At 70.0% G+C, this 89,219-nt stretch carries 70 protein-coding genes (1 of these 70 only partly in view); 30 read left to right on the forward strand and 40 right to left on the reverse strand.

Annotated elements, in window-relative coordinates; translation table 11 throughout:
- The 4 genes from ACFW16_RS11410 to ACFW16_RS11425 form a co-directional block, all read left to right on the forward strand.
- Positions 1–1,470, forward strand: the 3' portion of a protein-coding gene (locus ACFW16_RS11410) for an ABC transporter ATP-binding protein (RefSeq protein ID WP_380304901.1). It extends 324 nt beyond the left edge of the window; 1,470 of the gene's 1,794 nt are visible here — the last part of the coding sequence; the start codon falls outside the window, past its left edge; its stop codon occupies positions 1,468–1,470.
- A 186-nt stretch (positions 1,471–1,656) separates the two neighbouring features.
- Complete coding sequence (locus tag ACFW16_RS11415; protein ID WP_380304903.1) at positions 1,657–2,670, forward strand: D-cysteine desulfhydrase; 1,014 nt, start codon at positions 1,657–1,659, stop codon at positions 2,668–2,670.
- A complete protein-coding gene (locus ACFW16_RS11420) occupies positions 2,667–3,248 on the forward strand; it encodes a DNA-3-methyladenine glycosylase I (protein ID WP_380304905.1) in 582 nt (193 codons plus the stop codon). The genes ACFW16_RS11415 and ACFW16_RS11420 overlap by 4 nt, the downstream gene beginning before the upstream one ends.
- Positions 3,249–3,588: 340 nt before the next feature.
- Complete coding sequence (locus ACFW16_RS11425) at positions 3,589–4,476, forward strand: fatty acid desaturase (RefSeq protein ID WP_380304907.1); 888 nt, start codon at positions 3,589–3,591, stop codon at positions 4,474–4,476.
- Between the two features lie 7 nt (positions 4,477–4,483).
- Here ACFW16_RS11425 and ACFW16_RS11430 read toward each other — a convergent pair whose 3' ends face one another.
- On the reverse strand, positions 4,484–5,380 hold the full coding sequence (locus tag ACFW16_RS11430; protein ID WP_380304908.1) for a LysR family transcriptional regulator: 897 nt from the start codon (positions 5,378–5,380) through the stop codon (positions 4,484–4,486).
- A 102-nt stretch (positions 5,381–5,482) separates the two neighbouring features.
- Between ACFW16_RS11430 and ACFW16_RS11435 the strand changes: the two genes are divergently transcribed.
- Positions 5,483–6,487, forward strand: a complete 1,005-nt coding sequence (locus ACFW16_RS11435) for an aldo/keto reductase (RefSeq protein WP_380304910.1) — start codon at positions 5,483–5,485, stop codon at positions 6,485–6,487.
- Between the two features lie 87 nt (positions 6,488–6,574).
- Entirely contained in the window at positions 6,575–6,997 is a 423-nt protein-coding gene (locus tag ACFW16_RS11440) for a group III truncated hemoglobin (protein ID WP_380304912.1), read from the forward strand.
- A gap of 164 nt (positions 6,998–7,161) precedes the next feature.
- On the opposite strand, the gene ACFW16_RS11445 is transcribed toward ACFW16_RS11440, so the two are convergent.
- The 6 genes from ACFW16_RS11445 to ACFW16_RS11470 form a co-directional block, all read right to left on the reverse strand.
- Positions 7,162–7,407 (reverse strand): hypothetical protein, encoded by a 246-nt coding sequence (locus ACFW16_RS11445; RefSeq protein WP_026869027.1) that lies wholly within the window; start codon positions 7,405–7,407, stop codon positions 7,162–7,164.
- A gap of 91 nt (positions 7,408–7,498) precedes the next feature.
- Complete coding sequence (locus tag ACFW16_RS11450; protein WP_380304914.1) at positions 7,499–8,068, reverse strand: hypothetical protein; 570 nt, start codon at positions 8,066–8,068, stop codon at positions 7,499–7,501.
- A complete protein-coding gene (locus tag ACFW16_RS11455) occupies positions 8,059–8,694 on the reverse strand; it encodes a lysophospholipid acyltransferase family protein (RefSeq protein WP_380304915.1) in 636 nt (211 codons plus the stop codon). Before ACFW16_RS11455 ends, ACFW16_RS11450 begins: the two co-directional genes overlap by 10 nt.
- 1 nt (position 8,695) lies before the next feature.
- Positions 8,696–9,640: a phosphatidate cytidylyltransferase gene (locus ACFW16_RS11460; RefSeq protein WP_380304917.1), complete on the reverse strand. Its 945-nt coding sequence runs from the start codon at positions 9,638–9,640 to the stop codon at positions 8,696–8,698.
- Positions 9,637–10,245 (reverse strand): CDP-alcohol phosphatidyltransferase family protein, encoded by a 609-nt coding sequence (locus ACFW16_RS11465; RefSeq protein WP_380304919.1) that lies wholly within the window; start codon positions 10,243–10,245, stop codon positions 9,637–9,639. Before ACFW16_RS11465 ends, ACFW16_RS11460 begins: the two co-directional genes overlap by 4 nt.
- Before the next feature lie 76 nt (positions 10,246–10,321).
- On the reverse strand, positions 10,322–10,669 hold the full coding sequence (locus ACFW16_RS11470) for a YnfA family protein (protein WP_380304920.1): 348 nt from the start codon (positions 10,667–10,669) through the stop codon (positions 10,322–10,324).
- Positions 10,670–10,766: 97 nt separating this feature from the next.
- Between ACFW16_RS11470 and ACFW16_RS11475 the strand changes: the two genes are divergently transcribed.
- Entirely contained in the window at positions 10,767–11,453 is a 687-nt protein-coding gene (locus ACFW16_RS11475) for a fumarylacetoacetate hydrolase family protein (RefSeq protein ID WP_380304922.1), read from the forward strand.
- Positions 11,453–12,034, forward strand: coding sequence for a pyridoxamine 5'-phosphate oxidase family protein (locus tag ACFW16_RS11480; RefSeq protein ID WP_380304924.1), 582 nt, complete (start codon positions 11,453–11,455; stop codon positions 12,032–12,034). The genes ACFW16_RS11475 and ACFW16_RS11480 overlap by 1 nt, the downstream gene beginning before the upstream one ends.
- Positions 12,035–12,043: 9 nt before the next feature.
- On the opposite strand, the gene ACFW16_RS11485 is transcribed toward ACFW16_RS11480, so the two are convergent.
- The 3 genes from ACFW16_RS11485 to ACFW16_RS11495 all read right to left on the reverse strand — a co-directional run bounded on the left by ACFW16_RS11485 (position 12,044) and on the right by ACFW16_RS11495 (position 13,224).
- Entirely contained in the window at positions 12,044–12,463 is a 420-nt protein-coding gene (locus ACFW16_RS11485) for a type II toxin-antitoxin system VapC family toxin (protein ID WP_380304926.1), read from the reverse strand.
- Entirely contained in the window at positions 12,460–12,705 is a 246-nt protein-coding gene (locus ACFW16_RS11490; protein ID WP_380304928.1) for a type II toxin-antitoxin system Phd/YefM family antitoxin, read from the reverse strand. Before ACFW16_RS11490 ends, ACFW16_RS11485 begins: the two co-directional genes overlap by 4 nt.
- 102 nt (positions 12,706–12,807) lie before the next feature.
- Complete coding sequence (locus ACFW16_RS11495) at positions 12,808–13,224, reverse strand: DUF4112 domain-containing protein (protein ID WP_380304930.1); 417 nt, start codon at positions 13,222–13,224, stop codon at positions 12,808–12,810.
- A 392-nt stretch (positions 13,225–13,616) separates the two neighbouring features.
- Between ACFW16_RS11495 and ACFW16_RS11500 the strand changes: the two genes are divergently transcribed.
- From ACFW16_RS11500 to ACFW16_RS11510, 3 genes are all read left to right on the forward strand, one after another.
- Entirely contained in the window at positions 13,617–14,987 is a 1,371-nt protein-coding gene (locus ACFW16_RS11500; RefSeq protein ID WP_380304932.1) for a hypothetical protein, read from the forward strand.
- Positions 14,988–15,104: 117 nt separating this feature from the next.
- Positions 15,105–15,947 (forward strand): helix-turn-helix domain-containing protein, encoded by an 843-nt coding sequence (locus ACFW16_RS11505; RefSeq protein ID WP_380304934.1) that lies wholly within the window; start codon positions 15,105–15,107, stop codon positions 15,945–15,947.
- A gap of 128 nt (positions 15,948–16,075) precedes the next feature.
- A complete protein-coding gene (locus tag ACFW16_RS11510; protein ID WP_380304936.1) occupies positions 16,076–16,546 on the forward strand; it encodes a hypothetical protein in 471 nt (156 codons plus the stop codon).
- 21 nt (positions 16,547–16,567) lie between these two features.
- Here the strand turns inward: ACFW16_RS11510 and ACFW16_RS11515 are convergent, their stop codons facing one another.
- Entirely contained in the window at positions 16,568–18,178 is a 1,611-nt protein-coding gene (locus ACFW16_RS11515; RefSeq protein ID WP_380304938.1) for a PBSX family phage terminase large subunit, read from the reverse strand.
- A gap of 333 nt (positions 18,179–18,511) precedes the next feature.
- On the opposite strand from ACFW16_RS11515, the gene ACFW16_RS11520 reads away from it, so the two are divergent.
- Complete coding sequence (locus ACFW16_RS11520; RefSeq protein ID WP_380304939.1) at positions 18,512–19,777, forward strand: hypothetical protein; 1,266 nt, start codon at positions 18,512–18,514, stop codon at positions 19,775–19,777.
- 274 nt (positions 19,778–20,051) lie between these two features.
- Here ACFW16_RS11520 and ACFW16_RS11525 read toward each other — a convergent pair whose 3' ends face one another.
- The 13 genes from ACFW16_RS11525 to ACFW16_RS11585 all read right to left on the reverse strand — a co-directional run bounded on the left by ACFW16_RS11525 (position 20,052) and on the right by ACFW16_RS11585 (position 36,448).
- The gene (locus tag ACFW16_RS11525; protein WP_380304941.1) at positions 20,052–21,074 is read right to left on the reverse strand and encodes a Tim44 domain-containing protein; all 1,023 of its coding nucleotides are present in this window, start codon (positions 21,072–21,074) and stop codon (positions 20,052–20,054) included.
- Between the two features lie 103 nt (positions 21,075–21,177).
- Entirely contained in the window at positions 21,178–21,627 is a 450-nt protein-coding gene (locus tag ACFW16_RS11530; RefSeq protein ID WP_380304943.1) for an ester cyclase, read from the reverse strand.
- 732 nt (positions 21,628–22,359) lie between these two features.
- Positions 22,360–23,343, reverse strand: coding sequence for a dipeptide ABC transporter ATP-binding protein (locus ACFW16_RS11535; RefSeq protein ID WP_380304944.1), 984 nt, complete (start codon positions 23,341–23,343; stop codon positions 22,360–22,362).
- The gene (locus ACFW16_RS11540; RefSeq protein WP_380304946.1) at positions 23,340–24,311 is read right to left on the reverse strand and encodes an ABC transporter ATP-binding protein; all 972 of its coding nucleotides are present in this window, start codon (positions 24,309–24,311) and stop codon (positions 23,340–23,342) included. The genes ACFW16_RS11535 and ACFW16_RS11540 overlap by 4 nt, the downstream gene beginning before the upstream one ends.
- Before the next feature lies 1 nt (position 24,312).
- Positions 24,313–25,212, reverse strand: a complete 900-nt coding sequence (locus ACFW16_RS11545) for an ABC transporter permease subunit (RefSeq protein ID WP_380305030.1) — start codon at positions 25,210–25,212, stop codon at positions 24,313–24,315.
- A gap of 73 nt (positions 25,213–25,285) precedes the next feature.
- A complete protein-coding gene (locus ACFW16_RS11550) occupies positions 25,286–26,296 on the reverse strand; it encodes an ABC transporter permease subunit (RefSeq protein WP_380304948.1) in 1,011 nt (336 codons plus the stop codon).
- Positions 26,297–26,386: 90 nt separating this feature from the next.
- Complete coding sequence (locus tag ACFW16_RS11555; protein ID WP_380304950.1) at positions 26,387–27,985, reverse strand: ABC transporter substrate-binding protein; 1,599 nt, start codon at positions 27,983–27,985, stop codon at positions 26,387–26,389.
- Between the two features lie 244 nt (positions 27,986–28,229).
- The gene (locus ACFW16_RS11560; protein WP_380304952.1) at positions 28,230–29,828 is read right to left on the reverse strand and encodes an ABC transporter substrate-binding protein; all 1,599 of its coding nucleotides are present in this window, start codon (positions 29,826–29,828) and stop codon (positions 28,230–28,232) included.
- Positions 29,829–30,002: 174 nt separating this feature from the next.
- A complete protein-coding gene (locus ACFW16_RS11565) occupies positions 30,003–31,598 on the reverse strand; it encodes an ABC transporter substrate-binding protein (RefSeq protein WP_380304954.1) in 1,596 nt (531 codons plus the stop codon).
- 36 nt (positions 31,599–31,634) lie between these two features.
- On the reverse strand, positions 31,635–32,732 hold the full coding sequence (gene mtnA / locus ACFW16_RS11570; RefSeq protein ID WP_380304956.1) for an S-methyl-5-thioribose-1-phosphate isomerase: 1,098 nt from the start codon (positions 32,730–32,732) through the stop codon (positions 31,635–31,637).
- 3 nt (positions 32,733–32,735) lie between these two features.
- Complete coding sequence (gene mtnK / locus ACFW16_RS11575; protein WP_380304958.1) at positions 32,736–34,034, reverse strand: S-methyl-5-thioribose kinase; 1,299 nt, start codon at positions 34,032–34,034, stop codon at positions 32,736–32,738.
- Between the two features lie 85 nt (positions 34,035–34,119).
- Positions 34,120–35,490, reverse strand: coding sequence for an MFS transporter (locus tag ACFW16_RS11580; protein WP_380304959.1), 1,371 nt, complete (start codon positions 35,488–35,490; stop codon positions 34,120–34,122).
- 82 nt (positions 35,491–35,572) lie between these two features.
- Positions 35,573–36,448 carry a phytanoyl-CoA dioxygenase family protein gene (locus tag ACFW16_RS11585; RefSeq protein WP_380304961.1) on the reverse strand — a complete coding sequence of 292 codons (876 nt, stop codon included), beginning with the start codon at positions 36,446–36,448 and terminating at the stop codon, positions 35,573–35,575.
- Positions 36,449–36,569: 121 nt separating this feature from the next.
- Here ACFW16_RS11585 and ACFW16_RS11590 point away from each other — a divergent pair, with 121 nt between their 5' ends.
- Positions 36,570–37,583 carry a LacI family DNA-binding transcriptional regulator gene (locus tag ACFW16_RS11590; RefSeq protein ID WP_380304963.1) on the forward strand — a complete coding sequence of 338 codons (1,014 nt, stop codon included), beginning with the start codon at positions 36,570–36,572 and terminating at the stop codon, positions 37,581–37,583.
- A gap of 152 nt (positions 37,584–37,735) precedes the next feature.
- Here the strand turns inward: ACFW16_RS11590 and ACFW16_RS11595 are convergent, their stop codons facing one another.
- A complete protein-coding gene (locus tag ACFW16_RS11595; protein ID WP_380304965.1) occupies positions 37,736–38,755 on the reverse strand; it encodes a Gfo/Idh/MocA family oxidoreductase in 1,020 nt (339 codons plus the stop codon).
- Positions 38,756–39,343: 588 nt separating this feature from the next.
- Between ACFW16_RS11595 and ACFW16_RS11600 the strand changes: the two genes are divergently transcribed.
- Entirely contained in the window at positions 39,344–39,844 is a 501-nt protein-coding gene (locus ACFW16_RS11600) for a sigma-70 family RNA polymerase sigma factor (protein ID WP_380304967.1), read from the forward strand.
- A 48-nt stretch (positions 39,845–39,892) separates the two neighbouring features.
- Here ACFW16_RS11600 and ACFW16_RS11605 read toward each other — a convergent pair whose 3' ends face one another.
- Positions 39,893–40,504 carry a hypothetical protein gene (locus ACFW16_RS11605; RefSeq protein ID WP_380304969.1) on the reverse strand — a complete coding sequence of 204 codons (612 nt, stop codon included), beginning with the start codon at positions 40,502–40,504 and terminating at the stop codon, positions 39,893–39,895.
- A 124-nt stretch (positions 40,505–40,628) separates the two neighbouring features.
- Positions 40,629–41,183, reverse strand: a complete 555-nt coding sequence (locus ACFW16_RS11610; protein ID WP_380304972.1) for a MucR family transcriptional regulator — start codon at positions 41,181–41,183, stop codon at positions 40,629–40,631.
- Between the two features lie 814 nt (positions 41,184–41,997).
- Between ACFW16_RS11610 and ACFW16_RS11615 the strand changes: the two genes are divergently transcribed.
- Complete coding sequence (locus ACFW16_RS11615; RefSeq protein ID WP_380304974.1) at positions 41,998–42,606, forward strand: MucR family transcriptional regulator; 609 nt, start codon at positions 41,998–42,000, stop codon at positions 42,604–42,606.
- Positions 42,607–42,709: 103 nt separating this feature from the next.
- Here the strand turns inward: ACFW16_RS11615 and ACFW16_RS11620 are convergent, their stop codons facing one another.
- Entirely contained in the window at positions 42,710–43,861 is a 1,152-nt protein-coding gene (locus ACFW16_RS11620) for a hypothetical protein (RefSeq protein ID WP_380304976.1), read from the reverse strand.
- Positions 43,862–44,223: 362 nt separating this feature from the next.
- On the opposite strand from ACFW16_RS11620, the gene ACFW16_RS11625 reads away from it, so the two are divergent.
- Genes ACFW16_RS11625 through ACFW16_RS11640 form a run of 4 tightly spaced genes read left to right on the forward strand, consistent with a single transcriptional unit; the run spans position 44,224 to position 49,926 of the window.
- A complete protein-coding gene (locus ACFW16_RS11625; RefSeq protein WP_380304978.1) occupies positions 44,224–45,357 on the forward strand; it encodes a polysaccharide pyruvyl transferase family protein in 1,134 nt (377 codons plus the stop codon).
- A 58-nt stretch (positions 45,358–45,415) separates the two neighbouring features.
- Positions 45,416–47,737 (forward strand): polysaccharide pyruvyl transferase family protein, encoded by a 2,322-nt coding sequence (locus tag ACFW16_RS11630; RefSeq protein ID WP_380304979.1) that lies wholly within the window; start codon positions 45,416–45,418, stop codon positions 47,735–47,737.
- A 9-nt stretch (positions 47,738–47,746) separates the two neighbouring features.
- Complete coding sequence (locus ACFW16_RS11635) at positions 47,747–49,138, forward strand: capsule biosynthesis protein (protein WP_380304981.1); 1,392 nt, start codon at positions 47,747–47,749, stop codon at positions 49,136–49,138.
- Positions 49,135–49,926: an SDR family NAD(P)-dependent oxidoreductase gene (locus ACFW16_RS11640; RefSeq protein WP_380304983.1), complete on the forward strand. Its 792-nt coding sequence runs from the start codon at positions 49,135–49,137 to the stop codon at positions 49,924–49,926. Before ACFW16_RS11635 ends, ACFW16_RS11640 begins: the two co-directional genes overlap by 4 nt.
- Here the strand turns inward: ACFW16_RS11640 and ACFW16_RS11645 are convergent.
- The 3 genes from ACFW16_RS11645 to ACFW16_RS11655 all read right to left on the reverse strand — a co-directional run bounded on the left by ACFW16_RS11645 (position 49,923) and on the right by ACFW16_RS11655 (position 60,284).
- A complete protein-coding gene (locus ACFW16_RS11645) occupies positions 49,923–51,281 on the reverse strand; it encodes an aminotransferase class I/II-fold pyridoxal phosphate-dependent enzyme (RefSeq protein WP_380304985.1) in 1,359 nt (452 codons plus the stop codon). The genes ACFW16_RS11640 and ACFW16_RS11645 overlap by 4 nt on opposite strands.
- A 6-nt stretch (positions 51,282–51,287) precedes the next feature.
- On the reverse strand, positions 51,288–58,679 hold the full coding sequence (locus tag ACFW16_RS11650; protein ID WP_380304987.1) for an SDR family NAD(P)-dependent oxidoreductase: 7,392 nt from the start codon (positions 58,677–58,679) through the stop codon (positions 51,288–51,290).
- 165 nt (positions 58,680–58,844) lie between these two features.
- Positions 58,845–60,284: a mannose-1-phosphate guanylyltransferase/mannose-6-phosphate isomerase gene (locus ACFW16_RS11655; protein ID WP_380304989.1), complete on the reverse strand. Its 1,440-nt coding sequence runs from the start codon at positions 60,282–60,284 to the stop codon at positions 58,845–58,847.
- Between the two features lie 342 nt (positions 60,285–60,626).
- Here ACFW16_RS11655 and ACFW16_RS11660 point away from each other — a divergent pair, with 342 nt between their 5' ends.
- Together ACFW16_RS11660 and ACFW16_RS11665 are read left to right on the forward strand one after the other, a co-directional pair.
- Positions 60,627–63,215 (forward strand): glycosyltransferase, encoded by a 2,589-nt coding sequence (locus tag ACFW16_RS11660; RefSeq protein ID WP_380304991.1) that lies wholly within the window; start codon positions 60,627–60,629, stop codon positions 63,213–63,215.
- Positions 63,216–63,383: 168 nt separating this feature from the next.
- Positions 63,384–63,566: a hypothetical protein gene (locus ACFW16_RS11665; protein WP_380304993.1), complete on the forward strand. Its 183-nt coding sequence runs from the start codon at positions 63,384–63,386 to the stop codon at positions 63,564–63,566.
- Between the two features lie 161 nt (positions 63,567–63,727).
- Here ACFW16_RS11665 and ACFW16_RS11670 read toward each other — a convergent pair whose 3' ends face one another.
- The 7 genes from ACFW16_RS11670 to ACFW16_RS11700 all read right to left on the reverse strand — a co-directional run bounded on the left by ACFW16_RS11670 (position 63,728) and on the right by ACFW16_RS11700 (position 71,843).
- Positions 63,728–64,948, reverse strand: coding sequence for an AGE family epimerase/isomerase (locus tag ACFW16_RS11670; RefSeq protein ID WP_380304995.1), 1,221 nt, complete (start codon positions 64,946–64,948; stop codon positions 63,728–63,730).
- Positions 64,949–65,132: 184 nt separating this feature from the next.
- Positions 65,133–66,650 (reverse strand): phosphomannomutase/phosphoglucomutase, encoded by a 1,518-nt coding sequence (locus ACFW16_RS11675; RefSeq protein ID WP_380304996.1) that lies wholly within the window; start codon positions 66,648–66,650, stop codon positions 65,133–65,135.
- Between the two features lie 157 nt (positions 66,651–66,807).
- Positions 66,808–67,083 carry an HU family DNA-binding protein gene (locus ACFW16_RS11680; protein ID WP_380304998.1) on the reverse strand — a complete coding sequence of 92 codons (276 nt, stop codon included), beginning with the start codon at positions 67,081–67,083 and terminating at the stop codon, positions 66,808–66,810.
- A 117-nt stretch (positions 67,084–67,200) separates the two neighbouring features.
- Positions 67,201–67,929: an ABC transporter ATP-binding protein gene (locus tag ACFW16_RS11685; RefSeq protein WP_380305000.1), complete on the reverse strand. Its 729-nt coding sequence runs from the start codon at positions 67,927–67,929 to the stop codon at positions 67,201–67,203.
- A complete protein-coding gene (locus ACFW16_RS11690) occupies positions 67,926–68,732 on the reverse strand; it encodes an ABC transporter permease (RefSeq protein WP_380305002.1) in 807 nt (268 codons plus the stop codon). Before ACFW16_RS11690 ends, ACFW16_RS11685 begins: the two co-directional genes overlap by 4 nt.
- A 48-nt stretch (positions 68,733–68,780) precedes the next feature.
- Positions 68,781–70,313, reverse strand: coding sequence for a hypothetical protein (locus ACFW16_RS11695; protein ID WP_380305004.1), 1,533 nt, complete (start codon positions 70,311–70,313; stop codon positions 68,781–68,783).
- Positions 70,314–70,433: 120 nt separating this feature from the next.
- The gene (locus tag ACFW16_RS11700) at positions 70,434–71,843 is read right to left on the reverse strand and encodes a glycosyltransferase family 4 protein (RefSeq protein ID WP_380305006.1); all 1,410 of its coding nucleotides are present in this window, start codon (positions 71,841–71,843) and stop codon (positions 70,434–70,436) included.
- A gap of 307 nt (positions 71,844–72,150) precedes the next feature.
- On the opposite strand from ACFW16_RS11700, the gene ACFW16_RS11705 reads away from it, so the two are divergent.
- The 3 genes from ACFW16_RS11705 (at position 72,151) to ACFW16_RS11715 (ending at position 75,723) form a co-directional block, all read left to right on the forward strand.
- Positions 72,151–73,335 (forward strand): polysaccharide biosynthesis/export family protein, encoded by a 1,185-nt coding sequence (locus ACFW16_RS11705; protein WP_380305008.1) that lies wholly within the window; start codon positions 72,151–72,153, stop codon positions 73,333–73,335.
- A 25-nt stretch (positions 73,336–73,360) separates the two neighbouring features.
- Entirely contained in the window at positions 73,361–74,830 is a 1,470-nt protein-coding gene (locus ACFW16_RS11710) for a sulfatase-like hydrolase/transferase (RefSeq protein WP_380305010.1), read from the forward strand.
- A gap of 83 nt (positions 74,831–74,913) precedes the next feature.
- Entirely contained in the window at positions 74,914–75,723 is an 810-nt protein-coding gene (locus ACFW16_RS11715) for an alpha/beta fold hydrolase (protein ID WP_380305012.1), read from the forward strand.
- Between the two features lie 9 nt (positions 75,724–75,732).
- Here ACFW16_RS11715 and ACFW16_RS11720 read toward each other — a convergent pair whose 3' ends face one another.
- Positions 75,733–77,064: a glycosyltransferase family 4 protein gene (locus ACFW16_RS11720; RefSeq protein ID WP_380305015.1), complete on the reverse strand. Its 1,332-nt coding sequence runs from the start codon at positions 77,062–77,064 to the stop codon at positions 75,733–75,735.
- Positions 77,065–77,513: 449 nt separating this feature from the next.
- On the opposite strand from ACFW16_RS11720, the gene ACFW16_RS11725 reads away from it, so the two are divergent.
- A complete protein-coding gene (locus tag ACFW16_RS11725; RefSeq protein ID WP_380305017.1) occupies positions 77,514–80,552 on the forward strand; it encodes an alpha-mannosidase in 3,039 nt (1,012 codons plus the stop codon).
- A 169-nt stretch (positions 80,553–80,721) separates the two neighbouring features.
- Here ACFW16_RS11725 and ACFW16_RS11730 read toward each other — a convergent pair whose 3' ends face one another.
- Positions 80,722–80,907, reverse strand: coding sequence for a hypothetical protein (locus ACFW16_RS11730; RefSeq protein WP_380305019.1), 186 nt, complete (start codon positions 80,905–80,907; stop codon positions 80,722–80,724).
- A 764-nt stretch (positions 80,908–81,671) separates the two neighbouring features.
- Here ACFW16_RS11730 and ACFW16_RS11735 point away from each other — a divergent pair.
- From ACFW16_RS11735 to ACFW16_RS11755, 5 genes are all read left to right on the forward strand, one after another.
- Positions 81,672–81,833, forward strand: a complete 162-nt coding sequence (locus ACFW16_RS11735) for a hypothetical protein (RefSeq protein WP_380305020.1) — start codon at positions 81,672–81,674, stop codon at positions 81,831–81,833.
- A 57-nt stretch (positions 81,834–81,890) separates the two neighbouring features.
- Positions 81,891–82,298 carry a hypothetical protein gene (locus ACFW16_RS11740; protein ID WP_380305022.1) on the forward strand — a complete coding sequence of 136 codons (408 nt, stop codon included), beginning with the start codon at positions 81,891–81,893 and terminating at the stop codon, positions 82,296–82,298.
- 66 nt (positions 82,299–82,364) lie between these two features.
- Positions 82,365–88,211 (forward strand): RHS repeat-associated core domain-containing protein, encoded by a 5,847-nt coding sequence (locus ACFW16_RS11745; protein WP_380305024.1) that lies wholly within the window; start codon positions 82,365–82,367, stop codon positions 88,209–88,211.
- 40 nt (positions 88,212–88,251) lie between these two features.
- The gene (locus ACFW16_RS11750) at positions 88,252–88,926 is read left to right on the forward strand and encodes a hypothetical protein (protein WP_380305026.1); all 675 of its coding nucleotides are present in this window, start codon (positions 88,252–88,254) and stop codon (positions 88,924–88,926) included.
- 216 nt (positions 88,927–89,142) lie between these two features.
- Positions 89,143–89,219: hypothetical protein (locus tag ACFW16_RS11755; protein ID WP_380305032.1), on the forward strand; the 77-nt coding region annotated here is incomplete at its 3' end.

An 89,219-nucleotide genomic window follows, 5' to 3' on the forward strand; every position in this document is an offset into this window, starting at 1 on the left:
TTCCGGCACCTGACCGGCCACGCGCCGAGCTATTTCGCCGACCGGCTGCCCGGCATGGTCGCCGGCCGGGTCTCGGCCACCGCCAACGCCATCTTCATCACCGAGAACACCTTCTCCTGGAACGTGCTGCCGCCGGCCCTGGCGCTGGTCGGCGCGATCTGCGTCCTGGCCTCGGTCGACCCGGTGATGGCCGGCACCCTGGTCGCGGCCGCGGCGGCGCTGTCGGCGTTCATCTACCACCTGGCCAAGCGCGGCGGGCCGATCCACCGCAGCTACGCCACCGAGGCGGCGAAGGTCGACGGCGAGCTGGTCGACGTGATCGGCAACATGGGCCTGGTGCGGCTGTTCGGCGCCACCTTCCGCGAGCAGGAGCGGCTGGCCGACCGCATCGGGGTCGAGCTGTCCGCCCGCCAGCGCAGCCTGCGCTACATGGAGCGGCTGCGGCTGATTCATGCCGCGATCACCGGCATCCTGACCGCCGGCCTGCTCGGCTGGGCCCTGCTGCTGTGGCAGGCGGGCCGGGCCACGCCCGGCGACATCGTGCTGGTCAGCTCGCTCGGCTTCGCCATCCTGCACGGCACCCGCGACCTCGCGGTGGCGCTGGTCGACCTGACCCAGCACATCGCCCGGCTGTCGGAGGCGATCTCGAGCCTGCTGGTGCCGCACGACCTGCCCGACGCGCCGCATGCCGAGCCGCTGGCCGCGCCCAAGCATGGCGGCGGGGTGCCGATCGCCTTCGAGGGCGTTCGCTTCGCCTATCCCAAGCGGGCGCCGATCCTGGACGGCTTCGACCTGCGCATCGAGCCTGGCGAGCGGATCGGGCTGGTCGGCCTGTCCGGCGCCGGCAAGTCGACCGTGCTGACCCTGGTGCAGCGCTTCTACGACGTCGGCCTGGGCCGGATCGAGGTGGCCGGGCGTGACATCCGCGACCTGACGCAGGAGAGCCTGCGCCAGATCATCGGCGTGGTGCCGCAGGACATCTCGCTGTTCCACCGCAGCGTGCGCGAGAACATCCGCTACGGCCGGCCGGACGCGACCGACGCCGAGGTGCTGGCCGCGGCCGAGGCTGCCCATTGCCGCGAATTCATCGAGGCGCTGCCGGAAGGCTTCGACACCGTGGTCGGCGACCGCGGGGTCAAGCTCTCGGGCGGCCAGCGCCAGCGCATCGCCATCGCCCGCGCCTTCCTCAAGGACGCGCCGGTGCTGCTGCTGGACGAGGCGACCTCGGCGCTGGACAGCGAGTCGGAGCGCGCGGTGCAGGAGGCCCTGGACGACCTGATGCAGGGCCGCACGGTGATCGCCATCGCCCACCGCCTGTCGACGCTGCAGCGCTTCGACCGGATCGTGGTGATGGAGGCGGGGCGCGTGGTCGACACCGGCACGCCGGCCGCCCTGGCCGCCCGCCCCGGCGTCTACCGCACCCTGCTGCAGCGCCAGCTGGGGCACGCCGAAGAGGCGCATGCGGCGTAGGGGCTGCCCTCGCAGGTTGGGTTCGCGTAGCGAACCCAACATCGCGCCTCCTGAACCGGTGTTGGGTTCGCGGTCGCGAGCCCAACCTACGAAGCTGAGGCGCGGTCCGACCGTTCGCACCGTGGCCCCGCCATGCTATTCACCCCGGAAGCGGCCGTCGCGGGCCGCGCTTGGGGATCAACGCCGATGCCACCGCTCGACCAGCTGCCGCGCCTCCGCCTGCAGCACGCGCCGACGCCCTTGGAGCCGCTGCCGCGGCTGACCGAGGCGTTGGGGGGCCCGCAGCTCTGGATCAAGCGCGACGACTGCACCGGCCTGGGGCTGGGCGGCAACAAGGTGCGCAAGCTGGAATTCCTGCTCGGCGACGCGCTGGCCCTGGGCGCCGACACCATCATCACCGCCGGCGGCCCGCAGTCGAACCACGCCCGCCAGACCGCGGCGGCGGCCGCACGGCTGGGCCTCGACTGCATCCTGGTGCTGACCGACGCGGTGGCCGGGCGCGACCCGTCCTATCACAGCAGCGGGAACCTGCTGCTCGACGAGCTGTTTGGGGCGCGCATCGAGCTGCACCCCGGCACCGCCGACCCCGATGCCGAGATGGCGCGCGCGGCCGAGCAGTGCCGGGCGGAGGGCGGCGCACCCTATGTCGTCCCGGTCGGCGGGTCCAACGCACTGGGGCTGATGGGCTATGTCGACGCGGCGCAGGAGCTGCTGCGGCAGGGCCGCGACCAGGGCGTCGCCTTCACCCATGTGGCGCTGGCCAGCGGCAGCGGCGGCACCCAGGCCGGCCTCGCGCTCGGCCTCGCCCTCGGCGGCGGCACGGCCCCCGCGATCGGCTACTGCATCAGCCGGAGCTCGGCGGAGCAGCGGCCGAAGGTCGCCGGGCTGGTGAAGGCCGGGGCCGGGCTGCTGGGCGTGGTTCCGCCGCTGGCGCCGGAGGATCTGGTGCTGGAGGACGGCGTGGTCGGCGAAGGCTACGGCCTGCCGACGGAAGGCATGGTCGAGGCGCTGCAGCTGGCCGCCAGCCGCGATGCGATCGTGCTCGACCCGGTCTATACCGGCAAGGCGATGGCCGGGCTGATCGCCGGCATCCGCGCCGGCCGCTTCCGGCCCGACGATGTGGTGGTGTTCCTGCACACAGGCGGCGCGCCCGCGCTCTTCGCCTATCCCGAGACCTTTCCGATCCATTGGGGCGAATGAGCGATCCGGATCTGCCGCGCTGCGGCTGGGCCGCCGGCGGCCCGGCGATGCTGGCCTATCACGACCACGACTGGGGCACGCCGGAGCGCGACGACCGCGCCCTGTTCGAGAATCTCAGCCTGCAGGGCACCCAGGCCGGCCTCTCCTGGCGCCTGGTGCTGGAGCGGCGCGGCAACTACCGCCGCGCCTTCCACGGCTTCGACATCGCCCGGGTGGCGGCGATGGCGGACGGGGAGATCGAGGCGCTCCTGGCCGATGCCGGGCTGATCCGCAACCGGGCCAAGCTGACCGCCGTGCGCACCAACGCCCGGGCGGCGCTGGCGGTGATCGAGGCCGAGGGCGGCTTCGGCCGCTACCTCTGGTCCTTCGTCGGCGGCGAACCGCTGGTCAACCGCTGGGCCGCCCATGCCGAGATGCCGGCCACCAGCGAGCTCTCCGACCGGATGAGCCGCGACATGAAGCGCCGCGGCTTCGTCTTCGTCGGCTCCACCGTCTGCTATTCGCTGATGCAGTCCGCCGGGCTGGTCAACGACCACATGGTCGGCTGCTTCCGCCATCCGGAGTTCGGAAAGGCTTAGCTGAGAAGCCGAACTCCAATTCTATTGTCATTGCCGGGCTTGACCCGGCAATCCAGAAGGTGTCGACGCTCCCTGGATGCCCGGGTCAAGCCCGGGCATGACAGTTCAAATTGGAAGCTTTGATCTAAGAGCCCTTTTGGAAATGCGCTGGCGTGAGTCGGCTGGTGGTGGTTTCGAGAACCGGCGCGCAGCGGACGTTTGGGTCCGTGAGCACCGGAAGCGCAGAAACCGCCATCAGACGGCCGCGCCAGTAGCATTTCCAAAAGGGCTCTAAAAACCTTTTGTCGTGTCGGTCGCCACTCCACTTGATCCCCACCGCCGCCCGGCGCGAGGATGGGGCATGGCGGAGACCAGGGCATTGCCGCCGGAGGCGCTGAAGGCGCTGTCCCGGCGGTCGGACGCAGCGGGCCTTCAGGCGCTGGCCCGGCATCTCGGGCTGATCGCGGCCGGCGTCGTCCTGGTGCTGGCGGCGCGCGGCAGCCTGTGGGTCTGGCCGGCCATGGCGCTGCTCGGCGCCGCCGAGATCGCCCTGTTCAGCCCGCTGCACGAGACCACCCACCGCACGCCGTTCCGCTCGCTCTGGCTGAACCGGCTGGCCGGCTGGGTGATCGGCTTCCTGCTGGTGCTGCCGCCGGAGGGCTTCCGCCTGTTCCACATGGCGCATCACCGCCACACCCAGGACCCCAAGCGCGACCCGGAGCTGATCGGCGCCAGGCCGCTGACCCGCGGCCGCTACTGGCTGATCCTGACCGGCCTGCCCTATTGGGCCAGCCAGATCCTCGGCTTGCTGCGCACCGCGGCCGGCCGCGACCGCTCGCCCTGGATTCCGGCGGCCGACCGCCCGCGGGTGGCGGCCGAGGCCCGTATCTACCTGCTGCTCTACGCCGCGGTGCCGGCCATCAGCCTCGCCGCCGGCAGCGCCCTGGCCCTGCTGCTCTGGGTCGGGCCGGTGGTGCTGGCGCAGCCGCTGCTGCGCTGGGTGCTGCTGGCCGAGCATTCCGGCTGCGTCCGCAGCGACGACCGCTGGGCCAACACCCGCACCACCCTGGCCGGGCTGGTGCTGCGCACCCTGTTCTGGAACGCCAGCTACCACACCGAGCACCACCTGGCGCCCGGCGTGCCGTTCCACGCCCTGCCGCGGATGCACGCGCTGGTCTCCGGCCGGCTCGCGGTGCTGTCGCCGGGCTATCCGGCGGCGCATGCGGAGATCCGCCGGACGCTGGCCTGATCCGCCCTCATCTCCGCTCGGCCTTGATGAAATCCACGAACGCCCGCAGCGGCGGCGGCATGTGGGTCCGGCTCTGATAGTAGAGGAAGGGGCCGGAGAAGCTCTGCCACCAATCCTCCATCACCGGCACCAGCGCGCCGCTGTCGAGATGCGGCCGCAGCACCTCCTCGAAGGTGCTCATCACGCCCAGCCCGGCGACCGCGGCCGCCACCTCCATCTCCAGCGCGTTGGCGATCAGCGGGCCGTCGGGGCTGATGCGGATGATCTGGCCGTCGCGCTCGAACTCCAGGCCGGCCAGCCGGCCGCTGGCGAAGCGGTGGCGGATGCAGGCGTGGTCCAGCAGGTCCTTCGGATGAAGCGGCCGGCCGCGCGCCATGAGGTAGGACGGGGCGGCGGCGATGACGAAGCGCTGCACCCGCGGGCCGATCGGCACGGCGATCATGTCGCGCTCGACCCGCTCCTCGTAGCGGATGCCGGCGTCGAAGCCCTCGGCCAGCACGTCGACGAAGCTGTCCTCCGCGGTCACCTCCAGCCGGATGCCGGGATGCGCCACCAGGAACCGGGCCGCGATCGGCGGCAGGATGTGGCGGCCGACGATCGTCGGCACGTTCAGCCGCAGCGTCCCGGTCGGGCTGTCGCGGGCGCTGGTCACGGCGTCGAGCGCCCCGGCGATCTCGCCCAGCGCCGGGCCCAGCCGCTCCAGCAGCCGCTCCCCGGCCTCGGTCGGGGTGACGCTGCGGGTGGTGCGGTTCAGCAGGCGCACGCCCAGCCGCGCCTCCAGCCGCCGCAGCGCGTCGCTGAGCGAGGAGGCGGAGACGCCGCGCCGCGCCGCCGCGCCGCGGAAGCCGCGGGCCCGGGCGACGGCGACGAAGGCGTCGAGGTCGGAGAGGTCGGGGTTGGACATCGTTCGGTTTTCCGCACGGCTTGTTCGGTATTGGCCGGATTATCGCACGGACCGCGGTCCCTCATATTCTCCGTCGGACCCTTCCTCCCATCGGAGCACACCATGCAGACCCATCCGCTCGGCGCCACCGGCCCGCAGGTCTCGGCCCTCGGCCTCGGCACCATGGGCATGTCCCACGGCGTGTACGGCCCGGCCGACCGGGCCGAGAGCATCGCCACCCTGCACGCCGCGCTCGATGCCGGCATCACCCTGATCGACACCGGCGACTTCTACGGCTCCGGCCACAACGAGATGCTGATCGGCGAGGCGCTGCGGGCCAGCTCGAAGCGCGACGCCGCCATCCTCAGCGTCAAGTTCGGCGGAATGCGCGACCCGGCCGCCGGCTGGACCGGCTTCGACGGCCGTCCGGTGGCGGTGAAGAACTTCCTGGCCTATTCGCTGCAGCGGCTCGGCGTCGACCACATCGACGTCTACCGTCCGGCCCGCCTCGATCCCACCGTGCCGATCGAGGACACGGTCGGCGCCATCGCCGAGATGGTGCAGGCCGGCTATGTCCGCCACATCGGCCTGTCCGAGGTCGGGCCGGAGACGATCCGCCGGGCCGCCGCGGTGCACCCGATCGTCGACCTGCAGATCGAGTACTCGCTGGTCTCGCGCGGCATCGAGGACGGCATCCTGGCGACCTGCCGCGAGCTCGGCATCGGCATCACCGCCTATGGCGTGCTGTCGCGCGGCCTGATCAGCGGCCATTGGCGCAAGGACGGCACGGACGCCAGGGACTTCCGCACCCACAGCCCGCGCTTCCAGGAGGGCAATGTCGAGCGGAACCTGGCGCTGGTCGAGGCGCTGCGGGCGATCGCCGAGGCCAAGGGCGTCACCGTCGCCCAGATCGCCATCGCCTGGGTGGCGGCGCAGGGCCGGGACATCGTGCCCCTGGTCGGCTCCCGCCGCCGCGACCAGCTGGCCGAGGCGCTGGGCGCGCCCGACGTGGCGCTGACCCCGGACGACCTGGCCCGGATCGAGCAGGCCGTGCCCAAGGGCGCCGCCGCCGGCGACCGCTATCCGGCGCACGGCATGGCCAGCCTGGACAGCGAAAGGCGCGGGTGAGCGGATCGGCCGTCGCCGCATTCGGAAACCCAGCCCTGCGGCGATCGGCCCTGGCGCGGGCGGCACCGGATCTGGCCATATATCCGCATGGATATGACGGATGCAGATCCCATCGAGCCGATCGACGAGGCGATGATCAGGACCCTGGTCCACGCCTTCTACGGCCGCGTGCGCGGCGACGCTGTGCTCGGCCCCATCTTCGCCGGCGTGATCGGCGCCGATTGGGCCCCGCACCTGGCCAAGATGTGCGATTTCTGGTCCTCGGTGATGCTGCGCAGCGCCCGCTATCAGGGGCGGCCGATGCAGGCGCATGCCGCGGTCGACGCGCTGCGGCCGGAGCATTTCGCCCCTTGGCTGGAGCTGTTCCGGGCCACGGCGCGCGAGGTCTGCCCGCCGCGGGCGGCGGTGCGCTTCATCGAACGGGCGGAGAAGATCGCGGAGAGCCTGCGCCTCGGCGTGATGTTCCAGCGCGGCATCCTGCCGGACGCCCCGGCGCGCCGCGCGGGGTGAGCTGACTTAGGACATGCCCGAGAATAAACGCTCCCGATAAGGGCAATTCCTCTATTGTCATTGCCGGGCTTGACCCGGCAATCCAGAAGATGTCGACACTCTCTGGATGCCCGGGTCAAGCCCGGGCATGACAGTTCTTGGTTCAGTTATTGTTGGAAGTGGCCTTAGCGGCGGGCGACGAACGCCGCGATCGCGAATCCGGCGCCGACCACGGCCAGGCCGCCGGCCACGGTGACGATGGTGAGGGCGACCGACAGGTCGCTGCCCGAGGGGCCGAACAGGGCCAGCAGGCTGGCGCCCAGCCCGGCCAGGGAGATGCCGCCGACGGTCAGCAGCGATTGCAGGTCGGACGGGGTCTTCGAAACCGCTGCGGCGCTCTTCGCGCGGCCTTCGGTGCGCGACAGGTCCATGGCTCTCTCCAGGCGGGCCGGCCGAGCCGGCGCTGCCGTTTGCAATACGTCAGATGTATTGTCCCACAGATAGGGCGGCGGGGGCGCGGCGTCAGCCCCCGACCTTGGACCAGTAGGCCCCGTAGAACGCAGACCAGCCCAGCGCCGCCAGCAGCAGCCGCACCCGGACCGGCTGAATCCGGCGGGGCAGGGCGGGCGTCAGCGAATGCAGGACCGCCCCGGCCGCGGCCAGTGCGACGAAACGCGGCAGCCGCACCAGGGGCGTCAGCAGCGCCAGCTCCCAGACCGGGATGCCCAGGGCCGGCGCGCTGGCTGCGGCGATCTTGTAGGGCACGCCGCTCAGGCTCGCCAGGATCAGCACCCCGGCCAGGCCGGCGGCGGACTCGGTGCCGGCCATCATCGCCTGCATCCGGGCGATCATGGCGGACGGGATCGCCGGCACCGCGTCGACCAGGGCGATCGCCGTCTCCGGCGCATGGCCGGCGAAGACCGCCAGCGCGGTGCCGCCCAGCATCGCCCCGGCCGCGGCGGCCAGGGCGGCGCGCAGCCCGGCCTGCCAGCCGCGGGCCAGCGCGATCAGCGACACCGGCACGTCCGGCACCACGAAGAACAGGCTGGCCTCGGCCACGCCCCACAGGAAGGCGAGGAGGGTCAGTCCCATTCCGGGAACCTGGTGCCTTCGATCAACCTTGCCATCGACGCCTCCAGGGCTTCGACGAAGGCGTCCGTGTCCTCCGGCCGGTCGGCCAGCGGCGGGCCGACGAAGGCGTCGCAGAAGAACGGCACCGGCAGGAAGGCGCCGCGCGGCAGCACCTTGCCCAGCCCGTGCAGATAGACCGGCACGATCGGCACCTCCGGCCGCCGCCGGGCCAGGTGGCAGATGCCCTTCTTGAAGTGCTGCAGCCGCTCCGGCTCGCCGCGCGACCCCTCCGGGAACAGGATCAGGATGCAGCCCCGGTCCAGCGCCTCGACGCAGCCGGTCAGCGGGTCCTCGCCGCGCTCCCGCGCATGCCGGTCGAAGGGCAGGATGCCCATGCAGTTCAGCGAGAACCAGGCCATCGTCCGGCTGCGCAGGAAATAGTCGGCCGCCGCCACCGGCCGCACCTTGTGCAGGATCCGGCTCGGGAACAGCGAGGTCAGGGCGACCGTGTCGGCATGGCTGTTGTGGTTGGCGACGACGATCGCCGGCCCCGCCATCGGCAGCCGCTCGCGGTTGCGGACGTGCAGCCCGACGAACAGCAGCATCAGGGGCTTGGTCACCAGCCAGTGGAACAGCAGCCGCCACATCTCAGTAATAGAAATAGCGCATGAAGTGGAAGAACAGCGGCGCGGCGAAGATCAGGCTGTCGATCCGGTCCAGCACCCCGCCATGGCCGGGGATCAGCGTGCCGGTGTCCTTGATGCCGATGTCGCGCTTGACCGCGGAGACGGTCAGGTCGCCGAAGAAGCCGCTGACCGCCATCAGCGCTCCCGCCGCCAGGGCCATGGGCAAGGACAGCGGCGACAAGAGCGGCCCGATCAGCCCGGCGACCACCGTGGTGGTGACCAGGCCGCCGGCGAACCCCTCCACCGTCTTGTTCGGGCTGACCGACGGCGCGATCCTGTGCCGGCCGAAGATCCGGCCCCAGACATACTGCGCCACGTCGTTGCCCTGGGTCAGGATCAGCAGCAGAAGCAGCAGCCCGGCGCCGCCCGGCCCGGCCTGGCCCTCCTCCGGCAGCACGAACAGATAGGCGACGTGGCCGATGGCGAAGACGCACAGCATCAGGCCCCAATGCAAGGTGCCCAGCGCGCGCAGGAAGCCGGTGACCTCGCCGCGCAGCACCATCATCGCCGGCACCACCATGAACAGGTAGACCGGCACCCAGATGATGAAGAAGCCGTACTGCTCCTCGGCGATCCACCACCATTGCGTCGGGATGGCCAGATAGGCGATCAGCAGCACTGCCCGGTCGGCCCGCCGGGTCGGCACCACCGACAGGTACTCCTTCAGCGCCAGGTAGCTCACGACCGCCAGCACCACCAGCACCGCGACCGGGTCCAGCACCAGGGCGATGCCGCCGGCGATCACGATCACCCACCAGGACCGGATGCGCAGCGTGAGCTCGGTCCAGTCGCGCTCCGGCTTGCTGCGGCGCAGGACCAGGACGGCGGCCTCGGCCGCCAGCAGCACGGCGATCAGCGCGGCCAGGGCCCAGGCGACGGTCGGGTCGACGGAGAAGGGGAGGGTCATGCCCCGATCTCCGCCAGCGCCGCGCGGATCCGGTTCAGGATGGTCAGGATCGACAGCAGCAGCAGCGCCGCCAGCACCAGCGGCATCCACAGGGCCGGGGCCAGGACCTGGAAGAAGGCGGCGACGGCGAGGACCGAGAAGGCCAGCGCCCGGTCGGACTTGCCGAACGGCCCGTCATAGCGCCGGCCGGCGCCGATGGTCCGGGCGGCGATGCCGGCGGCCTCGCCGATCACCGCCAGCAGCACGGTCAGCACCACCAGCCAGGGCGGCGCCGGCAGCAGCAGCGCCAGCGGCAGGTACAAGGCCGCGTCCGACACCATGTCGCCGATCTCGTTCAGCAGGGCGCCCAGCGGCGTCGGCCGGAAGAACTCCCGCGCCAGCATGCCGTCGATGGCGTTCAGCGCCATGCGCAGCAGCAGGAAGGGCGGGTACAGCAGCAAGAGCCAGGACCAGCCGGTGGCGGCAACGGCCAGGCCCAGCAGGACCGACAGGCCCGCCGCCGCCAGGGTCACGGCGTTGGCGCCGACGCCCGTCTCCGCCAGCCGGGCGGCGGCCGGGCGCAGCAGCGCCTGGAATCTCGGTTTGATGTCGTAGAGCGATGGCATGAACCCCCCGGTCCGCATCATATCGGCGCAGCATGCCGGCGCCATCATGGCGGAAGCGGGGCGGAGGCTGGGCCTCTCACGCGGCGAGGCGCCGGCCGAACAGGATCACCGCGGCCCCGCCCAGGCAGAGGGCGGCGCCGCTCAGGTCGAAGCGGTCCGGCCGGCTGCCCTCCACAGCCCACAGCCAGGACAGCGAGGCGGCGATGTAGATGCCGCCATAGGCGGCATAGGCCCGCCCGGCGAAATCGGCGTCGATCCGGGTCAGCAGCAGCGCGAAGGCGATCAGGCTGGCGGTCCCCGGCAGCGCCCACCAGGGGCTGCGGTCCAGCCGCAGCCAGGCCCAGAAGGCGAAGCAGCCGGCGATCTCGGCGAAGGCGGCCAGGATGAAGGCGAGGATCGAGGTCACGGCGGGCCTGCTGGTCATGGGCGGCATGATGCTGCGGGCGGGATCGGGGTTTGACAACCTCCGCTCTGCCGCGCAGCCTCGCCGCGGACCATCGCCCGCGAAGGACAGCTTTCCGATGTCGACCGTGATCACGCCGCCGCCGCAGACCCTCGTCCCGGTGCTGGGCAGCGACGCCGCCTTTCCCGTCGGCCGCATCTTCTGCGTCGGCCGCAATTACGCCGCCCATGCCCGCGAGATGGGCCACGACCCGGACCGGGAGCCGCCCTTCTTCTTCGCCAAATGGGCGGACGCGGTGGTGCGGGACGGCAGCACCATCCCCTATCCGGCGGCGACCAACGACTTTCACCACGAGATCGAGCTGGTGGTGGCGATCGGCACCGGCGGTTTCGGCATCACTGCCGACGAGGCGCTGGAGCATGTCTGGGGATACGGCGTCGGGCTCGACATGACCCGCCGCGACCTGCAGGCCGAAGCCAAGAAGCTGGCGCGGCCCTGGACCATGGCCAAGTCGTTCGACCAGTCGGCGCCGCTGTCGGCCCTGCGTCCGGCCGCCGAGATCGGCCACCCCTCCGCCGGCGCGATCTGGCTGAAGATCAACGGCGAGACCCGCCAGTCCGGTGACCTGGCCGACCAGATCTGGCCGGTGCCGGAGATCATCGCCCATCTGTCGCGGCTGGTGGAACTGCGCCCCGGCGACCTGATCATGACCGGCACCCCGGACGGCGTCGGCCCGGTCAAACCGGGCGACCGGCTGGAGGGCCATGTCGACGGCGTCGGCGACCTCGCGGTGACCTACCGCTGATGCCCGGGGGCGGCGACGACCTGGCCGCGGCGCTGGCCGACGCCTGGGAAAGGCTCCGCCGCGCCACCGGCGTGCGGCGCCGCACCCTCGGCCGGGTCGGCTTCGCGACCATCGATGCCCGGGGCCGGCCGGCGCTGCGCACGGTGGTCCTGCGCGCGGTCGACCCGGCCGGACGGCGGCTCGAGTTCCACACCGATGTGCGGTCGGTCAAAGTCGCGGAGATCGGGGCCGACCCGGCGGCGTCGCTGCTGCTCTACGACCCCGGGGAGGAGGTGCAGGTCCGGGCCGAGGGCCGGGCGGAGCTGCTGCCGCCGGGCCCCGAGCTCGACGACGCCTGGACGGCGACTCCGGGCCCGGTCCGCGCCGCCTACCGCATGCCGGGCCCGCCGGGCGTCCCGATCGCCGACCCCGCCCTGCCGCCGCCCTCGACCGGCTGGACGGAGGAGGGGCGCGAGAATTTCGCGGTGATCGTGCTGGCGGTCGACCGCATCGACTGGGTCCGCCTCGTTCCCGGCGCCGACCGCCGCGCCCTGTTCGACTGGACCGGCGGGGCGCTGCAGGCGAGCTGGCTCATTCCCTGACGGCGGGGTTCACCGCCACGGGTCGAGAACCGGGACCCCGGTCCCGGTCACATCCCCGGTGTTGCGGGTGACCAGGGTGAGGTCGTGCACGATCGCCGTGGCGGCGAGCAGCGTGTCGATCACCGGCCGCGGACGGTCGGCGGACAGGGCGCCCCACAGCTTCGCCGTCGCCGCATCGACGGCGAGCACCCTGTCGGCGAAGCTCGCTTCGAGCGCATCGGCCCAGAGGCCGAGCTTCGCCGCCGTTTCGGCATCGGACCGGCGGCGGATGTCGATGCCCTTGCGCAGCTCGCCGAGCGTCAGGACGCTGACGAACAGCCGTGCCGGATCGGCGGCCGACAGGAAGGACAGCACCCGGGGCTCGGCCCGCGCCCGGCGTGTCTCCGACAGGATGTTGGTGTCCAGGAGATAGCCGGCGCCGCCGGTCACAGCGCGACCTCGCGCCCGGTATCGCCGTCGCGCTCGATGCTGAAATCGTCCACCTTCGGGCCGCCCAGGAGGACCGTCCGGACATCCGCCTGCCGTGACAGCAGGGCGCGGTAGTCCTCGATCGACAGCAGCACCGCGCGTTCGCGGCCGTGGCGCGTGATCGTCTGCGGGCCTTCCGTCCGGGCCTTCTCGACCACCTCGCTGAACCGCGCCTTCGCCTCCTGGACCTGCCACTCTGCCATGTCGGGCTCCTGACCAATCTGACTAGAATATTGGTCCGATTGGTGGGGATGACAAGCGAATGCGCTTTGCCGGGTACGCTGCGCCCGGCATCGCCCGAGACGTCACGCTCCGGCGGGCATGCCGTATCGCTGGAAGTGCCGCCGCAGCAGCCGGGCGTTGCGGCGGTTGGCCTTCAGCCCGAGGTCCAGCAGGTCGCCCAGCACCGGCACGCTGCCGAGGGCGACGTCCAGCGCGACGTTGCCGGCCATCATCGCCAGCACGCGGTTCGGCGCGCCGAGGCGCCGGGCCCGCAGGATGAGCCAGGCGGAGACCAGCCCGCCGGCGACGTCGCCCAGCCCCGGCACCAGCCCGATCACGGCATCGAGCCCGAAGCGCCAGCCCAGCAGCGGCAGGCGCCAGCGCGAATCCATCAGGCTGGCGAGGCGGTCGAGGCGGTCCAGTTCGGCGGCGTGGTCCAAGGCGCGGTCCTGCGATGTCGGCCGGCGGATGAGATGGGAGGCGGCCGGGCGAATGTCCATCCCGCCCGGTCCGCCGGTCGTCGCAGAGGCTGGAGCGGGCTTTGGAGAATTTTGCTCGAATTATTGAAATAGGAAGCAATGCAATCGCGTGATAAGCTATTTGTTCATTGAACATTATAATATTAGGCCAATAAGGCCAGATGCTGTTCTGTATCGATTGTGGCGACGCCGCCCTTCTACCTGCAGGACCGCGTCTGCACGGCCAGGTGGCGGTGCCCTGAGGCGTGAGGACCGGTGTCCTCGAAAGTCCCCCGCCTTGGTCACAGTGTCGCCGGAATGGCGGGCGAGCCTCGGTCGCTCCGCCACGACCGGGGAAGCGGCGGGATCGGTCCGGGCGCCCGATCCCGCATGGCGGCGGATGCCGGCCCGAATGCCGATGGAGGGGCTGCTTCATGGACCGTGACGACCGATCCCCGGCGCCGTCCGCCGGCCCGCCGGAGACCGACGGGCCGGCGATCGGGGGCTGGTCCCCCGCGGCGATCCGGCACCTGCTGTCCTACGGCCAGAGCCTGTCGGGCGGCACCCAGGGCCGGCCGGCGCTGAGCCTGGCCCAGCCCTACGCCAACATCACCTGGGACGGCGCCGGCGGCCAGGGGCCGCGCCATTACGGCCCCTACGACGCGGTCAAGCCGCTGGTCGAGGACGAGATCAACTGGCCCACCGCCAGCAGCGCCGCCAACCAGGGCGAGACGGTCTGCTCGGTCTGGGCCAACGGCCTGGTCGAGCGCCATGCCGCCGAGGACGGGATCGCGCCCGGCGGGCAGGGCTGGTGCTACCTGGCCTCGGCCCCCGGGCTCGGCTCGGCGGCCATCGCCCAGTTCGTGCCCGGCACCGAGCAGTACGCCCGGCTGATGGCGTCGGTGGCCGGGGGCGTGGCCGTCGGGGCGGCCCGCGGCGTGACCTACGCCTATGAATGCACCGGCTGGATGCAGGGGGAGCGCGACGACTTCCTGCAGACGCCGCGCGCCCTCTACGCCGCGACGCTGATCCGGTTGGAGGCCGACATCGCCCGCGACGCGGCGGCGGTCACCGGCCAGTCCTGGCGGCCGCTCTTCATCTCGTACCAGACCGCGGCCTGGCGCTTCTACGGCCGCGCCCGGCCGATCGCGGCCCTGGCGCATCGCGATGCGCAGCGGCAGGGCCCGTGGGTCCGGATCGCCTGCCCGAACTACATCTTCGACTATTCGCACCCGACCGGCGCCGCGACCGGCGACCATCACTTCAACAATGTCAGCTACCAGTTCTGCGCCCGCTATTTCGCGCGGCTGCAGAAGCGGCTGGTCGAGGACCGCCGGGCCGGGCGGCCCCAGGGCATCCACTGCCTCGACGTGGCCGGCGTGCTGTGGCTGGGCCGGGTGATCGAGGTGACGTTCGCCCTGCCGTCGCCGCCGCCCGGCGTCGAGTTCCGCAACCGCCTGGAATTCGACACGGAATGGGTGACGGCCACGGCCAATATGGGCTTCGACCTCTGGACCGCCGACGGGCTGCTGCCCGACGCGATCCGGTCCGTCACCATCGTCAGCCGCCGCCGGGTGCTGATCGTCACCGACGCGGCGTATCCCGCCGGCACCATCCTGACCTATGGCTGGGGCCGGCCGCAGGATGCCGGCGCCGGGCAGATGCAGGGGCGCCAGCAGGGCGCCCGCGGCAATCTGCGCGACCGCACCGGCGACATCGCGGGGGAGAGCTATGTCGGAGCGGACGGCCTGGCCCGGCGCCTCGACAACTGGGCGCTGATCTTCGACCACGTCAAGGGCGGCTGACCGGCGCCCGGCCCGCCGGCGGCGGCGTCCCCGGAAACCCTCGGTTCCGTCACAGTATCGCCGGAATGGCGGGCCAGCCTCGATCGTCTCTCCACCACCGCGGCCGGCCGGACCATCATGCCTCCCGTCGCCTATCGGAGCTGGTCCTCCGGCGAGGCCCTCCTGATCCGCTGCGCCGCGATCGGCGCGGCGGACGAGCCGGTGCCGGTGGCGCCGAACACCGTCCTGGTGGCGTTCAACGACTGGAAGTACGGCCGCTTCGAGGTCGCCGGGCGGCCGGTGACCCTGGAGAGCCCGCGCGACCGCGTCCCGGTCTTCGGGGCGGAGCCGGCGCGGGTGCTGGAGACCGGCGGGCCGGGAGAGGCCGTGGCGCTCGTCGTCGCCGACGCCGTGCGGCAGGCGATCGCCGACGAGATGGGGGTGCCCGCGGCGGCCCGGCTCGCCTCCTTCCTGCCGGCGCATGCGGACCCGGTGGTGTGGGCCATCGCCGAGCGGATGCGCGGCGTCACGCTGGGCCGCGCGGCCCTGCCGGGCCTCGAAGGCGACCAACTGCTGCACCAGCTCTACGGCCGCATCCTGCTGACCAGCTTCGCCGGCCGGCCCGGGCGGCGGGGCGACGGCGGCCTGGACCCGCGCCGGCTGCGTCGGGTGGCGGAGTTCATCGACGCCAACCTCACGGCGGATCTGTCGGTGGCGGCCCTCGCCGGCACGGCGGCGCTCAGCCCGTTCCACTTCCTGCGCAGCTTCCGGCGCGCCACCGGCATGACCCCGCACCGCTTCGTCCTGGCCCGGCGGATGGAGCAGGCGCGGGTCGAGCTGGAGGCGGGGGCGCCGGTCGCGGTGGTGGCGCGCCGCTACGGCTTCGCCGAGACCTGGTACTTCCGCTCGGTCTATGCCCGACATCACGGCCTGCCCCCCGGCCCGGTCCCGCCGGAGGCGTTCCCGCCGCGGCCGGGTTAGCCCGGGCCAGGCCGGGCCCGGCCGTCAAAAAAATTGCCGACTTCGCCGGGTCGCGAGACCGGCGCTTGCCGGCGGCCGGAATTTCCCGCCGTCTGGATCATGGACGACCACCGAAGGGGGCAGACGACATGGCTTCATCCATCCTGAAATCCGGCATCGCGGCGGCCGCCGTGCTCCTGTCCGGCTGCATCGCGTCCAAGCCCGACCCGGTGCAGCAGGCGGCCGATGCCATGGTCGGGAAGCCGATCTCCGTCGCCATCCAGGCCTTCGGCCCGCCGACGCTGAACCTGCCGCCCTGCTCCTACTGCACCGACGGCGGCACCTATGCCTGGGACAACACCCGGATCTCGAAGCAGTGGCAGAGCCGATGGGTGCAGACCGGCACCGAGACCAGCCAGCGGGTCATCGGCCAGACGCAAGGCGGCCACGGCATCGCGCCGATGCTGATCACCGAGGACGTCACCACGCCGGTGGGCGAGAACCGCATGATGCAGGTCGACACCGTCGACTTCCTCTGCAACATCCAGGCCTTCACCGACATGAAGGACGTCATCAAGTCGATCGACGTCGTCGGCTGCACCAGCGCCGACCGATACTGAAGAGGCCCCCTCGGCCGCCCGTCACACCCATTTCATCGAGCTGTCATAGGTGCTCCGCCGCAGCCCCTCGACGGCATAGCGCAGGGCGTCGACGGCGTGGTTCTCGCGGTCCTCCAGCTCGGACAGGATCACGCCGGTCTTCGGGTCGGTGCGGTAGCTGTACAGCGCCAGCTCGTCGATCAGGTGCCGGCAGCGCGGATGCACCAGGATGTCGTGCGCCTTCAGGAACTCGACGCCCTCCTCGACCGACCCCGGCCCCTTGGTCGACCCCGTGATGGCGCCGAAGCCGTTGCGCTGCATGTAGCTGATCGTCTCCGGCCGGGCGCTGTCGGCGATGATCGGGCCTCGCCGCGCCCCCGGCACGGTGTCGAACAGCGCCGGCGTGCGGTCGATCTCGCAGCCGACCCGATAGGCCTCGTGGTCGACGAACAGCGTCCGGCCCAGCACGAAGCAGCGCACCAGCACGGTCGGGTCGCGGGCGAAGCCCCAGTCGGCGCCGAACAGGAAGCGGGCGTCGGCCGGCGTCTCGAACGCCTCCACCTTCCAGTTCTTGAACACCCGCGCCTCGCTGACCCGGCGATACCCGCCCAGCCAGACATGCTGGTGCTTCTCCGGGTCGCGCTGCCGGTCCCACTCCATCTCCGCCTTCAGCACCTCCGGGAAATGCGGGTTCTCGGTCCAGTTGGCCGGCACCAGCTCGCAATCGGGCGGCGGCGGGCCGCCGCGGAACAGCGCGTCGACCGGGTCGTCCGGCCGCACCGGGTTCCAGGAGAACCACAGCTCCGACCCCGGCTTGCGGATGGTCGGGCGCAGCAGGTCCAGGCTGCGGATCGACAGGGCCTGGGCCTCCTCGACCCAGGCGATGTCGTAGCCCTCCAGCGACTTGATGCTCTCGGCCGTGTGGTTCTGCATGCCCTGGAAGATGATCCGGCCGCCGCGCGGCGTCAGGATACGGTCGGCCTGCACCCGGAAGGCCGCGCCGACTCCCAGCGCCTGGATCTTGTCCTCGATCAGCCGCTTGACCGACTGGTCGAGCGAGCGCTGCACCTCGCGGATGCACACCGCCCGTACCGGCGCGGCCTCGACGCAGCGCCGCACCAGGAGCTCGGCGAAGACATGCGACTTGCCGGAGCCGCGCCCGCCATAGGCGGCCTTGTAGCGCGACCGCTCCAGCAGCGGCACGAAGGCGGATGGGAGATCGGGCGGCGGCAGGGTGAACGCCTCCGGCGCCGGCATCGCATCCACCATTGCCTCCGGGAACAGCCCGTCCTCGGTCAGCCCCTGGTGGCGGCAGAATTCCCGGGACGCCTGCCGCAGGTTCGGCAGCAGACGGGCGGCACGGCCCTTGACGGCGTCGGGGCGAAGGCACTCCGCGGCCGCGTCGATCAGCTTGCGCACCGCGTCATCGTGCGGGGCAGGCCCCTTCTCCCGCCGCCGTCGCTCGATCTCCTCGAAGCAGGCGAGCAGGATGTCGGGCTTGGTCAGTAGCGCGACGCCCTGGTGCCGGGCGTTGCTCCCCCTGTAGCCGACATGCTCGGCCGCGAGACTGGCATCGCCGAACCGCGTGAAATGCTGTGCGAACCGGCGCCAGCTCGGCTTGACCCAAATGGCCCATGGTGCGACCGCCGTCATTCTCGACCTCGCATGAAAAAACCCGCCACGGCGGGCCGGGCGGGCGCAACTGTCTGACTGTGCCTGAACCATGCCACGCGATGCGGCATCGCGTCAAGAACAAATAGGGAACATGAGCGGGTGGCGGCGGAGGCCTGCCGAAACTGCGCCGCCGCCGCGACCGTCCCGCCCGCGACCCACCATCGTGGTCCCGCCGCCCCGACTCCAGATCCTCCAAACGGATGACGCCCGCTCCGGCGATGTCGGCTACAGCTTCTGGACCGCCGCGCGTCGCGCCAGGCAGCGGCCCGGTGGGCCCGGCGGGCCATATTCGACGACATTGGAGAGAACGATATGCGCAGGATGTTCGCGGGATTCCTCTCGACCGCACTCTGCACCCTCGCCGCCGCCGTGCCGCCGGCGGGCGCCGCCACGCTGCAGACCGCGACGGTCAACGGGTCCGTCGCCGACCGGGTGTCATGGACGGATTCGATGGGCCGGGTCCGCACCGTGTCGCTCAAGCGCGAGGGCGAAGGGAATGCCGGCCATGGCGGCTATGCCGTGCAGATGACGTACCGCTACCTGAAGAACGGCGCCCAGACGACGATGACGATCAACCCGACCGATGCCGGCGACGGCTTCGGCTATTTCGTGGGGCACGAGCGCTACCGCCTGTTCTCCGACGGGTCGTCCGCCACCATCGCGGGCAAGATCTTCGGGGTCGACGACTCGCCGCTCGGCCGCGGCTTCGCGGTCACGCGCCGGGTCGTGCCGACCACGGCGGACCGCGTCATCCTCGAATACAAGACGACCTACCCGAAATACGGCACCCTCCTGCCCAACGGCATCGACCCGGACACCGGCGAGGACAGCCCGCCCCTCGGCACGAACCGGGCGCTGTTCAAGCGGTACGACCTGCCGGTGACCATCACCTGGTACTTCCAGGACGGCGCCACCCTGCCGCGGATCGTCACCCAGGTCAGCCTGGCGCCGGTCCCCGGCCCGGACCGGGTCAGCTTCGATCTGCGCGGCCCCTACGGCAAGATGAACTTCGACGCCGGCAGCCGGCCCATCGACCGGGTGATCTGGGGCGATCGCTACAAGTTCACGACGACCGCCGCCCCGCTGACCCGCAGCGTGGCCTGGACCTGGAACGCGCCGAACGCCGGCGCCCGCTTCAACTCCCTGCAGGCCGGCGGCTTCGAGATGGGCATGTTCGAGCCGAAGCCCTATGCGTCCTCCTCCATCCGCGACGGCTATTCGGAGGCACGCGGCAAGACCTCGGCCACCTACAATGGCGGCGAGGGGTGCCCGGACGGGGGCCAGACGCTGCCCTGCGACTGGGAATGGCCGTACCAGTCGTCGCAGTACGAGCTGCCCTACAGCAACCCCCTCGGCACCACGATCTCGGAGAAGATGGCCTGGGGCTCGACGCCCTATTACGGCACCAGCCTGACCTCGGTGTATGACGGCGTCCAGTCCGTCCCCTTCAACGGCTTCCCCACCAGCAAGGTCATCAGCTACGAGGTGTGCCTGGTCCTGGGGCTGCAGGCTGCGGGCGGCCTCACCAGCGGCATCGCCGCCCGGCCGCCCTCCGGCTACAAATGCGCCGCCAGGTGATCGCCGCGGCGGTGTCCCTGCAGTTCGGATCCGTGCGGGGGCGCCCGGCCATGGGCGTCCCCACCGCGATGCGCAATCCGAAGGCCTGGGGCTGACAATGGCGAGCCCCGCGCGAGGTCGCCGAGCCGCAGCCGGCGGCGTGATCCGGGGGTCTTCGCGGATGCGGCCTCCGCAAAGGTCACCGTGTCTTGCTCGGACCGGTTCGAACGCCGGAGCCGCCACCCCCTCTTCCGCGCGGGCGGGGCGGGGGCGGTGCTCCGGCGCTGGCCTCTCGTCAGGCGGCCGCCTGGACCGCGGACAGCTTCCAATCGGCGCGGTTGGTCCGGGCGAAGGTCCAGATCTCGACGGTCTCGGTCGGCTTCTCGGCGTCGCCCTCGACGATCCGCCCGGTCGCGCGGTCGCGCGTGGCATCGACGCTCGAATACCGCATCGCGACGGTCGCATAGTCGGTGTCGCCCTCGCGCCAGGATTCGGCCAGATCGCCCTGCAGCAGGCGGACGTCCGAAACTTCGTTCCGCACGCCGCGGGTGGCGTTCTCGCCGAGCTCCTCGGCGAAGTACGACATGACCTCCGGGGTCGTGCGGGCGCGCAGGCCGGCGAAGTCCTCCGCCCCGTGGGCGGCCTGGATCTCGCCGAGCAGCCGCTCGAAGGCATCGAAGTCCGAACGGCCGAGGCCGACCTCGTCCCGCGGCGCCCCTTCCCGTGGTGCAGCGCGCGCGGAGCTTTCCGGCTGCCGGGGCCGCCCCGAACCCGCGAGCCCCGGGACGGGACCGCCGGCAGCCTCGCCGCCCATGGCGGACATGGCCGGGCCGGCATAGGCCGGGCGGCCCGCGGGGCCGGCGCGGCCGAAGACGCGCCGGAACGCCATCACCGCCAGGACGACCAGGCCGATCTGCAGCACCAGCCCGATCAACCCGGCTGCGCCGCCGAAGCCGTGGCCGAGCAGCATGCCGACGAGGCCGCCCAGCGCCAGGCCGCCGAGGATGCCGCCGAAGCCGCCGAACCGGCCGGCCGCCGGGCTCTGCACGCCGGCCATCGGCTGCGCCTGGCCCGGCTGGGCCGCCTGAGTCCGCGGTGTCATGGTCCGGTCGATCGGCGCCGCCGTGCCGGGCGCGGTGGGCGTGGCGGGTGGCGCCTGGAAGGTCCGCTCGCCGCGGCTGCCGAAGCCGCCCGAGTTCACGCGGCGGGCGTCGGCCTGGTCGACCGCGACCAGGAGCACGCCCAGCCCGAGGACGAGGCTGGCGACGAGTCTGCCGAAGCGGCTGCGGAAGGGGCTCATCTCTGGTCCGGGACCCATGCTGTTCTCGATGCCTGTCCCATATGGGGAGCCGCGCCTGCCGATTTGAGGGGGTGCTCCGGGCCCGGGCCGGCCGTCCCCGATCGGGGACGGCCGGCGTCGATCAGGCGGCCCTGATCAGCCCCAGCTGGGTCAGCGCGGCCACGCCGTCGTCGAGGCCGATCTCCTCCACGATCCTGCCGTCCAGCACCTTCAGCACCGTGATGCCGGTGAAGTGCATGCTGCGGCCGGTCGCGGCCGGCAGGCCGCCGATCAGGAAGTCGTCGAAAGCCGGGCCGGTATGGGTGCCGCCGCCCTCCCATCGGCCGACGACATGGTCGCCCTCGGCGATCAGCTCCGCCGTGCCCCGGAAGGCGAGATCGGGGAACGCGGCGCGGAAACCGCGCATGAACGCCTTGATGTCGTCGCGGCCGCGGCGGGGTTCGTGCAGCGAGTACTGCAGCAGCATGTCCGGCGCGGCGATCTCGTCGACGACCGCGAGGTTGACGTCCCGGCCCCAGAACTCGGTGAACCAGCGGCCGACGACGGCCTTGTTGTCCGCTTCCTTGCCCATCGCGATGGATCCTTCCGTTCCGTGCGGATCATCGAAACCGCTCGATGACCTGGGCGGAGGATGGGCCCCGGGCCGCCCTGCCGAACTCCGGTTGTTGCCGTGCAATCGGGAGGCAAGGGCAGCCACATCCTCGCTCCCGCCGGGCGAGGGCCGGCCGGCTGAAAATGCACTGTCGCCGTAATTCCACGAAGTTATTCGTCACAAGTTCCATAAATATATAGAAACTTCCAAATATTGCTCCAGGCGAGGCGGAAGGTTACTATAAAAATCTGGACTCTATCTCGTCCAGTCTAACATTATTGTAGGAGACCTCCCTTGGGACAAGCGTTTGGAATCATAGTATGCAAATATGGAAGTGTCGAAGGTGGATCTTCTGGAAATTTTACAATGAAGAAAACGGGACCCGGCACATTTTTGATTAGATTGAGTGATCCTGGATCCAATCTTCCGATTGTGTCCGCCCTTCCATGCGACGGCTACATGTCTGCCGCGGTCATTCTTGGAACCGTATCTCCTGAATATTTTTACCTCCAACGGGATACGCAGGCGAAGGAGGCACAAAACAGGAGGATATCGACTGGCTGCACTTCACGGCCATTTGGGCATAGCAGCTGCAAAACACGCCGCAAGCTGGTTGCCCCTACCGCCCGGGGTAACGGAACAATTCGTAATTCGAATTCGGTGACAGTGCGCCTTTAGGGACGGCCGGGCCACGCGCCCCGTGCCTGCCTCCTACCCCACCATCTCCGCATGGTGGCACGCCACCTCGCGCCCATCCACCGCCCGCAGCTCCGGCCGGTCCACGCTGCATACATCCGTCGCATACGGGCACCTGCGGTGGAACGCGCACCCCGGCGGCGGGTTCAGGGGCGAGGGCAGCTCGCCCTTCAGCACCACGCGCTCGGCCCGCTTGGCCGGGTCGACGAAGGGGGTCGAGGCCAGCAGCGCCTTGGTGTAGGGGTGGCGCGGATGGCGGAAGATCGCTTGCCTGGTGCCGTGCTCCACCGGCCGTCCCAGATACATCACCACCAGGTCGTCGGCGATGTGCTCCACCACCGACAGGCCGTGGCTGATGAACAGATAGGCCAGGCCGAACTCCTCCTGCAAATCCATCAGCAGGTTCAGCACCTGGGCCTGGATCGAGACGTCCAGCGCCGAGACCGGCTCGTCCGCCACCACCACCTTCGGCCGCAGCATCAGCGCCCGGGCGATGGCGATGCGCTGGCGCTGCCCGCCCGAGAACATGTGCGGATAGCGGTCGACATGCTCGGGGCGCAGGCCGACCTTCGACAGCATCGCCTCGGCCGCCTGCCGCCGCTCCGCCGCCTTCATGCCGGTGTTGATCCTCAGCGGCTCCTCCAGGATCGCGCCCACCTTCTTGCGCGGGTTCAGCGACCCGTAGGGGTCCTGGAACACGATCTGCACCGCCCCGCGCAGGCGCCGGCGCTGCTCCCGGTCGGCCGTCGCCACCGGGATGCCGTCGATCGTGAGGTCGCCGTCCGTCGGCGGCTCGATCATGGTGACGACGCGGGCGAGGGTGGACTTGCCGCAGCCGCTCTCGCCCACCACGGCCAGGGTCTTGCCGGCCTCCAGCGTGAACGACATCTCGGTCAGGGCGCGCAGCGTCCGCGCCGCCTTGAAGGGCGAGGTCTTGACCTCGTAGAAGCGGCTCAGCTGCCGCGCTTCGACGACGGGGGGATGGGAGGGGGCGCTCACGAATGCACCTCCTGCAGGGGGTTGAAGCAGCGCGTGCGGCCGTCCCGGTCGGGCGACAGCTCCGGGTGCTGGGCCCGGCAGCGGTCCAGCACGTTGCGGCAGCGCGGGTTGAACAGGCAGCCGGCCGGCCGGTCATAGGGGCCGGGCACCACGCCGGGGATGGTCGGCAGGCGGCGGTGGCCGGCGCTGCGCTCCGGCAGCGCCTCCAGGAGGGCGCCGGTATAGGGGTGGCGCGGCCGGCCGAACAGGCCGCCGACCATGCGCTCCTCCACCAGCTCGCCGGCATACATCACGTTCACGCGCTGCGCCGTCTCGGCCACCACGCCCATGTCGTGGGTGATCAGCACCAGCGCCATGCCCTGGTCGCGCTGCAGGTCCGCCAGCAGCTGCAGGATCTGGGCCTGGATGGTCACGTCCAGCGCCGTGGTCGGCTCGTCGGCGATCAGCAGCTTCGGCCGGCAGGCGATCGCCATGGCGATCATCACCCGCTGGTTCATGCCGCCCGACAGCTGGTGCGGGAAGGCGTCGATCCGGGTCTCCGGCGCCGGGATGCCGACCTGCGAGAGCAGCTGGATGGTGCGCTCGCGCCGGGCGCGGCGGCTGCCGCCCTCATGCACCTTCAGCGCCTCCATGATCTGGAAGCCGACGGTGAAGCAGGGGTTCAGGCTGGTCATCGGCTCCTGGAAGATCATCGCCATGTCCTTGCCGATGATCTTGCGGCGCTGGCGCGGCGACAGCTTCAGGAGGTCGTGCCCGTCGAAGCTCAGATGGTCGGCGGTGACCTTGCCGGGGAAGGCCACCAGCCCCATCAGCGCCAGCATGGTGACGGACTTGCCGGAGCCGGATTCGCCGACGATGCCCAGGATCTCGCCGGGATCGATCGACAGGTCGAGGCCGGAGACGGCGCGGAACAGTCCCTTGCCGGCCGGGAACTCGACCGTCAGGTTGCGGATGTCGAGCAGGGCCATGTCAGCGCTTCAGTCTCGGGTCCAGGGCGTCGCGCAGGCCGTCGCCCAGCAGGTTGAAGGCCAGCACCGTGATCAGGATGGCCAGGCCGGGGAAGGTCACCACCCACCAGGCGCGCTGCAGGAACTGCAGCGACGAGGCCAGCATGGTGCCCCATTCCGGCGTCGGCGGCTGGGCGCCGAGGCCGAGGAAGCCCAGCGCCGCGGCGTCCAGGATGGCGGTGGAGAAGCCGAGCGTCGCCTGCACGATCAGCGGCGCCATGCAGTTCGGCAGGATGGTCGCGAACATCAGCCGCAGCGTGCCGGCGCCGGCGACGCGCGAGGCGGTGACGTAGGGCCTTCGGATCTGGCTCAGCACCGCGGCGCGCATCAGCCGGGAGTAGTGCGGCAGGGTCACGATCGAGACCGCGACCATGGCGTTGACCAGGCCGGGCCCGAGGATGGCGACGACGACGATCGCCAGCAGCAGGCTGGGCAGAGCCAGCATGATGTCGAGCAAACGCATTACCGCCGTATCGACCAGCCCGCCGAAGAAGCCCGCGGCCAGGCCCAGCAGCAGGCCCATGGCCAGCGACAGCGTCACCACGATCAGGCCTATCATCATGGAAAGGCGCGCGCCGTGAATCAGGCGCGAGAGGATGTCGCGGCCGATGTCGTCGGTGCCCAGCGGATAGGCCAGCGTGCCGCCGTCCTGCCAGAAGGGCGGCACCAGGAAGGCGGTGCGGTCCTGGTCGATCGGCGAATGCGGCGCGACGACATCGGCGAAGATCGCGACCAGCGCGATCAGCACGATCACGATCAGCCCGGCCAGCGCGCCCTTGTTGGCGCTGAAGGACCGCCAGAACTCCAGGAACGGCCCGGGCGGCTTCGACACCGAGGCTGGGGTCGGGGCGTAGGTGGTCATGACCGGATCGCCGGCGAAGAACGGCGTGTTGCCGCGGCCGGTCGGGGCGGGGTCGGGGGTTGTGCTCATCGGCTTACTTCACGTGCCGGATGCGGGGGTCGAGCAGGCCGTAGGCCAGGTCGACCAGGAGGTTGACGACGATCACCAGCGTGGCCACCAGCAGCACGCCGCCCTGCAGCGTCGGGTAGTCGCGGCGGTTGATCGCCTCGACCAGCCATTTGCCGACGCCGGGCCAGGCGAACACCGTCTCGGTCAGGATCGCGCCGCCCAGGAGCGTGCCGACCTGCAGGCCGATCACGGTGACGACCGGGATCAGGGCGTTGCGCAGGGCGTGCAGGCCGATCACCCGCTTGACGCCCAGCCCCTTGGCCCGGGCGGTGCGGATATAGTCCTCGCTCAGCACTTCCAGCATGGCCGACCGGGTCATGCGCGCGATCACGGCGAGCGGGATGGTGCCGAGCACGATGGTCGGCAGGATCAGCGCGCGCAGGGCCGAGACGAAGGCGCCCTTCTCGTCCGAGAACAGGCTGTCGATCAGCATGAAGCCGGTGTCCGGCTCGACATAGTACAGGGCCGAGATCCGGCCGGAGACCGGGGTCCAGCCGAGGCCGACCGAGAAGATCAGGATCAGCAGCAGCCCCCACCAGAAGATCGGCATGGAATAGCCGGTCAGGCTGGCGCCCATGATGCCGTGGTCGATGGGGGAGGATCGGTTGGTCGCGGCCAGGATGCCGGCGGGGATGCCCAGCACCACGGCGAAGATCATGGCGCAGAGGCCGAGCTCCAGCGTCGCCGGGAACAGCTTCAGGAACTCGCTCAGCACCGGCCGCCGGGTGGTGGTCGAGGCGCCGAGGTCGCCCTGCAGCACCTGGCCGATATAGGAGACGAACTGCACCGACACCGGCCGGTCCAGGCCCATCTCGTGCATCAGCTCGGCGTGGCGCTCGGGCGAGATGCCGCGCTCGCCGGCCCGCACCTGCACCGGGTCGCCGGGCACCGCCCGGATCAGGAAGAAGCTGAGGGCGGTGATCCCCAGGAAGGTGATCGCCGCCATGGCGAAGCGGGTCAGGATGAAGCGGAGCATGATGCCATCGGGTAACGGATGCCGGGCCGGAAAAGACGCGGGCGGAGGAGCATCCCCCTGCTCCCCCGCCCGGCTCCCCCTTACCTCTTGTTATTCGGTGATGTCGACACCGCTGAAGTCGTGCCGGCCGAACGGGCTGATCACGTAGCCGGAGACCTCCTTGCGGGTCGGCTCGAACACCACCGAATGCGCGATCGGCAGCCACGGCGCCTGGTCGTGGAAGATCACCTGGGCTTGCTCGTACAGCTTGGTGCGCTCGGCCTGGTCCGAGATCGACTTGGCCTTCTTGATAAGCGCCTCGAAATCCTGGTTGCACCACTTTGCAATATTCGACCCGCCTTCGCGCGCCGCATCGCAGCCCAGCAAGTTGTTCAGGAAGTTGTCGGGGTCGCCGTTATCACCAGTCCAGCCCAGCTGCGCCATCTGATGCTCGCCGGCCTGGGCGCGCTTCCGGTATTCGCCCCATTCGTACGAAACGATCTTGCTCTTGATCCCCAGCTTCTCCAGGTCGGACTGGATCAGCTCGGCGATGCGCTGGGCGTTCGGGTTGTACGGGCGCTGCACCGGCATGGCCCACAGGTCAGTCTCGAAGCCGTTCGGATAGCCGGCATCGGCCAGCAGCTTCTTCGCCGCCTCGGGGTCGTACTTATACTCCGGGACGCTGTCGTTGTAGGACCAGATGGTCGGCGGGATCGGGTTCTTCGCCGCCTGGCCGGCGCCCTGGTACACGGCGTCCAGGATCGCCTGCTTGTTCACCGCCATGTTGACGGCCTGGCGCACGCGCACGTCGTCGAACGGCTTCTTGCCGACGTTGAAGGCCAGGTAGCCGGTGTTCAGCCCCGGCTGGGTCAGCACGTTCAGCGCCGGGTCCTTCTGCATCGCCGGCACGTCGGCCGGGTTCGGATAGGGCATGACGTGGCATTCGCCGGCCTTCAGCTTGGCGTAGCGCACCGCCGCGTCCGGGGTGATGGCGAAGACCAGGTTGTCGATCTTCTCCTTGCCGCTCCAGGCCTGGTCGAAAGCCTTGTAGCGGATCAGCGCGTCCGGCTGGTATTGCACGAACTGGAAGGACCCGGTGCCGATCGGCACCTGGTCGACCTGCTCCGGCGTGCCGGCCTTCATCATCGCATCGGCGTATTCGGCCGACAGGATCGACGAGAACTCCATCGCCAGGTCGGCCAGGAACGGTGCTTCCGGCTTGGTCAGGGTGAACTTCACCGTGTGGTCGTCGACCTTGTCGATCGACTTCAGCAGGTCGGGGAAGCTCATGTCGTTGAAGTAGTCGTACGACCCGCCGGACACCTTGTGGTACGGGCTGTCTTCCTTCCACATCCGGTTGAAGGTGAACAGCACGTCGTCGGCGTTGAAGTCGCGGGTCGGCGTGAACTTGTCGTTCGAATGCCACTTCACCCCCTTGCGGAGGTGGAAGGTGTAGACCGTGCCGTCGTCCGAGATGTCCCAGGATTCGGCCAGGCCGGGCTCGGTCTTGGTCGTGCCCTTGGTGAACTCGATCAGGTGGTCGTAGATCGGTCCGGACGCGTCGAAGCTGGTGCCGGTGGTGTTGATCTGCGGATTGAAATTCTCCGGGCTGCCCTCGGAGCAATAGACCAGCGTCTTGGCCTCGGCGGACAACGCCATCCCCGCGACGAGGACGAGCGCCATCGCCGTGGCGGACAGGTAACGGGACATGAAACTCTCCCCTATGGTGATCCTTCGGCCCGGGCTTGCCGCATAGCTGTATTGCCCAAACCGTGGGTTGCAGGGGATTACCGCAGGGGCAGGGGGTGATGTCAACTGGCCGGTTATGTCGGGCAAATTGAATCGGTTCCCAATATAGGCTCGCCCCGATGCTGCTTCCGGCGGATCGTAACTTGGGCGGCGGAAAAAGAAGCGGACGGGAAAGCAGGCCGCTGCTTTCCCGTCCGTTTGTTGCTCACTCTGCGATGTCGACGCCGCGGAAGTCGTGCAGCCCGACCGGGATGATCTTGTAGCCCGAGACCTCCTTGCGGATCGGCTCATAGACCACCGAATGCGCGATCGGCAGCCACGGGGCCTGGTCGTGGAAGATCACCTGGGCCTCTTCGTACAGCTTGGCGCGCTCGGCCTGGTCGGCCGTGGCCTTGGCCTTCTGGATCAGCGTCTCGAAATCCTGGTTGCACCACTTCGCGATGTTGCTTCCGCCTTCGCGAGCGGCATCGCAGCCCAGCAGGTTGTTGAAGAAGTTGTCCGGGTCGCCGTTGTCGCCCGACCAGCCCATCTGCGCCATCTGGTGCTCGCCGGCCTGGGTGCGCTTGCGATACTCGCCCCACTCGTACGAAACGATCTTGGTCTTGATGCCGATCTTGGCCAGGTCGGCCTGGATCAGCTCGGCGATGCGCTGGGCGTTCGGGTTGTAGGGGCGCTGCACCGGCATGGCCCACAGGTCGCTCTCGAAGCCGTCGGCGTAGCCGGCGTCGGCCAGCAGCTTCTTCGCCGCCTCCGGGTCGTATTTGTAGTCCTGGATGCTGTCGTTGTAGGACCAGATGGTCGGCGGGATCGGGTTCTTCGCCGCCTGGCCGGTGCCCTGGTACACCGCCTCCAGGATCGCCTGCTTGTTCACCGCCATGTCGACGGCCTGGCGCACGCGGACGTCGTCGAACGGCTTCTTGGTGACGTTGAAGGCCAGGTAGCCGGTGTTCAGCCCGGGCTGGCTCAGCACGTTGAGGTTCGGGTCCTTCTGCATCGCCGGCAGGTCGGCCGGGTTCGGATACGGCATGACGTGGCATTCGCCGGCCTGCAGCTTGGCATAGCGCACCGCCGCATCCGGGGTGATGGCGAAGACCAGGTTGTCGATCTTCTCGCGGCCGCTCCAGGCCTCGTCGAAGGCCTTGTAGCGGATCAGCGCGTCCGGCTGGTACTGCACGAAGCGGAACGGGCCGGTGCCGATCGGCACCTGGTCGACCTGCTCCGGCGTCCCCGCCTTCATCATCGCGTCGGCATATTCCGCCGACAGGATCTCGGCGAAGTTCATCGCCATGTTGGCGATGAAGGGCGCCTCCGGCTTGGTCAGGGTGAACTTCACTGTATAGTCGTCGACCTTGTCGATCGCCTTCAGCAGCGTGGGCATGCCCATGTCGCCGAAGTAGTCGTACGATCCGCCCGACACCTTGTGGTAGGGGCTGTCCTCCTTCCACATCCGGTTGAACGAGAACAGCACGTCGTCGGCGTTGAAGTCGCGTGTCGGCGTGAAATTCTCGTTCGAGTGGAACTTGACGCCCTTGCGCAGATGGAAGGTGTAGACGGTGCCGTCGTCCGACACGTCCCAGGACTCGGCGAGCGCGGGGACCACCTTGGTGGTGCCCTTCTCGAACGCCACCAGCCCGTCATAGACCGGCAGCGCCGCGTCGAAGCTGGTGCCGGTGGTGTTGATCTGCGGGTTGAAGTTCTCCGGGCTGCCTTCGGAGCAGTAGACCAGCGTCTTGGCCTCGGCCGACGCGGCCATCCCCGCGGCGAGGGCCAGCGCCATCGCCGTGGCGGACAGGAAGCGGGACATCGGGGTTCTCTCCCTAAAACGGTCGGGCGCCGGTCGCGGCGCCCAGGTTGCGGGGATTACCGCAACCCGGGGGTACGCTGTCAATCCGCGCCCGGGAATCCGCCCGCCGCAACCGTTCCGGACGAGACGGTCAGGCATTAAGTCCGTCGCGACTCGCGCTCACTCCTGCCCCCTTCACTCCTGCATGTCGACGCCGCGGAAGTCGTGGATCCGCACCGGGGTGATGACGTAGTCCAGCACCTCCTTGCGGATCGCCTGGTACTCGACCGAATGGGCGATCGGCAGCCATGGCGCCTGGTCGTGGAAGATCACCTGGGCCTGCTCGTACAGCCTGGTGCGCTCGGCCTGGTCGGCGGTGGCCTTGGCCTTCTGAATGAGTTTTTCGAAATCCTGATTGCACCACTTCGAAATGTTCCCGCCGCCTTCCCGAGCGGCGTCGCAGCCGAGGAGATTGTTGAAGAAGTTGTCCGGATCGCCGTTGTCGCCGCCCCAGCCGAACTGCGCCATCTGGTGCTCGCCGGCCTGCGCCCGCTTCCGATACTCGCCCCACTCGAACGAAACGATCTTCGCCCGGATCCCGACCTTGGCCAGGTCGGCCTGCATCAGCTCGGCGATGCGCTGGGCGTTCGGATTGTAGGGGCGCTGCACCGGCATGGCCCACAGGTCCGTGTCGAAGCCGCCGGCCAGGCCGGCCTCGGCCAGCAGCGTCTTCGCCGCCTCGGGGTCGTAGGGATAGTCCTGGACGCCGTCGTTGTAGGACCAGATGGTCGGCGGGATCGGGTTCTTCGCCGCCTGGCCGGTGCCGCGGTAGACGGCGTCGAGGATCGCCTGCTTGTTCACCGCCATGTTGATGGCGCGGCGGACGCGCACGTCGTCGAACGGCTTCTTGGTGACGTTGAAGGCCAGGTAGCCGGTGTTCAGCCCGGGCTGGCCGATCACCGTCACCGCCGGGTCCTGCTGCATCGCCGCCAGGTCGGCCGGGTTCGGCGACGGGATCACCTGGCACTCGTTGGCCTTCAGCTTGGCGTAGCGGACCGAGGCGTCGGGGGTGATGGCGAAGACCAGCGTGTCGATCTTCTCCCGCCCGCTCCAGGCCTCGTCGAAGGCCTTGTAGCGGATGATCGCGTCCGGCAGGTACTGGACGAAGCGGAACGGCCCGGTGCCGATCGGGATCTGGTCGACATCCTCCGGCGTGCCGGCCTTCATCATCGCATCGGCATATTCCGCCGACAGGATCTGGGCGAAGTTCATCGCCATGTCGGCCAGGAACGGCGCCTCCGGCCGGGTCAGGGTGAAGCGGACGGTGGTGTCGTCGACCTTGTCGATCGCCTTCAGCAGGGTCGGCATCCCCATGTCGCCGAAGTAGTCGTAGGAGCCGCCGGAGACCTTGTGGTAGGGGCTGTCCTCCTTCCACATCCGGTTGAACGAGAACAGCACGTCGTCGGCGTTGAAGTCGCGCGTCGGCGTGAAGGCCTCGTTCGAATGCCACTTCACGCCGCGGCGCAGGTGGAAGGTGTAGACCGTGCCGTCATCCGACACCTCCCAGGATTCGGCCAGGGCCGGCACCACCTTGGTGCCGCCGCGCTCGAACGCCACCAGCCCGTCATAGACCGGCACCGAGGCGTCCAGGCTGGTGCCGGTGGTGTTGATCTGCGGGTTGAAGTTCTCCGGGCTGCCCTCGGAGCAGTAGACCAGCGTCTTGGCCTCGGCCGAGGCCGCGCCGGCCGCCAGGACCAGCGCCAGCGCCGTGGCGCTGAGGAAACGGGACATGAAGCTCTCCCAGTTATTGTTTGGTGGTGGGGCGGCTCAAGCCGCCCGGTCGGGATACAGCCCGGCCAGACCCTCCCGGCTGGCGGGGCAGACGCCGCGCTCGGTGATCAGCCCGGTGACGTAGCGCGCCGGGGTGACGTCGAAGGCCCAGTTGGCGGCGGCGCTGCCCTCCGGCAGGATGCCGACCGTCTCGATCCGCCCGTCCGCGGTGCGGCCGGTGATGTGGGTCAGCTCGCGCGCGTCGCGCTGCTCGATCTCGATCTGGCGGATGCCGTCGGTCAGGGTCCAGTCGATCGTGGTGTAGGGCAGGGCGACATAGAACGGCACGCCGTTGTCATGCGCCGCCAGCGCCTTCAGATAGGTGCCGATCTTGTTGCACACGTCGCCGGTCGCGGTGGTGCGGTCGGTGCCGACGATGCACAGATCGACCAGGCCGTGCTGCATCAGATGGCCGCCGACATTGTCGGCGATCACGGTGTGGGGCACCCCGTGGCCGCCGAGCTCGAAGGCGGTGATGCTGGCGCCCTGGTTGCGCGGCCGGGTCTCGTCGACCCAGACATGCACCGGCACGCCGCCGTCATGCGCCATGTAGATCGGGGCGAGCGCGGTACCCCAGTCGACCGTCGCCAGCCAGCCGGCGTTGCAATGGGTCAGCACGTTCAGGCGGTCCGGCCGGCCCTTCTTCTCCCAGATCTCGCGGAACACGGCCAGGCCGTGCTCGCCGATGGCGCGGCAGGTGGCGACGTCGTCGTCGCAGATCTCGGCGGCGCGGCGATAGGCGGCGGCCACCCGCTCCGCCGGCTTCAGGGCCGCCACCCGGCCGCGCACATCGTCCAGCGCCCAGCGCAGGTTGACTGCGGTCGGGCGGGTGGCCAGCAGCCGGTCATAGGCACCGGCCAGGGCGGCGTCGGACGGGTCGGCGCGCAGCGCCAGCGCCAGGCCGTAGGCGCCGGTGGCGCCGATCAGCGGCGCGCCGCGCACCTGCATGCTGCGGATGGCGTGGGCCGCCTGGTCCTCGGTCTCCAGCACCACCGTCTCGAAGCCGTGCGGCAGCCTGGTCTGGTCGATGATCACCACCCGCCAGCCATCCTCGGCCGGCCAGATGGTGCGATAGGACGTCCCATCAATTTTCATGGCTCAACCCTCGCGGAAGACGGTCTCGGCCGCGTGGCGCAGATCGGCCGGGCCGGTGAAGCGGTCGCGCTCGACCAGGAAGGCGCGGGCCAGGTGCAGCGCCTTGGTCTCGCAGGCGGCGCGCAGATCCGGGTCGGCGATGGTCTCGAGGTCGGCGACATGGGCCAGCCCCAGGATGCGGCGGACCATCTTGGCGCCGGCGAAGCCGACCGTGTCGCGGAACAGCCGGGCCATGGTGGCGCGGCGGTGGGCGTCCAGCGCCAGGGCGCCGTCGCCGTCGGCGAACAGGTCGCGGCTGAAGGCGTCGCCCGTGTTCTCGGCCCGCCACAGCTCCAGGAAGCGCTTTTCGAAGCCGGCCCAGATCGCCTCGGCCTGGACCAGCAGCCAACTGCGATAGCCGGCCCGGTCGTCCGCCGCCGTCGCGTGGCCTCCTTGAGCGAAATAGGCCAGGAAGAAATTGGCCAGCAGGGCGCCGATGTCGAAGCCCATCGGGCCGTAGAAGGCGAATTCCGGGTCGATGGCGCGGCTGTCCGCCTCGGTCACCATGATCGACCCGGTGTGCAGGTCGCCATGCACCAGCGCCTCGGCCCGGGTCAGGAAGGCCCATTTCAGCTCCTGCACCGCCACCTTGGCGGCGGCGTCGGCGCGGAACTCGGCGGCGATGCCGTCCAGCTGCGGCGTGGTCCAGCGGTTCAGCTTCGCGATCCGGTACGGGTCGGTGAAGACCAGATCCTCGGTGATCCGGCACAGCGCGGTGTTGCCGCAGAACGGCGCCATCTTCGCCTTCTTCTCGGCGGCGGGCGCGTGCAGGTCCGAGGTCTTGAACAGCGTCTGGGCCAGGAACTCCGCCATGTGCCCGGCCAGCAGCGGATAGCGGGTGCCGGCAATCAGCCCCTTGCGCAGGATGATGTGCGGCGTCAGCCACTCCATCACGATCAGCGCCATGGCCGCATCGAAATGGAAAAGCTTCGGCAGCAGATGCGGCACGTGGCTCGCCTGCTCGGACAGGGCGTGCCACTCGTACCAGGCGCGGTCCAGCGGCAGCGGCCAGCTGTCGCCGACCAGCCGGACATAGGGCAGGGCCTGCTTGACCACGACGCCGTCCAGGGGGCCGCCGGCGGAGCCGCGGACGATGAACACCAGGTTCAGGTTGCCGTCGCCGACCTCGGTGACGTGCCAGCCGGCCGGGTCGCCGCCCAGCCGGTCGCGGATCGCCGGCAGCGTGGCGAGATAGGGCCGGATCGAGGCCTCGTCCAGCGGCCGGTAGTCCGGCCCGCCGGTCAGCCGGCTCTCCTCACTCATGCTTCAGCCTCCGCCGCGGTCTTGCTCTTGGGCGGGGCGGAGTGTCGGAAGCCGGCTCCCCTGCTGTCAAGCGCGGCGCGGCCGGTCAGGCCACCGGCCGGACCGGGACCGCCTGCGCCCGCTCCGGCCGCGGTTCCTCCGCCGTCGAGTAGTCGACCCTGAGGTCGCTCTCGCTGGTCTCCGGTCCCCACCAGACGGCGGCGACCGTGATCAGCGACAGCGCGATGACGTAGAGCGCGACGCCCCAGGGCGCCCCGTCGAACCAGATCACCAGCATCGCCGACAGGGCCGGGGCGGGGCCGCCGGCCAGGATCGACCCCAGCTCGCGCGCGAAGGCGAAGCCGCTGAAGCGCAGCCGCGGCCCGAACAGCTCGGCGAAATAGGCGGCCTGCGGCCCGAACATGGCGCCGCCGCCGATGCCCATGATCAGCACGAAGGCCAGCAGGATGGCGGTGGTGTCGCCGGTGTTCAGCATCATGAAGAAGGGCACGGCGAACACCGCCGAGAACAGCGCCCCGCCCATATAGACCGGCCGCCGCCCGACCTTGTCCGACAGCCAGCCGAAGAACAGGATGCCGAAGATCTCGGCGAAGTTGCCGCCGAACACCCCCAGCAGCGCCACGTCGCGCGGCAGGTGCAGGGTGTTGATGATGTAGCTGAGGCCGAAGACCGGGAACAGGTAGCCCAGGCCGTTCTCCGCCATCCGCGCCCCGACCACGACCGCGAAGTTGCGCGGGTGGCGGCGCAGCGCGGCCAGGGCCGGCGCGCGGATCGGCGGCTGGCGCTCCTGCGTCTCGGCGAAGACCGGGGTCTCGTCGATCCGCATGCGGATGAACACGCCGAAGCCCAGCAGCAGCAGGCTGATCAGGAACGGGATGCGCCAGCCCCAGGCCAGCAGGTCCTCGTGCGGCAACAGGGTGACCAGCCCGAACACGCCGGCGGCCAGCAGGTTGCCGATGGTCACGCCCATCGGCGCGAAGCTGCCGAAGAAGCCGCGCCGCCCGTCCGGCGCGTATTCCACCGCCAGCAGCACCGCGCCGCCATATTCGGCGCCGGCCCCAAGCCCCTGCAGCAGGCGCATCAGCACCAGCAGCATCGGCGCCCACAGCCCGATCTGGTCGTAGGTCGGCAGGAGGCCGATCAGGAAGGTGCTGCCGCCGACCATCAGGATGGTGATGACCAGCACCGGCTTGCGCCCCCAGCGGTCGCCGAGATGACCGAACAGAAGCCCGCCGAAGGGCCGCGCCAGGAAGCCGACCCCGAAGGTCGCCAGCGACACCAGCATGCCGGTGCTGGGGTCGAATTTCGGGAAGAACAGCTCGCCGAACACCAGGGCGGCGGCGGTGCCGTAGATGAAGAAATCGTACCATTCGAGCGCCGAGCCCACGGCCGCGGCGAACATGACCCGGGTCAGCGGCCGCTTCGCGCCCGCCCCCTGCGGGGGTGCATTTCCCATGGGACGTCCCTCTCCCTTGGTCCGGCTCGGGCCGGTTATTGATGGTTCAAGCCGCCCGGCCCCGTGCGGGACCGGGCTCTGCTCAGGCCGCGGTCTTGCGGTCCGCGAAGTAGCGCGACTTGGCCGTGCTCTGGTTCTCGTAGATCGAGCCCTGGCGCGGCGCCGGCGGCAGCGGCATGCGCACCGGCACATCGGCCAGCCGCGGCGCGATGGTCGGCTCGCCCGCCACGATACGGCTGTCGAATTCCGCCAGGTCCGGCACCCCCATCAGCGGCCAGGCATCGGCCGCGGCGAACTCGTACAGCAGCAGCACGCGCGGCTTGTCCGAGGTGTTCTGGGCCGAGCCGTGCACGGCTCGGACATGGTGGAAGCTCATCGACCCGGCGCGGCCGACCGCCGGCACCGCGCGGCCGAAGTCCAGGCCGCAGGCCTCCGGGTCCATGGCGCCGCAGAAATAGCCGTCGGAATGGTGGTCGTGGACCGGGCCCTGATGCGTGCCGGGCAGCACCAGCATCGCCCCGTTCTCGACCGTGCAGTCGTCCAGCATCACGCCGACGGCCAGGATGTCGTCGTTGGTGTGCGGGTAGAAGGCCCAGTCCTGGTGCCATTCGACCGGCGACCCGAACTGAGGCGACTTCAGGTTGATCTTCGACCCGTGCAGCCGGACGCCCGGCCCCAGCAGCCGCTGCAGGATCGCCACCAGCCGGGGCGACCGGGCGATGTCCCGGAACAGCTTGTGGTGCCTGTGCGGCGTCTTGATCCGCCGGACCCGCGGCGCCTCGGGCGTGTGCCCGGGCTCCAGGTCGTAGACATCGGTGTGCGCCGTGACCGTGCGTGAGCCGTCGATGAACTCGGCCACCACCCGCCGGGCCTCGGCCAGCTGCGCCGCGTCCAGCACGTCCTCGACCACCAGAAGCCCGTCCCTGCGGTAGGCGGCGACCTGTTCGTCCGTGACCATGGCGTTTCTCCCCTGGATTCGGTAGCGCTACCGTGACGGAACGGTAGCGCTACCGCCAAAGCTCGTCAACGCCTGCGGCCCGGCTTGCAAATCGCAGCGGCTTCGCTTCAAGGTCAGCGCCATGCGAGACGACACAGCAGCGAAACCGGGCCGGAAGCCGCGCATCGAGGATGTGGCGGCGCTGGCGGGCACCTCTCCGATGACGGTGTCGCGCGCCCTGCGCGGCGAGGGGAAGGTGACGCCGGAGACGCTGGCGCGGATCAATGCCGCGGTCGAATCGCTGGGCTACGTCCCCAACCTGTCGGCCAGCAGCCTGGCCTCGCGCCGCAGCGGCATCCTGGCGGTGCTGGTGCCGACCATCGGCAACTCGGTCTTCTCCGAGACCGTGCGCGGCGTCGCCGACGTGGCCGAAGGCGCCGGGCTGCACCTGGTGATCGGCGACTACGCCTATTCCGACGACAAGCGCCGCCAGCTGGTGCGCGCCCTGGTCGGCCGCCGGCCGGATGCGCTGGTTCTGGTCGGCGCCGTGCCGGACGAGGTGGTGCGCACGCTGCTGCGCCAGCACGGCATCCCGGTGGTCGAGACCTGGGAGCTGTCGGACGACCCGGTCGACATGGCCGTCGGCTTCTCGAATTTCGCGGCCGGCGTGGAGGTGGCGCGGCACCTGGTCGGGGGCAGCCGGCGGCGCTGCGGCTTCGTCGGCGCGGCCGAAAGCCGGGCCGCGGCGCGGCTGTCGGGGTTCTCGCAGGCCCTGGCCGAGGCCGGCGCCGCCGCGCCCGAGACCGAGACCCCGGCGGACCTGTCGATCGAGGCCGGCCGGGTCTCGCTCGACCGGCTGCTGGCCCGCGCCCCGGATCTCGACGGCGTGTTCTTCGCCACCGACGTGATGGCGGTCGGCGGCCTGCTGGAATGCCAGCGGCGCGGCATCGACGTCCCCGGCCGCATCGCCATCGTCGGCCTCGGCGACCTCGAGATCGGCCGGCAGCTGCGGCCCGCCCTGACCACGATCCGGATTCCCGCCTACGAGATGGGCCGCCGCGCCGGCGAGCTGATCCTGGCCCGGCTGGGCAAGGGAACGGCCGAGGGCCGGATCATCGACCTCGGCTTCTCCCTGGTCCGGCGCCAGTCGAGCTGAGAGGCCTCAGAGACCGTTTGGAAATGCGCTGGCGTGAGTCGGCTGGTGGTGGTTTCGAGACCCGGCGCGCAGCGGACGTTTGAGTCCATGAGCACCGGAAGCGCAGAAACCGCCGTCAGACGGCCACGCCAGGTGCACTTCCAAACGGTCTCTCACCACTCCAGCCGGACGTCGCGGCCTTTGGCGGAGCTCTCGATCGCGGCCTCGATCACCCGGACCACGTCGCGGCCGTCGCGCGGGTCGACCGGCGGCGGCGCGCCGTCGCGCACCGCGGCGACGAAGCCGGCATAAAAGGCGCCGTAGCGGCCGGGCGCGATCGCCAGGCGCTGCGGCTCCGGCCGGCCGGTCTCCTGCCCCACGGTCAGCCACCCGGTCTCCGGCTCCGCCTGCACCGTGCCCGCGCGCAGATGGTCCTCCTGCGGGTCGATCTCCATCTTGCGGAAGGTGGCGCGGTCGCCCTGCACCACCAGCCGTGCCCCGGGTTCCGCCACCAGGATGCGGCAGCGCAGCAGCGCCCGCACCGGGCCGAAGCCGAGGGTGAAGACCGCGTCGTCCACCGCCTCGGCGCCCGGGCGGATGGCGCGCAGCTCCGCCCGCACGAAATCCGGGCGGCCGAACAGCACCAGCGCCTGGTCGATCAGATGCGACCCCAGGTCGTAATGCAGCCCCGATCCCGGCACCGCCTGCTCGCGCCAGCGCGTCCGCACGGTCGGCCGGAACCGGTCGTAGTTGGATTCGAAGGACAGCATCCGGCCCAGCCGCCCCTCGGCGATCAGCTCTCGCAGCGCCAGGAAATCGCCGTCCCAGCGCCGGTTGTGGAACACGGTCAGCACCCGCCGCCGCTCCGCCGCCAGGGCGATCAGGTCGTCGGCCTCGGCCGCCGTCACCGTGACCGGCTTGTCGACCACGACATGCTTGCCGGCCTCCAGCGCCCGACGGGCCACTTCGTGATGGCTGCCGCTCGGCGCCGCCACCACCACCGCCTCGACCGACGGGTCGGCCAAGAGGGCGTCGACGGTGACGATCGGCAGGCCGGGCGGCGCGTCGGTCACCGCCTCGGGGTTGCGCACCGCCGCGGCGGCCAGCGCGGCGCCGGGGCAGGCGGCGATCAGGGGGCCATGGAAGACGCGGGCGGCAGGGCCGTAGCCGATCAGTCCGATGCGAAGCGTCATGCGATGTGGGCCTCGGTGCGGGCGTCGAACACCACGGCGGTCCGGCGGCGTACCGACTCCATACGCCAAGCGGCCGGGGCTGCGGAAGCCGGAATCCCTTGATGATTGTTTGCGGGCCGAAGCTCAATCGACCGCGAGTGCGTCCGCAGGGACGAGAGGCGATTGTGCCGCCGTGCTGCGATGTCTGCTCTGAACCATCACCGCGACCGATGCCGCGTCTCTCGCGGGCCAAGTACGGCAGCCTCCCTTCGCATCTGGGGCAGTATCGGGATATCAGATGATGTAATGGCCTGGATCGGCAAAATATCTTTCCCTTTATCAAATGTTAGGGACGGCGAAGCGGAACGGCGATATGCAACGTATCTGCGGATGTGACGCCGATGGATACGGGCGTTCAGGCCGGATTTTCGGCATGAGTTTGTCGGAACCTGAAAAGTAGTCGGGCGTTTCACCATCAGTTCACACCGAAACGGCAATCAATTCGTCCGATCATTGCGCATCGTCCGGAGGATGGCTCGGGCCTCGATTCCGGAGACGGAGAGACTTTGCCTCGCCGCCGGTGACGGCTGGGCAGGAAAGGGTGGGAGAATGACGAACAGGATCGACCCGTCCGCCAACTTCACGTCCCTGGTGTCGCCGCGGATGCCGGACCTCCGGCGCTATGCGGCATCGTTGACCCGCGATCCGGTGGATGCGGAGGATCTGCTGCAGGAGACGCTGATGCGGGCCTACTGCAAGTTCCATCTCTGGCGGCCCGGCACCAACCTGATGGCCTGGCTGGTGGTGATGATGCGCCGGATCTTCCTGTCGAAATTCGTCGGGCCGGCCAAGCGGGCCGCCAGCCAGTTCCAGATCGAGGATTGCGAGATCGCGGTCCCGGTCAACCAGGAGCAGAGGGTGGAGATCGCCCGGATCCGGGACTCCTGGCCGCGCCTCAGTCACGACCACCGCGAGGTGCTCGAGGTCGTCGCGGTGGGCGGCGCCTCCTACGACGAGGCGGCGGACGCGCTCGGCGTGCCCGTCGGCACCATCCGGTCCCGCCTGGGCCGGGCGCGGCAGAGCCTGCGGCAGCTGAGCGGCGTCCACTGACCGGCGCGAAGACCAGACAAAGGGGGCCCTCGCGGCGCCCTTCCCGCGTCAGCCCTCCAGCAGCTCCGTCGGCAGGTCACCGAGGCGCGCCAGAAGCACCGGCTCGTCCGCCGCGTCCATGTCGGCCGCGAGATCCTGCCGGGCCAGGACGGCACCGTCGGCGCGGCCACGCGCCAGCAGCCGCGCTGCGTGCTCCTCGGCCAGGCGCCGGCTGGCGAAGCCCTGCTCCGTCAGGCGCTGCCACCCGCCGCGCCGCCGCTCACGCCCCCGCGCGAAGCCAATCACCAGATAAAGGGCCGCCTTGACCGGCGACGGCGCCGCGTCGTCGGACAGCGGCCTTTCGACGGTGGGGGGCGCCAGAGCGCCGGGCATCGAGCCGGAATCCGGCCCGTCCGCGACGGGTAAGGGGGGCGAGGCCCGGGCCGGGGCGGCAGGGGCGACGACCGCCGGAGCCGTCGCTGTAGCGGGGGCGAGGCCGGGTGCGTCCGGCAGCAGCGGCTGCGCCGGCGGTGCCGCCGCCCTGGCCGATCGTCCGGCAGCGCGGGGCCGCGCCGGTGCGGCCGGTCTGGCCTCGATCGGCCCGAGCGCGAAAGCCAGTTGCTGGATATGCCCCATGACGGTCCAGGTCGTGGTGAACGACTTGGAACGAATATAGAACAAAGCGTCGTCCTGTCGAGTCCGAACTCCGTGCCGGGCACGATCGGGCCGGCCGGCGCTCAGGCGCACGCCATCCCGGGCGGTCGATCCCGGTCCGGCCGCGTCCCGCGGCGGCCGGAGCGCAGGCTCAGCGCTTGGTCTTCTGCTCGCTCGGGCGCGCGGCGCGCTGGCGGCCGGGCCGGCTGGCGCGGGTCACGCGTGCGGGGCGGCCGGAGCCGAGGCCCTGGCGCTTGGCGTCCGCCGACTTCGCCTTGGTGTAGTTGGGCGCGGTCAGGGGATAATCCGCCGGCAGGCCCCAGCGCTCCTTGTACTGCTCCGGGCTCAGCCCGTAGGTCGCGCGCAGCCAACGCTTCATGGTCTTGAAGCGGCGGCCGTCCTCCAGGCAGACGATGTAGTCCGGGGTGACCGACTCCTCGATCGGCACGGCCGGAACCGGAGGCGCCGCATGCGTCTCGATCATGGCCTGGCCGGCCTCGGCCACACCGTCGCCGCCTGCCTCGGCATGCTCGGCTTCGCCCTCGATCTCGCCCTCGGCCGCCGGGCCCTGGGTGGAGCTGAGGGTGGTGTAGACGTTCCGAATCAGGTCGAGAAGGCTTTCGCTGTCGAGCGTGTTGCGGGACACGTGGGCGACGACGATTTCTTTGGTGAACCTCAGGATCTCGGTTTCGCTTGGGCGGGCCATGACGCTCTTTCTTAGTTAGCGATCCGTCCGGTCGACGTGGCGCGTTTAAAATGCGGCCGCCGAAGGATTCGAATCGCCTCCCTCCACTGGATGGCAAAGAATCTAGTTTCAATTTTAGGATGTTTCGTGCGATTTCCGCAAGATGATAACGCAATGCCGTCGCGATATAGTGGCTGCGGCATAAATGCCGGTTTTCGGGGGCAGGGCGGCCGTGAGATCGCCTCGATTCCCTCTCGATCGTCCGGCGACACTGCAATCCATGGGTTGTAGAGCCGGTCCCGGCCCGTCCGGGCAGCGCGCGCCGCGGCCTATTCGGCGGATCGCGGGCAGATCTCGCGAATGTTTGCATCGAAATCTCCGCTTATTTTCTCGATATCCGCGGTGACGAATCTTCGGAAGGCCTCGGCCATCATGAATCCGGGAGGACTTCGAGGCCGCGGAACACCCGGCCGCCTCTTCGCGTCGGCCTGGCGGCAAGGCTCGGAGAGGCCGATTTCACTTAAAATGGACTTTCGCAATAGTTTTTAAGGATTAACCTGTGGTTCGCTTGCTGGTACGCTGATTTCGCGATTCGGATCGTAGAATATCCGGGTATGCGCAGCCGCGTCGCAATCAAGACAGGATGTTCAGGGAGGGGGAAACCATGTCGGTCGGCTGGCCGGCCATGGAATCATGGGGTTGGTGGGGACAGCGCCTTCGCAAGCCTTCGCCGACAGCGATTCCACTGTGCCGGGCCGGCATCAGAGCTGTGCGTCAGAGGGACGAACGAATGCGAGTTGACCAGCTTGATGAGGCGAGCCGGAAGCAGATCGGGATGGATATGGATCTGCGGCGGCCGCTGTCGCATCACCGGGACTTCGCAGCCGAGATCGCGCGGGCCTTCCGGTCGCGCCAGCCGGCGGCCGTCCCCGAGGATCCCGTGCTGATCCGGAAGATCCTGGCGGCATTCGACGGCCTGTCCGAACCGCCGCGCCCCCGGGCGGGGAAGGCCGCCCGCGCCGCCGAGCCGCAGCGGGTAGCGCCGGTGCCGCTGCCGGAGACCATCGGGCTCGGCTTCCTGATCTGCCTCGAGGACGGCCGGGTCTGCCGCGACCTCGGCCGCCACCTCGACGCGGCGCACGGGCTCAGCCCCGACCAGTATCGCCAGCGCTGGGGATTGCCCGCGGCCTATCCGATGGTGCCGCCGCCGTCGCACGAGGAGCGCCAGGCCTGGCGGCGGCGGCTGGCGCCGCCGCCCGATGGAGCCGAATGCGACCCGGTTCCCCTGCGGCTGCAGGAGGAGAGCCGGCGGATCGGCGCGGGCCGGGCCCGCCGCCAGCACCGCCGGGGCGCGCCCGCCGGGCTGCGGCACGACTGGGTCAAGCCCGGGATGGTGTCCGGCCGCCGCTCGGAAGGGCCGCGGCCCGACGGCTTCCGGCGCTAGAGCCGGATATTTGAACGGGAAGCGCGAGGCGCTCCCGTTCAAATCTGAATCCGGCCCTAAACTCATGAGTCGGAAGCCGTCGACGGGCTGCTCCGCCCAGAGGCTACTCCGCCCAGAAGATGTCGCTGAGCGCCTGTCCCCAGGGCGGGACGAGGCCGCCATCGGCATCCTTGACGATGTTGGTGTAGTCGCTGCACAGCGACATGTGCCAGTTGCGGGACTCGCCCGTCCGCGTGTCGGTCAGGGTCCGGCTGTAGTCGTCACGGCTGCCGCTGTCGCTGATCGTCAGGCCGGGCACCGGGCTGCTGCGGAAGCTGTAGGGCGGGCTGCAGGTGTCGCGCTCGAACAGCGTTTTGCCCAGCGTGGCCGCGGCCTGCCGGTTGCGCGGATGCACCCAGTCGCCGCGGGCCCATTTCTCCCAGCGGGTCAGGCCGAACTCCTTGGTCCAGTAGGTGATCTCGACCTGGGTCGCCGGTCCCGGCCCCTGGCCGTCCTTGCTGGAGCTGGAGAAGCGCAGCGAGATCAGGGTGTCCAGCGACTTGCCGTCCTTGTAGGTGAAGCGGTCGCGCATCCACAGGGTGAAGGGGCGGGCGAAGCGCTTCGGGCACCCGGCCTCCGGCTCACCGCCGTCCTTGGCGGTGACCAGCTTGCTCTGGAACGTCTCGAAGCCGCCCTGGCCTTCGGGCGGCAGCGTCGCCGGGCCGATCACCCAGCCGTAGCGGAACCGGCCGGAGGTGTCGGGCGCGCCGGCGCAGGACGGGGTCAGCCAGTAGGACAGCGCGACCGGGCTCCAACTGCCCATGATGTAGCCCCAGCGTTCGTCGACCCATTGCACCGACCCGCCCTCGCGGCCGGTGTCGAGCTTGCCGAAGCTGGGCGCGTCCGGGGCGGCGTCCGGGCAGCTGTGGTCGACGCCGCGGTCGTAGAAGCTGACGATGCGGGTGACGCCGCGCTTCTCGATCGGGATGTTGTCCTTCGACACCGTGCCCAGGCGCTGCGGGCAGGGCGCGCCCGGGCCCGGGTAGTTGTGCAGGTGATAGGGCACGGCCTCGCCGGCGCGGATGTTGCGGCGCCGGGTGCAGTCGCGGTCGCCCGGCACCAGCGCCGGCTCGATCCGGTCGTGCTGGTCGACGCAGACATCCATGATCATGAAGTCTTCCAGCCGGTCGGACTGGGCCTGGGCCCGGGCCGGCGGCGTCGCGGCCAGGCCGGCGGCCAGCGCCAGGGCGGCGGGGAGCAGGAGGCGGATCTGCATGCGCGGTCTCGTCATTGCTGTCTGATTTGGGCCTTGCTCCCCCGCGGCCAGCATCGTCGAAACCGTCGCTCCCGCGAAGCGGCCGGATGTCGCACGATAAGTTTTCGTAGGTTTTGAGCGTGAAGGCGATTCGGGTGCCGCGGCCGCTATCCGCGCCATGACCCCAGGAAAGCCGGATTCATGTTTGCTCGACACATCATGTTGATCTGAAAACGGATTCTATACCCAAACCGAAAGGTGCCTCCAGGGCCGCATGATGCAGATTTTTCCTTCGCACTGCGATTTCGCACTGCAAAAGGCATGACAGCAGCGGCGATTCCGGCTTAAAACCTTCGGGTCGAAACTGGAATCATGGAAACCCGATGGCCGTGCCGGGCAACGAGACCATTCGCGCTTTGGCCGCCTCGGTCAGGCAGCGGCAGATCGTGCCGTTGACCTGGGTGGCGGCGACGCGCGAGCAGGACTACGTCAATCTCGGCGACGCGCTCAGCGCGGTGATGGTGTCGCTGCTGTCGGGCCTGCCGGTCGAGCATGTGGCGCATGAATCGCGGCGCCTCCGCATGGCCGCCGTCGGCACCATCGGCCACAGCCTGAAGGAAGGCGAGGTCGTGGTCTGGGGCACCGGCAGCTCGCGCTGGCGCAACCCCTCGGCCCCGGCCGATCAGCGCATGGCAGTGGCGCCGCTGCCCGGCACGCGCCTGCACATCGCCGCGACCCGCGGTCCGGTGTCGCGCCGGATCCTGGGCGAGGAGAACGCGGTCGGGCCGGCGGTCTACGGCGACCCGGTCTGGCTGCTGCCGCAATTCTACCCCGGGCCGCCGCGCAAGAAATGGAAGCTCGGCGTCATCATCCATCTGGCCGATCTGCAGGACCGCTCCTTCGAGGTCCGGCCGAAGGCGGAGCACATCCGCTACCAGGTGCCGGCGGAGCTGGCGGGCGACGTCAAGCTGATCCACACGGTGACGCCGATCGGCCTGGACGGGATGCGGGCCCGGCTGGACGAGATCCTGGAATGCGAGCGGATCGTGTCGACCAGCCTGCACGGCATGGTCTTCGCCGAAAGCTACGGCATCCCCTGCCTGTATTTCTCGCCCCGGGCGCCGCGCGGGCTGCACAAGGCCGAGCTCGACCCCGACGGCACGCTCGACCTCCGCATCGTCGACCTCTATCGCGGCCTCGGCCGCACCAGCCTGCCGATCTACGGCCAGCCGCGGCGGGAGCGGACCGACTGGCCGGCGCTGATGGCGGCGATCGACCGGGCCTGGCAGCAGCCCGATTTCGACACGGCGCCGCTGCTGGAGGCGTTCCCGCTGGACCACGATCCGCTGCGGCCGGGCCGCGGCGAGACCGTGTTCGAGCATCCGGTGCTGCGGCAGATCCCGCTGCAGCACCGGCCGCAGACGGTGATCCGACCTGCCGCCGAACGCCGGCCGGCGGCCGGGCCGCTGCAGCGCATGGCGGCGCTGCTGCGGCGGCCCCAGACGGACCGGGCCTGATGCGGCATCCCGGTCCGGCGATCCGAAACCGACCCTTTCGAAGTGGACGAGACGCATGATGAACAGCTTGTTGCGGGCCACGCGCGACGCGGGACAGATCCCGCTCTCCTGGGCCGGCTCGACCAAGGAGATGGACTATCTGAACTTCGGCGATGCGCTCAGTCCGGTCATGGTGGCCCTGCTGTCCGGCCTGGACATCGCCCGCGTCCCGACCAGGTCGAAATCCGTGCGCATGGGCGCCGTCGGCACGATCGGCCATGGGTTCGAGGGCGGCGAAGTCTGGTTCTGGGGCACCGGCTGCTCGGGCTGGAAGAATCCGTCGGCGCCGATGCCGGAGCGGCTGCCCTTCACGGTGCCGCCGGAGTCCACCTTCCACGTGCCGGCCAGCCGCGGCCCGGTCTCGGCCAGGCTGCTCGGCGGCAAGGCCAAGGGCGGCGTCTATGGCGACCCGGTCTGGCTGCTGCCGCGCTTCTACAAGCCGAAGATCGAGAAGAAGTGGGATGTCGGCGTCATCCTGCACCTGTCGGAGCTGGCGGACCGGTCCTTCACCGAGGCGCGGCCGCGGGCCGACTACAAGCGCTTCGATGTCCCCGCCGATCTCGCCGGCCGGGTGCATCTCATCAACACGGTCACACCGATCGGCATCGGCGGGCTCAAGGACAAGATCGACGAGATCCTGGCCTGCAAGCGGATCGTGTCGACCAGCCTGCACGGCATGGTGATCGCCGAAAGCTACGGCATCCCCTGCCTGTACTTCTCGCCGCAGGGCGACGAGCCCGGCCTGACGCTGACGGAGCTCAATCCCGAGGGGACGACCGACCTGCGGATCGTCGACCTCTACACCGGCATCGGCAAGCAGAAGATCTGGAGCTACAGCCAGCCGCGCGGCATCGCCACCGACTGGCAGGACGTGATCGACACCATCGACGATGTCTGGGAACCGGTGTCGATCGACGAGGATGCGCTGATCAACGCCTTCCCTCTTGATGCCAAGCCGCTGACGGCACCGGCCGGCAAAACCGTGTGGGACCACCCGGTCCTGACCGGCCTGGTGCTGCAGCATTCCGTGGACGAGCTGCGCCGGGAAGACCGCAAGCGTGTCGCCCTGGCCCGGGCCGGCGAGGTCAAGACCGAAGCTCCGGCTCCAGCTCCGGCTCCGGCCGTGAAGCCGGCTCCAGCCCTGAAGGTCGTTTCCGCCATGACCGCTCCGACGACTCCGCCGCCGGCCAAGCCCGTGGTGTCCGCCCCCGCCATGACCGCCGGATCCGCCGCCGTCGCCCGGGCGCCGGCCCCCGAGCCGATCGTCGAGCCGGAGCCCGCCCCGGCACCGGTTCCGGTCGCCGCCCCGGCCCTGGCCAACACCGAGGGCGCGTCGCGCGACCGGCTGGAGACGCTGCTGCGCTTCAACGCCAAGCGGCTGTCGATCCCGCTGTCCTGGGTCGCCACCACCAGCGAGCATCCGCACGCCAATCTCGGCGACGCGCTCAGCGCCGTGGTGGTCGCCGCCATCGCCGGGCTGCCGGTGCGCCGCGCCGCCTTCGACGACGCGTCGGAGCGGATGGTCGCGGTCGGCACCATCGGCCATGCCCAGAAGAACGGCGTGCTGCACTTCTGGGGCACGGGCATGGATGCGACGCTGAACCCGGTCGACCGCTCGATCCGGCAGTACATGCGGCCGCAGAACACCGATTTCGTCGTGCACGGCGTGCGCGGCCGCAAGACCCAGGCGGTGCTGCGCGGCCAGGGCATCAAGGTGCCCGACGTGTTCGGCGACCCGGTCTGGTTCCTGCCGCGCATCATGCCGATGAAGCACGTCAAGAAGACGCACGAGCTCGGCGTGATCCTGCACATCTCCGAGCTGTCCTCGATGGATCCGCAGTCGGGGGTGAAGGAGGCGCTGAAGCGCTACAACATCCCGCCCAGCCTGGCGGGCTCGATCCGGCTGATCAACACCTACACCGCGCCGAAGGTCGACGCCTTCGCCGCCAAGGTGGAGGAGATCGTGTCGTGCAAGCGGATCATCTCGACCAGCCTGCACGGCATGGTGATCGCCGAGACCTACGGCGTGCCCTGCGGCTGGTTCGGCACCTATGAGGGCGGCCGGCTGCTGCTCGACGTCGACGATCCGGAGAACCGGATCGACCACCGCATCCGCGACTTCTACTCCGGCGTCGGCAAGCCGGGCGTGATCGCCTTCTGCCGCGACCGCAGCCTGGAGACGCCGTGGGAGGACGTGATCACCTGGATCGACGAGACCTGGCAGCCGCTGCGCTACGACGGCCGCGACCTGTTCGAAGCCTTCCCGGTGGCGCAGTCGGTGTCCTTCGACGATGCCCTGTGGCCGGTGTCGGGCGACGTCTACGCCCGCATCCCGTTCTGAGGCCGTGAGATGAACGGGCGATCCCAGCGCCCGTTCGCCGCTGCGGCGCGGCTGGCCGACAGGCTTGCTTCGCCGCGGCCCGTCCCGCCGCAGCCGGTTCCTCCTCCGCCGGCTGCGGCGCGGGCGATCCCGGCCCCGGCCGGCACCGGACACCAGCGCGTCGTGCTGGTCCTGCAAGGCGCGGCCACGCCGTTCCAGCGGCGCCTGGCGGCGGCGCTGGAGGCGGCGGGCGCCCGCATCGTCAAGGTCAACATCTGCGGCGGCGACGTGGTGTTCTGGCGCCGCCCGGCCGTCGCCTTCCGCGGCCGGTTCGAGGACTGGCGCGGCTTCGTCGCCGGCATCCTCGACCGCGAGGGCGTCACCGACCTGGTGCTGTTCGGCGACTGCCGGCCGCATCACGAGGTGGCGGTGGATCTCGCCCGCCGCCGCGGCCTCAGGCTGCACCTGTTCGAGGAGGGCTATCTGCGTCCCGGCTGGGTCACCTGCGAGGCCTGGGGCGTCAACGGCCATTCCGACCTGCCGCGCAGCCCGGCCGCCTTCCTGGCCCTGGCGCGGAGCGTCGAACCGCCGGCGCCGGCGGCGCCGGCGCCGTCCTATTTCCTGCACCGGGCGGTGTGGGACGTGCTGTGGACGGTCGGGCTGGTGGCGCTGACGCCGGCCTTCCCGCATTACCGCCACCACGCCCTCGACCACCCGCTGGTGGAATATGCCGGCTGGCTCGGCCGCTTTCTCCGCGCCCCCTGGGCCAGGCGGCGGGCGCGCCGGGTGATGCAGGGCCTGTCCGGGCAGGCCGGGCGCTACTACCTGCATCCGCTGCAGCTCGACACCGATTTCCAGATCCGCACCCATTCGCCGTTCCGCGATACGGTCGAGGCGGCGGAGGAGGTGATCGCCTCCTTCGCCCGCCATGCCGGTCCCGGCACCCGGCTGGTGGTGAAGCTGCACCCGCTGGATTTCCGCCCGGTCGCCAAGCAGCGGCGGATCGAGGCGCTGGCGACGCGGCACGGCGTCGCCGGCCGGGTCGACTTCATCGACGGCGGCGATCTGCAGCAGCTGGTCGACGGCGCCGTCGGCGTGGTCGTGGTCAACTCCACCGTCGGCCTGTTCGCGCTGGAGCGCGGGACGCCGCTGCAGACGCTGGGCACCGCCGTGTTCGACCTGCCGGGCCTCAGCTTTCAGGGCGGGCTCGACCGCTTCTGGGCCGAGGGCCGGCCGCCGCGCCCGGACCTGCTGGAGGCGTTCCGCCGCGTCGTGGTGGCGCGGACCCAGATCCGCGGCAGCTTCTTCTCGCTGCGCGGCATCGACCTGGCGGTCGACGGCGCCCGCCGCCGCATCCTGGACGATGAGATGCAGCCGCTGCGCGAGGCCGCCTGGGCGGCGCAGGCCGGAGAGACGGCGTGACCCCCCAGGCGAACGCCGTCGTCGTGACCGGGGCGTCGCACGGGCTCGGCGCGGCGCTGGCCCGGCACTATGCGGCGCCGGGCGTGGCGCTGGCCCTGATCGGCCGCAACGCCGCCCGCCTGGCCGAGGTCGCCGAAACCTGCCGGCGCCGCGGCGCGGTGGTGGAAACGGCCGAGATCGACGTGCGCGACGGCGCCCGGCTGGGCGAGGTCCTGCGCGGCTTCGACGCCCGCCATCCGGTGGCGGTGGTGATCGCCAATGCCGGGGTCGAGGCCGGCCTGGCCCCGGGCCGCGGCTGCGAGCCGGAGGATCTGGTCACGGCGCAGCTGCGCATCAACCTCGAAGGCGCGATCGCCACCGTCTCGCCGCTGATCGACCCGATGCGCACGCGCCGCTTCGGCCGCATCGTCCTGATCTCATCGCTGGCGGCGCTGATGCCGCTGGCCGACCAGCCGGCCTATTCCGCCTCCAAGGCCGGGCTGATGGCCTGGGGCGAGGCGCTCTTGGCCTGGCTGCGGCCGGACGGCATCCGCGTCACCGTCGCCTGCCCCGGCTTCATCGCCACCGGCATGAGCGACCGCTACCGCGGCGCCCGGCCGTTCCAGTGGAGCGCCGAGCGTGCGGCGAAGCACATCGCCGACGGCGCCGCCCGCGGCCGCGCCATGGTGGCCTTCCCCTGGCCGCTGGTCTGGCTGATCCGGCTGGGCCGGCTGGCCCCGCGCCCGGTCCGGGCCGCCTTCATCGACCGCTTCCTGCGCTTCGAGATCGACGCCCCGGCGACCCTTTAGCCCCGAGCGGCGGCGCTCAGCCGCTTCGCCACCGGCGCCTCCCGCAGCAGCTGCTGCCGCTCCTCGGCGATGACGGCGACGGCGCGGTCGATCTGGTCGCGGGTGTGGTCGGCGGTGACGAAGCAGCGCAGCCGGGCCGACTTCTCCGGCACCGCCGGATGCACGATCGGCGAGACGTTGACGCCGCGCTCCAGCAGCCGGTTCGACAGCAGCACCGCCTGCAGCGAATCCCCCAGGATGATCGGGATGATCGCATGGCCCTGGGCCAGGCCGGTGTCCAGCCCGGCGGCCCGGGCGCGCTCCAGGAAATACCGGGAATTGGCCTGCAGCCGGGCCACCCGGCCATCCGTGTCGGCGATCAGCAGCTCCAGCGCCGTCAGCGCCGCCATCGTCGCCGGCGCCGGCATGCCGACGCTGTAGACGAAGCCCGAGGCCGTCACCTTCAGATAGTCGACCAGGGCGCTCGGGCCGGCGATATAGCCGCCGCAGGAGGCCAGGGTCTTCGACATCGTGCCCATCCAGATGTCGACCTGCCGCGGGTCGATGCCGGCGGCCTCGGCGATGCCGCGCCCGGTCGGGCCCAGCACGCCCAGCCCATGCGCCTCGTCGACCATCAGCCAGGCGCCGAAGCGCCGCTTGATCGCCACCAGCCGGGGCAGGTCGATGATGTCGCCATCCATCGAATACAGGCTCTCGACCACGATCAGCACGCGCTGCCAGCGGTCGCGCTCGGCCGTCAGGATCGCTTCCAGCGTGTCCAGGTCGTTGTGCGGGAAGGATCGCCGCTGCGCCCCGGACAGCTGGGCGCCGGTGATCACGCTGCTGTGGATCAGCGCATCGTGCAGGATCAGGTCGGCCGGGCCGGTGATCTGGCCGATGGCGGAGACGTTGGTGGCATGGCCGCTGACGAAGGCGACCGCGTCCTCGACCCCGTGCACCTCGGCCAGCCGCCGCTCCAGCGCCGCGTGGAACGGCCGCTCGCCCGCCACCAGCCGGCTGGCCGAGACCGAGGTGCCGTACTCGTCGACCGCCGCCTTGGCCGCCGCGGCCACGGCCGGGTGGCCGTTCAGCCCGAGATAATCGTAGGAGGCGAAGTTGATCACCTCCCGCCCGGCGATCCGCGACACCGCCCCGGCCCGCTGCTCATGGGTGCGGAAGAACGGGCTGGCGACGCCCAGCAGGTCGGCCGCGGCGCGCTGCATCCGCAGCGTCTCATAGCCCGGCAGGGTCTCGAAGGCGGTGTCGTAGGACCGCGGCTCCGGCGCCGCCGGCACCTCGACCGGCGCCGCGGCCTTGCCGCGCACATCGGCGATCAGCGACCGCAGTTCGGCGTCTGACAAACGTCCCTTACTCATCGCAACTCATCCCAGCACCCTTCGGGTGGTCTTGGCCCGGTCGCGGACCGCCTCGCGCACCAGCACGGCGGTGTCCGCCTCCAGCTCGGCATCGACATGCTTGGCGATCAGCTGTGCCTCCTCGGCCGGCGGCTGCGCCTCAGGGCCGGCGGCCGGCGCGCCGCGCAGCCGGGTGACGATGCGGCCGCTCAGCTCGTTCAGCGTCAGCCCGGCGCCGATCGACAGGAAGGGCAGGTCGATGCCGTAGCGGCCCTGCATCGCCGCGTCCAGCTCCAGCCCCATCAGCGAATCCATGCCCAGCTCGGCGAACGGCCGGTCGCCGTCGATGTCGGACGGCGGCATGCGCAGGATCCGCCCGATCTCGGCCAGCATGGTCTCGGTCACGATCGCTTGGGCGTCGGCGTCGGTCCGCCCGGCGATCATGGCGGAGAGGTCGACCTCGGCCTCGGTCGCCTCGGCCCGGCGGCCGTCTGCCATCGCGGCCAGCCGCGGCGTGGCCAGGATCGGCAGCTCGCGGGTCGCCGCCTGCCAGTCGATCCGGGCGCAGGCCACCACCGCCTCCGCCGGCGTCGCCGCCGGCCGGGCCAGCAGCCGGCCCAGCTGCGCCAGCGCCTCGGCCGCCTTCAGCGAGGACCGGCCGATCCGCCGCTTCAGCGCGTCGCCCTTGGCCGCGTCGCGGGCCAGCACCCCGGCATCGGCGATCGCGCCCCAGGCCACGGCCAGCGCCGGCAGCCCCTGGGCCCGCCGGGTCCGCGCCAGCGCCTCGAGATAGGCGTTGGCGGCGACGTAGTTGGCCTGGCCGGGATTGCCGATCAGCGTGGTGGCGGAGGAGAACAGCACGAAATAATCCGGCGCCCGGGTGCGGCTGACCAGATCGAGATGGATCGCGCCCTTGATCTTCGGCGCCAGCACCCGCTCGATCCGCGCCGCGTCCAGGTCGCGCAGCAGCCCGTCGTCCAGCACCATGGCGGCGTGGATGATGCCGCGCAGCGGGCCGTGCCGGCGCTCCAGCCCGGCCAGCAGCTTCTCGCAGGCCGCCCGGTCGGTGACGTCCAGCCGCTCGGCCGCCAGGGTGACGCCCTGCTTCGCCAGCCGCTCGGCCTGGGCCTTCTCCGCCGGGCCCAGCGTGCCGCGGCGGGAGGCGACGACGATCGTCCGCGCCCCGTGCTCCGCCAGCCACAGCGCGGTGGCGAAGCCGAAGCCGCCGGTGCCGCCGGTGACCAGGTGGAAGCCGGTGTCCTGCGCCTCGAACCGGGCCTCGGCCGCCGGCGCCGGCGGGATCTCGCGCGGCGGCGTGATCACGATCTTGCCGATATGGCCGGCACCCTGCATCAGCCGGAACGCGTCCTCCGCCTGGTCGGCCGGGAACACCCGGTGCGGCAGGGGGGTCAGGCGGCGCTGCGCGAACAGCCGGTCCAGGTCGCGCAGCAGGCGCCTGGTCAGGCCCGGCTGGGCGTTCAGCAGCTGGTCGGCGTCGACCCCGAAATAGGAGACGTTGCGGGCGAAGGCGCGCAAGCCCACCGCGGTGTCGGCGACGAAGTCGCGCTTGCCCAGCTCGACGAAGCGGCCGAACGGCTTCAGCGCCCGCAGGCTGCGGCGCATGGCGTCGCCGGACAGCGAGTTCAGCACCACGTCGACGCCGCCCAGCTTCCAGCGGATCTCGTCGGCGAAGGCCAGCGACCGGGAATCCAGCACCAGGTCGGCGCCCAGCAGCTGGGCCAGGGCCCGTTTGTCCTCGTTGCCCGCGGTGGCCACCACCGTGGCGCCGCGCAGCTTGGCGATCTGCAGCGCCGCCAGGCCGACGCCGCCGGCGGCGCCGTGGATCAGCACGCTCTCGCCGCGGCCCAGCCGGGCCTGGTGCACCAGCGCGTACCAGGCGGTGATGAAGGCGACCGGCATGGTCGCCGCCGCAGCCAGGTCCACTCCTTCCGGCACCCGCATCGCCACCTGGGCCGGCACCGTCACATGGGTGGCGAAGGCGGCCGGGGCGAAGGCCATCACCCGGTCGCCCTCCCGCAGGCCGGTCACCGCCGCGCCGATGCGGCGGACGGTGCCGGCGCATTCGAAGCCGAGCGTCGGGCCGGCGAAGCCGTCCTCGAGATAGTCGTCCGGCAGCAGGCCCAGCGAGAACATCACGTCGCGGAAATTCAGCCCGCTGGCCGCGACCTCGATCTCGATCTCGTCCGGCCCGGGGGCCCGGCGCTCGGCCGCGGTCCAGCCGATCCGGCCCAGGCTGCCCGGGGCGGCCAGAGCCAGGCGGGCGGCCCGGTCCTCCGCCGGCGCGTCCGGCGGCACCGGCCGCACCGCTTCCACCCGGCCGACGAAGATGCCGTCGCGGTCGATCTCGAACTCGGTCTCGGCCGGGTCCGATGCGATCAGCCCGGCCAGCGCCGCGGCCGCGGCGTCGTCGGCCAGCGCCGGGGCCAGGGTGGCGAAGCGGAGGGCGAGGCCGGAATGCTCGTTGGCCAGGGTGCGGCCGGCCGCCGCCAGCGCCTCGGCCAGGCCGCGGCCGCCATCGGCCTTGCCGTTCACCTTGCCGCAGCGGGCGACGAGCCACAGGGTGGCCTTGCCGGCCGGCAGGGTCTCGGCCTCCGCCCGCAGCGCCAAGATCGCGCCGGTCAGGAAGGCGACCGGGTCGCGCGCCGCGTCCAGCATCAGCGGCAGCAGCACGGTGTCGCCCTCTGCGGCGGCGGCGGCCGGGTCGAGGCGGACCTGGTGGCCTTGCCGGCGCAGCCGGTCGGCCAGGTCGGTCAGCAGCTCGGCCTCGGCGGCCGGCGGCCGGATCAGGATCGACCGGGCCGGGACGGCGGCGGCCTCGACGGCGGCCGGTCGGTCCCAGACCACCAGCTGCGCCGTGGCTCCGCTGGTGCCGGCGCGGTGCCGGGAGGCCGGCCGGAAGCCGGCCTGGACCAGCGGCCCGGCGAGTCCGTCCGACGCCGCGGCGCCGTCGGCCGCGCCGTCGAGCAGCAGGGCGGTCACGGTGTCCGGGACGGTGTCGATGGCGGCGGCCGGGGCGCCGGGGCGCAGCAGCCCGGCGATCTGTCGGGCCAGCCGCGCCGGGTCCCCCGCCGGCACGGCGCCGACGGCCAGGGCGAGGTCGAAGCGCCCCGCCGGCGCCGCGGCCTGGTCGTCCAGGATCCGCAGCCCGGGCAGGCGCGGGGTCCGCGCGGCCAGGCCGGCCAGGGCCTTGGGCTCCGGCCCGGTCACCGCCACGGTCAGGGCGCGCTCGCGGATCAGCGGCAGCAGCGCCGGCACCAGCTCGCCCTCGGGATCGACCAGCAGCAGGGCCGGCGGCACGGCACGGCCGGTGGCGACCCGGCCGACCAGCTCCGCCGCCAGCGGCAGCAGCGGCGAGGCGGCGCGGGCATGGGCCTCGACGCCCTTGGAGAAGCGCAGCGGCTCGCCGCTCCGCAGCGCCGCGACCAGATCGCGCGACAGCCGGGCGGCCATCACCGTCTCGGCGCCGCGCTCCGGATGCGCGGTCAGGATGGAGCGCAGGATCGCCTGCGGCGACGGCAGGCGGGCCGTGGCCAGGCGCCAGGCGCCGTCCTGCTCCGTCGCCAGCCCGAACTCCGCCAGGATCCGCAGCAGCCCCTCGAAGCGCGGCACCGCGGCCGGGGCCAGGCGCCCGCCGCGGCCCAGCCGCTCGATGGTGAAGCGGGAGGAGCCGGCCACCGCCCGCACGGCGCGATGCGCCATCGACCGCGCCCAGGCGGTCAGCAGCAGCCAGTCGTCGCCGGCCTGATGCCGGTCCAGGAGGCCGGCGGCGGCCTGGTCGAGATCCGCCGCGGTGACGCCGGCGCTGCCGTCGTCCCAGGGCTGCCGCACCGGGCGGTACAGCAGCTCGTCCCCGCCCGCCAGGCGCAGGGCGCTGCGCTGGAAGCGGGCGCCGCGCAGCTCGGCCACGACCGTGCCGGCCTCGTCCTCCAGCGCGATGTCGACCAGGATCGACCGCGGCGTGGCGCGGCGCAGATCGAGGCGCGCCCGGCAGACGGGGGCGGACCGGTAGACCCGCAGCGCGGCGAAGCGGACCGGCAGGAAGGCGCCGCCGTCGCCGCCGCCGAGCCGTTCGTAGAGCGGGAACAGCCCGTGGAAGGCGGCGTCCAGGGTGGTCGGGTGCAGCGCGTGCGGCATGGTGTAGAGGCCGTTCTGCGCGGCCTCCGGCGCCAGGTCGACGGTGATCCTCCGCTCGTCGTCGGTGGCGATGGCCGCGGCGCGGCGGAAGCCGGGGCCGTAGTCCAGCCCGGCCGACGCGGCCGCGGCGTAGATCGCCGCCGGATCGACCGGGCGCAGGGCGTCGTCGTCCCGGGCGCCGTCCCGCTCCGGCGCGGCGGCGACCGGGCTCGGGCCGACCCGGCCGCGGGCATGCAGCGTCCAATCCTCCCCGGCCATGCGCTGCCGCGCCAGGATCTCGACCGCGCCGGTCGCCGGCGCCAGCCGCAGCCAGGTCTCGCGCGTCGTGCCCTCGGGGATCATCAGCGCCTGCAGGATGTCGAAATCCTCGACCTCGACGGCATCGGCGCCGAACCACTGCCGGCCGGCGGCGACCGCCATCTCCAAGAGCGCGGCCCCGGGCACCACCACCTCGCCCGCCACCTTGTGGTCGGCGAGATAGGGCAGCAGCTCGGGGTCCAGCAGCCCGTGCCATTCCGGCGTGCCCTCGCCCAGGCGGGCGCCCAGCAGCGGATGGGCCGGCTTGGCCAGCGACAGGTCGATGCGCTCCGGCGTCGGGGCCTGGCGCAGGTCACGGCGCTGCCAGGGATAATGCGGCAGCGCCTGGCGCCGGCCGGCGGGGCGGTCGCCGAACAGCGGCCGCCGGTCGACGGCGCCGCCGCGCAGCAGCACCTGCAGCGCGACCGGCCGGACCGGGTCCTGCCCGTCCTCGGCCGCCTGCCTGCCGGGCCGGTTGTCGAGCGTCGGCAGGATCGCCGCCTCCCGCTCCGCCGCCTTGGCGATGTCGCGCAGATGGCCGGTCAGCACCGGCCGGGGGCCGATCTCGACGAAGATCGCGGCGCCGAGGTCCAGCGCGGTCCGCGCCGCCGCGGCGAAATCGACCGGCTGGCGGATGTTGTGCCACCAGTAGTCGGCATCCAGCGCGGCGCCGGCCAGCGTGCCGCCGGTGACGGCGGAGATGAACGGGATCCGCCCCTCGGCCGCGACGGTGCCGGCCAGCGCCGCTTTCAGCGGCGCCTCGATGGGCGCCGTCAGCGGCGAATGGAACGGGTAGTCGACCCCGACGCGCTGCGCCGCCACCCGGCGCTGCCGGGCCAGCTTCAGCAGCGCCTCGATCTCGTCCTTCGGGCCGGAGACGGTGACGCACACCGGGCTGTTGACCGCGGCCACCACGACGCCGGCCAGGCCGGCTTCGGCCAGCACCGCCTCGGCCTCCTCGCGCGACAGCATCAGCACCGCCATGCTGCCCAGGCCGCGCAGCTGCTCCTGGCAGCGGCTGCGCCAGTGGATGATCCGGACCGCCTGGTCCGGCGTCACCATGCCGGCGGCCAGCGCCGCCGCCACCTCGCCGACGCTGTGGCCGATCACCATGGCGGGCCGCAGGCCCTCGGCCGCCAGCGCCGCGGTCAGGGCCGCCTGCACCGCGAACAGCAGCGGCTGGGCGGTGGAGGTGGCGTGCAGCCGCTCTTCCAGCGCCGGGTCCTGCAGCGCCTCGGCCGGCGACCAGCCGGCCAGGGCGGCATAGCGCGCATCGATCTCGTCGAAGGCGTCGCGGAACGGCCGGCTGGCGCGGTAGGCGCGCAGGCCCATGCCGGCGAATTGCGAGCCGTTGCCGGAGAAGGCGAAGCAGACCGGCCCGGCGGCACCCTCGCCGCGGGCCGACAGCACCGGCGCCGTGCGGTCGCCCTCGGCGAAGCGCCGCAGCAGCGCCGCGGCGTCGTCGCCGAGCGGCAGGGCCAGGCGGTGCGGCAGCCATTCCCGGTCATGCGCGGCGTGGCGGGCGATCCGGGCCGGCGCCGCGTCCGGCCGCTCCAGCGCCTCGGCATAGCGCCCGGCCAGGCTACGCAGCGCCTCCTCGCCATGGGCCGACAGCAGCAGGGTTCCGGCCGGGGCGTCGGGCGACGGCTCCGGCATCTCCTCCGGCCGCGGCGCCCGCAGCACCGCATGGGCGTTGGTGCCGCCGAAGCCGAAGGAGGAGACGCCGGCCGTCAGCGGGCCGTGCCCCGGCTGCAGCGCCACCGGGCCGCGCGCCGGCACCAGGTTCAGCGCGTCGAACGGGATGTCCGGGTTGATGCTGTCGAGATGCAGCGTCGCCGGCAGCACCCGGTGCTCGATCGCCAGGATCGCCTTGATCGTCCCGGCCAGGCCCGAGGCCGGCTCGAGATGGCCGATATTCGACTTGACCGAGCCGACCGGCAGCGGCGCGTCCCGCCTCTGGCCCAGGGCGCGGCCGATCGCCTCGGCCTCGGCCGGGTCGCCGACCCGGGTGCCGGTGCCGTGCGCCTCGACGAAGGCGAGGTCGTTCGGGTCGATCCCGGCCTCGCCATAGACCTGCTCCAGCAGGCGGCGCTGGGCGTCGGTGGAGGGCAGGGACAGGCCGACGGTGCGGCCGTCGGAATTGACGCCGGTCGCGTCGATCATCACCCGCGGCGGGCGCCCGCGCGACAGCGCGGCATCGAGGCGGCTCAGCACCAGCACGCCGCCGCCCTCGGCGCGGACATAGCCGTCGGCGGCGGCGGCGAAGGGCCGGCACAGCCCGGTGGGCGACAGCATGCCGGCGCGGGAGAAGCCGTAGAAGGCCTGCGGCGCGCCCAGGATGTTCACCCCGGCGACCACCGCGGTGTCGATCTCGCCCCGGGCCAGCGCCCGCACCGCCGCGTCGAGCGCGACGAGGGAGGAGGAGCAGGCGGTGTCGATGGTCAGGCTCGGCCCGCGCAGGTCGTAGATGTAGGAGATGCGGTTGGCGATGATCGACGCGGTGTTGCCGGTCATGAAATGGGTGTCGATGCCGCTCGCATCGCCCACGATCCGGGTATAGGCGTCGACCGAGGAGGCGCCGACGAAGACGCCGACCGGCTGGCCGGCCAGGGTGGAGGGCTGCAGGCCCGCATCCTCCAGCGCCTCCCACACCAGCTCCAGCAGCAGCCGCTGCTGCGGGTCCATCTGCTCGGCCTCGCGCGGCGCGATCCGGAAGGCGCCGGCGTCGAAGCCGCTCGGATCCTCGATCAGCCCGGCGGCCAGGGTGTAGCTGCGGCCCGGCTCGCCCCGCCGGGGATGGTAGAACCGCTCGATCGCCCAGCGGTCGCTGCCGATCGTGGAGACGCTGCAGCGCTCCTGCAGCAGCAGCGACCAGAAGTCGTCGAGGCCGGCCGCGCCGGGCAGCCGGCAGGCCATGCCGATCACCGCGACGGGCTGGTCCTGGAGTCTCGAAGAGCCTGCTGGCATGTCGGTCTTCTTTCAGCGATTCGGCATGGGCGGGCGGGCAGCGGACCGCAGCGGCAACCTACTTTACCGTAGGAAACGTGCTGCGAAACCTGCAATCGATGGCGGTCTCCACGACATCATAGATTTTAAATCTACGCTTGGTCCGGAACAGCCCTGCCGGGTCGGTCATCCGAACAGCAGCTCGTCGGCCGCCTCGAGCCGGACGACGTCGTCTTCGCCGAGATAGGGGCCGGTGCGGACCTCGATCAGCTCGAGGTCGATCCTGCCGGGGTTCTCGAGCTTGTGGTCGGTGCCGATGGGGAGGTAGACGGCCTCGTTCTCGCGCAGGATGCGGGACTGGCCCTCCATGGTGACGCGGGCGGTGCCGGAGAGCACGACCCAGTGCTCGGAGCGGTGGTAGTGGCGCTGCAGGGCGATGGCCTGTCCGGGATGGATCAGGACGCGCTTGACCTGGAAGCGGTCGCCGGCGTGCAGCGACTTGACGGTGCCCCAGGGGCGGTAGATCTCGCGATGGATCACGGCCTCGGGGCGCCTGGCCTTCTTCAGCGCGTCGGTGACGGCCTTGACGTCCTGGACCTGGTCCTTGGCGGCGACCAGGACGGCGTCGTCGGTGGCGATGACGATGGCGTCGTCGAGGCCGATCACGGCGGTGAGGATGCCGTCGGAGCGGACCAGGCAGTTGCGCGAGGCGAACGCCAGGGCGTCGCCCTGGGTCAGGTTGCCGTCGGCGTCGCGGTCGCCGATCTCCCACAAGGACGACCAGGAGCCGACATCGGTCCAGCCGATCGAGGCCGGGACGATGCCGGCGCGGGCGGTCTTCTCCATGACGGCGTGGTCGATCGAGATGGAGGGGGCCTGGACGAAGGCGGCGGGGTCGAGGCGCAGGAAGGTGAGGTCGCGCGAGGCGGCCTTGAGCGCGGCGTCGGCGGCGGCGAGGACGGCCGGCGCATGGCGGGCGCATTCGGCCAGGTACTGGCCTGCGGTGAACAGGAAGATGCCGGCGTTCCACAGGTGGCGGCCCTCGGTCAGGAAGCGCTCGGCGGTCTCGCGCGGCGGCTTCTCGACGAAGCGGGCGACGGTGCGGGCGCCGGGGGCGCCCGGGATGTCGTCGCCGGGCAGGATGTAGCCGTAGCCGGTCTCGGGCGCGGTCGGCTGCATGCCGAAGGTCATGAGATAGCCGGCGCGGGCGGCCGGGGCCGCGGCGGCGATGGCGGCCCGGAAGCCCTTCGGATCGGCGATGTGGTGGTCGGCGGGCAGCACCAGCATCAGGGTGTCGGGGTCGCGGTCGGCCAGGAAGCGGGCGGCGACGGCGACGGCCGGGGCGGTGTTGCGGGCCGAGGGCTCGAGCAGGATAGCGTCGGGCGTCACGCCGATCTGGCGCATCTGCTCGGCGACGATGAAGCGGTGGTCGTCGGCGCAGATGAACACGGGAGGCGCGAAGCCGTCGGCCTCGCCGACCCGGGCCACCGTCTCCTGGATCATGGTGCTGCCCGACACCAGCGGCAGGAACTGCTTGGGGTACCCGGCCCGCGACAGCGGCCACAGCCGCGTCCCGGACCCGCCCGACAACACCACCGGCACCACAGCTTGATCGATCCGACTCATGACCTGCTCCAGATTTCAGGCGCTGATCTTGTATCAGCCATTAGGTTTGCGAATTCAACACTTTGAAGACCATCAAAATCCGGGAAAATCTTCCGATATTCCGAACTTCTTCCGATGATCTCATACGGCGTTATGAAGCCCGAAAGGCGCGGAACATTCTCCCGGCGTCCGGTCTTGTGGGGTTTCCGCCACTGGGCTGATGCGAAATCAGGTTTCGCGTCGTTATGATTTGAATTTAGGTGCGCTGCAGCATAGTCTTCGATTCCGAGCGGGACGTCCAGTCGTCCGTTCGAATCCCAGGTTTCCTCGGTCGAAGGATCGCCGGCAATGAAGATTCAAGCCTTGGTCGCAGCTGTGATTCCTGATGCCTCCGGTTCGGCGATCGATCCCAACGAGCTGCAAGATCTGATCGATGCGGCGGATTGGGACGGCGTCAATGCCCGGTCGCTGGAATCGCGTGATGGCGCGGCGGGGACGCCGCAGGCCCGGCGCACCGTCCTGCTCGACCGGCTGTACAGCGTGGCCCGGGACTCGGAGGAGGATTTCGATCCGGTGGCCGCGACCAAGGCGGCCGCGGCGCTTTGCCTCTCCCAGCACAACCATGTGCTGTCGCCGCTGGACCAGGCGGCGATCGGCGGCGTCTTCGTCGAAGACGGCATGCTTCATCTCTGGGGCATCAACCAGCTCGATCCAGCCCAGCCGGTCGACCTCGCCCTGGTGATCGACGGCCGCCGGACCTTCGATGCGCGGACCGATCCGGCCACCGGCCGCGTCGCCTTCGCCGCCACCCGGCTGCACGGCCGTCACCGCTCGCTCGGCTTCGAGCTGGACGGCACGGTGATTCCCGGCCCCGCCTTCACCGCGCTGTCCTTCTGGAAGGACCCCGACGCGCTGAACGAGCTGGCCGACACCCTGGCCGACATGGTCAACCGCACCGGCTATCTCGGCGCCCGCTACACCGCCAAATGCCACCTGCCGAAGACCATGGCCCGGCTCGACGCTGCGGGCGGCGACGACAAGATCAAGGGCCGCATCCCGGAATTCGTCCGCTACATGGCGAACCGCTACGACTGCGACACCAAGAACCTGGTCGGCTACCAGGGCACGGCGCAGTGGATCATCTCCGACGTCATGGAGTATGCCGACCGCCGCAGCATCTTCTGCATGACCAACGAGATCCACGAGGCGCTGTCCGAGGGCGTGTTCAACAAGCGCGCCCTGAAGAACGACGTCTCGCTGGCGCTGTTCTCGTTCTGGCGCCGGCACTACCAGCACATCGACATCTTCAGCGACGAGGGGCTGCGCAAGGTCCAGTACAAGTTCGCCACCGCGCCCTTCATCAGCGACAAGAACAACCAGCTCCTGATCTCCAAGGCGCTGAAGGAGCGGCTGAGCGCGGTGGTCGACGCCTACCGCAGCCGGGCCTTGCCGTGGAGCTGGTACTGGCTGTTCCGGCACGAGGACGAAGGCACCACCCACAAGATGATGGAGGCCGGCTACGCGCTGACCCTGTCGTTCAAGGAGGTGCTGGCCGACCTGATCGAGCAGAACCGCTGCTCCTTCAACCCGCGCAACTGGATGTCCTACTGGGGCTCGACCCCGCAGGAGGTGGCGGGCCACTTCACCCGCTTCGACCTGGCCCTGATCTCGCTCCTGAACGGCCGGACGGTGCCGGAGGAGCTGATCGCCGAGCGCGGGCCCGAGGTGCTGCGCCGGCAGCTGATCGACCAGGTCTACAGCCGCGCCCCGCGCCTCGCCGCGATCTCGGCGGTGGCGCCCGACCTGGCGTCGGCGCCGGAGGCGGAGCCTGAGATCGAGCGCATCGACCTGGTGGTGATCGGCCACGCCAACGCCACCGGCCTCGGCCGCAACCTCAACATGTTCGTCGAGGCGCTGTCGGCGTTCGACCCGCTGGTGTTCAACGCCGATGACGGCCAGTGCGTCAATCCGGAAGGGCGCTGGCGCGAGGACATGAACCTGCGGGCCCGGGTGGTGGTGCTCTGCGTCAATGCCGACCGGGCGCCGGAGATGATCGCCCGCTTCGCCCCGATCTGCGAGGACGCGCACATCATCGGCTTCTACCTGTGGGAAACCGACACGCCGCCGGAGACCCATCTGCTCGGCGCCAATGCGGTGGACGAGATCTGGGCCCCGTCGGACTTCGTGGCCGACGGCTACCGCAAGATCGCCTCGACCCCGATCAGCAACATCCGCAAGGGCTTGGCGCGGCCGCCGGCCCGGGTGTTCAGCCCGTTCCTCGACCGCTTCCGGCGCAGCCCCAGCGAGCTGATCTTCCTGTCCCTGGCCGAATTCGGCTCCTCGATCGTGCGCAAGAACCCGCTGTCGGTGGTCAAGGCGTTCCAGCAGGCCTTCGCCGAGGGCGACGAGGAGGTCCGGCTGCTGCTCAAGATGCGCGAGATCGACCCCGGGCACTGGAGCAACTTCGACGGCTACTGGGAAGAGGTGGAGGAGCGCATCGCCGGCGACGGCCGGATCGAGATCGTCGAGGGCAACCTGACCGATGCCGAGTACTGGTCGCTGATCGACTCCTCCGACGTCTTCGTCGCGCTGCACCGGGCCGAAGGCTTCGGCTACGGCATCGCCGACGCGATGATGCTGGGCAAGCCGGTGATCGTCTCCGACTATTCCGGCACCCAGGATTTCTGCGACGCGGACAATTCCTTCCTGATCGGGGTCGACGTGGTGCCGACGCCGCCGGAGCAGATGCGCAGCAAGTCCTATGTCGGCCATTGGTGCAGCCCGCGGGTCGACCAGGCGTCGGCGGCGATGCGCGCCATCCTGACCGACCGCGAGGCGGCGAAGGCCCGGGCGCTCAAGGGACAGGCGCGGATCTTCGCCGACTACAGCTTCGACGACTGGCGCAGCGGCCTATCGACCCGGATCCGCGACCAGCTCGCGCGTCAGGGCTGACGTCACGGGTGGTCCTTCCCCGTGACCGCTGCAACAATCTGACATCGTCTTCTTTGAGTCCCCCTCCCCCTGCGGGAGGGGATCATCTCGGCTCGACCTGAACGGCCGGCCGGCGTGTAAACACAATGTTCATTGAATTGGCCGCCGCTCCTGTTCATGATATGTTCCATGGACAAGGCGCAGACCGATCGGATGTCGGAAGCCCCGCCCGCTCCCCAGGAGGGGCGGGCGGCGCGGCATCTGCGCATGCTCGCTCGGGCGGCCGAGATCCATATGGAGGTGATGGAGGCCATCCGCACCTCGCCCGGCCGGCGTCAACCGCCGCACGCCCAACCCCCGGATACGGGGTGAGTAGGTTGGGTTCGTGTTGGGCGAACCCGACATCCCGCCGCTGTCGCCGCCCCTGATTTGTTGGGTTCGCTGCCGCGAACCCAACCTACGAGAACCGGAGTGTTTTGCCTCTCCCGTAAACGGGAGAGGCAACGCAAAGAGCCAAAACCCCGCTTCCGACCTTACGCCGCCGCGCCGGCCGGCTGCACCGGCCCCAGGACGCCGGCGGCGAGGGCTTTGTCCAGCTCCTCGATGGCGCAGATGATGTGATAGAAGCTGCTGGCCGGCGCCGGCTCCTCGACGAAGGTGCCGTCGGGCTGCAGCTTGTCGCGCCACAGGCCGGCCACCGGCACGTCGAAATAAGTGAACAGCGCCGTCACGCCGGCGGCGATGCGGCCGCGCCACAGCGCCTTCTCCGCCTCGGTCTCGGCGGCGCCGGCCAGCGCCACCGCGGCCTTGATCCGCTCGGTCTGCGGCCACAGCCGGGCGCCGGAATCGACCGGCGCGCCGTCGTCCAGGATGGCGTTGACGGCGACGTTGCGGACCGGGTCGACGCCGGTGGCCTCGGCCGCCTCGGCCATGCGCCGGGCTGCGGCCACGGCGTCCGCCCGGCCGCGCAGCCGGCCCCAGCGGACCAGCAGCCAGGCCCATTCGAACAGGTGGCCGGGCTCGACGATGCGGCCGTCGCGGCCGGGGGCCGTCCGCCACTCGCCGTCGAAGAACTCGCGCAGATACCCCGTCTTCGGGTCGATGAAATGCGACAGGGCCAGCCCGGCGATCTCGTCGGCCAGGGCGTTCCATGCCGCCTGGTCGGCGCCCTGGCCCAGCTCGACCCAGGCCAGCGACGCCTCGAACAGGTGCATATGCGGGTTGGCCAGCAGCGGCAGCTTGCGCGGCGCCGCTTCCTCGAAGCCGCCCAGCGGGTGCTTCAGCGTCGCCTCCAGCCGCTGCCGCAGCCGCGTCGCCGCCGCGGTCAGCGGCGCCGGGTCGGCGACCACGGTGCCGGCGACGGCCAGCGCGAACAGGGCGAAGGCCTGATCGTACAGCACCACGGTGTCGTCCAGCGTCGCCCCGTCCGGCCCGACCAGGGTGCGGAAGGTGCCGTCCGGCCGCTCATAGGCGCGGCGGAAGAACTCCAGCCCGTGCTCCACGGCCCGGCGCGACGGGCCGGTCCAGCCCAGCCGGCCGGCGACGGCGAAGGTGAAGACCTGCCGCGCCTGCACCCGGGCCCGGCGCGGCTCGATGCACGGCGTGCCGTCGAGATTGAGCCGCTCGTGGAAGCCGCCGCGCTCGCGGTCGGCGCCGGTCTCCCACCAGATCGGCAGCGCTTGCGTGGTCAGCCAGGTCGTCAGCCGGTCGCGCAGGCCCTGCAGGGTGGCCATCTGCTCGGTCGGATTGGTCATCATCGGCTCCAGCGGCAGGTCTTGGTCATCGGGTCTGGCATCGGAGAGCGTTTGAGAATGCGCTGGCGTGAGTCGGCTGGCGGTGGTTTCGAGAGCCGGAGCGCAGCGGACGTTGGTCCGTGAGCACCGGAAGCGGAGAAACCGCCGTCAGACGGCCACGCCAGTAGCATTATCACACGCTCTCTCAGATGGTTTGATTGTAGGCGCCCACTTCGGGATTCTCACGCAGCACGCCGTCGACGGCCCTGAACATCTCGTGCAGCCGGTCCTTCGACACCGGGCTCTCGACCACCACCACCAGCTCCGGCTTGTTGGAGGAGGCGCGGACCAGGCCCCAGGTGCCGTCCTCGGTGGTCACCCGGATGCCGTTGACCGTGACCATATCGACGATGCGGTGGCCGTCCAGCCCGCCATTGGCGGCGATCTCGCGGAAGCGCTTCTCCACCCGCTCGACGACGTCGTACTTCACCTCGTCGGCGCAGTGCGGCGACATGGTCGGCGACCCCCAGGTCTGCGGCAGGGCGCGGTACAGCTCGGCCATGCTCTTGCCCGGGTTGCGGTCCATCATCTCGCAGACGGCGATGGCGGTGACCAGGCCGTCGTCATAGCCCCGGCCGATCGGCGGGTTGAAGAAGAAGTGGCCGGACTTCTCGAAGCCGGCCAGGGCGTTCAGGTCGCGCACCCGCCGCTTGATGTAGGAATGGCCGGTCTTCCAGTAGTCGGTCTTGGCGCCCTGCGCCTGCAGCACCGGGTCGGCCGCGAACAGGCCGGTCGACTTGACGTCGACCACGAACTGGGCGCCCGGGTGCAGCGCCGACAGGTCGCGCGCCAGCATCACGCCGATCTTGTCGGCGAAGATCTCGTTGCCCTCGTTGTCGACCACGCCGCAGCGGTCGCCGTCGCCGTCGAAGCCCAGGCCGAAATCGGCCCCGGTCTCGCGCACCTTGGCGGCGATGGCGTGCAGCATCTCCATGTCTTCGGGGTTGGGGTTGTAGTTCGGGAAGGTGTGGTCCAGCTCGACGTCCAGCGGGATGACCTCGAGGCCGATCGCCTCCAGCACCCTGGGCGCGAAGGCGCCGGCCGTGCCGTTGCCGCAGGCGGCGACGACGCGCAGCTTGCGGCTGATCTTCCGGCCCTCGGTCAGCTCCTGGACATACTGCTCGGCGAAGCCCTCGACGAAGCGGTAGCCGCCGCCCGGGCGCGGCTCGAAGGCGCCGGACAGCACGATGTCGCGCAGCCGGCCCATCTCCTCCGGCCCGAAGGTGACCGGGCGGCTGCAGCCCATCTTCACCCCGGTCCAGCCATTGTCGTTGTGCGAGGCGGTGACCATCGCCACGGCCGGGACGTCCAGCGCGAACTGGGCGAAATAGGCCATCGGCGACACCGCCAGGCCGATGTCGTGCACGGTGCAGCCGGCCGCCATCAGCCCCTGCGCCAGGGCGATCTTGATCGCCATGGAATAGCCGCGGAAGTCGTGGCCGACCACGACCTCGGGCTTGACCCCCGCCTCGTGCAGATAGGTGCCGAGGCCGAGGCCCAGCGCCTGTACGCCCATCAGGTTCAGCTCCGGCGGCTTGTCCGATCCGGGATGCCCGAACCACCAGCGGGCATCGTATTCGCGGAAGCCGGTCGGCTTGACCAGCGGCGTGGTCTCGAAGGCGTAGGTGTTCGGAACCAGCGACGCGGAAGGCTTGGGCAGCATCGGGAGATCCTCGGGGCGGCAGGGGAGGAGGGCACGGAACGTCCGATCGCCGACCCGGTGGTCCCGGATCGGCGGCAACGGCGAAGGCGGGCCCGCCCTCGCATCGGATCGATTGTCGGTGTCAGCGGGGACCCGGCGGCGCGGCCGGGATCCCGATTCAGCCGTTGAGGGCTTCGCGCACCGGCTTGGACGGGCTGAACACCACCTTCTTCGAGGCGGCGATGGTGATCGGCGCGCCGGTGGTCGGGTTGCGGCCCTCGCGCTCCGGCCGGATCGCGACCTTGAAGCGGCCGAATCCCGAGATCGAGACCTGGTCGCCCCGCGCGGCCGATTCGGTGATCGCCTGGAAGATGCTGTTGAGGATGCGCTTGGCCTTCACGCGCGACAGCTTGTGGTCCTGGGCCAGCTGTTCGATCAGCTCCGAGGTGTTCATCGACGGTCCTCTAGATGGCAATGGGCGCGGCGCACCCGGTGGAAGGCATGGAGACAGCCCCATGCCCGTGGCGCATGCTCGGGCGAGCATGTCGGAGAAATCCGGTGGGCGGACGGGTCAGGGGAGCGGCACGGGCAGCTCGTCATCCTCGTCCTCCTCGTCCTCGATCGGCGGGTCGTCATCCGGGCCGAAATCGTCGGCCTTGAAGGCCAGGATGGTGTCGCGCACCGACTCGTAGGTGGTCAGCCGGGCGTCGGACAGGACCGCCCCGGTGTCGGCGAAGCGGCGCAGCAGGCGCGGCCGCTTGGTGGTGAAGACCAGCGTCGCCTCGCGCCGCCTGGCGTCGACCAGGCGCTCGCACCAGTCGCGGAAGCCGGGCGGCCCGCCGATCAGCGATTCGTCGGCCAGATAGATGTCGAAGGGCAGGGCGTAGGCGGTGGTGAACAGCAGGCGGCTGCGCTTGTCGCCGGTATAGGCGGAGAACGGCTTGTCGAAATCGGCGCCGATGCCGCTATGCGTCTCGACGAAGCGGATCACCTCGGACGCGTCGGCGCCGTAGATGCGGGCGGTGAACCAGACATTCTCCCGCCCGGTCATGGTGCTGACAAAGGGGCCGGCGGTGCCGACCAGGAACGACACCCGCCCCTGGCGCAGCACCCGGCCGGAATCCGGCGGGATGGAGCCTGCGATCAGGCGGATCAGGGTCGATTTGCCGGCGCCGCGCCGGCCCAGGATGCCGACGGTCTTGCCCGGCTCGAACACGGCGCTCAGCTCGTCGAGCACCAGCTTGCTGTGGCCGCTGCCATGCGACTTGTAGCGCTTGGTGACTCGGTCCAGCACGATCATTTCGCGGCCATCCGGCGGCGCCGCGACGCCCGCTCCATGATCAGGCCGAGGAAGACCGAGCCGAGCGCCCAGTACAGCAGGTAGGTCTTGTCCAGGCACAGCGTCGGATAGGTCAGGTAGAAGCCGGTGCGGAACCATTCCACGCCATGCAGCACCGGATTCCAGACCAGCCAGTCGCGGATCTGCGTCGGCATGAAGTCGGGCACGTAGAACACGGCGCTGAGGAACAGGAGCGACCGGCCGAACACGCCGTAGACCACCGACCACAGCCGGAAGAAGGATCCGATCACGCCGTTGACGATGCCGACGCCGATCGCGGTGGTCGCGATCACCAGGAAGGCGGAGATCACCTTCAGCGGCTGGATCGGCGCCGCCTCCGGCACCCCCATCACGATGTGGATGAAGCTGAACAGCAGGATCGCCACGACCGCCAGCTGCAGCGTCTCCAGGAAGGACCGGGCCAGCATCAGGTCGAGCGGCTTCACCAGCGGCACGCCCTTGGTCAGCCCGCTGCCGCGCAGCGACGTCATCGCCTTGGACGAGATGTGCAGGAAGGTGAAGTACGGGATCATGCCGGTGCCGAGGAACAGCAGCATGCTGGTGCCGAAATCCGCCTGCCGGCCGATGGCGGCGAACACCGTCATCATCATGGTGAGCTGCAGCATCGGCTCGAGCATCTCGAGCAGGTAGCTGAGGCGCGAATGCTTGGCGTGCATCCGCATCTCGCGCAGCATCAGCGACACCACGACCCGGACCTGGACCGCCAGGGCCGTGCCAAAGCGGGGCCGCGCCAGCGCGGTCATGGCGCGGCTCCGGACAGGCGGGCGATCATCGGCGTCATTCCGTCCGCCTCAGATCATGTGGTCGCGCACGGAGTGCACCGTGAGCATGGTGATGGCCCAGGCCACGAAGGCGATCAGGAACACGATCAGCACGTCCTCGACCCGCTCCGGATACAGCGCGAACTCGGCCAGCTGCGGCTCGACATAGGGCATCAGATAGGTACGGTCGGACATGGCGCTGCTGCGCACCTGGTCCAGCGCCGTCAGCATGTTCTGGTAGCTCTGCTGCGCGAACTGCAGCTCGAGCCGGATGTCCTCGTAGTCCGACAGCGTCGCGGCGTAGCCTTCCTGGGACGGGTTGGCGCCGCCCGGGGCGGTGCCGGCGCCGAGCTCGCCCTCGATCTTGTTCAGCTGGTCCCGGGTCGCGGCGATGTTGTTCTTCAAGACCTTGATGGTCGGCGCGTCCGGCGACATGTGGGTCGACAGCGAGGTCAGCTGCGCCTCCATCTGCGCCAGGTTGGTGCGCAGCTGCAGCGACAGGCCGAGGGTGGAGGACGCGCTGGTCGACAGGTCCGGCGTCTGCTGCACGTTGCGGAACTGGCGCAGCTTGGCGGTGACCTCGCGCAGCCGGTCCTCGGCATTCTTGACGTCGCGCTCGGCGAAGCGGACCGAATCCTCCCGGGCGCGCTCGGCGATGCGGTTGACCAGATCTTCGCTGGAGGCGATCAGCGCCTTGGCGACGCGCAGCGACTCCTCGGGCGTGAAGGCGCGGACCTGGACGATCGAGATGCCGGTCGACACGTCGAAGCTGGCGTCGACCCGGTTCTGCCAGTACTTCACCAGCTTCTCGATCGGCACGGTGGGGTCCAGCCGGGCTAGGTAGTCGGCATCCTTGTTGCTGTAGACCGCGCGCAGGTCGACGGTCTTCAGCAGGTCGTTCACCGCCTCGCGGCTGGTGATGTAGTCGGCGACGATGAAGTTGTCGCTGAACGCCGACAGCCGGGCCGACTGGCCCAGCGCGGCGCCGACCAGGTCGGTGGTCGCCGAGGACGCCGAGGCGTTCGAGGATTTCACCGCGAAGCGGAACTCGGAGACGTACTGGTCGGCGGCGACGTAGAGGTAGTAGGCCGCGCCCAGCGCGGTCGGCAGCACCACCATCAGCAGCAGCGACAGCCAGAACCCGGCCGACAGCCGGGCCTTGCGGCTGGGCAGCCGCAGCGTCTCGGTCGGGGTGTCGAAGCGGCGCTCGAGGGGCGTGCGCCGGGCCGTCGGCGGCGGCGCCGACCGCACTGCCGGCACGTCGCGGAAGCCGGTCACCAGCTCATCGGCCGGCCGCCGCCTGCTGGGCAGCGAGGTGATCTTGGCATCGGCCGGGGCAGTCTCGGTTTCGGCCGCCGCCGCCCCCTCATGACCGGGGCTCTCATGACCGGGCGAAGCCCCGCCGCGGCGGGCCGCCATCCTGGCCCGGGCGGCGCGCAGCTCGGCAATCGTCCGCCGCGACCCGCCCGCGTCCTGGGAGGCATCCTGGGACTCCGGGACCGAGGCCTGCTGGTCCAGCTTTTCAGAGAGGTCTTCCGAGGGGTTGTCCGGTGTCTTGCCCAAGCCATACCTCACGAGAGTCGGGGCGGCTGCGGTTCCGTTCGCTGCACCGCAGCATAGCAGAGAGGGTGCCCTGAGGAAACCTTCGAAACCACCAAACCTTTTTTCTCCGCCCTGGATTCTTCAACGAAACCTTTGGTCGGCGTCCGCCAGAACCGGCGTCCCGGCGGCCGCTTCCGGCTCCGCCACGGCCGGCATCCGCGCCCCGGCCGGCAGCAGCCGCCGGTACATCTCGGCCAGCCGGGCGCGGTAGCGGTCGGGCGAGTACAGGGCCGCCTGACGGGCGCCGCGCTGCGCCAGATCGCCGCGCAGCTCGGCATTGCCGTCGAGAGCGCGGATCGCATCGGCCAGCGCGTAGGTGTCGTAGGGGTCGACCAGCAGCGCCGCGTCGCCCGCGACCTCCGGCACGGCGCCCTCGGTCGAGGCCAGCACCGGCGTGCCCAGGCGCATCGCCTCCAGCACCGGCAGGCCGAAACCCTCGTAGAGCGACGGGAAGGTCACCGCCTTGGCGCCGCGGATCAGGCTGACCAGCAGCGGGAAGGGGGCGTAGTCGATGCGCAGCACCCGGTTGCGGGTGAAGGTCAGGGTGTCGACCTGCTCCAGGTAGCGGATGGTCGAATCGTTCAGCAGCTTCAGCTCCTGGTCGGTCTTCCAGGCCAGCTTGCCGATGATCACCAGCGGCGTCTTGATCTGGCTGGCGAGATAGCCCTCGATCAGCCGGCCGATGTTCTTCTTCGGCTCGATCGCGCCGAAATAGAGCAGGTAGCCCTTGTGGGTCAGGTTGAAGGTGCCCTCGACCTCGCGCTTGACCGCCTCTTCCGGCTTGTCGGCGTATTTCGCCGGGATGTCGACCGCCTGGTAGGTGTTGGTGATGCGCTCCTCGGGGTAGCCGAACAGGTCGACGATGTCGCGCTTCGAGGTCTCCGACACCGTGACGATGTGGTCGGCCTTCCGCAGCAGCATCCGCACCAGCCGGTGGTAGCGGCGCTTGTTGTCCAGCGTGGTGTAGGGCAGCCGCAGCGGCACCAGGTCGTGGATGGTGTAGATGTTGCGGGTGCCGGCCATGCGCAGCGGCAGCGGATAGGTCCAGTGCATCAGCTGCGGGGTGTCGCGCAGCGACACCGTCATCCGGTTGCGGTAGATGGCGAAATGCCGGTAGGCGCGGTTCCACAGGTCCGGCACCGAGCTGATGCTGTCGTAATAGGGCATCCGCGACCGATAGGTCCGGGCGATCACCTTGCCGGTGATCGGCACCGGCTTGGCCCGCACGCCCGCCGGCGAATGGATCAGCTCGTTGACGTAGCGCAGGAACTCCAGCCAGCGCGGCGGCTCGCCGACATTGGTGGGGTCGAAGAAGGCGATCTCGCGCAGCAGCTGCTGGGTGCTCGGCGCCGCCTTGCCGCCATACAGCACCTCGGTCCGGTAGCCGAGATTGTGCAGCTCGTAGCTGAGGTTGCGGGCATAGGTCGCCACCCCGGTGCCGGTTTCGAGGCCAAGATTGTAGCCGTCGATCATGATCGTTTGAGACGTCACGGCGTGGTCCTGCTGTCCTGCGACTCGAAGCGAAGGCTCCGGCACACCCCGATGGCGGTGCGCTGTATCGGAACACAGCTGCGACCGTGCCGCCATCAGAGATTTGGCATGCCCCTATAGATATAAAACCTAAAGCGGTCCACGAAAACAGGAATTTGAGGTTCGCAATCCTGGATGCCGCACTCTGCCTTGGTTTCAGGATTCGAATGTGCAAATGTGAGTGTATGTAGCGTTGGCTATCGCATTCGAAATCTGGTATGCACCCAAGCATTCGCGCCGCGGCGCACAGCAGAGAGACGACGGCTCCATGACCTGGCGACTGGCTTGGCTCGTTCCTGCCGTTCTCGCGCTCCCCGCCTGTGGCGAGCTGCCGAGCAACGGTCCCCTGGCGGGCCAGATTCTGGCGTCGGGCGAGAAGGCGTCGGCGGCGGAGGCGGCCAAGGAGGTCGACACCCGCTACGCCATCGTCGATCTCAACGAGACCACGATCTCGGCGTTCAGCCGGGCGCCGCGGCCCAGCCTGATGCAGCGCTTCGGCGACAAGGCGCCGGCGCCGTCGCAGCAGATCGGCGTCGGCGACACCGTCTCGGTGTCGATCTGGGAGGCGGGCACCGGCCTGTTCGCCGCCGGTGGCGGCGTCACCCCGACCGGCGCCGACGGGGCACACAGCGTCACTTTGCCGCCCCAGGTCGTCGACCAGCGCGGCAACATCTCCGTGCCCTATGCGGCCACGCCGATCCGCGCCGTCGGGCGGACCCCGACCCAGGTCGCCGATGCGATCGAGAAGGCGCTGACCAGCCAGGCCAGCCAGCCGCAGGTGATCGTGACGGTGCCGGAATCGAGTTCCGCCTCGGCCTCGGTTCTGGGCGACCAGACCGGCGCCGCGCGGGTGCCGCTCAACATCAGGGGCGAAAGGCTGCTCGACGTCGTCGCCCAGGGCGGCGGCATCCGGTCGCAGCCGGCCGAGACCTTCATCACCCTGACCCGGGCCGGGGTGTCGGAAACGGTCGGTCTTCCGACCCTCCTGCAGAACCCGGGCGAGAACATCTACATCCAGCCCGACGACACCATCTACGTCACCCGCCGGCCGCAGACCTACACGGCGCTCGGCGCGGTCAGCAGCTCCGGCGAGCTGCCGATCGACCAGGAGCCGTTCACCCTGGCCCAGGCGGTGGGCCGGTCCGGCGGGCTGGCGCCGAACGCCGCCGATGCCAGCGCCGTCTTCGTCTTCCGCTTCGAATCGCGGGCGGTGTTCCAGTCGATGCGGCCGACCTCGCCGCTGCTCGCCGCACGGCAGGCGGTGCCGGTGGTCTACCGGCTCAGCTTCGAGGATCCGCGCGGCTTCTTCTACGCCCAGCAATTCCCGGTGCGCCCCCGTGACATGATCTATGTCGGCACCGCGTCCTCGGTCGAGTTCCTCAAGTTCCTGTCGGTGGTGCGCGGCGCGATCTCGGTCGGCACCCCGGCGACCACGGTGGTATCGGGCGGCTGATCGCCGCCGCGGAGGAGGCGGCGCCATGCCGGTCGTGCCTGAGCTGATCGGCCTGGCCGGCGGCGCCGTCGCCTGGGAGGCGGTGGACGCCCTGGCCCGGCCACGGCGGGGAATGTTCGGCGGCAGCCGCGCCGCCATCGCCGGCCGGGCGGTCGTGTTCCTGCTGCTGCTCGGCGCCTGGCTCGGCCTGTTCGGCCGCTTCTGGTTCGCCCTCGTCGCCAGCCTGGTGACCCTCGCCATCCTGGTGGCGATCTCGAACGCCAAGCGGCGCAGCCTCTACGAGCCGCTGGTGTTCTCGGACTTCGCCTTCATCCTGCCGATGCTGCGGCATCCGAGCCTGTTCTATATCGAGCGGCGCGAAGGCCTGGTCCTGATCGGGGCCGCCGCGCTGCTGGTCGCGGTGATCGCCGCCTGGGTCGGGCTGGAGCCGCGCAGCATTCCCGTGCCGGCGCAGCTGGCGCTGCTGGCGGGCGAGGCCGTGCTGCTCGGCGTCGCGGCCTTCGTTTCCTGGCCGAAGGCGCTGACCTTTGCCGATCCCTGCGATCCGCGCGACACGGTCCGGCGTTTCGGTCTGGCCCTGTCGCTGCCGACCGCCTGGCTGCGCTGGCGGGGCGAGGGCCGCCGGCCCTTGCCCGTGCCGCCGTCGGACGATCCCCGCGAGGATGTCGACGCCGTGATCGTGGTGCAGTCCGAATCCTTCATGGATCTGCGCCGCATCGGCATCGCGACGGAGCTGCCGGAGTTCGACCGGCTCAGGTCCCGCGCCCTGGTCCATGGCCTGCTCGAGGTGCCGTGCTTCGGCGCCTACACGCTGCGGCCGGAGATCTCGGCGATCACCGGCCTCGGCGCGGAGGAGCAATCCTTCGACGGTCTCCATCCGTATCTGCGGCCGCGGCGCTTCGCCCCGGCCTCGCTGGCGGCGACGCTGCGGCGCCAGGGCTGGCGCACGGTGTTCCTGCACCCCTATGACGAGCGCTTCTTCCGCCGCAATGAGGCCATTCCGGCGCTGGGCTTCGAGCGCTTCATCGGCCAGCGCGACCTGCCGGATGCCGAACGCCGCGGCTACTACATCTCCGACGCCGCGGTCGCCGGGGTGATCGAGGACGAACTGCGGCGGGCGCGGGAAGACAGGGTCAAGCTGTTCCTGGTCTGCGTCACCATGGAGGCGCACGACCCTTTTCGCCCGGGCCGTGTGCCGGGCCGGGACGAGCCCTTGCCGCAATACCTGCACCATATCGGCCACGCCGATGCGATGCTGGCCCGGCTGACGGCGCATTTCGACGCGGCGGCGGAGCGGGTGCTGCTGGCCTTCTACGGCGACCACGCGCCGGTGCTGAAGGAGGTCGATCCGGAGCGCGAGCGGCGCACCGATTTCATGATCCTGGATTGCGGTCGCGACGCGCTTCGGCCGGCGGGCACCGCGGCGGTGCAGTGGCGGCCGGAACAGATCAACCGCTTCATCCGCTCCTGGCTCGGCGGCGATCGCGGCGTCTGAACCGGCCGTCGGCGCATGCGGCCGGGAACCTGCTTCGGGGTCCGGCCGTCATAGCAGGAGCAACGGAGTCACGGGGACAGGCCATGCTGACCCTCGATCGACGTTTCGAGTTTCGCGGCCAGGCCGTGGCCTGGGGCGCGATCGGCGACGGGCCGCCGCTCGTCCTGCTGCACGGCACGCCCTTCTCGTCCCAGGTCTGGCGCCGGATCGCGCCGCTGGCGGCGACGCGCCGGCGGGTCCATGTCTTCGACCTGCTGGGCTACGGGCAATCGGAGCAGCGCGACGGCCAGGACGTGTCCCCGGCCGTGCAGACCGTGCTGTTCGCCGCCCTGCTGCGGGAATGGGGATTGGAGCAACCGGAGGTCCTGGCCCATGATCTCGGCGGCATGACCGCGCTGCGGGCCCATTATCTCGAAGGCTGCCGCTACCGCCGCCTGACCCTGGTCGATCCGGTGGCGCTGCCGCCGTCCGGCTCGCCCTTCTTCCGCCACGTCGCGGTGCATGAGCAGGCCTTCGCCGGGCTGCCGGACTATGCCCATGACGCCCTGCTGCGGGCCTATATCCAAGGGTCGGCGCGCGATCCTCTCACCGAGGAAGCCATGGCGATCTACATGCGGCCCTGGCAGGGGGAGACGGGGCGCCCGGCCTTCTACCGGCAGATCGCGCAGATGCACGACCGCTATCTCGAGGAGATCGAGCCGTCATACGGCCCGATGGCCTGGCCGGTCGAGATCCTCTGGGGCGAGGAGGATGCCTGGATCCCGATCGTGCAGGGCGAGCGGCTGGCGGCGAAGCTGACCGACGGCGCACTGACCCGCGTGGCGGATGCCGGCCATCTCATGCAGGAGGACGCGCCGGAGGCGATCGTCGCGGCCCTGTTCCGGGGGATGTGAGCGACCGCCTCAGCAGATGCTGAATTTCCGCCGCACATCGGCGACGACGTCGTCGAAGATGTCGAAATGCCGGTCCCAGGTCGGCGCCTTGAAGCGCGCCAGCCGCGCCATCTGCGCCTGGCGGCGCGGCGAGTTCGGCTGGGCGTATTCCGTGATCATGTCCATCCAGCCGGGGCCGTCCAGCGGGTCGAGATATTCCGGGATGTTGTTGCCCAACTCATGGAACACCGGCAGGTCGGAGCAGATCACCGGCACCGAGCAGGACAGGCCCTCGACCAGCGGCAGGCCGTAGCCCTCGGCGAAGGACGGGAACAGCACGGCGCGGGCGCCGATCATCAGGCGGTGCAGCACCGCATCGGGCACGCGGCCGCATTCGATGACATGGTCCGAGATCTGCTCGCAGCGCTCGATCATGTCGATGACGTTCTCGTTCTCCCAGCCGCGGCGGCCGACGATCACCAGCTTCGGCGCGGCCGCGCCCAGCTTCTGCACCAAAGCGCGCCAGACCTGCAGCATGAACAGGTGGTTCTTGCGCGGCTCGATGGTGCCGATGATCAGGAAATAGGGCTCGCTCTCCAGGTCGTTCAGCTTCTGCGGCGCGAAGCGGCGGTCGACCCCGAGCGGCGCAACGAAGACGCCGTCCATGCCGCCGTGGTGGCGCTCGACATGCTTCAGCAGGTCGCGCTTGGTCTGCTGCGAGTTGACGATGGTGGCGGCGGCGGTGGTCGAGATCGCCTCGATCCGGGCGACGTGCCGCGCGGCGTAGCCGGGGCGGACATATTCCGGATGGTCGATCGGGATCAGGTCGTGCACCAGGTAGATCGGTGCCAGCTTGCGGCGCGACACCAGGCGCTGCAGCGTCGCCGGCTGGTGCAGCCCCTCATGCGAGACGTTGACGTAGATCGCCTGCTGCCGCCGGGCGCTGATGCTGATCATGCGCGACAGCAGCCCGCGGGCGCCGAGCAGGGCGTCCATGCCGAACTGCAGCAGGGGCGCCGACGGCCGCGGCGCCGGGGCCGTCGTGACCGCCATATGGCCGTTGCTGAACTGCTCCGCCGGCACGCCGATGAAGCGCGCGATCCGGTCCGCATCGCTGCTGCGGATGCGGTGGGCGCCGAAGCTCCAGCGCTCGAGCCGGCTGGCGATGAACTGGGCGAAGGCCGGGGTCGAAAGCTGCCAGTAGCGCGACCGCCAGCGGGCGATGAACTGGACGTCGCCGGGATAGCGTTCCAGCATGTGCCGGCCGTAGGTCAGCTCCACCCGGTCGACGCCCGTCGGCGTGGCGCTGCCGGATCGGCGCACCAGCCGGGTCGCGTCGAACAGGATCTGGTCCTGGGCCATAACGCCTGCTCCTCATCCAAGCTGTCGTCCGGCCGCCGAATCCGGCGGCGCGGCCATCAGGGGGACACATCGTCCGAATCGAAACCTGTCGGGACGTTGCGCTCCCCCTGGCCCGCCGGCATCCGGATCCTGGGATCCTCTCCGGCGGCGCGACGGTGTTACGACGACCGCCTGTGCATGAACCCGAAACCAAGTGCGAGTAAGCTATCATCAGTCTCGCGGAAACAGGAAACCTTTTTTGCATTGCAAAACAATCGACAAGATGGAGATTAAAATCTGTAAAATCCAAGCGAACCGAACCCTTGCGGTGAGGCTTCGCGCGCAGGGCCGATATCGTCGCGGCCCCGTGCCTGCGGCGGCGGAATGCGGTAACTAGGAGGCGAATCGCGTCTCCCCAGGTCCCGCAGGCGGCGTTGCCGTCCCGTCCTTGCCCATCGGAGAGATCGGAAATGAGCCTGTCCGTCGCCCAGCGTCTGCACCGGCTGGACGCTCGCATCGCCGAGATCCTGTGCTGGCGCGAGCGGGCAAGCGAGCCGATCGGGGAGTGGCGCTGCGACGGCCGCCGATTGTCGCTCGGCGATCCCTGGCCGCATCGGGAAGGCGTTCTCGCCTTCACCGCCGAGGCCGAGGTTCCGGCCGCCTGGCCGCTGGACGAGACCAGGCTTCATCTCGATGTCGGTGGCGAGAGCCTGCTCACCCTGCACGAAGACGGCGCCGGGACGACTCGTTTCGGCCTCGACGTGAATCACCGCGAATTCCCGCTGCGCGCCCGCCGGATCCGGATCGAGACCGAGAGCGTGCCGCGCCTGCCCTTCGGCCAGCCGGTGCATCACCCCCGCCTGGCCGAGGCGCGCATGGCCTGGATCGACCCGGCGGTGCATCGCCTGGCGCTGCTGCTGCGCCAGGCGTGGGAGACGGCACTGGCGCTGGCGGAGCACGAGGCTGTGCCGCATCTGCTGGCGGCGGCCGAGGCGGCGCTGCGATCGCTCGACTGGCCCTCGGCGACCGGCGCCTATCTCGCCCGCACCGCGCCGTTGCCGCAGCAGCAGGCGATCTGGCGCCTGCCGCCGCTCGACCCGCAGCCGCCGGCGCTGGGCGAGGCGGAACGGGCCTCGGCCGTCGCGGCCCATGACGGGCTGGTGGCGGCGCTTCGGGGGCTGAAGGAGCGCTTCCCGCCGCAAGGCAGGCTCGCCATCACCGGCCACGCCCATATCGACCTGGCCTGGCTGTGGCCCTATGCCGAAACCCGGCGCAAGGCGCGGCGCACCTTCCACACCGCGCTGCGGCTGATGGAGCAATTCCCCGGCTTCGTCTTCAACCAGTCGACCGCCGCCTATTACGCCCAGGTCGAAGCCGACGACCCGGATCTCTTCGCCACGATCCGCGAGCGGGCGGCCGAGGGGCGCTGGGAGACGATCGGCGGGCTGTGGGTCGAGCCCGACACCAACATGCCGACCGGCGAGAGCCTGGTGCGCCAGGCGCTGTACGGCCAACGCTATTTCGAACGCGTCTTCGGCCGCCGCCACAGCGTCTGCTGGCTGCCCGATTGCTTCGGCTTCTCGCCGGCGCTGCCGCAGATCCTGCGCCAGGGCGGCATGGACAGCTTCTTCACCATCAAGGTGAACTGGTCCGAGACCAACCGCTTCCCCTACGACCTGTTCCAATGGGAGGGGCTCGACGGCAGCCGGGTCCTGGCCCACACCTTCGACAACCCGATCCAGGGCTACAACGGCACCATCCGGGCCGATTGCGTGCTGCCGACCTGGCGCAACTTCCGGGGCAAGACGGCGCATGACGAAAGCCTGCTCGCTGTCGGCTTCGGCGACGGCGGCGGCGGGGTGACGCCGGAGATGCTGGAGCGCCAGGCCCAGCTGGCCGACTTCCCGGCGCTGCCGGAGCTGCGCCCGGCGCGGGTGGAGGCGTTCTTCGGCCGCATCCGCGAGCGCGTGGCGGTGGCGGATCTGCCGGTCTGGCTCGGCGAGATCTATCTCGAGCTGCACCGCGGCACCCTGACCAGCCAGGGTCGCACCAAGCGCCTGAACCGGCAGGCCGAGCGGGCGCTGATCACGGCGGAGGTCGCGGGCAGCCTGGCGACGCTGCTCGGCGGCCCTTCCTTCGGCAGCCTGGAGCCGGCCTGGCGCGGCCTCTTGAAGAACCAGTTCCACGACATCCTGCCCGGCTCCAGCATTCGCGAGGTCTATGAGGATGCGGAGCGCGAGCTGGCGGCGGCCCGCGACGCCGGGCTCGACCGCCAGGCCGAGGCGATGGCGGCGGTCGCCGCGGCCCTGCCGGCGGGCGGCACCACCGAGGCGCTGGTGGTGGTGAACCCCGACCTGTCGCCGCGCCCGTTGAGGCTGGAGCTCGAGGGGCGGGCCATGGCACCCGACCTCACCGTGCCGCCGCTCGGCGTGGTCGTGCTCGACCGCGCGGCGCTGGACCCGGCGCCCGGGCTGTCGGCGGGGTGGTCGGCCACCGGCAGCCATCTCGAGAACCGCTTCCTGCGGGCGGAGATCGGCACCGACGGCACCATCACCCGCCTGCTGCACAAGCCGACCGGCCGTGACGCGCTGGCCGGGCGCGGCAACCAGCTGTGGCTCTATCCGGCCGACAAGCCGCGCAGCTGGGACGCCTGGGACATCGAGGCGGACTACGACCGCCAGGGCTTCGAGCTGACCGGGCTGGAGGCGTCGGATCTGGTCGAGGACGGGCCGGACCGGGCGGCGCTGCGGCTGGTCCGCCGCTTCCGCGACTCGACCGTCACCCAGACCCTGACGCTATGGGCCAATTCTCCGCGGCTCGACATCCACACCCGGCTCGACTGGCACGACCGGCGGGTGCTGCTGCGCGCCCTGGTGCCGGTCGCGGTGCGGGCGGAGACGGCGAGCTTCGAATGCGCCTTCGGCGTGGTGCGGCGGCCGACCCACCGCAACACCCCTTGGGATCAGGCGAAGTTCGAGGTGGCGGGCCATCGCTTCGCCGACCTGTCGGAGCCGGGCTTCGGCGTCGCCCTGCTGAACGACGGCAAATACGGCCACAGCGCGTTCGGCAACATGCTGGGCCTCAGCCTGGTGCGGGCGCCGATCTATCCCGACCCTCTGGCCGACGAGGGCGTGCAGGAATTCACCTATTCGATCCTGCCGCATCGAGGCGACTGGCATGAGGGCGGGGTGCGCGAGGCGGCGGAGGACCTGAACCAGCCGCTGCTGGCGCTGCCGGCGCGCGACCTCGCGGCCGGGCTGCACACGCCGCTGATGGTCTCCGGCGTCAAGGCCGGGCTCGCCGCGCTGAAGCCGGCGGAGGAGGGGGATGGGCTGGTGCTGCGCCTTTACGAGCCGGCCGGCGCGCGCGGTCCGCTGTCGATCACGGTGCCGGAGGGCTGGCGCCTGGGCGAGGCGGTGTCGCTGCTGGAGGAACCGGCGCCGCGCGGCCGGCCGCACGACCTCGAGCCGTTTGAGCTGCGCAGCTGGCGGCTGCGGCCGGGGCGCTGAACCGAAGGGATACGGGAAAGGGCCCGGCCCGGGCCTAATGTGTGGGGAGAGGCCGAGCCGGGCATGACGCCAGCTGTTGACGGGCGGCGCCCACCGCATCCCGCCACGTCCGGCCCGGCCTGTCCACTTACGGATCGGTAAGCCTGGCCCGGCATTCGCGGGCGACGGCTCAGCGCTTCGCCTTCGGCTTCGCTCCGGCCGAACGGCGATCCTCCCCGGCGCCGGCGGTGCCGGGGTTGAAGGAGGGCGGGTCGCTCGCATCCATGCTCTCGGCCGATGCCTCGTCGATCTTCCGGTTGGCGGTTTTCCGGTCCGGTTCCGGCCGCGCCTCGGTGGGCTTGCGGCGGATCGTCATGCTGGCCTCCATGCTGTGTCGTCAACGCAACGGCAGCGGCGAGACCGGGGTTCCGTCGGCGGCGGCCTGCAAATAGGGGGGCCGGCAACCCTGGATGGGCGGGCCGCTTCGGTCCAAGCTGATTCAGGTGCCTTCCGTCGACGACGGCGCCCGGCCCGGTCCGAAGCTTCCCCACCATGCTTCGGGCCGGGCTTTCTATTTTGGGCCCTGTCTCGGTCGGACGGCCACTGGACACCGCCTCTCCGCCTTCAGCAGATTGTCTTTCCAGGGAAAGCCGCGAGATTCCGCGGTTCCAAACTCGGCAGCTGGGGACAGCTGCCGCCATTCCGCCCCTCGGCTATGGCGGAGCGGCATAGGTGCAATGCAAATAATCCTGTGGCGACGATCGGGGTGCGCTGCATGCCCGGTCGGAGAATCAAGATCCGGTTTTGAGATTAGGCCGGTACTTCAAGGGCTTGGATGACAACAGTGTTCCAACGCAATGTGGGCAGGGAACGGGAATGCTTGGGTGAATATGTCAAACGCTGCATGTGAGTGTTCCCATTTGGCGCAGCCGACAGCCCGGCGGCCGGCAGGATCAAAATCACATCTTGTCAGCCGCTATGGTCGTTGATCATGATATAGGTGAAAGTAGATAAAAAGGCTTTGTGACTGCGAGAAGCGCCCGTTTTTCAGAAATCGGCGATTCGCGCGAGTGATTTGTGCTCATTTTTGAAATATTGGGGGAGTAGATCGTGTCGAGATTGGCGATTTGCCTCGGGGCCATGAGCATTCTCGCCGCCGGGCAGGCCGTGGCGGCGACCCCGGCGACGGTGACCTACACCTATGACAGCCTGGGCCGTCTGGTGAAGGACACGCAGCCGAAGAACGAGAACACATACATCTACGACCAGGCCGGGAACCGGACCAAGGCCACGACCAAGTAGCCCATGCGGAGCGCGTTCCTGTCGGGCGCGCGGGGCTGAGCGAGTTTCGGAGGGGAGATGCGGTCGTTTCTGTTCATCGCGAGCTTCGGGCTCGCCACGGTTTTCTGCGGCCTGGCCTCGGCCCAGATGGCGCCGTCCGGCCAGGGTCTCGCGCCCGGCGGTCCGCCGCCGGCCCAGCTGGTGATGCCGGCGGTGCCGCTGGAGACCGGCACGCGCTTCCTGGCCGACCGCGTGGTGCCGCCGAGCGACGTGCCGGCGCTGACCACCGTCGCCACGCCGGCCACGAAGGCGGCTGTCGGGGCGACCGCCGCTGCTGCGGCGCCGCAGGGCCGGCCCGTGCTCGGCCATCCGCTGCCGACGGACGCGGTCTCGCCCTCAGGGTTCCCGCGGGCGGATTTCGCGATCGCGCCGAAGGGGCAGGGCGACAAGCCGGCCTCGCCGCTGGGCGCCGGCAAGATTCAGTAGATCCGACAAGAGAATTCGACCGCCGGCCCGGGCCGGCGGTGCGTCGATGCTGAGGGGAGCATGGCGATGGTGCGGCTGTTCCGGGCGGTGATCCGCCCGCTGTCCTTTGTCGTGGTTGCGTTGGCCCTTCTGGCGGCCGCCGGAGGCGGCCGTGAGGCGCAGGCGGCGGTGCCGGCCCTGAGCTGCACGCCACCGGCGGCGGAGCCCGAGATCGCGGCGCTGGCGCGGGCGCTGAACTACGATCCCTTTTCGATCTACGAATACATCTACTACAACATCGACTACTCCCCGACCTGGGGGTCGAAGAAAGGCGCGCTCGGCACCTATCTCGACCGCCGCGGCAACGGCATCGACCAGAACGTCCTGTTCGTCGCCCTGCTGCGGCAATCCTGCATCAGCGCGAACTTCCGCTTCGGCGCCGTCAGCTACGACACGGCGGCGATCGCCAATCTGTTCGGCGTCGAGAACGACGCGGGGCTGATCAACAATGTGCTCGGCGGCGGCGGCTTCACCGGATGCGTCGTACTCGCACCGCCGAACTGCGCCGCCAGCACCAGCAGCGGAACGGTCCCGACCGTTACGATCAATGCGGTGTGGACCGAATTCAAGGTCGGTACCACGACCTATGATCTCGACCCCTCCTTCAAGTCCTATGGTGACGCCCCGACGCCGATCAATCTCGGCACGGCGATGGGATATTCGCGGAGCGAGTTCCTGACCGCGGCACAGACCGGCTCCTCCACCGTCTCCGGCGCACCGAGCGGCACCAACTCGATTCGGGCTCTGAACAAGAGCCAGATGGTCGCCAAGCTCAACGGCTACGCCCAAAACCTCGCAAACTACATTAAGGCCAACAACCCGACCAACTCGGCACGGGAGCTGTTCGGCGGCGGCCGTGAGATCACCAATGCCGCCTACGGAGTGCTCTATCCCACGGGCGGCACGCTCTACACCGACCTGCCGGCTGCGTTCGAGACTGTCTACACCGTCACCATCTCGAACAATGCCGACGGGTCGAGCCCGACCGTCAGCAAGACGCTCTACGCCAGCCAGATCTCGGGCAAACGCCTGACATTGAGCTACAACGCGTCGTCGCAGCCGGCGCTGGCGCTGGACGGCGTGGTTCTCGGCACAGGCACGGCCGCGACGGGAGCCTCCCAGACTGTCTCGATGACGGTGAGCAATCCCTATCCGGCCGGGGCGAGCTACGCGACCTGGACGGTCCGGCCGCGGGTCCAGACCGGCGGAATCTTCGACATCGTGCTGGTGGCCGGCGAGATCGGCCGGGACCGGCTGACGCGGCACCAGGATGCGATCGCGCGGCTGCTCCGGACCGGCAGCGCCGGCACCTCCGGGGCGGTTGTCGGCGAGAGCCTGGCCGGGATCGGGATGGCCTATCTCAGCCAGTCGAGCCGAGTCTCCCAGATCTTCGCGAATTATTTCGGGTTCGTCGACGTGCGTCACGTGGCGATGGGCATCGCCGGCAAGACCACGAGCGGCTATGTCGATTTTCCGGCCCAGATCAACACCATGAGCCCGGCGAAGAGAGCGGTCACCGCCGCTTCCACTCTCGGGGCGCAGGTCGGCCAGAGCTTCTACAACAGTTCGCTCGAATCGACGGCCGTCAAGCAGCTTCAGGACAAGGAAGCAGTGTCGACGGTGCGGATGATGGATTATGCGAACACCGACGGCACCGGCTTCATCGAGGCGACGCCAGGGAACTGGGCATCGATCCAGCCGCTGCTGACGAACTGGAGCGCCGGCGATCTCACCGACATGGACGTGTTCCTGAAGGCGAACCCCGGCTCTCAGGTGATCCTGCCGCAGAATGGGCGGCGTACCGCCAGCGATTGGGTCTGGGCCGGAAGCGGCTATTACCAGTTTGCGACGACAGACCCGTCCAAGGTGCTGATCTCCTACAAGCTCACCGGCGGCTACAACGGTGGAATGGGCATCGTATTCGGGTATAGCGGCTCTTCGGTTGCAACCTCGAGCTACACTGCCGGGGATGGGCAGAAGCCGGCCGAGTCGCCTTCGAGTTGGGATCCGATCAATCTGCTGACCGGAGATTTCCTTTACGATCATACGGATATTGGTGTCGGCAGCGGTACTTTCCCATTTGGTCTGGCGCTGACGCGATACTACAAGTCTGGCGACGTCAACCGGCCGACGGAACTCGGAGCCGGCTGGCGGCACAACTTCATGATGTCGGCGGCCATCGACAGCGACAGCTACGAGGGTTTCGGCGACCACAACCCGTTGGCGGCGGTGCCGACGATGGCGGCGCTCTATGTCATGCAGGACCTCTCCACCGGCACCAAGCCGGTCCTGTCGAACACGATCGTCTCGTCCCTCGTCGCGAACTGGATGATGGACCGGCTGGTCGACAATGCGGTGACGCTGACGACGAGCGACGGGGCGAAGAAGTTCGTCAAGCTGCCGACGGCTTCGGGCGGGTCGACCTATGTGCCGCCGCCGGGCGATGCCTCGACCATCGTGATCAATGCCGACAAGTCGATCACCCTGACCGACAAGGGCAAAGTGGTCTACAGCTTCGACGCGGACGGCAAGATCGCGTCGTGGAAGGATCCGAACAACAACACCGTCAGCTTCGCCTACACCGGTACCGGGGCCTCGAAGCTGCTGAGCAGCGTCAGCAACGGGATGGGCCGGACGCTGAGCTTCACCTACACTTCCGGCAAGCTGACCAAGGTCAGCGACGGCACCGCCTCGGTCTCCTACGGCTATGACAGCGCGGGCAAGCTGCTGACCGGCTTCACCGACCCGATGTCGAAGGCGACCGCCTTCGCCTACGACAGCGGCGGTCGGCTGACGACGATCACCTACCCATCCTTCCCGGGCACGCCCTTCGTCACCAACACCTATGACGCGCTCGGCCGGGTCATGACCCAGCGGGACGCGTTGGACAATCTCTGGACCTATCTCTTCGCCAATGGCTTCCGCAGCCAGGAGATTGATCCCCTGGGCGGGAGCAGGGTCCTGTACTACGACCGGAACGGCAATCACATCCAGGACACCGACCAGGTCGGCGACACCACCTTCTTCGCTTATGACGGGATCGGCCGCCCGGTGAAGACGACCTATCCGCTGGGCGATTCGATGGAGCAGGCCTACGACGCCGCCTCCAACCTGGTGAAGCGGACCACGAACCCGATCCCGGGGGCGGTCGACACCGCGACCGGCCAGCCGGCGGTGCCGATTGTCGAGAGCTGGACCTATGGTCCGACCTTCAACAAGGTGCTGACGGCCAAGGACGGCCGCGGGAACACCACGACCAATCAATATGACACCAAGGGCAACCTGACCAAGGTGACGCAGCCCGCGGTGACCAAGGCGGGCACATCGGCCAGCCCAGTCACCAGCTACACCTACAACGCCCGCGGCCAGGTGCTGACGGTGACGGACCCGGAGGGCCGGGTCACCAGCAACACCTACGACACGGCGGCGCCCTTCAACCTCCTGAGCACGACGGTCGACTCCGGGACGGACCGGCTGAACCTGACCTCGAGCTGGACCTATACCGCGCAGGGGGACCGGGCGACCGAGACCAACCCGCGCGGCCTGGCGACGACCTATGCCTACAATGCGGCACGGTTGCTGCGAGAGGAGCGGCCGCCGGCGCCGTTCACCAACAGCAACGTGACCCAGTACGACTATGACGCGGACGGGCGGCGGACGGCGGTGAGGCGCTATGTGCCGGCCTCGGGCTCGGTGCCGGCCGCCTGGCGCACGACCACGACGGCGTACAACGCGGCGGGCAAGGTCAGTTCCGTCACCAACCCGGACGGGACCGTGACGACCACGGACTACAATCTGCTCGGCCGGCCGTCGACGGTGACGTCCTCGAGCGGCCGACGGGTGCTGACGAGCTACGATGCGGCGTCGCGCCCGGTGAAGGTGGTGGACCTGGTCTTCGGAACGCTGGACCCGTCGATCACGAACAACCTTGGTGCGGTGACGCGGGAGACGCGGACCTACTACGCCGGGGGCCTGCCGGCGACGGTGGCGGACGGCAACGGCAACGCGCTGACCTTCAACTACGACGGGTTCAAGCGGCAGTCGCAGATCACCTATCCGGGCGGGGCGTATGAGCTGCACGCCTTCGACGCCAACGGCAACGAGACGATCCGGCAGACGCGTTCGGGGGCGCAGATCACCTACGCCTACGACGCGCTGAACCGGGTGACGAGCAAGGCGCCGGCCGGGCAGGTGACGATCACCTATGGCTACGACCTGACCGGTCTGCTGCTGAAGGCGAGCGCGACCTCGGGCGCCTATGCCTATGGCTACGACACCGCCGGCCGGCGGGTGAGCGAGACGGCGGCGGGTCTCGGGACGGTGAGCTGGACGCTGGACGCGAACGGCAACCGGAGCTCACTGACCTGGCCGGGCACGCCGGCCTGGTCGGCGACCTATGTCTACGACGCGCGGGACCGGCTGGCGGGCGTGTACACCGGCGCGCAGAGCGCGGACACGCGGGTGGTGTACCTGACCTATGACAGCCTGTCGCAGCGGGCGCAGGCGGTCCTCGGGACCGGGACGTCGGGCAAGGCGACGACGAAATACGCCTGGACGCTGGGCGGGCAGGTGTCGCAGATCGCGCATGCCTGGTCGGGCGGCGGGGTGACGATCGACTACGGCTACAACCAGGACCACCAGCGGACCTCGGCGACATACAGCGACGACACGTTCCTACCGTCGGGACTGGCGGCGGCGAGCCCGGCCTATGCGCCGAACGCGCTGAACCAGTACGCGACGGTGGCGGGGGTGACCTACGCCTATGACGCGAACGGCAACCTGACCTCGGACGGTGTCTGGACCTACGGCTACGACAGCGAGAACCGGCTGGTCTCGGCGAAGAGGACGGCGCCTTCGGTGACGGCGACCTACACCTACGACCCGCAGGGGCGGCGGCGGTCGAAGACGGTGAACGGGGTGGTGACGCGATACCTGTCGGCGGGCGACCAGGAGATCGCGGAATACACGGGCTCCACCCCGGTGCTGGATCGGCGCTATGTCTACGGGGCGGGGCTGGACGAGCCGGTGGCGACGGTGACGGCGGCGGGGGCGGTCAGCTATCACCTAGCCGATGGCCTGGGCTCGGTGATCGCGCTGGTGACCTCGGCCGGCGTGCTGTCGGAGAAGCACGGCTACACGGCCTACGGGCTGGGCACGGCTTCGACCGGGACGGCGTTCCAGTACGCGGGCCGTCGGCTGGATCCGGAGACCGGGCTGTACCACAACCGGGCGCGGGCCTACTCGCCGGCGCTCGGGCGCTTCCTGCAGGCCGACCCGATCGGGATCCAGGGCGGGCTCAACCTCTACACCTATGTCGGCAATGATCCCGCCAACCTCGTCGATCCGAGCGGGCTGATAGCATCTACAATTCGCGATGGCATCAACCTCTCTGTGCCGGGCGCTTACTATAGCGACTTGGCCTACCAGCAGGCACAGCAGGGAAACTACGGCACTGCCGCTGCATATTGGGGGGCGTCAATTGCCGACGCCGCTATGGGGGTGGCAACCTTCGGCCAATCCACCAAAGGCGCCGCGGTTGTCAGGGCTGGTGCACAGACCGCCGAGAACGCGATGACTCGCGGAGTTGCGTCGGAGGCTCGCGTACTTCAAGATCTGGGATTGATAAAGAATACGCAGGCGGTGGTGACGGCCGAGGGGCGAGCAGTGCCCGATGCTCTGACTGCAGCTATTTCGTTAGAGATTAAGGACCGTGCGTTTGTCGCTTTCACTAGGCAGCTTCGGATCGAAACCGATGCGGCAAGGGCAGCAGGACGTGCATCGGTATTGGTCACGGGTGAGCGCACCTGCGTCAGCGGTCGATGCACCGAAGCATTTGATGATATAATCCGTCGATCTGACCTGGGGCCTCGGTGAGCCAGATATGATTGAAACAAGACTTGAGTTCCCGCCTGGGATGCTCAGCAAGCTGGTAGAAAAATTGTTGTCGCTCGCTCCTGATCTGCGTCCCTCTTTTCACAGCTTGGGAGAAGATGAGAAAGGACAGCCGATCGGTGATCCGAAGGATTTTGTGAATTCTCTGGCCGAGAAATCGCCCGCCCCTTATTTGACTAATGATTATTGCTCCTACAATATAAGCTTTGCTGCGCCTAAGCCGATAATATGCCATGGTTTTCTTGAGGTTAGTGCTACGTTAGTCAGAAGATTTATGATGGAGATGGCGGATCTGCGGCCAATATTTGGCTTTGCTTGTACGCCGGAAGAGAGATATCAAAGAAATCGCGTTATGGTCAAAATAGGCGTAAACAATATAGAGAGCTGGGTAGGGCGCGATACGCAGAAGTATGTTCCGGGGCTTTACTGGTTAACATTATTGCCAGATGCCTTGGCGGTACAGCATGATGTCCCAATTTCAGCTGTTGAGGCAGTTGCTTTGGAACACGTCGAGCTAGAGGGCGAACAGCATCTGTTCCGCTTCTACGAGAATCCTGATGATTGGGGAGCAACATCTGTCGTGGCCGACCTTTGTGCTTCGCTCGCAGGTGTCTTTGACGTCGAGAAGGTGAAGGCGAAATTACCGATCGCGAGGAATTACCTTGAAGTGAATTCGATACTGAGAGAATGGCGATAACGCTTCCGATTACATGATTTCAATGCCAGTGCATTTTTGGAAATCTTCCGCCCGAACTTGGCGGAATGCCAATGTTCTGGTGCTTGATTCGATCCGGGAGCGCGCAACGGCAACGCGCTGACCTTCAACTACGACGGGTTCAAGTGGCAGTCGCAGATCACCTATCCGGGCGGGGCGTACGAGCTGCACGCCTTCGATGCCAACGGCAACGAGACGATCCGGCAGACGCGTTCGGGGGCGCAGATCACCTACGCCTACGACGCGCTGAACCGGGTGACGAGCAAGGCGCCGGC

The sequence above is a fragment of the Inquilinus sp. NPDC058860 genome (assembly GCF_042743185.1).
Taxonomy (GTDB): Bacteria; Pseudomonadota; Alphaproteobacteria; order DSM-16000; family Inquilinaceae; genus Inquilinus.

Bases quoted from the DNA above. Each gene is read 5' to 3' on its own strand.
- ACFW16_RS11415 (WP_380304903.1), top strand. From the start codon at position 1,657: ATGCCACCGCTCGACCAGCTGCCGCGCCTCCGCCTGCAGCACGCGCCG.
- ACFW16_RS11420 (WP_380304905.1), top strand. From the start codon at position 2,667: ATGAGCGATCCGGATCTGCCGCGCTGCGGCTGGGCCGCCGGCGGCCCG.
- ACFW16_RS11425 (WP_380304907.1), top strand. From the start codon at position 3,589: ATGGCGGAGACCAGGGCATTGCCGCCGGAGGCGCTGAAGGCGCTGTCC.
- ACFW16_RS11430 (WP_380304908.1), bottom strand. From the start codon at position 5,380: ATGTCCAACCCCGACCTCTCCGACCTCGACGCCTTCGTCGCCGTCGCC.
- ACFW16_RS11435 (WP_380304910.1), top strand. From the start codon at position 5,483: ATGCAGACCCATCCGCTCGGCGCCACCGGCCCGCAGGTCTCGGCCCTC.
- ACFW16_RS11440 (WP_380304912.1), top strand. From the start codon at position 6,575: ATGGATATGACGGATGCAGATCCCATCGAGCCGATCGACGAGGCGATG.
- ACFW16_RS11445 (WP_026869027.1), bottom strand. From the start codon at position 7,407: ATGGACCTGTCGCGCACCGAAGGCCGCGCGAAGAGCGCCGCAGCGGTT.
- ACFW16_RS11450 (WP_380304914.1), bottom strand. From the start codon at position 8,068: ATGGGACTGACCCTCCTCGCCTTCCTGTGGGGCGTGGCCGAGGCCAGC.
- ACFW16_RS11455 (WP_380304915.1), bottom strand. From the start codon at position 8,694: ATGTGGCGGCTGCTGTTCCACTGGCTGGTGACCAAGCCCCTGATGCTG.
- ACFW16_RS11460 (WP_380304917.1), bottom strand. From the start codon at position 9,640: ATGACCCTCCCCTTCTCCGTCGACCCGACCGTCGCCTGGGCCCTGGCC.
- ACFW16_RS11465 (WP_380304919.1), bottom strand. From the start codon at position 10,245: ATGCCATCGCTCTACGACATCAAACCGAGATTCCAGGCGCTGCTGCGC.
- ACFW16_RS11470 (WP_380304920.1), bottom strand. From the start codon at position 10,669: ATGACCAGCAGGCCCGCCGTGACCTCGATCCTCGCCTTCATCCTGGCC.
- ACFW16_RS11475 (WP_380304922.1), top strand. From the start codon at position 10,767: ATGTCGACCGTGATCACGCCGCCGCCGCAGACCCTCGTCCCGGTGCTG.
- ACFW16_RS11480 (WP_380304924.1), top strand. From the start codon at position 11,453: ATGCCCGGGGGCGGCGACGACCTGGCCGCGGCGCTGGCCGACGCCTGG.
- ACFW16_RS11490 (WP_380304928.1), bottom strand. From the start codon at position 12,705: ATGGCAGAGTGGCAGGTCCAGGAGGCGAAGGCGCGGTTCAGCGAGGTG.
- ACFW16_RS11495 (WP_380304930.1), bottom strand. From the start codon at position 13,224: ATGGACATTCGCCCGGCCGCCTCCCATCTCATCCGCCGGCCGACATCG.
- ACFW16_RS11500 (WP_380304932.1), top strand. From the start codon at position 13,617: ATGGACCGTGACGACCGATCCCCGGCGCCGTCCGCCGGCCCGCCGGAG.
- ACFW16_RS11505 (WP_380304934.1), top strand. From the start codon at position 15,105: ATGCCTCCCGTCGCCTATCGGAGCTGGTCCTCCGGCGAGGCCCTCCTG.
- ACFW16_RS11510 (WP_380304936.1), top strand. From the start codon at position 16,076: ATGGCTTCATCCATCCTGAAATCCGGCATCGCGGCGGCCGCCGTGCTC.
- ACFW16_RS11515 (WP_380304938.1), bottom strand. From the start codon at position 18,178: ATGACGGCGGTCGCACCATGGGCCATTTGGGTCAAGCCGAGCTGGCGC.
- ACFW16_RS11520 (WP_380304939.1), top strand. From the start codon at position 18,512: ATGCGCAGGATGTTCGCGGGATTCCTCTCGACCGCACTCTGCACCCTC.
- ACFW16_RS11525 (WP_380304941.1), bottom strand. From the start codon at position 21,074: ATGGGTCCCGGACCAGAGATGAGCCCCTTCCGCAGCCGCTTCGGCAGA.
- ACFW16_RS11530 (WP_380304943.1), bottom strand. From the start codon at position 21,627: ATGGGCAAGGAAGCGGACAACAAGGCCGTCGTCGGCCGCTGGTTCACC.
- ACFW16_RS11540 (WP_380304946.1), bottom strand. From the start codon at position 24,311: ATGGCCCTGCTCGACATCCGCAACCTGACGGTCGAGTTCCCGGCCGGC.
- ACFW16_RS11545 (WP_380305030.1), bottom strand. From the start codon at position 25,212: ATGACCACCTACGCCCCGACCCCAGCCTCGGTGTCGAAGCCGCCCGGG.
- ACFW16_RS11550 (WP_380304948.1), bottom strand. From the start codon at position 26,296: ATGCTCCGCTTCATCCTGACCCGCTTCGCCATGGCGGCGATCACCTTC.
- ACFW16_RS11555 (WP_380304950.1), bottom strand. From the start codon at position 27,985: ATGTCCCGTTACCTGTCCGCCACGGCGATGGCGCTCGTCCTCGTCGCG.
- ACFW16_RS11560 (WP_380304952.1), bottom strand. From the start codon at position 29,828: ATGTCCCGCTTCCTGTCCGCCACGGCGATGGCGCTGGCCCTCGCCGCG.
- ACFW16_RS11565 (WP_380304954.1), bottom strand. From the start codon at position 31,598: ATGTCCCGTTTCCTCAGCGCCACGGCGCTGGCGCTGGTCCTGGCGGCC.
- mtnA (WP_380304956.1), bottom strand. From the start codon at position 32,732: ATGAAAATTGATGGGACGTCCTATCGCACCATCTGGCCGGCCGAGGAT.
- mtnK (WP_380304958.1), bottom strand. From the start codon at position 34,034: ATGAGTGAGGAGAGCCGGCTGACCGGCGGGCCGGACTACCGGCCGCTG.
- ACFW16_RS11580 (WP_380304959.1), bottom strand. From the start codon at position 35,490: ATGGGAAATGCACCCCCGCAGGGGGCGGGCGCGAAGCGGCCGCTGACC.
- ACFW16_RS11585 (WP_380304961.1), bottom strand. From the start codon at position 36,448: ATGGTCACGGACGAACAGGTCGCCGCCTACCGCAGGGACGGGCTTCTG.
- ACFW16_RS11590 (WP_380304963.1), top strand. From the start codon at position 36,570: ATGCGAGACGACACAGCAGCGAAACCGGGCCGGAAGCCGCGCATCGAG.
- ACFW16_RS11595 (WP_380304965.1), bottom strand. From the start codon at position 38,755: ATGACGCTTCGCATCGGACTGATCGGCTACGGCCCTGCCGCCCGCGTC.
- ACFW16_RS11600 (WP_380304967.1), top strand. From the start codon at position 39,344: ATGACGAACAGGATCGACCCGTCCGCCAACTTCACGTCCCTGGTGTCG.
- ACFW16_RS11610 (WP_380304972.1), bottom strand. From the start codon at position 41,183: ATGGCCCGCCCAAGCGAAACCGAGATCCTGAGGTTCACCAAAGAAATC.
- ACFW16_RS11615 (WP_380304974.1), top strand. From the start codon at position 41,998: ATGGATATGGATCTGCGGCGGCCGCTGTCGCATCACCGGGACTTCGCA.
- ACFW16_RS11620 (WP_380304976.1), bottom strand. From the start codon at position 43,861: ATGCAGATCCGCCTCCTGCTCCCCGCCGCCCTGGCGCTGGCCGCCGGC.
- ACFW16_RS11625 (WP_380304978.1), top strand. From the start codon at position 44,224: ATGGCCGTGCCGGGCAACGAGACCATTCGCGCTTTGGCCGCCTCGGTC.
- ACFW16_RS11630 (WP_380304979.1), top strand. From the start codon at position 45,416: ATGAACAGCTTGTTGCGGGCCACGCGCGACGCGGGACAGATCCCGCTC.
- ACFW16_RS11635 (WP_380304981.1), top strand. From the start codon at position 47,747: ATGAACGGGCGATCCCAGCGCCCGTTCGCCGCTGCGGCGCGGCTGGCC.
- ACFW16_RS11645 (WP_380304985.1), bottom strand. From the start codon at position 51,281: ATGAGTAAGGGACGTTTGTCAGACGCCGAACTGCGGTCGCTGATCGCC.
- ACFW16_RS11650 (WP_380304987.1), bottom strand. From the start codon at position 58,679: ATGCCAGCAGGCTCTTCGAGACTCCAGGACCAGCCCGTCGCGGTGATC.
- ACFW16_RS11655 (WP_380304989.1), bottom strand. From the start codon at position 60,284: ATGAGTCGGATCGATCAAGCTGTGGTGCCGGTGGTGTTGTCGGGCGGG.
- ACFW16_RS11665 (WP_380304993.1), top strand. From the start codon at position 63,384: ATGGACAAGGCGCAGACCGATCGGATGTCGGAAGCCCCGCCCGCTCCC.
- ACFW16_RS11670 (WP_380304995.1), bottom strand. From the start codon at position 64,948: ATGACCAATCCGACCGAGCAGATGGCCACCCTGCAGGGCCTGCGCGAC.
- ACFW16_RS11675 (WP_380304996.1), bottom strand. From the start codon at position 66,650: ATGCTGCCCAAGCCTTCCGCGTCGCTGGTTCCGAACACCTACGCCTTC.
- ACFW16_RS11680 (WP_380304998.1), bottom strand. From the start codon at position 67,083: ATGAACACCTCGGAGCTGATCGAACAGCTGGCCCAGGACCACAAGCTG.
- ACFW16_RS11685 (WP_380305000.1), bottom strand. From the start codon at position 67,929: ATGATCGTGCTGGACCGAGTCACCAAGCGCTACAAGTCGCATGGCAGC.
- ACFW16_RS11690 (WP_380305002.1), bottom strand. From the start codon at position 68,732: ATGACCGCGCTGGCGCGGCCCCGCTTTGGCACGGCCCTGGCGGTCCAG.
- ACFW16_RS11705 (WP_380305008.1), top strand. From the start codon at position 72,151: ATGACCTGGCGACTGGCTTGGCTCGTTCCTGCCGTTCTCGCGCTCCCC.
- ACFW16_RS11710 (WP_380305010.1), top strand. From the start codon at position 73,361: ATGCCGGTCGTGCCTGAGCTGATCGGCCTGGCCGGCGGCGCCGTCGCC.
- ACFW16_RS11715 (WP_380305012.1), top strand. From the start codon at position 74,914: ATGCTGACCCTCGATCGACGTTTCGAGTTTCGCGGCCAGGCCGTGGCC.
- ACFW16_RS11720 (WP_380305015.1), bottom strand. From the start codon at position 77,064: ATGGCCCAGGACCAGATCCTGTTCGACGCGACCCGGCTGGTGCGCCGA.
- ACFW16_RS11725 (WP_380305017.1), top strand. From the start codon at position 77,514: ATGAGCCTGTCCGTCGCCCAGCGTCTGCACCGGCTGGACGCTCGCATC.
- ACFW16_RS11730 (WP_380305019.1), bottom strand. From the start codon at position 80,907: ATGACGATCCGCCGCAAGCCCACCGAGGCGCGGCCGGAACCGGACCGG.
- ACFW16_RS11735 (WP_380305020.1), top strand. From the start codon at position 81,672: ATGAGCATTCTCGCCGCCGGGCAGGCCGTGGCGGCGACCCCGGCGACG.
- ACFW16_RS11740 (WP_380305022.1), top strand. From the start codon at position 81,891: ATGCGGTCGTTTCTGTTCATCGCGAGCTTCGGGCTCGCCACGGTTTTC.
- ACFW16_RS11745 (WP_380305024.1), top strand. From the start codon at position 82,365: ATGGTGCGGCTGTTCCGGGCGGTGATCCGCCCGCTGTCCTTTGTCGTG.
- ACFW16_RS11750 (WP_380305026.1), top strand. From the start codon at position 88,252: ATGCTCAGCAAGCTGGTAGAAAAATTGTTGTCGCTCGCTCCTGATCTG.